The sequence below is a fragment of the Bacteroides sp. AM10-21B genome, assembly GCF_003472565.1.
In the GTDB taxonomy this organism is placed as follows: domain Bacteria; phylum Bacteroidota; class Bacteroidia; order Bacteroidales; family Bacteroidaceae; genus Bacteroides; species Bacteroides propionicigenes.
Window position 1 is genome coordinate 346,029 of sequence record NZ_QRME01000001.1, and the last position, 86,035, is coordinate 432,063.

General features: G+C 45.8%; 62 protein-coding genes, 1 tRNA gene and 1 pseudogene (1 of these 64 running past the window's edge). 36 read left to right on the top strand and 28 right to left on the bottom strand.

Annotated features, from left to right (window positions below; all coding sequences use genetic code 11):
• The 5 genes from DW121_RS01310 to DW121_RS01330 all read right to left on the bottom strand — a co-directional run.
• On the bottom strand, positions 1–1,750 hold the 5' portion of the coding sequence (locus DW121_RS01310) for an AAA domain-containing protein (RefSeq protein WP_118322871.1). The gene continues 1,694 nt to the left of window position 1, outside the view; the window shows 1,750 of its 3,444 coding nt (coding positions 1–1,750); it begins with the start codon at positions 1,748–1,750; its stop codon lies beyond the left edge, outside the window.
• Positions 1,747–2,571, bottom strand: a complete 825-nt coding sequence (tatC, locus tag DW121_RS01315; RefSeq protein ID WP_118322872.1) for a twin-arginine translocase subunit TatC — start codon at positions 2,569–2,571, stop codon at positions 1,747–1,749. Before tatC ends, DW121_RS01310 begins: the two co-directional genes overlap by 4 nt.
• 36 nt (positions 2,572–2,607) lie before the next feature.
• Positions 2,608–2,820: a twin-arginine translocase TatA/TatE family subunit gene (locus DW121_RS01320; RefSeq protein WP_021939892.1), complete on the bottom strand. Its 213-nt coding sequence runs from the start codon at positions 2,818–2,820 to the stop codon at positions 2,608–2,610.
• Positions 2,821–2,924: 104 nt separating this feature from the next.
• Complete coding sequence (locus DW121_RS01325) at positions 2,925–5,411, bottom strand: bifunctional UDP-N-acetylmuramoyl-tripeptide:D-alanyl-D-alanine ligase/alanine racemase (protein ID WP_118322873.1); 2,487 nt, start codon at positions 5,409–5,411, stop codon at positions 2,925–2,927.
• The gene (locus DW121_RS01330; protein WP_117711085.1) at positions 5,387–6,376 is read right to left on the bottom strand and encodes a GSCFA domain-containing protein; all 990 of its coding nucleotides are present in this window, start codon (positions 6,374–6,376) and stop codon (positions 5,387–5,389) included. Before DW121_RS01330 ends, DW121_RS01325 begins: the two co-directional genes overlap by 25 nt.
• 171 nt (positions 6,377–6,547) lie before the next feature.
• Between DW121_RS01330 and dxs the strand changes: the two genes are divergently transcribed.
• From dxs to DW121_RS01400, 14 genes are all read left to right on the top strand, one after another.
• A complete protein-coding gene (gene dxs / locus DW121_RS01335) occupies positions 6,548–8,455 on the top strand; it encodes a 1-deoxy-D-xylulose-5-phosphate synthase (RefSeq protein WP_117711083.1) in 1,908 nt (635 codons plus the stop codon).
• Positions 8,456–8,542: 87 nt separating this feature from the next.
• A complete protein-coding gene (gene trkA, locus DW121_RS01340) occupies positions 8,543–9,883 on the top strand; it encodes a Trk system potassium transporter TrkA (RefSeq protein ID WP_117711082.1) in 1,341 nt (446 codons plus the stop codon).
• 5 nt (positions 9,884–9,888) lie between these two features.
• Positions 9,889–11,340, top strand: coding sequence for a TrkH family potassium uptake protein (locus DW121_RS01345; protein WP_118322874.1), 1,452 nt, complete (start codon positions 9,889–9,891; stop codon positions 11,338–11,340).
• 101 nt (positions 11,341–11,441) lie between these two features.
• Positions 11,442–11,813, top strand: coding sequence for a hypothetical protein (locus DW121_RS01350; RefSeq protein WP_233514869.1), 372 nt, complete (start codon positions 11,442–11,444; stop codon positions 11,811–11,813).
• Positions 11,814–11,890: 77 nt separating this feature from the next.
• Positions 11,891–12,241, top strand: coding sequence for an NADH-quinone oxidoreductase subunit A (locus tag DW121_RS01355; protein ID WP_117711080.1), 351 nt, complete (start codon positions 11,891–11,893; stop codon positions 12,239–12,241).
• Positions 12,232–12,819: an NADH-quinone oxidoreductase subunit B gene (locus DW121_RS01360; protein ID WP_022218227.1), complete on the top strand. Its 588-nt coding sequence runs from the start codon at positions 12,232–12,234 to the stop codon at positions 12,817–12,819. The genes DW121_RS01355 and DW121_RS01360 overlap by 10 nt, the downstream gene beginning before the upstream one ends.
• 2 nt (positions 12,820–12,821) lie before the next feature.
• The gene (locus tag DW121_RS01365) at positions 12,822–14,417 is read left to right on the top strand and encodes an NADH-quinone oxidoreductase subunit D (RefSeq protein WP_118322927.1); all 1,596 of its coding nucleotides are present in this window, start codon (positions 12,822–12,824) and stop codon (positions 14,415–14,417) included.
• A 64-nt stretch (positions 14,418–14,481) separates the two neighbouring features.
• Positions 14,482–15,558, top strand: coding sequence for an NADH-quinone oxidoreductase subunit NuoH (gene nuoH, locus DW121_RS01370; RefSeq protein ID WP_009123015.1), 1,077 nt, complete (start codon positions 14,482–14,484; stop codon positions 15,556–15,558).
• Positions 15,558–16,061, top strand: coding sequence for a NuoI/complex I 23 kDa subunit family protein (locus DW121_RS01375; protein ID WP_117711079.1), 504 nt, complete (start codon positions 15,558–15,560; stop codon positions 16,059–16,061). Before nuoH ends, DW121_RS01375 begins: the two co-directional genes overlap by 1 nt.
• A 29-nt stretch (positions 16,062–16,090) precedes the next feature.
• Entirely contained in the window at positions 16,091–16,603 is a 513-nt protein-coding gene (locus DW121_RS01380; RefSeq protein WP_117711078.1) for an NADH-quinone oxidoreductase subunit J, read from the top strand.
• 5 nt (positions 16,604–16,608) lie between these two features.
• The gene (gene nuoK, locus DW121_RS01385; RefSeq protein WP_004289123.1) at positions 16,609–16,917 is read left to right on the top strand and encodes an NADH-quinone oxidoreductase subunit NuoK; all 309 of its coding nucleotides are present in this window, start codon (positions 16,609–16,611) and stop codon (positions 16,915–16,917) included.
• Between the two features lie 5 nt (positions 16,918–16,922).
• Complete coding sequence (gene nuoL / locus DW121_RS01390; protein WP_118322928.1) at positions 16,923–18,839, top strand: NADH-quinone oxidoreductase subunit L; 1,917 nt, start codon at positions 16,923–16,925, stop codon at positions 18,837–18,839.
• 69 nt (positions 18,840–18,908) lie between these two features.
• On the top strand, positions 18,909–20,396 hold the full coding sequence (locus tag DW121_RS01395; protein ID WP_117711077.1) for a NuoM family protein: 1,488 nt from the start codon (positions 18,909–18,911) through the stop codon (positions 20,394–20,396).
• Between the two features lie 54 nt (positions 20,397–20,450).
• Positions 20,451–21,890, top strand: a complete 1,440-nt coding sequence (locus DW121_RS01400) for an NADH-quinone oxidoreductase subunit N (protein WP_117711076.1) — start codon at positions 20,451–20,453, stop codon at positions 21,888–21,890.
• A gap of 380 nt (positions 21,891–22,270) precedes the next feature.
• Here the strand turns inward: DW121_RS01400 and DW121_RS01405 are convergent, their stop codons facing one another.
• The 6 genes from DW121_RS01405 to DW121_RS01425 form a co-directional block, all read right to left on the bottom strand.
• Positions 22,271–23,140, bottom strand: coding sequence for an AraC family transcriptional regulator (locus DW121_RS01405; protein WP_117711075.1), 870 nt, complete (start codon positions 23,138–23,140; stop codon positions 22,271–22,273).
• Between the two features lie 195 nt (positions 23,141–23,335).
• Positions 23,336–23,536, bottom strand: coding sequence for a hypothetical protein (locus DW121_RS01410; protein ID WP_117711074.1), 201 nt, complete (start codon positions 23,534–23,536; stop codon positions 23,336–23,338).
• 426 nt (positions 23,537–23,962) lie between these two features.
• Positions 23,963–26,065 (bottom strand): glycoside hydrolase 43 family protein, encoded by a 2,103-nt coding sequence (locus tag DW121_RS01415; RefSeq protein WP_117711073.1) that lies wholly within the window; start codon positions 26,063–26,065, stop codon positions 23,963–23,965.
• Positions 26,066–26,095: 30 nt separating this feature from the next.
• Complete coding sequence (locus DW121_RS15765; protein ID WP_233555753.1) at positions 26,096–26,491, bottom strand: fibronectin type III-like domain-contianing protein; 396 nt, start codon at positions 26,489–26,491, stop codon at positions 26,096–26,098.
• Positions 26,470–28,458, bottom strand: a complete 1,989-nt coding sequence (locus tag DW121_RS01420) for a glycoside hydrolase family 3 protein (RefSeq protein ID WP_233555754.1) — start codon at positions 28,456–28,458, stop codon at positions 26,470–26,472. Before DW121_RS01420 ends, DW121_RS15765 begins: the two co-directional genes overlap by 22 nt.
• 160 nt (positions 28,459–28,618) lie before the next feature.
• Complete coding sequence (locus DW121_RS01425; protein ID WP_233555755.1) at positions 28,619–32,482, bottom strand: hybrid sensor histidine kinase/response regulator transcription factor; 3,864 nt, start codon at positions 32,480–32,482, stop codon at positions 28,619–28,621.
• A gap of 370 nt (positions 32,483–32,852) precedes the next feature.
• On the opposite strand from DW121_RS01425, the gene DW121_RS15770 reads away from it, so the two are divergent.
• From DW121_RS15770 to DW121_RS01445, 4 genes are all read left to right on the top strand, one after another.
• The gene (locus DW121_RS15770) at positions 32,853–33,140 is read left to right on the top strand and encodes a hypothetical protein (protein WP_233555756.1); all 288 of its coding nucleotides are present in this window, start codon (positions 32,853–32,855) and stop codon (positions 33,138–33,140) included.
• Positions 33,141–33,584: a helix-turn-helix domain-containing protein gene (locus DW121_RS15775; RefSeq protein ID WP_233555757.1), complete on the top strand. Its 444-nt coding sequence runs from the start codon at positions 33,141–33,143 to the stop codon at positions 33,582–33,584.
• 537 nt (positions 33,585–34,121) lie between these two features.
• Complete coding sequence (gene uxuA, locus DW121_RS01440) at positions 34,122–35,312, top strand: mannonate dehydratase (protein ID WP_118322876.1); 1,191 nt, start codon at positions 34,122–34,124, stop codon at positions 35,310–35,312.
• 44 nt (positions 35,313–35,356) lie between these two features.
• On the top strand, positions 35,357–36,172 hold the full coding sequence (locus DW121_RS01445) for an SDR family oxidoreductase (RefSeq protein ID WP_117711069.1): 816 nt from the start codon (positions 35,357–35,359) through the stop codon (positions 36,170–36,172).
• A gap of 60 nt (positions 36,173–36,232) precedes the next feature.
• On the opposite strand, the gene DW121_RS01450 is transcribed toward DW121_RS01445, so the two are convergent.
• Positions 36,233–39,013, bottom strand: coding sequence for an ATP-binding protein (locus DW121_RS01450; RefSeq protein ID WP_118322877.1), 2,781 nt, complete (start codon positions 39,011–39,013; stop codon positions 36,233–36,235).
• 182 nt (positions 39,014–39,195) lie between these two features.
• Here DW121_RS01450 and DW121_RS01455 point away from each other — a divergent pair, with 182 nt between their 5' ends.
• The 9 genes from DW121_RS01455 (at position 39,196) to DW121_RS01495 (ending at position 51,007) form a co-directional block, all read left to right on the top strand.
• On the top strand, positions 39,196–41,904 hold the full coding sequence (locus tag DW121_RS01455; protein WP_118322878.1) for a TonB-dependent receptor: 2,709 nt from the start codon (positions 39,196–39,198) through the stop codon (positions 41,902–41,904).
• A 55-nt stretch (positions 41,905–41,959) separates the two neighbouring features.
• Positions 41,960–43,123, top strand: a complete 1,164-nt coding sequence (locus DW121_RS01460; protein ID WP_118322879.1) for a hypothetical protein — start codon at positions 41,960–41,962, stop codon at positions 43,121–43,123.
• Positions 43,124–43,497: 374 nt separating this feature from the next.
• Entirely contained in the window at positions 43,498–45,243 is a 1,746-nt protein-coding gene (locus tag DW121_RS01465) for a tetratricopeptide repeat protein (RefSeq protein WP_147399658.1), read from the top strand.
• Between the two features lie 180 nt (positions 45,244–45,423).
• Complete coding sequence (locus DW121_RS01470) at positions 45,424–45,945, top strand: hypothetical protein (protein ID WP_147331362.1); 522 nt, start codon at positions 45,424–45,426, stop codon at positions 45,943–45,945.
• Positions 45,946–46,039: 94 nt separating this feature from the next.
• A complete protein-coding gene (locus DW121_RS01475) occupies positions 46,040–47,113 on the top strand; it encodes a toxin-antitoxin system YwqK family antitoxin (protein ID WP_117711063.1) in 1,074 nt (357 codons plus the stop codon).
• A complete protein-coding gene (locus DW121_RS01480) occupies positions 47,088–47,780 on the top strand; it encodes a hypothetical protein (protein ID WP_117711062.1) in 693 nt (230 codons plus the stop codon). Before DW121_RS01475 ends, DW121_RS01480 begins: the two co-directional genes overlap by 26 nt.
• A gap of 342 nt (positions 47,781–48,122) precedes the next feature.
• Positions 48,123–48,470, top strand: coding sequence for a hypothetical protein (locus DW121_RS01485; protein ID WP_118322882.1), 348 nt, complete (start codon positions 48,123–48,125; stop codon positions 48,468–48,470).
• Positions 48,471–48,475: 5 nt separating this feature from the next.
• Positions 48,476–50,014 (top strand): hypothetical protein, encoded by a 1,539-nt coding sequence (locus DW121_RS01490; protein ID WP_118322883.1) that lies wholly within the window; start codon positions 48,476–48,478, stop codon positions 50,012–50,014.
• Positions 50,015–50,050: 36 nt separating this feature from the next.
• Positions 50,051–51,007 (top strand): hypothetical protein, encoded by a 957-nt coding sequence (locus DW121_RS01495; protein WP_117711058.1) that lies wholly within the window; start codon positions 50,051–50,053, stop codon positions 51,005–51,007.
• A 33-nt stretch (positions 51,008–51,040) separates the two neighbouring features.
• On the opposite strand, the gene DW121_RS01500 is transcribed toward DW121_RS01495, so the two are convergent.
• From DW121_RS01500 to DW121_RS01510, 3 genes are all read right to left on the bottom strand, one after another.
• Positions 51,041–52,294 (bottom strand): mechanosensitive ion channel family protein, encoded by a 1,254-nt coding sequence (locus DW121_RS01500; protein ID WP_117711057.1) that lies wholly within the window; start codon positions 52,292–52,294, stop codon positions 51,041–51,043.
• Positions 52,295–52,337: 43 nt separating this feature from the next.
• Complete coding sequence (locus DW121_RS01505; protein ID WP_118322884.1) at positions 52,338–53,342, bottom strand: DUF4435 domain-containing protein; 1,005 nt, start codon at positions 53,340–53,342, stop codon at positions 52,338–52,340.
• A 62-nt stretch (positions 53,343–53,404) separates the two neighbouring features.
• A complete protein-coding gene (locus tag DW121_RS01510) occupies positions 53,405–54,232 on the bottom strand; it encodes an AAA family ATPase (protein WP_118322885.1) in 828 nt (275 codons plus the stop codon).
• Positions 54,233–54,329: 97 nt separating this feature from the next.
• Here DW121_RS01510 and DW121_RS01515 point away from each other — a divergent pair, with 97 nt between their 5' ends.
• Positions 54,330–55,241, top strand: coding sequence for a DMT family transporter (locus DW121_RS01515; protein ID WP_117711054.1), 912 nt, complete (start codon positions 54,330–54,332; stop codon positions 55,239–55,241).
• Between the two features lie 141 nt (positions 55,242–55,382).
• On the opposite strand, the gene meaB is transcribed toward DW121_RS01515, so the two are convergent.
• The 5 genes from meaB to DW121_RS01540 all read right to left on the bottom strand — a co-directional run bounded on the left by meaB (position 55,383) and on the right by DW121_RS01540 (position 66,880).
• Positions 55,383–56,480, bottom strand: coding sequence for a methylmalonyl Co-A mutase-associated GTPase MeaB (gene meaB, locus DW121_RS01520; RefSeq protein WP_117711053.1), 1,098 nt, complete (start codon positions 56,478–56,480; stop codon positions 55,383–55,385).
• A gap of 14 nt (positions 56,481–56,494) precedes the next feature.
• A complete protein-coding gene (locus tag DW121_RS01525) occupies positions 56,495–57,565 on the bottom strand; it encodes a DUF1573 domain-containing protein (protein ID WP_118322886.1) in 1,071 nt (356 codons plus the stop codon).
• Between the two features lie 115 nt (positions 57,566–57,680).
• The gene (locus tag DW121_RS01530) at positions 57,681–63,488 is read right to left on the bottom strand and encodes an alpha-2-macroglobulin family protein (RefSeq protein ID WP_118322887.1); all 5,808 of its coding nucleotides are present in this window, start codon (positions 63,486–63,488) and stop codon (positions 57,681–57,683) included.
• Positions 63,489–64,360: 872 nt separating this feature from the next.
• Positions 64,361–65,818: an aminoacyl-histidine dipeptidase gene (locus DW121_RS01535; RefSeq protein ID WP_117711050.1), complete on the bottom strand. Its 1,458-nt coding sequence runs from the start codon at positions 65,816–65,818 to the stop codon at positions 64,361–64,363.
• A 78-nt stretch (positions 65,819–65,896) separates the two neighbouring features.
• Positions 65,897–66,880: a lysylphosphatidylglycerol synthase transmembrane domain-containing protein gene (locus DW121_RS01540; protein WP_118322888.1), complete on the bottom strand. Its 984-nt coding sequence runs from the start codon at positions 66,878–66,880 to the stop codon at positions 65,897–65,899.
• Positions 66,881–66,989: 109 nt separating this feature from the next.
• Between DW121_RS01540 and rsmA the strand changes: the two genes are divergently transcribed.
• From rsmA to DW121_RS01560, 4 genes are all read left to right on the top strand, one after another.
• Entirely contained in the window at positions 66,990–67,796 is an 807-nt protein-coding gene (gene rsmA, locus DW121_RS01545) for a 16S rRNA (adenine(1518)-N(6)/adenine(1519)-N(6))-dimethyltransferase RsmA (RefSeq protein WP_117711048.1), read from the top strand.
• 34 nt (positions 67,797–67,830) lie between these two features.
• The gene (mgtE, locus tag DW121_RS01550; protein WP_249671442.1) at positions 67,831–69,177 is read left to right on the top strand and encodes a magnesium transporter; all 1,347 of its coding nucleotides are present in this window, start codon (positions 67,831–67,833) and stop codon (positions 69,175–69,177) included.
• 115 nt (positions 69,178–69,292) lie between these two features.
• Positions 69,293–71,146 (top strand): DUF349 domain-containing protein, encoded by a 1,854-nt coding sequence (locus tag DW121_RS01555; protein WP_118322889.1) that lies wholly within the window; start codon positions 69,293–69,295, stop codon positions 71,144–71,146.
• Between the two features lie 93 nt (positions 71,147–71,239).
• Entirely contained in the window at positions 71,240–73,660 is a 2,421-nt protein-coding gene (locus tag DW121_RS01560) for a polysaccharide lyase family 8 super-sandwich domain-containing protein (RefSeq protein ID WP_118322890.1), read from the top strand.
• A 128-nt stretch (positions 73,661–73,788) separates the two neighbouring features.
• Here DW121_RS01560 and DW121_RS01565 read toward each other — a convergent pair.
• Together DW121_RS01565 and DW121_RS01570 are read right to left on the bottom strand one after the other, a co-directional pair.
• Positions 73,789–74,985: pseudogene (locus tag DW121_RS01565) on the bottom strand (phosphoribosylaminoimidazolecarboxamide formyltransferase); the annotation flags it as partial.
• 87 nt (positions 74,986–75,072) lie between these two features.
• Positions 75,073–75,146, bottom strand: a tRNA-Gln gene (locus DW121_RS01570).
• A gap of 219 nt (positions 75,147–75,365) precedes the next feature.
• Here DW121_RS01570 and rsfS point away from each other — a divergent pair.
• From rsfS to DW121_RS01585, 3 genes are read left to right on the top strand one after another with little or no spacing between them, the layout of a single operon-like run.
• Positions 75,366–75,725, top strand: coding sequence for a ribosome silencing factor (gene rsfS, locus DW121_RS01575; RefSeq protein ID WP_118322891.1), 360 nt, complete (start codon positions 75,366–75,368; stop codon positions 75,723–75,725).
• Between the two features lie 9 nt (positions 75,726–75,734).
• Positions 75,735–77,798 (top strand): ATP-dependent zinc metalloprotease FtsH, encoded by a 2,064-nt coding sequence (ftsH, locus tag DW121_RS01580; protein WP_117711044.1) that lies wholly within the window; start codon positions 75,735–75,737, stop codon positions 77,796–77,798.
• Between the two features lie 12 nt (positions 77,799–77,810).
• Entirely contained in the window at positions 77,811–78,650 is an 840-nt protein-coding gene (locus DW121_RS01585; protein WP_117711043.1) for a phosphatidate cytidylyltransferase, read from the top strand.
• A 93-nt stretch (positions 78,651–78,743) separates the two neighbouring features.
• Here the strand turns inward: DW121_RS01585 and DW121_RS01590 are convergent, their stop codons facing one another.
• The 3 genes from DW121_RS01590 to surE form a co-directional block, all read right to left on the bottom strand.
• Complete coding sequence (locus tag DW121_RS01590) at positions 78,744–79,487, bottom strand: NigD-like protein (protein WP_118322892.1); 744 nt, start codon at positions 79,485–79,487, stop codon at positions 78,744–78,746.
• Positions 79,488–79,584: 97 nt separating this feature from the next.
• A complete protein-coding gene (lpxB, locus tag DW121_RS01595; protein WP_117711041.1) occupies positions 79,585–80,733 on the bottom strand; it encodes a lipid-A-disaccharide synthase in 1,149 nt (382 codons plus the stop codon).
• A gap of 44 nt (positions 80,734–80,777) precedes the next feature.
• Positions 80,778–81,542: a 5'/3'-nucleotidase SurE gene (gene surE, locus DW121_RS01600; protein ID WP_117711040.1), complete on the bottom strand. Its 765-nt coding sequence runs from the start codon at positions 81,540–81,542 to the stop codon at positions 80,778–80,780.
• 107 nt (positions 81,543–81,649) lie between these two features.
• Between surE and DW121_RS01605 the strand changes: the two genes are divergently transcribed.
• Positions 81,650–82,123 carry a DUF456 domain-containing protein gene (locus DW121_RS01605; RefSeq protein WP_118322893.1) on the top strand — a complete coding sequence of 158 codons (474 nt, stop codon included), beginning with the start codon at positions 81,650–81,652 and terminating at the stop codon, positions 82,121–82,123.
• A gap of 22 nt (positions 82,124–82,145) precedes the next feature.
• On the opposite strand, the gene DW121_RS01610 is transcribed toward DW121_RS01605, so the two are convergent.
• The 3 genes from DW121_RS01610 to DW121_RS15780 all read right to left on the bottom strand — a co-directional run.
• Positions 82,146–84,011 (bottom strand): PL29 family lyase N-terminal domain-containing protein, encoded by a 1,866-nt coding sequence (locus tag DW121_RS01610; protein ID WP_118322894.1) that lies wholly within the window; start codon positions 84,009–84,011, stop codon positions 82,146–82,148.
• A 28-nt stretch (positions 84,012–84,039) separates the two neighbouring features.
• Positions 84,040–84,252 (bottom strand): hypothetical protein, encoded by a 213-nt coding sequence (locus tag DW121_RS01615; RefSeq protein ID WP_117711037.1) that lies wholly within the window; start codon positions 84,250–84,252, stop codon positions 84,040–84,042.
• A gap of 878 nt (positions 84,253–85,130) precedes the next feature.
• On the bottom strand, positions 85,131–86,035 hold a 905-nt coding region (locus DW121_RS15780), incomplete at its 5' end, for a PD-(D/E)XK nuclease domain-containing protein (RefSeq protein WP_233555758.1).

Sequence of the window (86,035 nt, forward strand, 5' to 3'; positions counted from 1 at the left end):
CTTGCCTAAAATTAGGCAAAGCATCCGCATCCGTATGCGTACGCTCCAGCACCAGATAAGGTTTATGGAGATTTGCCGCACAATTCTGCCGTATCACCAAATCATATAAAATCTCCCCGCTCTCACTTTTCTCCTCCAAAGTGGCAAGCCATAAAGCAGCCGCACCGGCACGCCCTTCATACTCCACATCACCGGATTTTGAAGTATAGAGTTCTTTGGTTATAAAGTTGTATAATGCGTAAAAATACGACTGTTCCAACGGTGACAGCGCATGAATCTTTTGCGTCACAGCATCGATGGAAGGATACAGATAACGTTTCCACAATATATTATCAAGTTGCCGTTCATTCAGAGTTTCGGGATTAAGGTCACGCAAGCGCTCTGCCGTATATTGCGGGCTATTACGCAACTGAATACCATATTCGTTTGCTACGATACGGTTTCGGATATTCATTACACGGCGCAGCATCGCCCACGAAGGACGTGCCGGATAAAGCAACGGATAGCGTGTATAGAGCAAATACGACTTCACCTGACGATGATCCTTTCCCATGGCATACTCCAATACCGCCTGATACAGCAGCATCTGTACCTTATTGTTCTCTTTGGGTTCTATTTTCCCCCGAATGGCGTACTCATCCGCTTTGCCCGATTTCATCTCAATGAAAGACGACATATCGCGCTGCATATAGTCCAAGCGTCCTTGCAGACCTAATGCCTCACAGATGTAAGACGGCTCCAATACGGCATCCGCCTTATCCAGTTCGTAACCTGAAGCCCGGAAAGTTTCCGTTACTGTCTGCCGGATATTATCAAAATGCCGCCTGCAATCGGCAAAGAATTCACGCTCTTTTTCGCGATCACGCAAATCAGCACAGGCAGCCAATTCAATGGGATACGAGCGGAATGCTTTTTTCATGCACGCCAGATAGTCGGGTTCATTTTCCGCGTGAATCCATTCATCCAGAAAGAGATTGGCTATATTACCCAACAGAAGCGGGCGGGTATTATCAGGTGTTTGCAGTCTTGCCAACATATAGTTTGCCGGGTGATGCCCGTACTCCCTGAAACATTCTGCCAACGAACTGATGTCGAGCAGGTAATCGGGTTCCAAAATAATGAAAGAAGGTGTAAGTACGCCCGAATCATCTATTGCCACATCCAGTAAATTAATCCGAGCGTGCCGCCACAGCAAATCGCAGGTTTCAGCAAATTCATCATTGACCTGAGGCACATTATAACGTACCCGTAGCGGTTCATCCGCTACTGCATCTACCGGACATACGTACAGATACTTCTCATCGGCATATTGGAAGCAGACACGCATACGTTGTACGTGCTCCCTTGCAAGAGGTTTTACGATATAGGTGGCATCAGCATACGGAAGCAGGCGATACAGTTCAGCCGGGATATCTTCACCGGTCAAGCGTTTTACAAAAAACGACAGAGTCTTGGCATCGCGCAACAAATGTCCTTTCGATGGATTTATTTTACGATTCAGAACCGCATTAGAAGTAAGCCGGAAAGTATGCAGACGATTTTGTTCCGCAACAGTCAACCCAAGTTTGGAAGATACAAAATTGATACGGGCAGAGAGGTCAGTCATTTGTAAACAACTATCCACCATTTGTGTACGGCACAAATGCTCAAGCAATTCCCGTAATTGACGGTAAGCACTTCCCAAAGCAGCATCTTCCGCACGACAAACTGCCTGCAGCAAATGAAAATATTCCTTTATGTCAGCACTCATTCCTCTTCCGTATCTATTACCTCATCAGTCTCATCGGTTTTCTTATCCTTAATCATCAGGATACTCATTTCATAAAGAAGATAAAGCGGAACGGCAACTACGGTCAACGTAAACGGATCGCCTGTGGGCGTTATGATGGCAGCGACGATAACGATAATCACCACAGCATGACGGCGATACTTGCGCAAGAATGTCTTATGTACCAACCCAAGCAACGAAAGCAGCCACGTCACCAGCGGGAGTTCAAAGGCAAGTCCCATACAGAGTACCAACATCATAAAATTATCGATATACGAATTAAGAGATATCTGATTCTCTATCGCCGCACTAAGCTGATAGGTGGAAAGGAAACGTAACGTCAGCGGATAGACCATGAAATAGCCCAGCAACACTCCGACAAAAAACATCACTGTTCCCAAACCGAGCGCTTTCTGCACTCCCCGGCGTTCACCGGGATAAAGCGCAGGGCTAATGAATCGCCATATCTCAAAGAACAAGTATGGTGCAGCTGTCACCACCGACATCCAAAAAGCCGTAGATATATGAATGAAAAATGGTGCAGCCAGATTAATATTTATCAGTTTTATCTGAAACTCCTGCGTAAAGAACTCATCGTGCAAATCGAGTTTCTCACCGATATAACGCAGCAAGTCATAAAAAATGAAATCATTATGGCAAGGAGCCAGCACTACATTGTCAAATAAATAAGGCATTGCAATGAAATAACCCATAGCCAATACAAACCATACGCCGAGAATGCGAAACAGCACCCGGCGCAATTCATCTAAATGATCCCAGAAGGTTAATTCTTTATCAGACATATTATAAACAGTGATAGAGTTATCTTTATCACCTTATTACTTATCTGCAGGTTTATCCACCTCTTCCTTTGCCTTATTGATTTCGTCTTTAGCTTCGTTCACACCTTCTTTAAAGCTCTTTACACCTTTACCCAAGCCACGCATCAGTTCAGGGATTTTCTTACCGCCAAACAACAGCAAGATTACCAGTGCGATGATAATCCACTCGGAACCACTGGGCAGAAAACCTAATAAGAGTAAGTTTGTCATAGTCATATCGGATTAAATTTGATTGCAAAGATAAGAAGATTTATGAAATATGAAGTATAAAGTATTAGTAAGTGTTGAAATCTAATTTATATCAAGAGCATCTGTCAGTCCTGATAATACACCCTCTTCACACGTGTCGAAACACTTGTCAGCACTTCGTACGGAATGGTGTCAAGCACATCGGAAAGAACGGTTATGGAAAGATTATCTCCGAAGATTTCAACACTGTCACCTTCTTTACAATCAATATCCGTTACGTCAATCATACAGACATCCATACAAATATTACCCACATAAGGAGCACGCTGTCCGTTTACCAGACAATAGGCGTGACCGTTACCCAAATGCCTGTTCAAACCGTCAGCATAACCGATAGGAATGGCAGCAATACGTGAAGGACGCACCAAATGTCCCTTACGGCTATATCCCACCGTATCTTCTTCGGGCACATCACGTATCTGCAGAATGGTAGTTTTCAGCGTACTGACATTATTTATTATGGAATTGTCTATCGGACTGATACCATACAGCCCGATTCCCAACCGAACCATATCAAACTGTGCTCCCGGAAAACGTTCTATACCGGCTGAATTGCAGATATGACGAAGTATTTTATGCGGAAACGCCTCCTGCAACTGCATGGATGCCTCCTCAAAAGTTTCTATCTGTCTGCGCGTAAAAGCATCGAATTGAGGAGCGTCGCTTCCCACAAAATGAGAAAACACTGAACGGGGAATGACTGCATTCTGCCCTTTCAGACGCTCTATAAGCCGAGGCATATCACCCGGAGCAAACCCCAACCGGTGCATACCGGTATCCAGCTTTACATGGATGGGGAAATTGGTGATGCCTTCCTTCTCGGCTTCCTTTATCAATGCCTCCAGCAGGTGGAAGCTGTAAACTTCAGGTTCCAGTTTGTAGTCGAACATAGTCTTGAATGCCGTCATTTCCGGATTCATGATGATGATACTTGCCGTAATGCCCGCCTTGCGCAAGTCCGAACCTTCATCGGCAACGGCAACAGCCAGATAATCCACATGATGTTCCTGCAAAGTTTTGGCAATCTCATACGACCCCGCACCATAAGCGGATGCCTTCACCATACATACCATTTTGGTCTCGGGCTTCAGTTTGCCGCGATAATAATTCAGATTGGCAATCATCGCACCGAGATTTACCTCCAGTATCGTTTCGTGTACCTTCTTCTCCAACACTTCCGTCAGTTCATCGAAACCGAACTTGCGTGCACCTTTAATCAGGATTATTTCATTCTCCAAGCGGAGTTCACCTTTCCCAATGGCCTCAATCAGCGCAACCGTATCCGGATAGAAAGCCTTCTCGATATTAAACCGTGCGGCACATGAAGATATTTCATTCCCCACACCGATAATACGTTCTATTCCCCGGCTGTTTACCAATTGTGCTACCTGCCGATAGAGAGTCGGCGTATTCTGTCCTGTCTCCAATATATCCGACAGAATCAGTGTCCGCTTCAGACCTTTGCTCTGCGAGCGGCGATACAGGAAATCGAGCGCTATATCCAGCGAGCCGAGGTCTGAATTATAGCTGTCGTTTATCAGCAAGCATCCGTTTTTACCTTCTTTCACCTCCAGACGCATTGCTATCGGCTCCAGTTTTGCCATACGCTCCGTAATCTGTTCGGCAGGAAGCATCAGATACAGGCAGGCTGCCAGGCAGTTCAACGAATTCTCGATAGAAGCATCATCTATGAACGGCAACGTAAATGTATTGTCCATATCCAGATAACGGTAAGAAACAACAGTGGAGTCCTCTTGCTTTTCCACTTTACTTATATATAGCGGACGCTCCATATCTTTCCTACTCCATGCTATCTCACGGGCGGAAAGCATGGATTTACCCACGCAGTTATTGATAAACTCGTCGTCACCGTTATAAATCACCACATCGCAATTCTTAAAGAGCGCCAGTTTCTCCATACACTTCTCCTGCAAAGAGAAGAAATTCTCCTGATGCGCACCTCCTATATTTGTCAGGATACCAATTGTAGGCTTGATAATATTCTGCAGGGCACGCATTTCTCCCGGTTCCGAGATGCCTGCCTCCAATATGGCAAGTTCCGTTTGCTCATTCATCTGCCATACAGATAAAGGCACGCCTATCTGCGAATTGTAGCTGCGGGGCGAACGGGTGATGACGCGTTCCGGACTCAACAGCTGATGCAGCCATTCCTTCACAATAGTTTTTCCGTTACTGCCCGTTATGCCGATAACAGGAATCTGAAAGCGGTCGCGGTGTTGTTCCGCCAACTTCTGCAAAGCTTTCAGCGGACTTGGGACGACTAATAAGTTGAAAGTTGAAAGTTGAAAGTTGAAAGTTTCAATTTCCTTCAGCCCTTCTTCGCTGACAACAAAATTACGAACACCACGCGTGTATAATTCCCGGATATAGCGGGTACCGTCATTCCGCTTGGTAGTCAAGGCAAAAAACAATGTTTCTTCCGGGAAACTCAGGGAACGGCTATCTGTAAGCAGCCAGTCAATGGTAGCCGGCATATCGCCTATCCGCCGCGCACCAATGATTCGGGCTATATCTTCAATCGTATATGACATAATTCTCTCTCCTTTTGGAAGTCTAAGTACGGGTATTTTCCGTTAAGTCGGTCTATTTTTAACACAATTTGTCCTAAAAAACGCTTATACTCTTCAGAATCCGGGTGAAAGGGCTTATGAGCTAATCCTCTACGGATATTTTCACTTTCCTCTATTATCTGTAACGTCTCTTCCGAAAAACAGGCAGACGAGAAACGTTCCCACACATATTGCACAGCCATATCGGAGGGATGTACCATATCTTCAGCATAAAAACGGTAATCGCGTAATTCGTCCAAAACCAATTCATAGGCGGGAAAATAGAACACGCTTTCCGGAAAGGCGGCTTGCAACCTGTCCACGGCCAACAATAAGGTAGATTTACTGAGCTGGTTAGCGTGTATGCCATCCCTTATATGGCGAATAGGGCTGACTGTAAACATCACTTTCAGCCCGGAATTTCGTGCCAGCAGTCCGGACAGCAATGAGGTATAGTCCGATACGATTTCATCGACCGTCAATCGTCTACGGGTAAATTCTTTCTCCGGCAACTTATGGCAGTTGCCTACAATACACCCCGTATTTTTTTGTTCGTACACCCAAGATGTACCGAAAGTAAGCAACAAACAATTTGTATGAAAAATCCGTCCGTGTGCATTAGCAATCCGCCCATTAATCTTCTTCAAGGTTTCATCGGCCGACGGTGATGAAAAATCCCCATGATGCATGGAGCTATGCCAACAGTCACGAAAGAAAAAGAGTTCTTCCTTTCCGTATACTTTTCCAAGTATGATTTCACGCAAAGCGACAGATATGGACAAAGGATTATAAAGCACACCGTAAGGGTTGACATCGCACGAGAATTTAGCACCTATAAGCCTTGTACCCATATTAGCTGCAAAGCAGGAACCGAGTAGCAACAAACGGTCTGTATGCCGCAAACGGGGCAGATTGGCAGGGAGTTCAACAGGAGTAATGAAGTTCATACACAAACTTTATTCAATTGGACTTGCAAAGATACAAAGAAATACAGCAAACGGAGAAACTGCAACTTTAAAATTCCTGTAAAAGGCTTCTCCAAAACAAAAAACAGACAAAATGATACAGCCATCCGTTTTCTTTTGCTATTTTTGCATTTTGTAATCTTCAGTACAGTGATGAAAACAGAACCAACAACATACAACTTGCTGGATTCCATTTCCTACCCGGAAGATCTGCGTAAATTAAGCGTAGAGCAGCTTCCGGAGGTTTGTGAAGAATTAAGGCAAGACATCATTCAAGAACTTTCGTGCAATCCGGGACACTTTGCAGCAAGTTTGGGTACAGTGGAACTTACCGTCGCACTGCATTACGTCTACAATACCCCATACGACCGTATCGTGTGGGACGTAGGGCATCAGGCCTACGGCCACAAGATGCTGACCGGACGTCGCGAATCTTTCTGCACCAACCGGAAGTTTAAGGGGATACGTCCCTTCCCCACTCCCGTGGAAAGCGATTACGACACCTTTACTTGCGGGCATGCCTCAAATTCCATTTCGGCAGCCTTGGGTATGGCTGTTGCAGCAGCAAAAAAAGGTGAGAAAGACCGCCATGTAGTAGCCATCATCGGTGACGGAAGCATGAGTGGCGGACTGGCTTTTGAGGGTTTGAACAATGCCTCGTCCACCGCCAACAACCTATTGATTATCCTCAACGACAATGATATGGCGATAGACCGCAGCGTAGGCGGTATGAAGCAATATTTGTTCAATCTGACAACCTCTAACCGCTATAACCAATTGCGTTTCAAAGCCTCCAAGATGCTGTTTAAAATGGGTGTGCTGAATGAAGACCGACGCAAAGCTTTAATCCGCTTTTCTAACAGTCTAAAATCAATGGCTGCCCAGCAACAGAACATCTTCGAAGGGATGAACATACGATACTTCGGTCCGATAAACGGGCACGACGTAAAGAACCTGGCCCGTGTTCTGCGGGATATAAAAGATATGCAAGGACCTAAAATCCTTCACCTGCACACTATAAAGGGTAAAGGCTTCGAGCCCGCCGAAAAGGAGCCGGGCATCTGGCACGCGCCTGGTAAGTTCGACCCCGAAACCGGAGAACGTATTACTGCCGACACCAGCAATCTTCCCCCTCTATACCAAACCGTATTCGGCGAAACACTAGTGGAATTAGCAGAGAAGAATCCGAAAATCGTCGGAGTCACACCCGCCATGCCCACAGGATGCTCCATGAACATATTGATGAAGGCAATGCCCGACCGCGCTTTCGATGTAGGCATTGCCGAAGGGCACGCCGCCACATTCTCCGGTGGCATGGCAAAGGAAGGACTGCAACCCTTCTGCAACATTTATTCGTCTTTCATGCAGCGGGCTTATGACAATGTGATACATGACATTGCCATCCTGCGGTTACCTGTTGTGCTCTGTCTGGACCGCGCCGGATTGGTAGGTGAAGACGGACCGACACATCATGGCGTATACGACCTTGCCTATTTCCGTCCTATCCCGAATCTGACCATTTCCTCGCCTATGGACGAGCACGAACTGCGTCGTCTGATGTACACTGCACAACTGCCGGGCAAAGGTCCGTTCGTAATCCGCTATCCACGCGGACGTGGCGTATTGGCAAACTGGCGATGCTCGTTGGAGGAAATCCCTGTAGGCAAAGGACGGAAACTGAAGGACGGGAAAGACCTTGCTGTCATCACCATCGGTCCGATAGGAAACATTGCCGCACACGCCATTAAACGGGCGGAAACCGAGAAAGGACTTTCCATAGCCCACTACGACCTACGTTTTCTTAAACCGCTGGACGAAGCATTATTACATGAAGCGGGACACAACTTCAAACGCATCATTACCATAGAAGACGGTACGCGAAAAGGCGGCATGGGAAGTGCCGTTTTGGAGTTTATGGCGGACAACAACTACACCCCGCACATAGAGCGCATCGGCGTACCCGACACATTTATAGAGCACGGTACGGTACAGGAGTTGTATCAATTGTGCGGAATGGATGAGGAAGGAATCTATAATATATTAATTAAGAATGAAAAATAAAGAATGAAAAATCGGGCTGCGCTATGCAAGCCGTCCGCAAGGAAATTCTTCATTCTTCACTCTTCATTCTTCATTTCTTAAAGTATTGTGAAAATAATCATTGCAGGTGCCGGCGCAGTAGGCACACATTTGGCCAAACTATTGTCTCGCGAAAAACAGGACATTATATTAATGGACGACAACGAAGAGAGGATGAGTACACTCAGCTCCAACTTCGACTTGATGACTGTCACCGCCTCTCCCACTTCCATTAAGGGATTGAAAGAAGTAGGGGTGGGAGAAGCCGACCTTTTCATTGCCGTTACTCCCGATGAAAGCCGCAACATCACTGCCTGTATGCTCGCTACCAATCTTGGTGCGGTAAAGACCGTAGGCCGCATTGACAACTACGAGTACCTGTTGCCCAAAAACAAGGAATTCTTCCAAAAATTGGGGGTAGACTCGCTTATCTATCCGGAAATGCTTGCAGCAAAAGAGATTGTATCTTCCATCCGTATGAGTTGGGTGCGCCAATGGTGGGAATTCTGTGGCGGCGCACTGATTCTGATAGGGGCTAAGATGCGTGAGAAGGCGGAGATTTTGGATATTCCCCTGCATCAACTGGGCGGACCGGAATTACCCTACCACGTGGTAGCCATCAAGCGCGGCAATGAAACACTGATTCCTCGCGGCGACGATGTCATAAAACTGCATGATATTGTTTATTTTACGACCACCCGCAAATTCGTTCCGTATATCCGTAAGATAGCCGGCAAGGAAGATTACGCCGATGTGCGCAATGTCATGATTATGGGAGGAAGCCGCATTGCAGTACGCACCGCACAATACGTTCCCGACTATATGCAGGTGAAGATTGTAGAAAACGACCTGAACCGATGCAACCGCCTTACCGAACTACTGGATGATAAGATTATGATTATCAACGGAGACGGACGGGACATGGATTTGCTTGTAGAAGAAGGATTAAAGAACACCGAAGCTTTTGTTGCACTAACCGAGAACTCGGAAACAAACATCCTCGCCTGCCTGGCTGCAAAGCGTATGGGAGTAAGCAAGACTGTGGCGGAAGTAGAAAATATAGATTATATAGGCATGGCGGAAAGTCTTGACATCGGCACTGTTATCAACAAAAAGATGATTGCAGCCAGCCACATCTACCAGATGATGTTGGATGCAGACGTCAGCAACGTAAAATGCCTGACTTTTGCCAATGCCGATGTGGCGGAATTTACCGTCAAACCCGGCTCTAAGATAACCAAGCACCAGGTAAAAGACCTCGGTCTACCCAAGGGAACAACTATTGGCGGGCTGATACGCAACGGCGAAGGTGTTGTGGTTATGGGTAACACACAAATACTGCCCGGCGACCATGTGGTAGTATTCTGCCTGAACATGATGATTAAGAAAATCGAAAAATATTTTAACTAGCGAACGTGATTAACTTTAAGACAATTATACGGATTATCGGTATTCTGCTGTTACTGGAAACAGTCATGCTACTGGCATGTTCGGCAATATCATATTACTATAATGACGAAGCCCTGCTTGATTTCTGGAAATCGGCAGGTATCACTGCCGGAGCCGGCCTACTCATGGCCATCGCCGGAAGAGGCGGCGAAAAACAACTGACCCGCCGTGACGGTTACGTATTGGTCAGCTTTGCATGGGTAGCCTTTTCTCTTTTCGGTATGCTGCCTTTCTACATCAGCGGATACGTTCCCGACATCACAAATGCTTTCTTTGAAACCATGTCCGGTTTTACAAGTACGGGAGCTACCGTATTGGACAACATAGAATCGCTTCCCCATGGGCTGCTATTTTGGCGTGGCATGACACAATGGATAGGCGGTTTGGGAATTATCATGTTTACGATTGCTGTATTGCCTATTTTCGGAGTCAGCGGTCTGCAGGTATTCGCTGCTGAAGCCAGCGGTCCCACGCACGACAAAGTGCATCCGCGTATCGGCATCACGGCCAAATGGATATGGAGTATCTATACCGGGCTTACCCTGATTCTTGTAGTCCTGCTCATGCTGGGAGGTATGGATTGGTTCGACAGCGTATGCCACGCCTTTGCCACCACAGGCACAGGAGGATTCTCCACCAAACAAGCAAGTATAGCCTATTACAACTCTCCTTATATAGAATATGTCATCTCCTTCTTTATGTTTATCTCCGGTATCAACTTTACGTTGTTGTTATTTTTTGCCAGCCGGAAATTCAAGAAGGTCATTGACAATGCCGAACTGAAATGGTATTTCTGGTCGGTAGTTGGTTTTACTACCGTCATTGCAGTTGTTCTCTACTATACCAGCTCGATGGGGGTGGAAGAGGCTTTCCGCAAATCATTGTTCCAAGTTATATCTTTGCATACCTCAACCGGCTTTGCCACAGACGACTATATATTATGGACACCCATACTTTGGGGATTGCTAACCATTGTTATGGTCATGGGAGCTTGTGCGGGCAGTACAACGGGCGGATTGAAATGTATCCGAATGGTAATCCTTGCCAAAGTGTCACGTAATGAATTTAAACACATCCTCCATCCTAATGCCGTACTGCCGGTACGTGTAAACAAACAGGTAATATCGCCTTCCATCGTTTCTACAGTTCTGGCATTCTTCTTTTTATACTTCATTATTATCATTATCGGCATACTGATAATGATGGGAATGGGGATAGGAGCCGAAGAATCCATTGGCTGCGTCATATCCAGTATTGGCAATATGGGGCCCGGATTAGGTGATACAGGTCCCGCCTATTCATGGAATGCCCTGCCTGATGCAGCCAAATGGCTGTTGTCATTCCTCATGTTATTAGGACGCCTGGAATTGTTTACTGTCTTACTTTTGTTCACCCCGGAATTTTGGAAGCGGAATTGACTTAGGATAAAAAGTGTAAAAATAGTCATTTTTTGTTATGCAGAGATAGCAAAATGAAAGATACTTATTATATCTTTGCGCCCTGAAAGAGATATGGAGGTATGAAACAGTGCATAAAATATTGTATGATAGCCATACTCGCAGTTTTATTACACAACGGTGCGATAGATACTGCGGATTTTTTGTGTACTCCGGTTAACAATAGCACTGACAGTTGCATATTAACTCAAGCGCCTACCGCCCGGCAAACAATTCAGCACTATTATAACCATTTATCGTCTACCTCCTCCTGCCTGGAGTATGTAGACCACACACAAGTGCCCGGTAACAAAGCTTCCCTGCTGCGTGCCGATATTATCCGTATGCAACAATCGCTGCGTGCGCAAAGCTACGACCGTATACCGGATTTGTACTATTCTCCCGTACCCGATTCGCATTACTACGTATTCGGGCTAAGAAAGATTATCAGATAAAAGGGTAGCACTCTGCCACCTTATCATCTTTTATTCAGTATATCTATATTTTATATATCTAAAATCTTATCAGATTTATGAACTTTACTTTGTTAGTAGTCGTCTTGCTGACGGCAATTGCTTTCGTGGGTATTGTCATCGCGCTGTCCAATGCGATAGCTCCCCGTTCGTACAATGTACAGAAAATGGAGCCGTACGAGTGCGGTATTCCCACCCGCGGTAAATCATGGATGCAGTTCCGGGTAGGTTACTATCTGTTTGCTATCTTGTTTCTGATGTTTGAAGTGGAGACGGTATTCCTGTTCCCGTGGGCAGTCATTGCACGCGAGCTTGGAGTAGCCGGGCTTTTCAGTATTTTGTTTTTCCTTATTATATTAGTTCTGGGCCTTGCTTATGCCTGGAGGAAAGGAGCTTTGGAATGGAAGTAACGAAGAAACCCAACATAAAATCCATCCCTTATGAGGAGTTTACAGACAACGAAACGTTGGAGAAACTGGTTCGGGAGCTCAACGCAGGAGGCGCCAATGTGGCTCTCGGCGTACTGGACGATTTCGTCAACTGGGGACGCAGCAATTCGCTGTGGCCGCTTACGTTTGCAACAAGCTGTTGCGGTATCGAATTCATGGCCCTCGGTGCAGCCCGCTATGATATGGCGCGCTTCGGGTTTGAAGTAGCCCGTGCCAGTCCGCGCCAAGCAGATATGATTATGGTGTGCGGAACAATCACGAACAAAATGGCGCCGGTACTGAAACGTTTGTACGATCAAATGGCCGACCCGAAGTATGTGATAGCCGTAGGCGGTTGTGCAGTCAGCGGCGGCCCGTTCAAGAAGTCCTATCACGTTGTCAACGGAGTGGATAAGATCCTGCCGGTAGACGTATATATCCCGGGATGTCCTCCCCGCCCCGAAGCATTCTACTACGGAATGATGCAGTTGCAACGTAAGGTAAAAATAGAGAAGTACTTTGGTGGTGTAAATCAAAAAGAAGAAAAACCGGAAGAATGAATATGAATGCAACAAGATATATAGAGCCCGCAGCCTTGCACGATGAGATGCTGCGCCTGCGGCAAGAAGAACAGATGAACTTTCTGGAATGCCTCACCGGTATGGACTGGGGCGAACCTGATACTGCCAAAGATGCTCCCGATACTCCGCGCGGACTTGGTGTAGTGTATCAGTTGGAGTCCACCGTTACCGGCAAACAGATTGCGGTTCGCACCGCCACCCTCGACCGGGAACATCCCGAACTTCCTTCCGTTTGCGACATTTGGAAAGCCGCAGACTTCTTGGAACGTGAAGTGTTCGACTTCTACGGCGTAGTGTTCATCGGGCATCCCGACATGAGACGCCTCTATCTGCGCAATGACTGGGTAGGCTATCCGATGCGTAAAGACGACGACCCGGAAGCACAGAATCCTCTGCGCATGGACAACGAAGAGACAATCGATACCACCACCGAACTGGAACTTAACCCGGACGGAACTGTAAAGAACAAAGAGTCGCAACTCTTCGGCGACGACGAATATGTAGTAAACATCGGTCCCCAGCACCCTGCCACCCACGGCGTAATGCGTTTCCGCGTATCACTGGAAGGTGAAATCATCGAAAAGATTGATGCCAACTGCGGATATATCCACCGGGGCATCGAGAAGATGTGCGAAAGCCTTACATATCCGCAAACACTGGCCCTGACTGACCGTCTGGACTACCTGGGCGCACACCAGAACCGTCATGCCCTGTGTATGTGTATCGAAAAAGCCATGGGCATAGAGGTAAGCGAGCGCGTGCAATACATACGCACCATCATGGATGAGTTGCAACGCATTGATTCGCACTTGCTTTTCTACTCCTGTCTGGCAATGGACCTCGGTGCGCTGACCGCCTTCTTCTACGGCTTCCGTGACCGTGAAAAAATCTTGGACATCTTTGAAGGCACTTGCGGCGGACGCCTCATCATGAACTACAACACGATTGGCGGCGTGCAAGCCGACATCGCTCCCGACTTCCAGAAGAAAGTGAAAGAATTTATCCCTTACCTGCGCGGTATCCTGCACGAATACCACGATGTGTTTACGGGAAATATCATTGCACAACAACGTCTGAAAGGCGTAGGCGTGCTGTCTCGCGAAGACGCCATAGCTTTCGGCGCTACCGGCGGCACAGGACGTGCCAGCGGTTGGGCGTGCGACGTGCGTAAACGTATGCCTTACAGTGTATATAACAAGGTGGACTTCAAAGAGATTGTCCGCACCGAAGGAGACTCTTGGGCGCGCTACCTCATCCGTATGGATGAAATCATGGAAAGCTTGAAAATCATCGAACAGTTGATAGACAATATCCCCGAAGGTGCATACCAGGAGAAGATGAAACCGATTATCCGCGTGCCGGAAGGTACTTACTATGCCGCCGTAGAAGGCAGCCGCGGTGAGTTCGGCGTGTTCCTCGAGAGCCATGGAGACAAGACTCCCTACCGTTTGCACTTCCGCAGTACAGGTCTTCCGCTGGTATCTACCGTGGATACAATCTGCCGCGGCGCAAAGATTGCCGACCTTATTGCCATCGGTGGAACACTGGACTATGTAGTACCGGACATCGACAGATAAAGGAGTAGATAGCAAACATACACCAAACTATCAAATAGTAAATCGTAAAATCGTAAATAAACAGATGTTTGACTTTAGTATAGTAACCAATTGGATTCACCAGATGCTGACCTCCTTCATGCCGGAAGGTCTGGCGGTGTTTCTCGAATGCGTAGTGATAGGCGTATGCATCATCCTGATGTATGCAGTGCTTGCCATTATCCTGATTTATATGGAGCGCAAGATATGCGCCTTTTTCCAATGCCGCCTCGGTCCGATGCGTGTAGGGAAATGGGGATTGCTCCAAGTGCCCTGCGACGTCATCAAGATGTTGACTAAAGAAATCATTGACCTGAAGTTCTCCGACAGGTTCCTCTACAACCTGGCGCCGTTCATGGTCATCATAGCCTCGTTCCTCACGTTCGCCTGCCTGCCCATCAGCAAAGGGCTGGAAGTGCTGGACTTCAACGTGGGCGTGTTCTTCCTGCTTGCCGCTTCGAGTATCGGTGTGGTAGGCATCCTGCTTGCCGGATGGAGTTCCAACAACAAGTTCTCGCTTATCGGAGCCATGCGAAGCGGTGCGCAAATCATCAGCTACGAACTCTCCTGCGGACTGAGCATCCTGACAATGGTAGTCCTGATGGGCACGATGCAGTTCTCCGAAATCGTAGCCGGACAAGCCGACGGCTGGTTCATCTTCAAAGGACACATCCCGGCAGTGATAGCGTTCGTTATCTATCTTATTGCAGGTAATGCGGAAACCAACCGCGGCCCGTTCGACCTGCCCGAAGCCGAAAGCGAGCTGACCGCCGGTTATCATACGGAATACTCCGGCATGGGTTTCGGCTTCTTCTATCTGGCAGAATATCTGAACCTGTTCATCGTAGCCGGTATAGCCGCCACGATTTTCCTCGGTGGCTGGATGCCGTTGCACATCGTCGGTCTGGACGGTTTCAATGCGGTCATGGATTACATTCCGGGCTTTGTATGGTTCTTCGGCAAGGCATTCTTCGTGGTGTTCCTGCTGATGTGGATTAAATGGACGTTCCCGCGCCTGCGCATCGACCAGATTCTGAACCTCGAATGGAAATATCTGGTTCCTATCAGCATGGTGAACCTGATTCTAATGGTATTAATCGTAGTATTTAAATTACATTTCTGATGAAAGATAATAACTCCTACATAGGCAGCCTCATCAATGGTATCACTTCCCTGCTCACGGGTATGAAAACCACGATGACCGTTTTCTGCCGCAAGAAGACTACCGAACAATATCCGGAAAACCGGAAGACGCTGAAACTCTCCGAACGCTTCCGGGGTACACTGACAATGCCCCACAATGAACAGAACGAGCACCATTGCATTGCCTGCGGCCTGTGCCAGATGGCTTGTCCCAACGACACCATCAAGGTGACGAGCGAAACCGTAGAAACGGAAGACGGCAAGAAAAAGAAGATACTGGCGAAATACGAATACGACCTCGGCTCCTGTATATTCTGCCAGCTTTGCGTCAACGCCTGTCCGCACGATGCCATCACATTCGACCAGAACTTTGAGCATGCCGTATTCGACCGCAGCAAACTGGTACTGACGCTGAATCATCCGGGCAGTCACGTAGAAGAGAAAAAGAAACCCGCCGCTCCCCAACCCGAAGTAGCGAAGTAATTAGTAATTCATAATTAGTAATCAATAACATGGAATTTAATCTTGAAACAATAGTATTTTACTTCCTTGCGGCTTTTATTACCGTATTCTCCATACTGACGGTAACCACCAAACGTATGGTACGTTCGGCCACATACCTGCTGTTTGTGCTGTTCGGCACAGCCGGCATCTACTTCCTGCTGGGATACACATTCCTCGGTTCGGTACAGATTATGGTATACGCGGGCGGTATCGTCGTGCTTTACGTCTTCTCCATCCTGCTCACCAGCGGTGAAGGCGACATGGCGGGAAAGCTGAAGCGCAGCAAGTTCTTCGCCGGACTGGGCACTACCGTAGCCGGAGCTGTCATTGTACTGTTCATAACCCTGAAACATAAATTCATCGCCACCACCGATGTAGCGCCTCTTGAAGTCAACATCAAGACTATCGGGCACCATATGCTGAGCGGTGACAAGTACGGTTACCTGTTGCCTTTCGAGGCCGTCAGCATTCTGCTGCTGGCATGTATCGTAGGCGGATTATTAATAGCACGTAAAAGATAAGAATTATGATACACATGGAATATTACCTGATAGTCTCGGCTATCATGTTTTTCGCCGGCATCTACGGGTTCTTCACCCGCCGCAATACCTTGGCGATATTGATTTCAATCGAGTTGATACTGAACGCTACGGACATCAACTTCGCGGTATTCAACCGTTTTCTGTTTCCCGGCGGACTGGAAGGCTATTTCTTCTCCCTGTTCTCCATTGCCATCTCGGCAGCCGAAACAGCTGTGGCTATTGCTATCATGATTAACATCTATCGTAACATACGTTCTATCCAGGTGAACAAGCTGGACGAACTCAAATGGTAATAAATATGGAATATACGATTCTAATCCTTCTTCTTCCCTTGCTCTCATTCCTTGTGTTGGGATTGGGCGGCAAATGGATGTCACACCGCACCGCCGGCATCATCGGCACGGCGGTACTGGGTGCAGTGGCGGTACTCTCCTACCTCACCGCAATACAATATTTCACCGCCCCCCGGCTGGCAGACGGCACATACGCCACGCTGATGCCTTACAACTGTACATGGCTGCCGTTCACACCGTCGCTCAGCATTGACCTGGGCATCTTGCTCGACCCCATATCGGTGATGATGCTGATTGTCATAAGCACCGTATCATTCATGGTACACCTCTACTCTTTCGGCTATATGAAAGGGGAACGCGGTTTCCAACGCTATTATGCTTTCCTCTCACTTTTCACCATGTCCATGCTGGGGCTGGTGGTAGCGACCAATATTTTTCAGATGTATCTGTTCTGGGAGTTGGTGGGTGTATCTTCCTACCTGCTGATCGGCTTCTACTATACGAAGCCCGCAGCAATCGCCGCCAGCAAGAAAGCGTTTATCGTGACCCGTTTTGCCGACCTGGGCTTCCTTATCGGTATTCTGGTTTACGGCTACTATGCCGGAACCTATACTTTCCAGCCCAATGAAATGGCACTGCTGAAAGGCGGCGCAACAATGATTCCGCTGGCGCTGGGACTGATGTTCATCGGTGGAGCCGGCAAGAGCGCCATGTTCCCGCTGCACATCTGGCTGCCCGATGCTATGGAAGGTCCTACTCCGGTCAGCGCATTGATTCATGCCGCTACCATGGTCGTCGCAGGTGTCTATCTGGTGGCACGTATGTTCCCGTTATTCATCGACTATGCGCCCCATGTGCTGCACCTCGTTGCCTATGTAGGCGCATTCACAGCGTTCTACGCTGCCGGCGTAGCCTGTGTGCAAAGCGACATCAAGCGTGTGCTCGCCTTCTCCACTATATCGCAGATAGGCTTTATGATGGTGGCGCTCGGCGTATGTACTTCCATGAACCCGCATGAAGGCGGGCTGGGCTATATGGCAGGTATGTTCCATCTGTTTACGCACGCCATGTTCAAGGCATTGCTGTTCCTCGGTGCAGGCAGCATCATCCATGCGGTGCACAGCAACGAGATGTCCGCTATGGGCGGGCTGCGCAAATATATGCCGATTACGCATATCACTTTCCTGATAGCCTGCCTTGCCATCGCCGGCATTCCCCCGTTCTCCGGATTCTTCTCCAAGGACGAGATATTGACGGCCTGCTTCCAATTCAGCCCCGCCATGGGTTGGATAATGACGGTGATTGCCGCAATGACCGCATTCTATATGTTCCGTCTCTACTACGGCATTTTCTGGAGCGACAAGCGGTCGGCGGTTAGCGGCGAGCACGCGCAAGACACCGACCACGCACACCACACTCCCCACGAAAGCCCGTTGGCGATGACCATCCCCTTGATGTTCCTCGCCGCCGTTACAGTGGTTGCCGGATTCATACCTTTCGGGCACTTCGTCAGCTCGAACGGCGAAGCCTATACCATTCATCTGGACTGGGGCGTGGCAGGTACAAGCATAGCCATCGCCGTTGTTTCCATAGCCTTGGCAACCTATATGTATAAAAGCGGAAAACAACCCGTTGCCAATGCGCTTGCCCGCCGCTTCAACGGCTTGTGGACGGCAGCCTACCACCGCTTCTATATCGATGAAGTTTACCAGTTCATCACCCACCGCATCATCTTCGGTTGCATCAGCCGTCCCATTGCATGGTGGGACCGCCATGTGATAGACGGCTTCTTCAATTTTCTCGCCTGGGGCGCCAATGCCACCAGTGACGAGATACGCGGCCTGCAAAGCGGACGCATCCAGCAGTACACGTTCGTATTCCTGCTGGGTACGCTCATACTGATATTGCTGCTGTTGCTGTAAACGAGAAACGGACACTGATATTGATATATCAATCCATAGAACAATAACAATTAATACAATACTATAAAGATGAATTTCTTATCCATATTCGTACTCATCCCTTTGCTGATGCTGCTGGGTCTTTGGCTCAGCCGTAACATAGCACAGATACGTGCGGTGATGATAACCGGCGCTTCGGCACTGCTCATCGCCGCCGTCGGACTGACTGTCGTCTATCTGCAAGCCCGTCATGGCGGCGCTACGGATGAAATGCTGTTCCGTGCCGACGTAGCTTGGTATCCCGCCCTCAACATTCACTATTCCGTGGGTGTAGACGGTATTTCGGTAGCCATGCTGCTACTCTCGGCCATCATTGTCTTTACGGGAACATTCGCTTCCTGGCGTCTGCAACCGCTGACTAAAGAATATTTCCTGTGGTTCACCCTGCTGTCCATGGGCGTGTTCGGCTTCTTTATCTCCACCGACCTGTTCACCATGTTCATGTTCTACGAGGTAGCGCTTATCCCGATGTACCTGCTGATTGGCGTATGGGGTTCGGGACGCAAGGAATATGCCGCCATGAAGCTGACGCTGATGCTTATGGGCGGTTCCGCTTTCCTGTTAATCGGTATCTTAGGTATCTACTTCGGCAGCGGCGCCACCACCATGAACCTGCTGGAAATAGCCCAACTGCACAATATTCCTATCGAGCAACAACGCATCTGGTTCCCGCTTACTTTCCTCGGTTTCGGCGTGCTGGGCGCACTGTTCCCGTTCCACACATGGAGCCCCGACGGCCACGCATCCGCACCGACCGCCGTTTCCATGCTGCATGCGGGCGTACTGATGAAACTGGGCGGCTACGGATGTTTCCGCATCGCCATGTACCTGATGCCCGAAGCCGCACAGGAACTCGGCTGGATATTCCTCGTACTGACAGGTATCTCCGTTGTGTACGGTGCATTCTCTGCCTGCGTGCAAACCGATTTGAAGTATATCAATGCCTACTCTTCCGTATCGCACTGCGGTCTGGTGCTTTTCGCCATTCTGATGATGAACCGGACGGCTTGTACGGGCGCCGTGCTGCAAATGCTTTCCCACGGATTGATGACCGCCCTGTTCTTCGCCCTCATCGGTATGATTTACGGACGTACGCACACACGCGACGTACGCGAGCTTAGCGGACTGATGAAGATAATGCCTTTCCTCGCAGTATCCTACGTCATCGCCGGTCTTGCCAACCTCGGTTTGCCGGGGCTCAGCGGTTTCATTGCCGAAATGACAATCTTCAACGGCGCTTTCCAGCATCCCGATACATTCCACCGCGTATGGACCGTCATTGCCTGCACAAGCATTGTAATTACCGCGGTCTACATTCTGCGCCTTGTCGGTAAAATCCTTTATGGAACCTGCACCAACAAGCACCACCTGACATTGACCGATGCCACCTGGGACGAACGTACCGCCGTAATCATCCTTATCGCTTGCGTAGCCGGCCTCGGTCTTGCCCCGCTGTGGATAAGCAACATGATTGGAGACAGCGTGCTGCCGGTAGTCAATCTATTAGCCGCCCGCTAATCACGCCAATCAGGAGTTAATTATTAATCACTAAACAGTTAATCACCAAATAATATGGATTACTCCCAATTTCTCCTAATGAAAGAAGAGCTGTCGCTGATAGCGGTTATCGTTATCCTCTTTATAGCCGACCTCTTCATGAGTCCGGATGCGCACAAACATGACGGCAAGCCGATGTTGAACACCATGCTGCCCGTTGTTCTGCTCATCATCCATACACTTATAACCATCGTGCCCGGTCCTGTAGCCGACGCTTTCGGCGGGATGTATCACAACCAGCCGATACAGAGCATCGTCAAATCCATCCTCAGCGTAGGTACGCTTATCGTCTTCCTTATGGCGCACGAGTGGATGCGCCGCCCCGATACGGCAATCAAGCAAGGCGAGTTTTACGTACTGACACTCTCCACGCTGCTGGGTATGTACTTTATGATTTCCGCCGGCCACTTCCTAATGTTCTTCATCGGGTTGGAAACCGCCAGCATCCCGATGGCTGCACTGGTTGCTTTCGACAAATACCGCCACCACTCCGCCGAGGCAGGCGCCAAGTACATTCTTACGGCACTCTTCTCCAGCGGATTGCTGCTTTACGGCATTTCGCTGATATACGGCTCGGTAGGTACGCTCTACTTTGCAGATATTCCGGCACATCTGGACGGAAACCCGTTACAGATTATGGCGTTCGTATTCTTCTTCTCCGGCATGGGATTCAAGATTTCATTGGTGCCTTTCCACCTGTGGACGGCAGACGTGTACGAAGGCGCTCCGAGTACGGTGACCGCTTACCTGAGCGTTATCTCCAAAGGTGCGGCGGCATTCGTGCTGATGACCATACTCTATAAGGTGTTTGCCCCGATGGTGGCGCAATGGCAGGAAGTGCTCTACTGGGTCATCATCGCCTCCATCACGCTTGCCAACCTCTTCGCGCTGCGTCAGGAAAACCTGAAACGACTGATGGCATTCTCCAGTATCTCCCAAGCCGGTTACATCATGCTGGGCGTCATCAGCGGAACGTCATTGGGTATGGCGTCACTGGTGTACTACGTATTGATTTACCTGTTTGCCAATCTCGCCGTCTTCACCGTTATCACGATTGTGGCATTGCGTGCCCATAAGTTTACGCTGGAAGATTACAACGGATTGTACGCCACCAATCCCAAACTGGCTTTCCTCATGACATTGGCGCTGTTCTCGCTGGCAGGTATTCCACCGTTTGCGGGCTTCTTCTCGAAGTTCTTCATCTTTGCGGCAGCCTTCCGGAGCGGTTTCCATTTGCTGGTGTTCATTGCGCTGGTCAATACCATTCTGTCACTCTACTACTATCTGAAGATAGTAAAAGCAATGTACATCAACAAGAGCGACGAACCTATTGCCGCTTTCCGCAGCGATAACTACACGCGCGCCAGCCTTGTCATCTGTACGCTGGGCATCGTGGTGCTGAGCATTGCAAGCGTGGTATATCAGTCCATCGATAAGTTCTCGTTCGGAATGTAGAAAAGCGGACAATCCTTTTTTATCTTCACGAGGTGTCAAAACAAAAAACATTTGCTATTTGTTCCTTTGTTTTGACACACTCTCGTGACGAAAAGCCTGATAGTTTCCCATTTTTTCAAGGTGCCAATAAAAAGCCAGCCCAAGTGCCAATTTTTCAGCTCATTATCAGACGGTTGACTTGCTTTACAGCCAATGCAACTGCCAGTTTAGTGACACAACATAATTAATAAAGAAAAGATATACTAAAGTATATCTCTGTTGGAGAAAACGGATGATGCGTTTGAGCAAAATCCATCATGTATCCGAGTGCAACAGATGATGTATACGGATGTAACAGATGATGTAATTTTAGGATTTGTAAGGGGATATTTATTCCCGCTTTATTTCATTATTTGGTTTCTGTACTGCGTAGGCGTCAGTTTGGTAAGTTGTTTAAAAGTGCGGTTAAAGTGCGAGATAGACTCGAACCCGCACTCCACAGCTATCTGTGAAATCTCCATATCACCGATAGTCAATAGCTTGCACGCATAACCGATACGCATATCCGCCACATACTGCAGGAAAGTTTTTTCCGTAACCTCTTTGAAGAAGCGGCAAAAGGCGCTGCTATTCATATTCGCCATTTCGGCAATCTCATCGAGCTTAAGGGAACGGGTATAATTACTATTAATAAAGGAGATAATCTTATCAATCCTTTTGTTTCCCACCGTGGGGAACTTCTCATAGTAACAAGGACTTGCCAATGGCTTCTTCCGAACAGATACGGATAACTCCTGCAACAAGTCCAACAATCCCGTTATCTGTCCGAAGCCTTTCAGTTCGGGGAAAGCGGATACCCTGCCACGGACAGTCCCGTTGTCGGCTGCATGAAAAACGACTCCCCGCTTGGCCTCTTTCAGCAACAATCGTATCTGATGAAACTGCGGATAATGGTCGAAAGAGTATTGCATGAAGTTCTCCTCAAACTGGACAATAGTGCCCTGAACCCTCAAAAGAGGATTGCCGCAATGATAAGCATCATCACTTCGCATATAATGAGGCAGATTGGGACCGAACAATATCATGTCTCCGTCTGAAAACTGCTCTATGCAGTCGCCTACAAAACAACGACCGTCTCCCTTCCTTACATAGATTATCTCATACTGGCTGTGGAAGTGCCAGGGATAAGTGAAGCGGTCGTAGTCATAGTAACGCGCCTTTATCGGATTGGATTCCGATATCTGGAGTTGTTCGTTTATAATCTGTCTCATAGCACAGCTAATGTTAGTTCCGACGTCTATTGCCTGTCCGTAGAACAAAGATACGAAGATCTCGCGTAAAAACGGCAGATTCGGACAAGATAAAGTAACTGACTGGTAATATAGGAGAGTTAAGCGTTGTTTCTCTCGATCCGTACAATTTGCTAAAAAGCAAGATATTGGAAAGAAAAGAGAAAAAATCCCTACTTATCCGTTGCCTTTTTCCCGTCGGATAATCCCGCGGGAAACACGCTTTGACCACCCTCCGTCACGCCGTTCATAACCGCAAAGAACGCTTCTGTCTTTGATAATGGCGGTAAAGATAGCCATTTTTCCCAAGAATCGGAAAAAGACGGGTTCTGTTCTCCGAAATTGGGTTTTGTTTCGCTGTTCCGCTATATTTGCCATAGCTATAAATAGCTCAATATCAAGTAAATTTGTAACATTGAAAAATTGAGTTATGGAACAGACGGATGTAAAGGTTTCGTTCTACCTTAAAAGGAGCGAGATGATCGCCGAAGAGATACGAAAACAGTTACTGGGCATGGCTTCCGGCCAGGTCGGGCAGCAAGTGAAAGTATGGAGATGTCCAGAAAATGTCTTTAGGTGGGGATGGTAAAAGATTCTATGGCTATCATCCGAAATGTGAATGGTATGCCAAGATTATGCGTAAATAATTTATAAGTATTTTCCCCTACCCGTTCAAAAACAGCAATCCCCCTGCTCTATTCCGGAGTAAGGGGATTAGGATATCTAAAGGAGACGGTATACTACCGTCTTGCCTATGTAATCCTAGTAATTCTCTTTATTTCTTGCTTTTGATTGTAAATAATGCTATTGAGGATTAACGACTTCCCAAGTAAGGACAGTCCCGTCTTTGCGATTAGGCATTGTTCCCGGCCAATCGGCTGAATAAGGTTCATCTGTACGGGCGTCTATTCCTATGAATCGATTGGTTTTTAATGATAGAAGCATACATTGTCCTCGTAACATATCTTGCCACATGAAAAGACTGCCTTCCGATTCTTGCTTCAATAAACGTACATCGGCAGCAATACCTGTACCTACAACGGTTACGAACCCGCTACCGTTCAAAGCTTCCAACACAACGCGTCCTTGACCTCGGTCGTGCACCCGAAACAAGCAGGCATCTGTATTGTAGGTTTTACTTCCGGGTTTGGAGCTGTCCAGCATACCCCGATAATTTGCCCATACCTGATTTCCGGAACCATAATTTGTCATCCGAATAACCTTTCCGAGTGGAAGGTTTTGTGAGCGGTCTGCTAAGGGTTCTTGTAAAACAAAATCATCGAATTGAGCATAGCCGCCCTCTTTTCCTCGTTCGTTGTAGGCAAAAAGTGCATAACGCGTGCCTTGAAAGGTTTTTAATTGGTAAGGCATTAATATACTGTCCCCCACATTTATGAAATCTTTTCCATTAAGACTGTAACTTAATTGGGCAATATCTTCATCAAAATTACCGAAAGCACGCAAGTAAATTTTCAAATTATTTAATGGTTTGTCAATTGTTTCATCCTTCAATTGATCATACCAACGTAGAGTATAGCCTTTTTCATCTCGTACAACACCAATCCAAGCGTACGGCTGATTCATCAATGCCAACCCGGCAATATCTCCCGGTTTGAGTTTTGCCGCATCTAGAGTAACTGTTGCGTACGAATCCGGTCCGATACCTCTTTGTGTCAAACTGTTTTTTGCCCATATAAAATGGTCAGCCGGCATTGTATACAAACGCAAGACACCTTTATTCTTGTCTAATAACCATTTTTTATTGTTGGGTTCATGACTCCACTGCCACACAGGATTCAATTTATAGCCATTGAAATTGTCATTTCTGACAAAAGGCGCATGTGGTTTCACATCGACATCCACGTTCGGTTTGTACCAGGTTCGTGGAGTACGCCCTAAGTTTCCTTCAAGTCCAAAATACGGCCATCCATCAACCCAGGTTATAGGTGAGATGCAGGTTGTACGTCCTACTGATCGAAAGTCTAACATGGAGAAACCCCACCATTCGCCGTTGGGTAAATCGATAATACCCCCTTGGTGCAAAGGAGCTGCAGCGTAGCTATATTCTAAAGGTTTCCAAACATCAAATTTATCACCGGGAGCATGCATCTTTTCCTGCCACATGATACCATCGTTAACTCGGTACCCGCGTTTTGTTCCGAATGTTTCTTTCGTGCTGATAACCCGTGTCTCGTACGGACCGTTGATATGGTCGGCACGCGCGCATTGCATCCGTCCAATGGGTGCATAGTTTGCACTAAATATGAAGTATTTACCATTTATCTTGTAGAAATGATGTCCTTCGCTCATCGCATTTCCTCCATGCACAATTACACGTTTACTACCTTCTACAATACCTGAAAAATCGGGTTTTAGTTCGATCAACTGAACCGTATCATAGCCATAGACAGCATAAATCCTTCCATCATCATCAAACAAAACAGACAGGTCGTAAGTGATTTGTCCACCAAACTTGATGTGCTCCCAAGATCCTGCTGGATCTTCAGCAATAAAAATTTGTAAGCCGTGATTGTTTACATTCGAGAAGATGTAGAATTTCCCATTATGATAGCGAAGACATGGAGCCCAGATTCCTTGTCCATATTCTTCCTTACCTTCTTCGAGACGAAATTCCGGACCGAGATTTAGTTTTTCAAAAACATAACTGAGAAACTCCCAATTGACTAAGTCTTTGGAACGATACATCGCTAAGCCTGGCATAGAGTGCATACTCGTGCCTGTCATGTAAAAATATTCACCTACGCGAATCATGTCGGGATCGGAAAACTCGTCGTAAAATAAGGGGTTGGTAAATGTACCATTGCCATTGTCTGCCGTCCACGACTGTGCCGACAGGGAAAAATTCCCTGCCAGCACGAATATCAGATATATTATTATTTGTCTCATAAGATATTTTCAGGCTATTTAGACTGGACTTTATTTTACAATAACTTGCTTATTTATTGACAAATAAGTATCTCTTAATTTCATTTTAACAGATTCTCCGGTGAGTGAAATTTGTTCATTCAATCGAAGATCTTCGGAAGAGGTTCCTATCTTGAATTCATAGTCACCCGGCTCAATCACATATCCACCACCTATGAAGTGTGCTAATTGTTGAGGAGAAACCGAGAATGTAACGTTTTTACTTTCGCCCGGATTAAGTTCTACACGAGTAAATCCTTTCAGTTGGATTGGTTTCAAAGGTTGTCCCGATTTAGGAGAAACATACAGTTGTACGATTTCTGTTCCGGCAACAGATCCGGCATTTTTAATTTTGCAAGTAATATCAAAGAAATTGCTATTGGTTTTTACCTTTTCAGGAATAGCCATGTCGCTGTATTCGAAAGAAGTGTATGAAAGTCCGTAACCAAAAGGATAAGCAATGTTGTCATTGGCACATCCGCTGTTATAGCAGATTTCTTCTTTCTTATCGATTTTAGGATAAGTAACACTAATTTTCCTGAAGGATTAACGTTGCCCAATAGTACGTCTGCCACGGCATTTCCTCCTTCCTCGCCGGGAAACCAAGCATGCAAAATAGCGGCACAATCGTCAGCAATATCGCCAAGAGGCATAGGGCGCCCCCCGAACATCACCAATACGACTGGCTTGCCTGTTGCTATAAGTTCTTGCAGGAAACGCTCTTGATCACCCGGTAGGCGAATACCATTTCGATTGCGAGCTTCACCTACCAGTAGCGTATTTTCTCCCAAAGCAGCAACTATAACATCACTTTTGGAAGCCAAATTAATAGCTTTATTCCAATCCGTTGGGTCGGAAGACTCGGCGAGCATCAAGTCTAACTTTTGAGTACGAGGGTCTCCTGAACGGACAATCGAAACCTCATTTTTTGCACTCCAATCGCATCCGCGTTCGTATCCCAGCATAAAATTAGTACCTGCTTTCTCTTTTAATGCATCATATAAACAGACTATCTTTGGGTCATTAGGATCAATTTCTCCTCCCCACCAGAATGCTTGCATAGACTGATAGGTATAATCGCCCAACATACACCAGAATGTGTTGGCATTAGGTCCAACCAACGCAATCATTTTATTTTCTTTTTTAAGCGGAAGCGTACCATCGTTTTTAAGCATAACGATAGATTGACAAGCCAATTCGTAGGCTGTCTTACGATCAGCCGGAGGATCCAAATTCAGGTTTCCTTCTTGGTATAGATTCGGATTTTTATCTAACAAGCCTAATCGTGCTTTAAGTGTCAATGCTAATTTTACAGCTTTTTCAAAACGAATTTCATCAATCAAGCCCTTTTCAAGTAATTCGGGGAGAAACTGATAATTGCTGTTCGATGGAAGTTCGATGTCATTTCCTGCATTCAGAGATTTAGCTGCTGTTACCTTCAACTTCTCGTGATCACTTTGGCTCAAATAACCTACCGCACCGTAATCACTTACGACTAGACCATCAAATTCCAAATATCCTCTTAGAATCTGATTCAACAGTGTGTCGCTAGCAACAGCGGGTTCACTTTTGAAATTACCATAAGAGGTCATTACTACTTTACTCCCATATTGGCGCATTGCCACTTCGTGAGGGAAAAGAATTTCTTCGTAAATCTCTTTCCAAGATAATTTTGAACCTCCTCCATAACCTAACAAGTGTTTGGTACATGCGGCAATTCCGTTTTTCCAATCTCCATTCTGAAGTCCATCTACAAATGCTCCCCCCATTACAGCAGTGAGATAAGGGTCTTCTCCATACGATTCTTCGAGACGTGCCCAATGTGCTGAGCGGATAATGTCTACCATGGGAGAAAGAGCAAATGTACCTCCAACAGCACGCATTGTTTTGGCAGTTTGTTGTGTTTTCAGACGAGCCAGTTCAGGATTCCATGTACAAGCTACGCCCAATTGTTGTGGATAGATAGTTGCACCTTTTGCAGCCATCCCACTGATGGCTTCTTCATGGAAAATGGCCGGAATGCCATGTGGAGTTTCGTTGATAAGATAATTTTGCAAATCACGAACAAAATCACGTAGTTCGTTAGCACTCATATCCAAGGCGCATGCATACTGACAGATATGACCGACTCCGTGTGGTATTTTTTCCCTGCATTTTTCCAATGATAATTTGCCATTGGTCATTAACGCTCCCGGTCGAAGACCAAAAATCTGAGCGGCACGTTCTTCGACCGTCATTTTGTTATACAACTCATCTACCTGTTTTTGTATTTCAGGTGTCTGATAGTCGAAATTTTTAGTAGCTTTGTTTGACAAAGCATTCGCACAACCCATTAATGCAAATGCTATTGAAGCCAAAAATAATACTTTTCTCATTTTCATTATATTTTTGATGTTAAAATCTTACTGCAAAGGACGGAGTATCACAGGAAAAACAGTACAGCTTTTCATTATTTTGCTAATGATATTTGTGATAATTGCGCAAATGGGAATGGCAAATCTATTTCAATAAGATAGATTTACCCCAAAAGAAGGGTTAGTTGAGTAAATCAACCGGAGGTTTACCAAAATGTTTTTTGAAGGCCGAACCAAAGTAGTTTGCACTGGAAAATCCGCATAATTCACTAACTTCGGTTACCGTGTATTTCTTCGATTGCAAAAGTTCCACGGCATGATTAAGCCGTACGGTTTTGATGAGTTCTATCGGTGATTGTCCTGTTAAGGATTTAAGTTTGTTGTACAAAAGGGAAGAACTCACATTCATCATGGAAGCAAATTCGTCACGACTAAATTCGCTATTTGAGAAGTTCTCTTCTACAACTTGCAATGCCTTTTTTACAAATGCATCATTCAATTCATTTACAAATATTGGAGACTTTTTATCAATGGGTTTAATCAACTTTAAGATTTTCTCCCGAACCATCTCTCTATTTATCAAAATGGTGTTTATTCGCTGTGTGAAAACAGCCATATCAAAAGGCTTTGTTACATAATCATCAGCACCCAAACCTAAACCCTCCAATTCTTTTGCCTTATCAGATAAGGCTGTCAGCAAAATAACCGGAATGTGAGAAGTTTCGAAAGTTGATTTTATGCGTTTACACAGATCGAAGCCATTCATCTCGGGCATCATAATGTCAGATATTATGAGATTTGGAGCTTTCTTATTAATCAGATTCCATGCTTCTGAACCATTACCCGCTGTTTGTATATTATATATATCTTGTAAAGAAACTTTTAAGAAGCTACGCAACTCATCGTTATCTTCAACAATCAAGACATTCATCTTAGACTCGGGAGTGGAAACCTCGTCAATTTCAAAGGATTTTTTTGAGTTTGTTTCAATACTGGAAATCATTAGGTCTGGGTTATAAGTCCTCTTGTATGGTATCTCGATACTGAAAGTGGAGCCTACATTTTCTTTACTTTTTAGCAAAACTTTACCCTGATGCATGGTAACATAATCCCGTATCAACAATAACCCAATTCCCGAACCTATTATCTTTAAGTTTATAGCATTCTCTCCTCTATAAAACTCTCGAAATAAACTATTAATCTCATTCTTCGAGATTCCTATACCATAATCTTGTACACTTAGTTTCCATCCCTTGGGTTCGCACAACAGGTTTATATCGACTTTACTCCCATTATGTGAATATTTTATTGCATTCGAGAGTAAATTCTCAATCACTTTTTCTATTTTTTGCTCATCTATAGCGGTAAAGTATGTCTCTTGATTTGATACAAAATTCAAGTTGATTTGCTTTTCTTCTGCGGATGCACCATATAGCTTGACTTGTTGCCGAACCAACCATACTACATCCGCCATCGTGAGCGATAAATGTTCATTTCCTGTTTCTATTTTCTGAAAATCTAATAATTGCGTAGCAACCAACGATAATTTTTTAGATTGTTCCTTGGCCATATGGAGGTAATAATGCGATTTCTCCGATAGACCCTTATCTTTATCTATTTCATCAATCGGATTCTTTATCAAGGTTAAAGATGTACGAATATCATGTGCTATATTTATGAAAAACCGGATTTTATCCCTTGCATATCTTTGTTTCAATCTATCTGTATAAGATTTTATTATATACAAAATAAAGAGAAATATAACAATTATCACAATAAGATAGAACCACCACGTGTTCCAAAATGGAGGTGTTATTCGTATTTCAATTGTCCGTGAATCGATTACTCGTGAAAGCGAAGTGTCCATCATGCGTACATCAAGACGAAAATGTCCCGCAGGCAAATTCATATAACTGATGCCTGGATAAATAGAAGGTCGGCTCCAATCGGTATCTAATCCTTCCATTTTCCAAGAAAAACGATTCTCCGAAGATACTGTACCGGTAGGGATTAAATCTATCGAAATTGCGTTCTGATTATGCCTGAGTAAAAGATTAGTCTTTAAATTAACCGGAATACCTTGCAGTATTTGAGGATTCTCACGTATGGAACTACCCGAAACAAAGATGTCTTGAATGTATATTTTACTCTTATCCACTGTCTGCCTCGACAGTTCAGGATTAATAATAACCAAGCCATTGTTTGTACCCAACGCTAAACATCCGTCATTCAAAACAACATCAGAACGAGCATTGAAAGAAAGTCCCGATAAAGAATAGGGTAAAGAAAAGGGATATACTCTCATATTTTTGGGAGAGAAAAAGGATAAACCACCTTCTGTAACTACTAATAAGGAATCACCTACGGGTACAAGGCTATTAATAATATTTGACTGTAATCCCGAATCGGTCGTAATCGCCTGTATTTGGTGACTTTCGGGTTCATAACATAGCAAGCCTCCACTTGTAGCCAGCCACAACCGATCATCCATTAATTTGATGTCACCAAAAACATATCCGCTAAGTAAAACTTCACTTTCTCCACTCTCTTTGTCCAATAATTTCAGCTCAGTGGAGCTTGCTAATAACATTTTTCCTTTTTGCCATTCAGCAAAATAACCGATATTAACAGGTTTGTATGCTCTAAAGCGCTTCTCTTTTGTTAGATAACAAACGATATGGCTTTGCGTATCACCAATCCATAGATCGCCACTACTATCTTTGATAATATCTGTAATAAATCGGAGTGTAAAGTCGCTTAGTTTATTTATAACAGAAAAATGTTTGAGTATGCGACCACTTGTTCCATCTAACACGTAAATGCCTGACGAGAACGTGCCCGCCCAGATATTTCCCTCATCGTCCTCGCATAAGCCAGAAAAGACAGTCGTTTCTCCCTGTAAGTCATTGAGGTAGGTTTGCCAACGGTTATGCTTTCTGTTCCAACGGCTGATGCCATTGTTGGTGGACATCCATAATTCGCCCCGGTGGCTTTTGATAATACGATTTACGTTATTATCGATCAGTGAGTTAGTATTGTTCACTTTATGAGTAACATGAAGAACTGAAGGCGATTGTTCAGAAAAAGAGACACCGCCACTATAGGTCGCTACCCACAAGCGTTTATTTTTATCTATTAAAAGGTCGTACACTCCATTTCCACGAAGCGACGAGGGATTATCTGCTTCTTCACAATAAATATTTAAGACCTTCGTGCCATCTTTCGTTAATTCCCATATGCCCTTACCATCCACTCCAACAAGTAGCGTACTGTCGGTATTTTCTTTTATCACTAATATCGGTTGGCTTGAAGGAAAATTATGAGCTGTTACTTTATGAAATACTTTCGATGAAAAATTAACATAGAACAATCCTTCCGAAAACGTTCCCACCCACAACCGGTCTTGTTGGGCATCGTAAAATAAGCGCACAACATTATTCAGTCGAGTATCTTCCATGATATCAACGGACTGTAATCCTGAATGATTAATATGTACTTTTTCCACTTTGCCTTTGTAGGAGACAAATAACACTCCATCATCTGCTGACAATACATCCTGTACATTTTCACTTTCTTTCCCAATTTTTTCAATGGAATCACCCGTGTAACGATATAACCCGAAAGAGGAAGCAATCCAAAGAACATGATCAGCATCAATCGTTATTCGGTTTATGTTGACATATTTATTGCCTAACATTGCGCGTAAATCCATCTGTAATTGGAAACGGTCATAGAGACTATCGTACACAAAAATTTGTGCATTACTCGTATAAGCATACAATTGAGAGGCATATCCTACAAGTTTTATCGTCCCCACATCTGTGGTTACATAAGGTAGCGAATAGAGTTTGTAACTTCTTCCTGCCAACCTCAATATTCCTGTTTTCGATGAGCTCCAAATAAAGCCATTCTTATCCTCATAAAGTGAAGCCGTTTCACGAAAAGCAACACCATAAGCTGTATTGACACTTACGAATTTTACCTCGGAAGCCATCGATACAGTTACCTGTAAAACAAGTGATATGAAAAGGAAAAAGACTCTCATGGCGTGTTGCAAAAATAGTGATTTTTATAATATAAAAAAAAGAGATTGAGAGAAATTAGTAGCAATCATCCAAGATTATTTTACATTTTCCAGTGCCACTCAAACACCATAAAATTAGTTCACTTGGTATTCGTGTGCCTTTCCCCGAATTATTTCAACTATCTAGTAAGGAACGGAACGGGGGAAACGGCCATCAATCATATACGCCGCACCGTTGTCGATCTCGTGAAGGGCAAGCTGGCAAAAGGGGACTCCATTAAAGAAAAAACATACTAACTGGGCTTCAAATACCCGCACACCTGACCCGTATGTTCAAGCGGTACACAGGGGAGACACCGCAGGAATTTTGTAACCGTATCAGGAAGAAAGTATGAACCGGATATTGAAAGTACAATCGGTTGGCGATTACAGCGCATTCGTCGGACATGTAGATACGCATCAGCTTGTCTCTGTGATTGACTATGCGGAAGTTTCACTCATCTTACATACCAAATCCGATTTTTTCGTCTATGCGCTCTTTTTGCCGGACGATACCTTGGAAGACCTTACCTATGGGCATAGCGGATATGGTTATGAAAAAGGCACGCTGGTGTGCGTGGCCCCGGGACGAACCGGAGGCGTGGATTATAACGGGAAACGGTTCAACCGTCGGGGATAGGTGCTGCTGTTCCATCCCGATTTGTTAAAAGACTCTCCGCTGGAACATTCCATGAAAGAATACTCTTTTTTCCAGTATCAGACGAACGAGGCGCTGCACATGACCGAAAACGAGCGGAAAATCTATCTTTCACTTCTGCTTCAGCTCCGAAGAACGCTCGGACAAAACAACAATAAATACCGCGATTCGATAATAGTCACGTATATAGAGCTGATCCTCAAATATTGCAAGCGGTTTTACGACCGTCAGTTTACCGCCCGAGAAGCGAGCAATCATGATTTGTTGAAGCGCTTCAACAATCTTCTTACAGCTTATTTGAATAGCGAGAGACTCGTTGCCGCTTATGATTTGGGGTTTGAGTATCCGCAACATCTCAGTCGGCTGTTCAAGAAATATACGAAGCAGGCTCCTTCGGAATATCAGAACAAGATGCAAAAACAGTAACTTTATATCTTTCAAATAAATTGTAAGAGTTAATGTAAAATAAACATTGAAGCCACAGGCTGATGTTTGCTCAGGACTTCCATTGACATATCTAGAGAAAGTTTCATTTGTGTATTCTTTGGCAAAAGTACCATAATTATTAATCTTTTGTCATTACTAAAAAAGCAAATTGAATTTGTATTTAAGTTGTTGAGAAATTCATTTCCAACAAAAACCACGAAAACAATTAATTCTACCGAAAAACACATTATCTTTGCAGAGTTATTTGAGTTGTTTGACAGCATGAGAATCATAGTGTATCAAAGCACTTTACCTGTTTCTTATCCATTGCCCATTCTCATACGAGATTCTTTTAATATATTAGTAGTCAACTAAAAACCTTTAGACTACATCAAATATACCAATAATAGTAATCGCTTTCTTTTGATACACGCAAATATTTGCAAATATCCTGCAAATATCCGTCTATCCTCGAACTGTTTTAGTGGCTATATTTGCAGCAAATAATCATTTTAAATCATTAATACAAAAAGAAGTATGGAAAAGACTTGGAGATGGTTCGGTAAGAAAGACAAGATAACACTCGATATGCTTCGTCAAATCGGCGTGGAAGGTATAGTTACCGCCCTGCACGATGTGCCCAATGGCGAAATATGGACAGAAGAAGCTATCAACGATTTAAAAAAATATATTGAATCCTACGGCTTACGTTGGTCTGTTGTGGAGAGCCTGCCCGTATGCGAGGCCATTAAGTATGCAGGACCGGAACGCGAACAGCTAATAGAAAACTATAAAGTCAGTCTCGCCAATTTGGGTAAATGCGGTGTAAAGACTGTATGCTATAACTTTATGCCCGTTATCGATTGGATACGCACCGATTTACAACACCCCTGGGCGGACGGCACTTCATCGCTCTATTTCGACCGGGTACGTTTTGCTTATTTCGACCTGCGCATTCTTCAACGCGAAGGGGCTGAGAAAGACTATTCGGCAGAAGAGCTGGCTAAGGTAGCCGAACTGGACAAAACCATTACCGAAGCCGAGAAAGAAAGCCTCATCGACACAATCATCGTAAAGACACAGGGATTCGTAAACGGCAATATCAAGGAAGGTGACAAGAATCCTGTGAACATCTTCAAGAACCTGCTGGCTCTATACAAAGGTATCGACCGCGACGCACTCCGCGAAAATATGCGGTATTTCCTTGCAGCTATCATGCCGGTATGCGAGGAGTACGGAGTAAATATGTGCGTACATCCCGACGATCCTCCTTTCCAAGTATTGGGTTTGCCGCGTATCGTGACCAACGAAGAGGACATTGCATGGTTCCTGAATGCCGTGGACAATCCTCACAACGGACTGACTTTCTGTGCCGGCTCGCTCAGCGCAGGAGAGCATAACGACACCCGCGAACTTGCCAAGAAATTTGCATCACGTACCCACTTTGTGCATCTGCGCAGCACTGCAGCCATGCCGGGCGGTAACTTTATAGAGAGCTCTCACCTGACAGGACGCGGACACCTTATCGACCTTATCCGTATCTTCGAGAAAGAGAACCCGAACCTGCCGATGCGTGTAGACCACGGACGAATGATGCTGGGCGATGAAAACAAAGGATACAATCCCGGATATTCATTCCATGGCCGTATGCTGGCATTGGCACAGGTAGAAGGCATGATGGCGGTAGTACAGGATGAGATGGGGAGTAAAATGAAGAATGAAGAATGAAGAACGAAAGATAAGAACGATAAATAAAAAAAGAAAGAAAAATTATGAACGAACAATTCAGTATTGCAGGTAAAGTGGCAGTCATCACCGGTGCAGGTGGTGTACTGGGTGGCAGCATTGCCAAGTGTTTTATGCAACAAGGTGCTAAGGTGGTGGCAGTAGACATCCGCCAAGAGCAACTGGACAAGCGTGTAGAAGAACTGAAAACATATGGTGAGGATGTAATCGGTATCGTGGGTAACGTACTGGACATAGCCAGTCTTGAAAAACTTGCCGATGATATTGTTGCCAAGTGGGGACGTATCGACATCCTGCTCAACATTGCCGGTGGAAATATGCCGGGCGCAACTTTGGCTCCCGACCAACACTTCTACGACATGGACATTGCCTGCTGGGAGAAAGTAACCAATCTGAATATGAACGGAACCGTTTATCCGTCTTTGGTATTCAGCAAAGTGATGGCAAAACAAGGCAAAGGATGTATCGTCAATGTGTCTTCAATGGCAGCTTACAGCGCTATTACCCGCGTACCGGGCTATTCGGCAGCCAAAACAGCCGTTGCCAACTTCACTCAATGGCTTGCCAGCGAACTGGCTCTGAAATACGGAGACGGTATCCGTGTCAACGCCATTGCTCCGGGCTTCTTCATCGGCGACCAGAACCGTGCCGTGCTCATCAATCCGGACGGCTCGCTGACCGACCGCAGCAAGAAAGTATTGGCAAAAACTCCGATGAAACGTTTCGGTGACATCAATGAGCTGAATGGTGCTGTACAGTTCCTATGCAGTGATGCCGCCAGCTTCGTCACAGGCGCATTGCTTCCTATTGACGGTGGTTTCAGCGCATTCAGCGGCGTATAAATCCATTCTTATAAAATGCACAAAAACAAAGGTATGTGTCGTGTGGCACATACCTTTTTTCTAAGCTATCGGTAACGTAAACCAAAAACACGCCCCTTTACCAGGTTCGCTATCCACACCGATTATGCCTCCCAACTGTTCAATAATACTCTTGCAGATAGGTAATCCTAATCCGGTACCATGCACAAAAGTATTCAGTTTGACAAAACGTTCAAAAATATCGGCCTGCTGTTCCCGACTGATACCTATCCCCGTATCAGCCACATAAAAGCGTAAATGGTTTGCATCCACCTGGTCATACCCTAAACGTATACTACCGGCTGATGTAAACTTTACCGCATTATTAATGAAGTTGAATAGAACCTGATTCAGACGGTTACGGTCGCTGACAATAATACACTCCGGCAAATGTCGTTCAAAAAGAATCTCCACTCCGGGCTGGGCTTTCATCTTCATGGTACGCACTATATCTTCACATAAGAAATTCACATCCAGTTCCTTGTGTACCAAGTCAAAAGTACCCGCTTCTATTTTTGAGAGGTCCAATATATCGGAAATAAGCTGCAACAATAGTTCATTATTCTCTTCCACAATCGCCATGTACTGTTCCCGCTCTTCGGGATTCTCATCTTGCAGCAACAAGCTGGAGAAGCCCACTATCGCATTCAGCGGGGTACGTATCTCATGGCTCATGTTGGCAAGGAAAGCACTCTTCAGCCTATCGGCGGTTTCCGCTTTCTCCTTGGCATCAATCAACATGGCTTCCGTTTCTTTCAGTTCCGTAATGTCGTAGTTCACGCCGATAAGTTCTATGATACCCTCTTCCGGTGCAAACTGATTCACCACTACATTGGTACGCACCCAGTTCCACTTGCCCTTCGTGCCCGGACGTAAGATGCGCATTTCACCTTTAAAGTTTTTGGCCTCACCGATACGCGCTTTATAGAAAAAGTCCAGCATCCGCTTTCTATCATCCGGATGCATCTTGCTATACACGCCGACAACCTCCGGCAATGAAGCGCTTTCGTCCTCACCCATATTTTTATACCATTGCTTAATGGCATAACCTTTCCTGTCCAGCAAATTCAGCTTGGCATAACCCACCTTTGCATAGTCGGAAATCAACAGGAAGAAGTTTTCAAAGTCACAGATACGGCTTAAAGCGTCTATGCGCTCGGTATTGTCTATATTAATCAGAGCATACCCGGTACAATTTCCGCTATTGTCATATAGCTTGCTGACTTTGGTATACAGATTTATTATATTACGCTTCGCAGAAGGATAATACCCCTCTATATTCTCAAATTCATAATCCAACCGGAAGTCCACTGCATCCAAAGCACGTATTTGTTCCGCCAGTTGGGGAGATATGTTCGGATTCTCAAACAGGTTAATGCCTATCACATCCGCTTTATCACGAATGCCGAATATCTCCATATTCTTATTATTGATATCCAGCAGGAATCCGTTCTTATCATAAATCTCCACTCCGGCAGGTATGTTGGCAAAGATATTCTTAAAAAGTTTCTCGCTGCGGTCCAAAGCCTGATGCGCTTGTACAGTATCGGTAGTGTCCAGATAGAGAGACATAACCTCATCATTTCCGGGAGAGTAGAGAACTGTATGACACACCCTCCCGGTATGTTCAAACGTCAAGTCTTGTTCTTTATGCAAACCGCCACCCAGCAGCTCTAACAGATAATTAAGCTTCTCAGTAGGGTCTCCATAGATTTCGGAAGCAGTCTTGCCGATAAAGTTTTCCACCGGCTTTCCCAAGAATTCTTCGAATCTCCGGTTCACGCTTGTCAGACGAAAGTCGCAAGGCATCCCCTCCTTATCACGTATAATGGACATACGCACATATCCCAAAGGCATATAATGAAATAGATTGCTAAGGAAATTACGTTCACGTACGGCATTATCTTTACTATTACGCAACTCTCTACAAATAGATACGATATTGGCAAGTGATACCAACCATTGATAATCCTCGTTTGTCCACAGTACCGAACGGTCCAGAATATCCACTCCTACAAAGCCCCATACATGGTCATTCACAATAAGAGGAACTATCATTAAGGCCTTAACGTTTTGCCGTACATATATACTGTACTCATAATCCGACATCCCGGGCATCCGTCTGATGCTCTCCAGCATTACAGGTTTGCCTTGCAGCAATTGCGTATTGCACCAAGGTAACATCTCTACAGAGAGATGTTGCATCCGTTCTTTCTCAGAATCCACCCCGGAGGCTGAAACCTCATAAGTACAGTTCAGAAAATCATGATCTGCAGTATATTCAAATATATACGCACGACCCGCATGGAAGAAATCAAGAATATCTTTCAATACATTATAAACAGCACCGTCCACTTCATCTTCTTTGAGGAAGCTAAAAAGTGATTGTGAAATGGAAGTCTGGCGGAAAAGCAAGTCATTGAGCCGACGCACAATATCTTTTTCCTGAAGATCCTGTGAAGTATTGAGTAACTGCACTATACCGAACACATGGACGGAACCGTCGGGAGCCACTTCCTTATAGCCCACACGTGAATTAACCCACCGCAGCTCGTCACGCACCATCACAGGATAGGTTTGCTCATACACATCGAGATAGAGCAAGGCTTTGTACTGGCGATCTATACGGTCGCGGTAGTCTTCGGGAATCATGCGGAAGAAATCATCAAAGGTTATCACCTCGCTCTCCAGTTCCAACAGTTCGCAGACATATTCCGAACACAGAAAGGTTTGTGTAGCAAAGTCTCCCTCCCACCAACCTATTCGTCCCAGCTTGCTCATTTTCAGAAAACGTTCACTATCATCCCTATCGGTAACTGCCATAATCTCTTTTTTTGAATTAAAGCAACAAATATAATTATTTATGATAAGAACAGCAACATTTCATTCTCAAAAGCCATGTAACAGAACCTTAATACTTTTGAAAGCATAATGTACACACTCCGTATCAAACACGTAACATCATCAGCGCATCTTTGCAGCGAATTAAGAAACGTATAAAAGAGATGAGCACGAAATTAGATTTAGGAAAGATTTTCTTCCTTATTTTATTCCTTACACTTTCTGCCATGACGGTCATGGCAGGTACCATCAAAGGTACTATCACCGACAGGCAGACCCGGGAGCCGCTGACCGGAGCTACCGTACAGATAGCGGGAACTACGCAAGGCGCCATCGCCGATATAGACGGCAACTACTCTCTGGATGTAAAAAACGGAACTTACACATTATCCATTAAATATGTAGGCTACAAAGACATCGTCATGAATAATGTAAAAACAGGCAATGCCGATGTCGTACTGAACTTTGAGCTGGAGAGCGACGCGCAGGCTCTGGGTGAAGTATCCGTAGTAGCCCGAAAGAACCTTGAAGGCGAACGTGCACTGCAAATGGAACGCCAAAACGCCACCCTCGCCATCGAGAACCTCGGTTCAAAGGAAATGGGCATCAAAGGCATCGGCAATGTGGAAGAAGGAGTAAAGAAGATTACAGGTATCTCCATTGCCGACGCAGGACAACTCATCGTGCGCGGACTGGGCGACCGGTACAGCACAACCACCCTGAACGGACTTCCCATAGCTTCTCCCAATCCCGACAACAAACTGATTCCGCTGGACCTCTTTCCATCGAGCACCGTACAGAACATCACCGTAAGCAAAGTATATAATGCGGAAGCCTTTGCCGACTATTCGGGCGCGCACATCGACATCAACACCAAAGAGAGTATCACCGAAGATTTCTTCAATATCAGTTTCAACACCGGCGGCAAGTTCAACACTTTGGGCAAAGACCGCTACCGGATGAACCGCAACGGCTCGCTGTTCAAGACTTCCGGTGTAGACCAAGCCGCACTCGATATGTCCCTGTCGGATTTTGACGACTATGTAAAGACCGGAAATATATTCGACACCTCGTTTGCCGTAAAGAAGAAATCATCCCTGCCGGACTTTGGCGGCAACCTCGGTTTCGGCAAGAACATCGGCATTGGCAACCAGACACTCAGCATACTGGCATCCGTAAGCGCCGGCAACGGCTATCAAAATATGGACAACGCCTTCTATAAAACTCTGGAAGCGACAGGCAATGTACAGGATAACTTCTCATACGACAGCTATGCACAAGAGTTGAAACTCGCGGCACTGGGACACGTAGGCTATACCCTGCGCCGACACGACCGCATCGGTTACACCTTTTTCTATGCACGCAATGCCGTAGACACTTACCAGCGCCGCGAAGGTATAGACGCAGAGGACCACGAACTGACCGGAAGCAACAGCATCACACATATCTACACCCTGCAGAACCACCAACTGAACGGGCTCCACAACTTCGGCGAGCGCGAACAGTGGGAACTGACTTGGGGCGGATCGTACAGCAAGACCGGAAGCGAAGAACCGGACAGACGCCAAGTGATGTACATCAAGAATGACGACGGCACACTCGGCCTCTTCAAGCTGAACCGCCAAGAAACCATGCGTTACTTCGGCAGCCTGGACGAGGAAGAATGGAACGGGAACCTCGCCATGCGCTGGAAATGGAGTGAAAACAACTTCCTGAAACTGGGTTTCAACTACAAAAACAAGAACCGCGACTACAAAGCAACCCGTTTCTACTACAACCTGAACAGGATTAATCCCGACATCACCGACATTTACGACACCGACGGTTTCCTGAACCAAGCAAACATTGCAGACGGGAACATAGTAGTACAGCGTGTGATGCAGCCCAAAGACAGTTACCGTGCAGGAAACGAAATCTACTCCGGCTACCTTCTGACCGACTTCTACCCTGTACCGGCATTACTGGTAAACCTCGGCGTGCGCTACGAGATAAGCAAACAATGGGTGAACTATGCCACCGACGGCGGCGACTGGTATGCCGAACGACGTAACTTGGACAAGAACGACTTCTTCCCCACCCTGAATCTGAAGTATGCAGTGAACGACGCCAACAGCATCCGTTTCTCCGCATCCCGCACCGTTACCCGTCCTTCATTCATCGAAATGGCCCCCTTTCTCTATCAGGAGTCTTACGGTTCGGCGCAAATCCGCGGTAACGATGAACTGCAAAACGGCTACAACTATAACTTTGACCTGCGCTACGAACGTTTCGGCAAGAACGGAGACATGATTTCACTGACCGGTTACTTCAAATACCTCGACAGCCCGATAGAACGCATCCAAGCATTGCAAGGCGGAGCCACACTCCACAGCTTCCGGAACGCGGACAACGGAATGGCTGCCGGTGTGGAAGTGGAGTTTCGCAAGCAACTGGTAAACGACCTGCGTCTGGGTGCTAACGTCAGCTATATGTACACCAACGTAAAATTGCCCGAAGGCGGCGCGTACACCAACAAAGAGCGTCCCTTGCAAGGCGCATCCCCCATTCTTGCCAATGCGGACCTCACCTACTCCCCCCGCTTCGGCGAAGAGCGGCAACTGAACCTCGCCTTGCTCTACAACCTGCAAGGCAGCCGCATCCATGCGGTAGGCGTGTCCAAGCTGGGGGACATCAAGCAACAAACCCTGCACACTCTGAACTTCAGCGCCGGCTACGACCTCAACAAGCACTTCAGCCTGAAGCTGCAAGTAAACGACCTGTTGAACCGCGACGTTATCTTCAAGCAGGAAGTACCCGTCACCGGCGAAGAGGTGGAAGTGGAACGCTATAAGAAAGGCGCCAACTTCGAGATAGGTTTCAGCTACAAACTATAAATCCTTTTAAATAGAGTATAAACAGACGAACAGTCAATTTAAAAACAACTGAATTATGAAAGCAATGAAATTGAAATTCTATTCTTTGGCTCTTGCAGCCGGAATGCTTACCCTCACCGCCTGCAGCGATGACAACAACGACAACAACGGTGACAAAGGTAATGAGATAGAAAACGGCAGTACCCTGAAAGGTACTATCACCGAAGACGTGACCCTGACGGCCGGCAGCACCTACAAGTTGAGCGGAGAATATATTGTAGAGGCGGGCGCCACACTGAACATTGAAGAAGGCGTAAAGATTATCTCCGTCTACGACAATATCGTAGACTATATTTTGGTGAAACAGGGCGCTAAAATCAATGCCGTAGGCACTCCCGACAAGCCCATCATCATGACCAGCGAAAAAGAAGAACCCGGTGCATGGGGCGGTATCCACATCTGCGGAAAGGCACACACCAACGCTGAAGGCGGTAAAGGAAGCTCTGAAATAGGCGGCGCCGTATATGGCGGCAATGATGATGCCGACAACTCCGGTACGTTGCAATACATCCGTTTGGAATATACCGGTTTTGCTTTCGACGAAGAGCATGAAGCCAACGGAATCTCCTTCTACGGTGTAGGCAGCGGTACAATCGTAGACCACTGCGAGGCTTACAAAGGTTCGGACGATGGTTTCGAGTTCTTCGGAGGTTCGGTAAATGTAAGCAATATGGTGGTGGTGAGTTGCAGCGACGACTCCTTCGACTGGACGGAAGGCTGGAACGGAAAAGGCACAGACCTCGTTGCCTATCAGGAAGCCAAAGCTACATTGGGCTACGACTGCGACTGCCTCATCGAAGCCGACAACAACGAAAACGACAATGCAGCCACTCCCGTATCGCATCCTGTACTCAAGAACCTCATTCTTGCAGGTAACGGCGAAAGCAAGCAGGGCATCCGCCTGCGCCGCGGTACTCAAGCCGACATAGACAATGCCAAAGTATGCGGTAAAGGCCAACCGCTGGTTGTAGAAAGCCCGTTAACGAATGCCGCACTGAAAAACGGTACTTCCAAACTGACCAATATGACCATCACCGCCGCATTGAAATCCGACGGAGACTACACCAATGATGACTTCACCGCCGTAACAAGCAACAAAGTAGACGAAGCTCTGTCATACGCTTCCTTCGATGCCATTAAAGCCGCATGCGACTGGATGAAGGGAAGCTGGGTAAAATAATAATTCTTCCGACTTAGCTCTTACGGCTTGACCTTTACGCTAAGGCACATTCTGTCATTCTGAACGAAGTGAAGAATCTCCTCTCTTAATCATGAGGAGAAGAGATTCTTCACTCCGTTCAGAATGACAGTTTCTTCAACTACCCCTTCTTCTGCTTCTTCAACTCCTTCTTCACATCCTGTACCTTAATACATCCGGATGTTTTTCATAAAAACATGGAGATGTTATAGAACAAAAGAACGAGATGTTGTGACCGCTCAATATAGGCCTCAAAGGTGCTAAGTCCTAATGAGAAAAGCAATAAAGGAACATCCATTAAAAACAATCTCAAGGAAAAAGAACATACTACCGAAAACTTCCTTAATTTTGCACCCATGAGAATAAACAAGCAATCGGTAATTACCCTTTTCTTTCTGCTTTGCCTTTGCGCATGCAGGCAAGTACCCTACCCTACTGCCCTAATTACAGCCGACAGCCTTGCCAACATTATGCCGGACAGTGCCATTCACCTTCTGGAAAGCATCAAGACGGAAATATCCACCGCTCCCGAGGCCACACAAATGTACTACCGCCTGCTCTGCATCAAGGCCAAAGACAAAGCATACATCCTCAACACCACGGACAGCCTTATACTCCCCATCCTGAACTACTACGTAGAAAAAGACGACAAGCGTCATCTGCCCGAAGCCTACTACTACGCCGGCAGAGTCTATCGCGACTTGGGAGACGCCCCGCAAGCATTACCCTATTTCTACAAGGCAATGGAAGCTCTGCCCGAAGACACTGAATCACCGCTGAAAGGCAAGATATACAGCCAGATAAGCACTTTGCTGCTTTCCCAAAAACTCTATGAAGAGGGACTGGAAGTATTGAAGGAAGGGTATCGGTACAGTTTATTGAGAAGAGACAGCATCGATATGTTGTTCTGCTTGAGGGATATAGGCAGTGCCTACCGTGAACTGGAGAGGCCGGACAGCACCCTGCACTATTTCAGGGAGGCAAGAAAGCTGGCCTATGCGATGGACAACAGACGCATGATAAACATGACCGAAAGCCAGGTCGCAGCCGTCTGCGTACAATTGGAAGACTGGGAGAATGCCAAGCAAGCACTGGACATCGCCATCAAAAGTACCTATCTTCCGGGATTGTCGTCCACTTATTCCATTGCCGCAGAATACTACTACCTCACCGGGCAACCGGACTCCACCATCTACTATTGTAAACGGATAGAAGATGTAGGAAATGTCTATGGCAAAAGGAACGCCTGCCTGCGCATGGGAAGCATATCTCTGGATCGCGGCAATCCGCAAGCGGCACTGAAGTACATCAATCAATATCTTCTATACAACGACTCGGTATCAAGACTGGAGAATATGGAAACTATCCGCAAGATGCACTCCATTTACAACTACCGGCTGCGGGAGAAAGAAAACGATGCACTGAAGACCGAAAACAGCCGGAAAACACTAATCATGGCGTATTCCATCGCGTCCGGCCTCATCCTGCTCTTGCTCTTCCTGCTATACTGGCAGCACAGCCGCCGGAAACAGTTACTGCTGAACGCCCAATTGGAAGACATCAGACGCCTTAAAGAAGAACAATACCAAAAGAGCACCCTCTTCATCAAAGAGAACAAGAAGAAGATAGCACTTCTGGAACAACAACTCCAAGCCCTCGGCGAAAAAGACAAAGCACTGAGAGCGCAACTACAGATGCAAAAGGAGATAACCCTCTATGCCAACAAAAGAGCCGAAATAGAGAAGGACGAACAACGTATGCTGTACTCCGTCATACAGGAATCGGATATCTACCGGTTGCTCAAAGAAGAAATCTTGCCCGACAACCGCCCCATAACCCGCGAAGAGTGGAAAGCCCTGAAAGAAACCGTGAACGATGTCTATGACGACTTCACCGGAAAACTGTACCGGTACCACAAACTCAGCGAACACGAGTTGCACATCTGCCTGCTACTCAAGATAAACATGTCACCCATAGAAATCGCTCGGTTGACCAGCCATACCAAAGAATCCATCTCTTCTGCCCGCCGAAGGCTCTACGAAAAGGTATTCAGAGAGAAAGGAGCCCCCGGAAAGTGGGACGAATTTATAGCATCCTTATAGCCGCTATGGAATAGTATGCACACAGAAATGCACACTATATGCACACTCTCCGATGAGTCATCATTCAATGAAATTGTCTTTATTTGTGATGCAAATTGAAATCTGTATCATACCCGGAAAGGTTCTTATTGTAGAAGCGCAAAAGGCATCCGGAAAGATGCACGCTAATACCATTGGGTTATGAACATTAGAACAATATTGATTATGGGATTGCTTAGTATGTTAATACCGGTTTGTAACGCACAAAGAATACTTACAGAGCAAGAACAGGCAGATATAGATACTTTTCTTTATTTACAAGCCAAGCACGAAACGGAGATAAAAGCTTTGATTACGACCGACACACTGTACTTGGTGGACAGGAAATATGTCTATGCTTACAAGGGTTACCATATTTCCTACGACAATACCAAAGTAATCCCTTTGACCTCCAAAGAGAAGCAGACAATCACCGATGCATATAAAGAAGGAACATTAGGTATTTCAGTTAATGACGTTGTTAATTATGCTGCCATTCCGACATTTTATACTTATTTATTTGTAACAGGAGACACATTTATATTATCTTATAACTATGGAATATTCAAATACGGGGACTTCGAAGAATATGATGTTACAATTTCTAATAAATGGCGACAAAAAGTCGAATCAATCATCAAGAAATACTGTCCTGACAGCTTTTCCCAAAGTGAACAGTATTGAAATGTACACTATATGCACACTTCCAAACCACTTCTGATTCAATAATATTACTTTTCTTTGCCGGAAAATAAACAATGCCCAAAACTATTATGGTATGAAGAAAATGTTTTTAATGTTCCTCCTATGCGGAGCGACCCTGCTGAACACATCAGCACAAGAGAAAATATATAAAATAGATGAAGTATCAGTTATCAACTACGGCGACGGACGATTACTGTACCGCCATTGGGATCAGGATAAAACTCCCCTGCAAGGCGAGCATCGCATCATCGATGGTTATCGTTCAGAATACTTTATTGCCAACTTCAAGGACGGAATGTATGACGGTCTTTACCGATACTACAAAAATAATGTATTGATGATAGAAAGCACTTACAAGAACGGTAACTTTGACGGCTATCGCAAAGCATTCTATCCGGACGGCAAAACCTTGGCAGAGGAATCGACCTTCATAAACGGGAAGATGAACGGCATCATCAAGTCCTATTATCAGAACGGACAGGTGAAAACCGAAGTCAGCTACAAAATGGGTGTACAGGACGGACCGGACCGCCGTTACAGCGAAGATGGAAAACTGCTTCTGGACACCTACTATAAAGACGGACTGCCGGACGGCAACTGGGTGGAGCACATCACAAGCAACAGAGGTGACTACACATGCCGCCGTAGCTTTAAGAACGGGAAAATGACGGGAGAATATTCCAGAATATGGGCAAGCGGAAAGCCACGCGAAAAAGGCACTTACAAAGACGGCAAGAAAGAAGGTGTCTGGACAGAATACCGCGACGACGGAACGCCATCCGTCTCGACCACCTATAAGGCCGATGAAAAAACCGGGGAAGAAAAGCATTACTTCACCAACGGGAAGGTAGAAACATCAAGAAACTTCCTGAACGGAAAACGTGACGGCATCAGCCGTGAATATTACAGCAGCAACGGCAAGTTGAAATCGGAACGCACTTACAAAACCAACAAAGAGGAAGGGCCCTACAAGCGTTTCTACGAGGACGGAACATTACGTGAAGAAGGACGCTGCGAAAACGACACAGAAGTCTATCGCAAGGAATATTACGATAACGGCAAGCTGAAAGCCGTAGCGGAACGTCCCAACGGTAGTGGTTCGTGGACTACACTGGAAAGGTATGACCGTAACGGGAACAAGCAATAAAACGCGTTTGCCGGGAATAATCAAGAGACTGCTCATCGGTTGTTTCCCGGCATTCGGCATCTGCATGTCTGCTTGTCCACAGGAAAGATGTGATGTAAAGCAAGACATTTACCGGTTGCAACAGGGCTATGAACTTTGCGTCTCTTTATCACCGGATAGCATACGCAGGTTCACCTTAAAGCATGGGGATGAGACGCGATTGATTGAGGAAGAACCGATAGAATGCACACAAGCCGATAAATATGCTTTGCGTTACAGCGGAATAGATTTCGAAAAGTATTTCGTATTAGACCGTTGGGAATCACAGTACAATGTCCGTCTGTACCTATACGAGAAGAGTACCGGAAAGAATCTTTTCAAGAACAAACTGTATTATGAAAGCGATTATGACACTACGTCAGACCTATTGCTCTACCGGGATGCCGACGACAAAACCAACCCCGATGGAAATTTGACCTTACTTGACTTGCAGACGCTATCCGAAACGAAGATAGACATAAGACGATTTATCCCTAAAGGAGAAAGCCCCGTCTATTACCAGGCAAATTTTGAGATAAGCAGGGTGAGCGGTGATTCTGTCTATATCACCTATCATACTGACGAACCGGTCAGTCATCCGTTTCTTCTATATAAAAGAGGGCGAACAGAAGTAACTGAAAACAAGTAAGACACATGATTCCAAACAAAAGCATAAAAGTCTTATCGATTACCATTGTAGTCATACTGACTGTTCTATTGGCATTTAAAGCCCTGCAAGATACGGATGATTGTGAGTCGGCAACAGCTTTGGCTGTTCTATGGGTAATCGCAGTTTTTGACCCTTTATGTCCCTACGGCATAGGTTGGCAAATAGCAGCATGGATGTCATTAGTAAATTTTACCATCATACTTCTTATGCCCGTTACTATATAGGCAGTGCATGGCACGGCGTATTGGCACTACTACTATACCTTAGTATAGGCACCATCGTAATTATAACACAGGAATATTAATAAATAAAACGATTAGAATGAAAGCAAAACTAATTTTCTATGGCACTATGATTGCCATATACACAGGAATAGTGATAATAAGCATGACAATAGCCGCTTTCTCAGAGCGTAATCCTACCTTATTCCCGATTTTAGAGTCCTTTTTTGAAGCTTTGCTGATTTGTATATTCGTATGTCCTTTCAGTTGCTTTTTTGCCCGACACTATACAGGCAGTGCATGGCATGGCTTACTGGCACTACTGTTATTCTTTATTATTCCAGGGTTTATCTTTATATGGTATGATGTACTGGGACTACTACTGTTATTCATTATTATCGTAGGAGGTATCATTACAGTACTATTACATCGAAAAGCAAATAAATAAAAGATATGAAAAAAGTAATCATCATCAGCCTCCTGGCAATATTCATCAGCAGTTGCGGAAACAAGCAAAGTAAAGCAACTCATGCACAAGTTGAGACACCCCAAAGCGACAGCCTCACATTAACACCCCAATGTGACGACACTATCCCGGTGACCCGATATAGCGGCATCTATACATTCGGGGATTCCGCTACCCGTCAGGGAGCACCCAAAGGAGAAGCTTATTTCTACCCATACGATGACACCACGCTGCTATTCTATATTTATGTCAACATCGGAGCACCTGCATACAACAGCGGTTCCATTGACGGACACATCGCCGTACACAACGGAAAAGCCACTTACCGTACATACCTCGGCATGACAGAAAACGATTGTGTGCTACACTTCGAGTTCAAAGGCGACACACTGACCGTTGTTCAAGAAGGATACGAAAACTGCGACTGCGGTTTCGGGAATCATGTCTTTCTGGACGATACTTTCGTCCGGACTACATCGGATATTCCCCAATACTTCGTCACCATCGCCAACGATACAGTCTATTTCAGCCAATTGAAGGAGCAGGAACAAGAAAAATATAAAACCTGCCCCAAAATAGACAGCCGCTTCATAAGCTACTTCCCCGATTTAGCTTTAGGCAAAGGGCATGATCGCGGAAAACAGATTCCGCAAGAAATCATCAATGAGTTCCTCCCCGATTTGTCCGATTCACTTTATATAAAGGAAGAATTCTATGCCGTAGGCAAAATCATCGGCTACAGAAATATGGATTTATTCGTACTGGACCGTGAGCAGGAACGGGAAGATGAAGACTCTTATGACAACCATGTAGACCACGAGCGCTTGCTATTGTTATTCGATAAGGCAGGTTTTCCGGTACAAAGTACTAATGAATACAATGAATTTAGTGAGTATTATTCAAACGAGAAAGAGACCCGCACCACTATCACAATGGCAAATCACTACTATGGAGAAGGCGGCGAGGCACATTTCAGTAGTTTTTTTGATAGAGATACCACTCTTATCAGCCATGAACATGTTTCGGCTTCCGAATCTGCCACAGGATACCAAACCTCGATTATCAGTGATAAGGAATGGCGATGGCAAATCAGCCGGGAAGGTAAGGAAGAGATAGTAGAAATCACAAAAATAAAATACTCATCTCCATTCTTTGAACGCAGTTTTTTAGTAAAACAAGATTGGGACACACTGCCGGACACATCATCCGACACCAAGCTCATCAGGCTCTTTCCCACAGAAACTCTCCCATACACATTATATAGTGATGACGATTTCAAGTTGAACGAAAAGATAGAACTGCGCTTTTATATCAGTAAAAAGGGAGATTACATTTTCACCACCTTTGAACTGGTCGATGATAATGGAGAGGTGATAGACCGCTACATTGTGGGCAGGAATCATGACGAGCCGCCAACCACCAGAGTTACCCCCGTGGAGAGTAAACGAAAATGCCCCATTATCATGGAAACTTCGGATGGAGAAATATATGTGAAACCGGGAGAGAAACATATTTCGTTCCTATAACACAATACCCAATCCCATAGAACCAATTATAAAGACATGAAATTCAATAGATACACTTGCCTGCTCTTGCCAAGTATAGCATTACTGCTCACCGCATGCGGTCACAATGCCCAACCGCAAGAACACTATAATTCAGTTTTAATCACAGAATACAACAACACCTACGATAATGCGGGCAGATTGGTGAATGTAAAAGCAGTAAATACACATAATCTGTACTACAGTCAAGACAAAGCTTATATACTGACATCTAATAGTTTGCAGCAATATATCTATAGCAATGACACGGACTATATAGCCACAGAGATTTCCGACTCTGACATAAAGACAACAAGCCGTCACAAGAACATAAAAGAGGAACTTTGGCTAAAAGATGGCAAGGATACCACATTCTACTCATTTACCAGATATTACGCCAAGGACAAACCGGAATACATAAAAGATATATCCGCATCCGCCGATACTCCTTCGGAGAAACAGGTCTCCGAAAGTTTTTATACTTATGACAGTCAAGGAGAACTCCTTAAAACAACAGACACAGACTTGATAACCGGGCAGAAAACAGAAAGATACTTCTTCAAAGGGATTACCTACGAGGAAGCTCTACAAAAGATACCTCACTCCGAATGTACACAGGAGATAGTTTGCGAAAACACTACGACAAACAATGACACCGTTATTGTCCTGACTACCATTGACGGAGCGCCCAGTAAAACCCGGAAAGAATACAGAGACGGAGAACTAAGGATTGAAGTTCTCAATAGGGAATTCGAAGATTTTCATTGGACAGACAGTACCTACTACAAGAATGGCATGAAGTTCAAAGAAACCCGTATTGATTCAAACCGGACAAATAAAACCATAACAATCTCAATTTATGATGAAAAGGGGCATTTATTGAAAGAAACCGATAAATACAAATACAATATAAGTACAGAACAAGAAGATTTACTGCCATCCTATCAGATACCCTATATATCAGATGAGCTTTGATGAAGCATCTATCAATAGCCAAATTCCCTAAAATCACGAGAAGGCTCTTTGAAAATCCCTGCCTGACGGAGACTGGAATACCTGTAAATCAAATTCCGGGATAATAGCAAGTACATGGTCGAAGACATCAGCCTGTACTCCCTCGTAAGGAACCCAATCCTTGATAGCACAGAAGAAATAAAGCTCCATAGGAATGCCATGATCTGTGGGTTGCAGCTGGCGCACCATGCAGACAAGTTCCTGGTTTACATCAGGAAGGCTTTTCAAGTAGGCAGTCAGATAAGCCCGGAACACGCCCAAATTGGTTTGGCGGCGACCGTTGACAAGAATGGAATTGTCGATATGATGTTCCTTGTTATACTCCTCTATCACTGTTTCCGTATGCTCCACATAGTCTTTCAGCAAACGAATCTTACGATACTTGTCCAGCATCTCCGGAGTACAGAACTTCACACTGTTCATATCGATATTAATGGAACGCTTGACGCGCCGCCCTCCGCTCTCGCGCATACCGCGCCAGTTCTGAAACGAATCGCTGACCAGCAGATAGGGCGGAATCGTAGTGATGGTATTATCCCAGTTACGCACCTTTACCGTATTCAGTGTGACTTCTATCACCGTACCGTCTGCACCGTATTTGGGCATTGCAATCCAGTCGCCCACCTTCAGCATATCATTGGCGGAAAGCTGCACACCCGAAACAAATCCCATAATAGAATCCTTGAACACCAGCATCAGGATAGCGGCAGAAGCACCCAACCCCGCCAACAACGACAATGGAGACCTATCAATCAGAATACTTACCACGATAATGGCGCCCACAAACCAGAGAATCACCTGTACCGTCTGCAACATTCCCTTCAACGGGCGGTCGCGGAGTTGTTCCTTCTCGCTGTACACAGCATAAACAGCCTTCAGGAACGAATTGATGAAACTCAGGAACGTAATAAGAATATAGATAAGGCAGACACGCTGGATGAATCCCAGAGTGGAAGAGCTCGTCTCGGCAAAAGCAACCGGAATAAAAATATAGATAATGACAGGCGCCACCATCCGGCTAAGGTGAATCAACACCTTACGGTCGAAAACAATATCATCCCATGTAGCTTTCGTTTTCCTTATCAGATGCGCCACCACTTTCAACAAAATGTTCCGGCAGATAGCATCCGCCAGAAAAGCGACAATCAGTACCAGCGCAAAAGCTATAAATTGATCGAGTATATCGGCCAGAGAAGGGGCTGTTCCCCAAGAAATCAATAATTCGTCGATATTCTTTAATATGTCCATGATGCTTAAATATAAAGTATGAGGTATAAAATACGACAGGGGGTCAGAGTTTCTCCCGTTCGAGGAATTCCCTTATATCTTCTTTCAACCACTGATAGAGATAAAGGTTCTTGTAACCGCTGTTTTTCTTCAACATAACAGCCACATTGACCTGACTGTTCTCATAACCCGTCAGTTCATTGCGGAACTGTTCGTTATGCTCCGCCAGACGTTTAATTTCCTGTTCACGCTCACGGCGGAGTACTGTGCAAACGGGTATCAACAGCTTCAGCACCACACAGTCCATAATGTGATGTCCCTGCATATAGAGATAGGTGTTATCGGGTATTAATCCTAATTTCCGCAACTCCTCACCCAACTTATCAACGTGCTCTATGTACTGCGGAAAGCGTACTTCCATTTCGGATAGTTTGGCAGATACCGTACGCTGCATAGCGTCCAAAGCGCTATAAGGATGCCGCAGGCTTATATCCTGCAAACGGACATAGGCATTGAAATCGTATATGGGGAAAGTATGCGTATCATGCCGGCGATAGAACCATACGTTCCACAGGAACAACGGATAAGCTATCTGTGAATAGCGTTTCAGGAAAGCGGGAAAATCGAGGAGATGACGGTCGTTCAATGTTGCCTGCACGCAAACCTCATGAAGGCTCTCGGCAAAACAATGAAAGTTCTCAATGGCATATCCGTAAGTCTGGAAGATATAAGGGTTGCGGTTTATCTTCCGTGACACATTGGTAGCCCCTTGCAGCAGAAAGTCGTAATCACTGTCCACACAAGCTATCAGGCTGCGCCCCAGTTCCGTTGTATTGAGCGTATTCATCAACACCATCTTCTTGCCCTTTGCCAATGAAGTGGCAGACGGAAGCATTACTTGGAAATAACGCTCCTCATTCTCGAACTCAGCCAAAAGAGTACGCCAAAAAGCTATATCATCATAGCTTTCCACATACGCCACAATGCGTCTGCGCCCTTTCTTCGACGAGAACTTATGCGCGGCGTCCAGATAAGCGGAAGTCAGATTATGTCGTAAAGATGTTGCCAAAGCAGTGATGAATTATAAATTATCCTTTTCAGGAGTTAAAGAAGTTTCAAGAATTAAAGGAGTCAGTTGCTGATTATCGTCGAAATATCCTCCACTTCCGTCACTGCATCCAGCCAGCCTTCCATAATAACGGCCGGAGAATGGGTAGTGAGGATAAGCTGTGCATTCGGATTCAAATCGCGTATCATGCCGATAAGCTTTTGCTGCCATTCAATGTGCAATGATGCTTCCGGCTCGTCCATAAAGAGTACACAATGGTCTTCGTTGCGCACAAGGACTGTCAGCAGGATTACCAGCATCTGTTTTTCACCGGATGAGAGTTTATAGGGAAGCAGTTGCTCACCGTCCTGAAAAAAGACAATGTCATTACTTTTGCGGTCAATCTTCTTTCGGGTATAGCTGAACAGTTCGTCAACCATATCCTGAAATTTCCGTTTAGGTACGGACAACGCCGGAGCCATACTCCGCTGTTCCTCGTCACCGCTCAGCAATTCAATCATTTTATTGCCGATATTCACTTGGTAGTCAAGATAACGGCGTTGGAGCAGATAGAGTTGCCAGTCCAGTTCGGACTTTACGTTCGGATCTGCCATACGGGCGGTAAAATCTCCCATGATAAGGGGGCGGTCGTAACTGCGGATTACATCATAGGGGATAAAAGTTGCTTCCGGATTATCGAAGAATACGTGCACTCCGCTCTTCTCATCGCTCTTCACTTCTCCGGTGGTTTGCTCCAGATATCCCACCGAGCGGTTTAGAATCGTAGTCTTTCCTACTCCGTTGATGCCGGAAAGTATGTTGACATCGGGACGCAACTCCCAAGCTATATTATACCGATGCCACAACCCGTGTATCTCGATACGTCTGATGTAATTGGCTTGTACTTCCATGATTCCTATATATTCGTATTACAAATATAAAGAAAGAGATTGAGAATTTAGTTACCTTTGCAGCGTTTTTCACCACAAACAATACATATTTCACAATATGAACAAGAACGTACAAGGTCACCTGTTTGCTCTGACCGCCAATATTCTATGGGGGTTAATGGCGCCCATCGGTAAATCCGCTTTAGTTGAGTTCTCCGCTTTGTCTGTCACTACCTTCCGCATGGTAGGCGCAGCGGCTTGCTTCTGGCTACTCTCACTGTTCTGCAAACGCGAGCAGGTAGACCACCGGGATATGTTGAAGATATTCTTCGCCTCGCTTTTTGCATTGGTGTTCAATCAGGGAGTCTACATCTTCGGACTGTCCATGACTTCTCCCATCGATGCCTCCATCGTAACTACTACCCTTCCTATCGTCACCATGATTGTAGCGGCTGTTTATCTGAAAGAGCCCGTTACCAATAAAAAAGTGCTGGGCATCTTTGTAGGAGCAATGGGAGCATTGATACTTATTATGAGCAGCCAAAATGCAAGTAGCGGCAACGGAAGCATCATAGGTGACTTACTGTGTCTCGTCGCCCAAATCAGTTTCTCTATCTATCTGACCGTATTTAAAGGGTTATCCCAAAAATATTCTCCCATCACCCTGAACAAATGGATGTTTGTGTATGCATCCATGTGCTACATCCCTTTCTCCTATCACGATGTGGCTGCCATACAGTGGGCGGAAATCTCTACTGCGGCACTGTTACAAGTGGGCTATGTAGTGGTAGGCGGCAGTTTCCTTGCCTATATATGTATCATGACAGCACAAAGACTGTTGCGCCCCACAGTAGTGAGTATGTACAACTATATGCAACCTATTGTAGCTTCAATAGTTACAGTCGTAATCGGTATGGCTGTATTCAATCTGGAAAAGGGAATAGCCATTGCACTGGTATTTCTCGGTGTATATATCGTTACGCAAAGCAAATCACGCAAGGACTTTGAGAAGGAAGGAAAAGAGGTGTAGGGAACAAGAAGTTATCAAAACGTAGTTGATGATTTTTTTAGACACGGATTTCACGGAAAAGAATAAAGTAAATCCGTAAAATCCGCGTAATCCGTGCCTAAAAAACAGACAGTAAGTATTCTTTGCTTTGATACACTCCCGCTATTTTTTCAATTCCGCAAAATAAGTATCCAGCAAATTCTTGGCAGCGACAAAGGAGGTCAGGTTACCTTTTAGCACTTGGCTTTCCTTATCGGCCAGCATTGCTTCGATTGTAGAATTATGATAGAAACTGTCGCGGAGTTGTTCATTAATGGTTTCGTACATCCAATATTTGCTTTGCTCGTTGCGGCGGTATTCAAAGTAGCCGTTCTCTTTCACAAAGTCGATATATTTATAAACCATATCCCATACTTCCTGTACCCCAAGGTTGTAAAAGCCGGAATAGGTCAGTACCTGCGGCGTCCAACCGCTCTCCGGAGCCGGGAAAAGATGCAGCGCATTACGGAACTGGGTGGCAGCCAGCTTGGCACGTTCCAGATTATCTCCATCCGCCTTATTGATGACGATGCCGTCCGCCATTTCCATAATGCCGCGCTTGATGCCTTGCAGTTCATCGCCCGTACCGGCAAGCTGGATAAGCAAGAAGAAGTCCACCATTGAATGTACCGCAGTTTCACTCTGTCCCACACCCACTGTTTCTACAAATATCTTATCGAATCCGGCAGCTTCACAAAGCACAATCGTTTCACGCGTCTTGCGTGCCACGCCACCCAGCGAACCTGCCGAAGGACTGGGACGGATAAAGGATTTAGGATGAACGGAGAGCTTCTCCATGCGGGTTTTATCACCCAAAATACTGCCCTTGCTGCGCTCGCTACTGGGGTCGATGGCCAATACCGCCAGTTTGCCGTCGTACTTCTCCAATACGTGCAGTCCGAATACGTCGATAGACGTACTCTTGCCGGCTCCCGGCACACCACTGATACCTATGCGGATAGAGTTACCGGAGTATGGCAGACACTTTTCTATCACCTCCTGAGCTATGGTCTGATGTTCGGGCTTTACACTTTCCACCAACGTCACAGCCCGGCTTAATGTCGTGATATCGCCTTTTACAATACCCTCTACATACTCTGCAACGGAAAGCTGGCGTTTTTTCGGTTTCCGCTTCAGATAAGGATTGACGGACGAAGGCTGTTCAATGCCTGCATTGACAACCAAACCTTTATATTCTCTGTTATTTTCAGGATGTTCCATAGTAAGATTTTATATTATTTCGCTTTAATATTAATCTCTACTTTCGGCTGCATCGGGTCATTCGTAATCATCAGCAAGCGCAGATGACGGCGTTTCTTCCCGATATTCCGTTTCGCCACCGTTACACGGAGGCGGGTGCTTTCGCCCGGTTGCAACACACTCTTCTTCAAGCTGGCGCCCACAGCCGGGTGGAATACCTGAAGTTTGCTGATTTGCAAAGGAGAACGGCCGGTATTCGTTATAATAATGTCCTGACGTGCCTTCGATTTCTTTGCCAGTACGGTACTCATATCAATATCCTTAATGGAAAGATTGATGACGGGGGCATTCGCCTTTTCCGTCTCGGTCATGCCCGAGAAGTCCGGCAGAAGAATGGCGGACACAGGAATCTCATTTTCATCCCCCACCTTGTCGCCCGCAAAACGTGCCAGATAGACAGAGGCTTGTGTCAGTCCGAAATCCGTCAACCGTTCGGAATCCAACGTAACGGTGATGACACCCTTCTCCCCCTTTTGCAAGACATTGGGCTTCACTTCCGTTTGCAGATAAGGCGGCAGGTGCATCAACACTGGTTCGTACGGACGGTCTGACAGGTTCACAACCCCTATGTGCATAACAGGCTTCTCACCGGCCTGCACATCGGGAAAGTCAAGATTGTTCTTATCTATGCGTATCTGCCCGATGAGGTATGGATGAGTTTTAGTGAAATCCTTGATTTCACGCACCACCTCACCGTTGAACTTTAAATAAACCAGATGGGGTTGCGCATTACTGTAAATGGCTACGGATTTGTTGAAGTGCCCCAAAGCCTCCGCATCAAAAGTCACATTGACTACTCCCTTTGCACCCGGAGCGATAGGAGTCTTTGTCCACCGGGCCACGGAACAGGCACAATCGGGCTCCACCTCGGTAAGTACCAAAGGTTGGTTGCCGGTGTTTGTAATGGAGTATTGCACCGTTACCGGATGTTTCCATTCAATCTGTCCGAAATCATACATTTCCGTATTAGAGGTAAAACGCGGTTGCGCTACGGCTGTTAATGCCGTAGCTGCAAGCGCATATAGAGTGATAAAACTGCGTCTCATTTATATTGCTTCTAAATTAGTTGCACAAATGTAAAGTTTTTAAGTGAGATACACAGATTTTCTTTCCGCTTTTTATAACCTATAAACATTCGATAGCAAGTAAAATCCACCTACCCTATTTGATTACAACAGTTCCTCCCGCAGAGTGGGAAGCATATTCCGGTGCATAAGCGCATTGCACGGTAGCCAGTCCGGTTTCGTACGTACCGCCACGAGCCACCCGGTAGCTATGCTCCAGTACATAGACGCCTTTGCCCAAGTGGTCGAAGAAGAAATTGGCCCCGGCATCTTCCACCTCTGCATAATATCCGAAACCGCTGCTCCAACGATACCCCGAAAGCGAGCTTACCGGTTCGAAGCAAGCGCCACGTTGGTCTTTCAACTGAATAAAGTCCATGGCACGGTCCAAACGGAGCGTGAGCCGGGACACAACCTTATCACCTACTGAAAGCTGTGCGGCATCCGACAATGGTTGCAGAGATTTCTGTCCGTCTGCCGAGATACGCTCTACAAAGAGTTTCTTTTCAATATTCAGTTCACCGCCTTGTTGTTTCACGTCGGATATGGGCGACAAATACTGCGCATAGACAGCTCCCCATGCAATGCCCGCATCCCTCTTCTCTATGGTAACGGACGTTGCCTTCAGTTCAGGACTGCCTTGCGTAAAGACTTCCTTGATGTATCCCAATCCCGGCACAGTGGTCTTTGCCGGAGAAAGAGTTTCCAGCACCTTATTGCCTAAAATAATGCGGACATCCCCTTTGCTTTCCAGCAAATTGTTGCCCCGGCAAAGCAAAGCATAAATCGCATCGGCGGTAGCCACCGGAGAATTCCATGCCGTCGCCTGTTTCTGTTTCAACAGCCAAAGCTTCATTTCTTCTACCAAAGCATCATTGCCGCCTGCCTTGTGCAAGGCTTCCATGACAGCCACATGAGCAGGAACCGGCATCATGCCCCAAGTATAAGGATTGGCATAGAAAGCAAAATGCGCTCCCATCTCATCCGTTTGTACAAGATGTTCTTTTATGGAAGCTATAAACTCATTCGCTTCCGTCCTGCGTCCCACCGTCTGCAGAATAATGGCGGTCTGCGCTTTACAAATCATTGTACCGTTCTCAAGGTTACGTCCCAACTTGGTAAGAAAGTAATCGAATGCTTTGGCATATTCACCGGACAGTTTTTCCGAACCGAGAGCCACCAGATACAAATATTCCATAACGGCATCCGACAAAACGGTAATTTTAGCCCCATTCTTCTCTGCCTTGCGGATAGCCCGGTATTCTTTCAGGGCTTCCTTATTCAGATAATCAAAAGCCTTATCCTTCATTCCCGCTACTTCTTCCGGCAGTGTCTTATCCGTAAACAAAGAAAGCCGGACGAGCAACCCGGTGATATAACTTGTGACATAACGGTTGCCGGACATACCGCCAAACCAACTCCATGCGCCTTCCTCACCCTGCAATTCTTTCAGTTTAAGCAAAGACGACATATTACGGTAATTTAATTGATTAACATCGAACAAGGTAGCAATGCGTTGTTGTTGCTCCGCCTCAGTAGTAGCCTCCAGCAACCAGGGAGACTCATCCAACAGGATGTTTTTCACATCTTGGTTCTTCTCCAATTGGCTGAGGAAAGTCTCTTTTGTTCCGCCCGACAGTCGCCAGTTATCAAACACCGCCTTAATGCGCGGCTGGTTATTAGCGATATACCCAGCCAAGCTGTTAGCATAGAAAGCGGTTGCCCAAGAAATGGCATTATCGGTTGCAGGCTGGCTCAAGACAGGCAAAGCTTGTACGGCATACCATGCCGGATTACCCGTAAATTCCACCGTCAGACGACGGTCGGTTGCCGTACGACTGTTACCGTTGAACAGACTGTCCAGCGAGAAAGTACGTGTTTCTTCACCACGAACAGGCATGGCAAGCGTCTCCGTAATATACTCCTTATTGCTTAAAACAGGCAACAGATGCTGTTCCCCGTCACTGAATGTACCGCCGTCTGCCACCATACGTACACCAAGCAGGTCGTAACGTTCCGTTACATCAAACCTGAAATCAACCGATACCGTCTTTCCGGCTTCTACCGAGAACTTCTGACGCCGGGTGGAGATAATCTTCTCCGTCACCGGATCGAAAAGGGTGAATACGACTGTGCCTTTTACCGCCTTCCCCGTCAGGTTGGCAACACCGACAGCTATCTGTGTCTTATCGCCTACCCGTACAAAGCGGGGCATATTCGGAGTAAGCATAAACTCTTTGGCAGTGGCAGCAGTAGCATCAAGCATACCTGTCATCATATCCCGGGTATGGGAATAGCCCCGGAAATTCCAGCGTGTCAGGCTCTGCGGCATAGTGAAGGAGAAAGCAATCTCTCCCTGTTCATTCGTACGCAGTTGAGGATAGAAGAAGGCCGTTTCGGCAAAATTAGTACGCAAGTCAGCTACCGGTTGTAATGTCTGCCCGTCAAGAGGAATAGTTTCCGATTCAAAAACAACATCCGCAACCCCTTCTTCCACCTGTGCCGGAACATACTTCGCTTCAACCGCCCGTCCGGCTATCATCTTGTTTCTGGTGGTTCCGTATCCGGATCCACTGACAATCGCACTATTTTCGACAATTTGCAAGACTTCCGCCACTCCGGTATAGGGCGAAATGAAATAGTCAAAGTGCCAAACGGGAACTGTCCACGACTTCGTGGGGAAATAAGGAGCATAACTCTTTCCGTTGTTATTATTGCTATCCCAATAGTAATAAGGAATATACCGGTTGTAATAAACGCTTAACGACTGACTGCGGCTATAAATCCGGTCTAATGAGGCATCATACATCATTGCCAGCATCTCGGCGGCAGCAGGAAAACCTTGCGGAGTCTTGATAACCAGCCTCCACTCTTCTTCCTGTCCCGGACGCAAACGGTCGCGGAAGACTTCCCACTTCATATCCAATGTCCGTTCAGGCAGGCGTTTCCGCAATTCCACCCTACGGGTATATAGCTGTCCGTTCTTTACGAAGGTAAACTGCACGGCAACCCCGTCTCCATACTCCTCCCGATAAGGATATTCCATACGGAGAATCGAATCGCTCAATGACAGAGTACGGCTCTCCAGCCTTCCCTTCCGCCCGAAAACGTCTACCAAAACATAGGCGTCCTTCATGGAAGTGCCGAAGTAGAAGAGTGCCGGATGGGTTGCATCGAACTCCGTATTCTTTTCATAGAGGAAGGTTTCCATAAACATAGCCGGACGGGTATCTGTCAATGAGAACAACACAATATTCACCGTATTGTCCGCATTGCTGACCTCCTTACCGTCGCGGTCGCGAACCGACAGGACAAAGCGGTACTCTCCCGACGGTAGTTGTTTCCAAGCAGCGAAGTCTTTCGTTTCACCCGATGTAAAGGTACTTTCATAAACCGGCTTATCTGATATTCTTCCCGTTTTAGAGTCGAGCACCGGATACAGACGACAAATTCCTTCCATGGACAACGTCTCGTTCACGGCATTCATCACTGCCAGTTTTCCCGATATGGAATCTTCTTTGCACAACTCCCTGTTAATATCGGGCATAAAGAAATAGGCTTGACGGGCAGCGCTTAGGTGACACTGCGAAGTCTGCGTTTCGCCCGCATCCCCTGTGACCGACACTTCTATTTGATAGGAAAAGCGTTCCCCGCCCATTCTGTCCGTATCTGCGCCCGGCTTCAGAACAACCGGAATGGAGAAGTTACCTTTCGCATCCAGCTGCACCGTGTCCGAGGCAAGCGGTGCAGCACCTTGTCCCCAGTATCTCCAATTGTTACGACGGGTAACAGTATATACCAACGGAACATCCTGAATGGCCATGCCATTATATGCCTTGACATTGCCGGTCACATCTACCGTCTCTCCCAAACAGAAGGCTTCTTTCACCGGATTAAAAGTAATCTCAAAGGTAGGCCGCTTGTAATCCTCCACCCGTACGGAAACGGACGTTCTGTTTTTGACTTCAACCGTAAAGTTACCATTCAAGCAAACTGTCGGCAACACCAATTCTGTCGTAAAGGAACCGAATTCGTTGGTATTGACGTTCTTCTGTACCAGTTCTTTTCTGTTTACGTCCAACAAACGTACCTGATAACTCTTTCCTGCCAGAACTTGGGCCTTATCCGTTTCCTGTTCATAAGCGATGCCTTTGACATAAACAGTCTGACCGGGACGATACAAAGAACGGTCCGTCAGCAGAGTGATATGTTCTTCCGGACGCGACTCACCGCGCTCGTAATATCTGTTCAAATAAATAATCTGAGGCATCATAGCGGTATCTGTCCCTTTACGCGCCACATAGCTGCGGATAGTTTTATTCCATTCTACAACAGCCTTGCCGCCGGCATCGGTAGTAACCGTCTGCACCAGTTTGCGGTCTTTTTCATTGTACGCGGAATAGAAACTGACCGTTGCATCGGAAATAGGTTGTCCGCTACGGCTATCTACCGTAACCACTTCCACTTTGTTATCCGGCAGAGACAGCGTCAATACCTTGAAACGGGTTGAAACAAGAAATGAATCTGCCGTACGGGCTGTTGCGACATCCGGCACAATCTGTAATATATAAACGCCCGGTTCGTCCGGCACATAAAACTTCAAGTCCGTACGTTGCAGGTTGTTTGATGACTCTCCTTGTTTTCCATCTTGCCCAGTGAAAGCATCCAGTTCAAAATGAGTTGCAGACAATTTACGGGCATGTTTCTGATAGAATGCCTTGTTTATTCCGGTATCCATCCAAGGTATTTCGGACAGATTCGTACGGTACAGGTTCAGCGTAAATCCTTTCAGATTACGATAGGTCACGTCCAACTTCAATGAGTCACCGGGATAAACACTCCCCTGGGTATTAATATCCAAATAGGGTTGCAGGATATTTTCCCGTATGTTCCGCAGTTCATTAACACGCTTATAAGCCGAGTAGCGTTTCACCCCTTCATCACAGGTCTGCAAAGCCCCATCAATATAAGTTCCTCCCAAACTGCGGAGCCGGTCGGCCTTACAAATGTAGACTTCCGCACAGACTTCACGCGTGCCATATTCCCGAATCAGATTGTCCAAAACTTCGAGATATTCTTTATTGAGTTCTTCTTTTCGCTCACGATAAGCGGCATAAGGTTCGCGGTTTATACCGCCACCGGCTACTTTCCACTTCCAGTAATCAAGCGTTGCCAGTATCACGGCGTCTTCCGCCCCGTTACGATGCCGGTAAGCCTTTATCATCTCTGTATAAATACCGCCAATCCGGGCGCGTTGCAATGAATCCACCCGAAAGCCGTCCAATAGCCGATAAGTGTCGACTGCACGGGTCGCCAGCAGATGGTACATATCGTGCCCGTAAAAACGGCTTCCGTCTTCCAGCACTACAAAAGGCACATATTCCTTGGAAGAGACTTCAAGCAAGCGGAGGGAATCCCGCAATGAGGCAAGGTTATGTTCGTCTACCTTAGCAACAAAAAGATTATCGCTCCACTCACGAATGTCTGCAGGGGCTTCGTCTACGTCCAAAGACGTACGTTCCGACAACAGCCGCCGGTTGCCTCGCATATAATCCGCATATTCGCGGGCAAGCAGTGAATGCAGAATAGCTTTGCTTACGGGGTTCGGTTCCGATTTCACCCAACTTTCCAGATTCCTTAAATTAGTATACAGGCTATCCGGAGTCAGTCTTTCCTGATAAGCTTCCCGATAGATATATGCCTTTAGCATTTGCGGAGCGTTCTTCTCCAGCTCGGCTTTCCGGTAAATTTTCCCCGTCAGCTTCACTGCAGTTTGCGGCAAACTCTTCTTTTGAGCTTGCTCTACCTGTTTCCACAGGTTGTCATAGGACTGAGCATGCAAGGAAAGGAAGCACACTCCAATCATCAGCAGAAACAATGTACAAAATCTTTGGAATTTCTTCATAGCTATTCTATTGTTATAGTGGTTAGAAACAAAAATAACAAATTAATAGTTATGTTGTGCCGACTTTTAGTAAAAAATAAAAAAAACAAAGCATATGCTGACACAATCCTCCTCGGTAACAAATATAAAAAAACGAGGGATACATTCTCAGAACATATCCCCCGGTCTCTTATCGATTACTACACTCATCTTGGGTAGTTATAATACTTCATTGCTTCAATCCAGTTCTCACCAACTTTAGTAAGAACCTCTTTGAAAGAATTTACAATCTTTTTTCCCATAATCTTATCAATTAAATTAAATACCCTGAAAACTTTTTTTTCTTTACTTCTTAATGGTGTAACCCATCATTAACATCTCATTACGACCTACCTCTGCGAGAATACGTCTGAATGAGCTCATAATCTTCTTTTTCATAACCTTAAAAAATTAAACTAACATCTTGAAAACTGAAAACTAATTTCTCTCTTAAAAAGGGGATGAATGCTTAAAGCATTACATAACCCCAAATGTTCTTATCGGCCTCGCCGAAATGTCTGAACAAACTCCTTAACTTTTTCATTTTGTTATCCTCCTAAAATCAATCTTGTTACTCTTAAAAATAACCTGTTATCCTATTATTTCTATGTTTTACAACACAAAAATAAGGCCTTTGTTCAAGATAGCAAGTGAAAACACATAGAAAAAGATGTTTTATAACATATTTCTTGACCTAAATCAATTTTCTGCAAAGTTGCAACAATAAGAAGAGTCAGAATGGCGGTAAAGCAAAGTTATTCTGACAGGCCAAAGTCAAAATGGCAGTAATAAAAAGCGGGGCACGTTTAAAGTGTCCCGCTTTCCGTCTTATTATGTATAAGGTATAAAGAAAATTACTTTTCAGGAGTCTGTTCCAAAGTCGCAACCAAGAAGTCATAGAACTTCGTCACAGACGGAATGTATGCACGTTCATCGGGTGAGTGCGGTGAGCGCAACGTAGGACCGAAAGAAATCATGTCAAGCCCCGGACAGTTGGCACCGATAATGCCGCATTCCAAGCCTGCATGAATCACCTTCACAGCCGGTTCTACACCAAATTGTTGCTTATAGGATAATGTCATGGCATGCAGAATCGGAGAATCCACATTAGGTTGCCAGCCTGAGTAGCCGCCGCTCAATTCCACTTTCATGCCTGCCATAGAGAAGCACGCAGTCAAGCTATCTGCCAAGAAGTCCTTCATTGTATCACAAGAACTGCGAGCCAATATACGAACATCCGCCTTGCCGCCTTCAATCGTCACAATGGCCAGATTGGAAGAAGTCTCCACCGTATCGGGAACTGTAGGAATCATACGCATTACTCCATTTTGACAAGCCATTAGCACACTAATCATATTGTCCTGAATTTCTTCGGGAACAATGGCGGCAGGCAAATCTACATTTTCCAATTTCAAGGTAATGCCTTCTTCAATCGGTGTATATTCTTCATTAATCTGCACCTCATATTCCTTGATATAGTCTTCCAATCCTTCGATGTCTTCAGGATTAAACACCAATACAGCGTGTGCCTCACGCGGAATGGCATTGCGCATATTACCACCTTCAAAACTTGACAACTGGCAATCGAACTCAATCAGTAAGTCATGTACGATACGGGCAAGCAGCTTATTGGCATTGCCACGTCCCTGATTGATTTCCAATCCGGAATGTCCGCCACGCAATCCCTTCAAAGTTATCCGACGGGCTACGAAATCAGCTGCAGGAGCTTCTTCCTTATATTCCAGCGTAGCCGTAATGTCGATGCCGCCCGCGCAACCGATATAAAGTTCTCCTTCGTCCTCCGAATCAAGATTCAGCAGAATCTCACCGTTCAGCGTGCCCGGCTTCAAACCGAATGCGCCGTACATACCCGTTTCCTCATCCTTGGTAATCAACGCTTCCAATGGACCATGTTTCAGGTCTTTCGCCTCAAGTACCGCCATGATAGCGGCTACACCCAAACCATCATCTGCGCCCAGAGTGGTGCCTTTGGCCTTCAGCCAATCACCGTCAATGTAGGTTTCAATGGGGTCTTTGGTAAAATCATGAACTGTATCGTTGTTCTTCTGCGGAACCATATCCATATGGGCCTGCAGAATGACACCTTTGCGGTTTTCCATACCCGGAGTAGCCGGTTTGCGGATAATGACATTGCCGACCTCGTCAACAAATGATTCCAAACCCAAGCCCTTACCGAAATTTATCAAGAACTCAGTTATTTTCTCCATATGTCCGGACGGACGGGGTATCTGAGTCAGCGAATAGAAATGCTTCCACACATTTTGTGGAGCCAACTGTAAGATTGTACTCATAATTATAAAAGTTGTTTTCGCAAATATAAGAGTTATTTTTCAATATCCCTCCAATCGGTAACGCAAAAGTCTTCTAATTCACTTTATACGGTTCGCTAACGAAACGTGTAAACCGCCATAGATACCAAGCACTATAACCAGTAAGGTTTGAATACCGTGTACTATCAACGCAAACACGCCCGCATCCGTGGCACTCACACCGTAAAGCATCATCATGGTGATAACGGCAAAGTGCCAAGGCCCCGCCCCATTGGGCGTAGGAACAATTACAGCAAATGTTCCGCCTACAAACATCACCATTGCAGCTTGAAAACTAAGATGTTCCGTAAAAGAAAAGCAATAGAAAGTCAGATAGAAATGATAGAAATAACATCCCCATATAAGTAAGGTATAGAGAATAAACAAGGGGATATTCTTCACATTACGAAGCGACATCACCCCTTCACACACATTCAGCACAACTCCCTTCACCTTCTCAAAAAAAGAAAGCATCCGCATCAGATAGTACATCAGCACCAGCACACCGATAACACAAAACAGGGAAACATAAAACCAGGGAGAGGTCAGCAGGTGCATCAGTGAAGGAATTTTTGTACCCGTCTCCTGAAAGAAGCGGAGAAACACCGGCATCTGCGCCAGAAAAGTAAATCCCGTAATCAGGAAGATACACCAAGTGTCCACCAAACGCTCGGTTACCACAGTTCCCAAAGATTTGGAGAATGAAACATCATCATACTTAGCCAAAACACCGCAACGCGACACCTCGCCCACACGGGGCAATATCAAATTGGTAGCATAGGAAATGAATATGGCATCCACGCAATCGCTCCTCTTAGGATAAGCCCCCAGCGGTTCCAGCGTCTGCCGCCAACGCCACCCGCGAAACACATGGCTCATCACGCCAAAGAACAGTGAAAGCAACATCCAGCCCCAATTCGTGCCATACAAAAGCACCTCTTTTGCGCGTTCAAAATCAAAATCACGATACACCCAATACAGGATAAAACCGCCCAAAAGAACGGGCAACACGATTTTCAATGTCTTTTTTATTATCTTATTCATCGTTTTACCTTAAAATTCATCCGGCACACGTCGTAATTTGTGATTTGTAACTCGTAATTCGCCGAAAAGGATTACCTTTGAACCGCAAAAGTAACGATTTAGTTGATACATGAGATTAGTTAAACCTAAAAAGTTTCTCGGCCAGCACTTTCTGAAAGACTTGAAAGTGGCTCAGGACATTGCCGACACCGTAGACGCCTGCCCCAAACTTCCGATACTGGAAGTGGGACCGGGTATGGGGGTGCTGACGCAATTCCTTCTACCCAAAGAGCGCACGGTAAAAGTTGTGGAAGTGGATTACGAATCGGTGGCCTATCTGCGGGAAGCCTACCCGCAATTGGAGGATAATATCATAGAAGACGACTTCTTGAAAATGAACCTGCAACGTCTGTTCGACGGGCAGCCTTTCGTACTGACGGGTAACTATCCCTATAACATATCCAGCCAGATTTTCTTCAAGATGCTGGACAACAAAGACTTGATACCATGCTGTACGGGCATGATACAGAAAGAAGTTGCCGAGCGCATCGCCGCCGGTCCGGGCAGCAAGACGTACGGCATTCTGAGTGTACTGATACAGGCTTGGTATCGCGTGGAGTACCTCTTCACCGTAAGCGAGCACGTATTCAACCCGCCTCCCAAAGTGAAAAGCGCCGTTATCCGCATGACGCGTAATGACACGCAACAATTGGGATGCGACGAAAAGTTGTTCAAGCAGGTGGTGAAAACCACATTCAACCAGCGCCGGAAAACCCTGCGCAACTCCATAAAACCGATACTCGGCAAAGAATGTCCGCTGACCGAAGACGTCCTCTTCAACAAACGTCCCGAACAGCTTTCCGTACAGGAATTCATAGAGTTGACCAACCGGGTGGAAACAGCGTTGAAGGAGATGAAAGAAGAAACGGACAAATGAGTATTTAACGGCTTTCAGCCTTAGGCAATACACAATGGAAATAGACGAAGAATACATAGATAAAGTCAAAAGCTTTATAGAGCAGAAAGACGCGGAAAACGTCAAGGCGCTTCTTATCGACCTGCATCCGGCAGACATTGCCGAATTGTGTAATGACCTCGCGCCCGAAGAGGCACGCTTCGTTTATCGTCTCCTCGACAACGAAACAGCCGCCGACGTACTGGTAGAAATGGATGAAGACGTCCGGAAGGAGTTCTTGGAACTTCTGCCTTCGGAAACCATTGCCAAACGGTTTGTGGATTATATGGATACGGACGATGCCGTAGACCTGATGCGTGACCTCGACGAGGAGAAAAAGGAAGAAGTCCTCTCGCATATTGAGGATATAGAGCAGGCCGGAGACATCGTAGACCTGTTGAAATACGATGAAGACACCGCCGGCGGTTTGATGGGTACGGAAATGGTAACCGTCAACGAGAACTGGAGTATGCCGGAATGTCTGAAAGAAATGCGCCTGCAAGCTGAACAGCTGGACGAAATCTACTACGTATACGTCATTGACGATGACGAACGCCTGCAGGGTGTATTCCCGTTGAAGAAGATGATTACCTCGCCGTCCGTCTCCAAAGTGAAACATGTAATGAGGAAAGACCCCATTTCCGTCCATGTAGACACTCCCACGGACGAAGTGGTACAGATTATCGAGAAATACGACTTGGTAGCGGTGCCCGTTGTCGACAGTATAGGCCGTCTGGTAGGGCAAATTACCGTAGACGACGTAATGGACGAGGTTCGCGAACAATCGGAACGCGATTACCAATTGGCATCCGGTTTGTCACAGGACGTAGAAACAGACGACAACGTCATGCGCCAGACTTCCGCACGCCTGCCGTGGTTGCTTATCGGTATGCTGGGCGGTATCGGCAACTCCATGATATTAGGTAATTTTGACGCGACTTTCGCCGCACATCCTGAAATGGCTCTGTACATCCCGCTAATCGGAGGTACGGGTGGAAACGTAGGAACCCAGTCCTCCGCAATCATTGTCCAAGGCCTTGCCAACAGTTCTCTGGATGCAAAAGATACATTCAAGCAAATTGCCAAAGAATCCGTAGTGGCGGTAATCAATGCGACTATCATATCCTTATTGGTATACATATATAACTTTGTACGATTCGGCGGTACGGCCACAGTTACCTACTCCGTATCTATCAGCCTGTTTGCCGTTGTCATGTTTGCTTCCATATTCGGAACATTAGTCCCCATGACACTCGAAAAGCTGAAAGTGGACCCGGCCATTGCCACAGGTCCGTTTATATCCATTACCAACGACATTATCGGCATGATGATGTATATGGGTATCACCGTACTATTGGCCTGAAACGGCTAATTTGAAAAAAATTAAAGGAAAAAGTATGAAGTAATCATTTTATTTCATTAATTTGTAACCTAATGTAACCCGAACGGGGCATCCCGTTTCTAAAAAGTAAATACAAATGACGGACACTCATGACACTAATCTCCCCGACAAACCGGTGGAATTAGAAGAAGACAAGAAAACAGCAGAGGTTTCTGAGCCGGCAACAACAGAAACTCCCGCTGAGGCAACCTTGACTGACAAGCCGGCCGAATCAGTTCAAAAGCTCACTAAAGAAGAAATCCTGAACAAGCTTAAAGAGATTGCAGCAGACGTGGAGAATGCAGCCAAATCGGAGATAGACGGTTTGAAACAGGCTTTCTACAAACTACATAACTCAGAGCAGGAAGCCGCAAAGAAGCAATTCGTTGAGAATGGAGGAGCTATTGAAGAGTTTGTTCCACAAGCCGACGCTTTGGAAGAGGAATTCAAAAACACCATGTCCGTCATCAAGGAAAAAAGAAGCGCACTCAATGCAGAACAGGAGAAACTGAAAGAACTCAACCTGCAAATCAAGCTTTCTATCATCGAGGAACTGAAAGAATTGGTGGAATCTCCGGAAGACGCCAACAAGAACTATACGGAATTCAAGAAGTTGCAGCAGCAATGGAACGAGGTTAAAATTGTGCCGCAAGCCAAGATTAACGAATTGTGGAAGAACTACCAGCTGTACGTCGAGAAGTTCTACGACCTTTTAAAACTGAACAACGAATTTCGTGAATACGACTTCAAAAAGAATCTTGAAATAAAGAATCATCTTTGCGAAGCCGCCGAGAAACTGGCAGACGAACCGGATGTAGTTTCCGCTTTCCACCAATTGCAGAAATTGCATCAGGAATTTCGCGATACAGGACCGGTAGCAAAAGAACTGCGCGACGAAATATGGGCACGCTTCAAAGCTGCCTCTACTACCGTAAACCGTCGTCACCAACAGCATTTTGAGGCTTTGAAGGAGACAGAACAACACAATCTCGACCAAAAGACCGTAATCTGCGAAATCATCGAGTCCATTGATTATAGTGAGCTTACCAACTTTGCTTCTTGGGAAAACAAGACTCAGGAAATCATCGCTTTGCAAAACAAATGGAAAACTATCGGCTTTGCCCCGCAAAAGATGAACGTAAAGATATTTGAACGGTTCCGCAAAGCCTGTGATGAGTTTTTCCAAAAGAAAGGCGAGTTCTTCAAGTCTCTGAAAGAAGGGATGAACGAGAACCTTGAAAAGAAACGTGCCTTATGCGAAAAAGCAGAGGCTCTGAAAGACAGTACTGACTGGAAAGCAACAGCGGACGAACTGACCAAACTCCAAAAAGAGTGGAAAACAGTAGGTCCTGTTGCCAAGAAATATTCGGATGCCATATGGAAACGGTTCATCTCCGCCTGCGACTACTTCTTTGAACAAAAGAATAAAGCAACTTCTTCACAACGTTCCGTTGAGCAGGAGAATCTGGAGAAGAAAAAAGCCATTATCGAGAAACTGACCGCCATTGACGAAACAATGGATGTGGAAGAAGCCACTCAACTGGTCCGTGAACTTATGAAAGAATGGAACGGCATAGGGCACGTGCCATTCAAAGAAAAAGACAAGATTTACAAACAATATCATAGCCAGATAGACAAGTTGTTTGAACGCTTCAACATCAGCGCTTCCAATAAGAAGTTAAGTAACTTCAAATCATCTATCAGCAATATACAGGAAGGCAGCCCGCAAGCCCTCTACCGTGAACGAGACAAACTGGTACGTGCCTGCGAAAACATGAAAAACGAATTGCAGACCTACGAAAACAACCTGGGCTTCCTTACAGCGTCTTCCAAGAAAGGCAACAGCCTTTTGACCGAACTTAACCGTAAAGTTGAGAAACTGAAAAGTGATATAGAACTGGTTAAACAGAAAATTAAAGTGATTGACAATTCAATCAACGAAGCGGAATAATTTTTTGAACCTAATTATACGAGGTTATGCCAAAAGGATTGAAGGCTTTTTGACATAACCTCTTTTTTATCTAATCTTATCTCACTCTAAATTATGAAAAGAATTCTAACCTTAGGTATCGTACTACTGGCCGCAAACAGCCTGTTACCGGCACAAGAAATTACATTCTCGGAAACCAAATTCAATTGGGGAATCGTTCAGGAAAAAGACGGAAATGTGAGCCATAATTTCCGGTTCGTGAATACCGGAGACAAGCCTTTGACCATCAAAAACATCATTACCGGTTGCGGATGCACCTCATCCGAGTGGGCCGATAAAGTCTACCGCCCCGGCGAAGAAGGAACAATACGGTTGGTCTATCACCCGGAAGGCAGAACGGAAAACAGCATCAACCTTGTAGCCGAGATTTACACTAACAGAGCGGCAAAAGAAGTAGTTACTTTGGAAATGTCAGGAGAGATAAAACGTCAAGCCCCCTCCTATCCCGCCTACTACAATCCTGCCAATGGAAAACGCAGCCAAAACCAAACCGGCATTCCGCAAGATGAATATGAACAAATACTTAAACGGGTGCGTGAGGAACTATATGCCAAAGCTACTTCACAGCAAACAGACCAAATCACAGAAAGATTATTACGTTCCATGCTTCCGGAAGGCAAATGGAGCGATTTGGATTATGCTTGCTTCTTCCGTACCAATTGGGAACCGGTGGAACACTTGAAGCGTTTGGTTACAATTGCCACTTCATATACTGATGAAAACTCCCGCTATTACGGCAACAAAGTATTATACAATGCCATCAGAACCGCCCTCCAATATTGGGTGAAACAAGACCCTACCTGTTTTAACTGGTGGTTCAACCAGATTTCCGTACCGCAGACACAAGCCTCACTCCTCGCCCTGATGGATGCAGGACAAAAGAAACTCCCATCCGAAATCAGCGCGCCTATCCTACAAACAATGAGCGAACGCAGCGATCCGCGCAAATGGACCGGCGCCAACAAAATGGACATTGCCATTCATCATTTAGTAAGAGGCTGCCTGTTGAAGAACGACAGTATCGTACGTGTCAATGCCGATGAAATATTCTACCCCGTACAAATCGTTGTGAACGAAGGCATACAGGAGGACTTGTCTTATCACCAGCACGGACCGCAACTCTACATCGGCGGATACGGAACAGTGTTTGTAGACAACATAGTGCGTATGGGCAATATCCTCAACGGTACGAAATATGCCATGAACCGGGAAAAACTCAGCCTGTTTTCCAATTTTATCCGCAGCACCTACTTCAATGTATTCCGCAGCAGATATCTGGACTTCAGCGTAACAGGCAGGGGTGTCAGCCGCAAGGGAACATTGGATTACGGAGATTGTGCGGCCCTGTTCGGAAACTTGCAGACTCTCGATGCCGCACACACTGACGAATATGCAGCCATTGCCCGCCGTTTCCTCACCCGGGAAGCATCTTACCAACGTTCGGACAGGAATACAATGTATTATTGTTCAGACTATATGCTACACAACAGACTGAATTACGACTTTTCCGTACGCGCTTCCTCAACACGCACCAACAAAACCGAAAGCGGCAACGGTGAAAATCTATACGGAACCTATATGAGTGACGGCGCTACCAATATTCGTGTCAATGGTAATGAGTATGTTGACATCTTCCCCGTTTGGGAGTGGGACAGAATACCGGGAACCACCCTGCCCGCAGGCGAGAAACGCAATCCCGTTGACTGGGGAACCAAAGGAACCGGTACATTCACAGGCGGAGTATCCGACGGGAAATACGGTGTAATGACCTTCAAGATGAATGATTATGGCGTAAAAGCCCGGAAATCATGGTTTATGTTCGACAACGAAGTAGTCTGCTTAGGCAGCGGCATCGATTCAAATATTCCGGCAGACATCGTTACCACCATCAATCAATGCCATTTAGACGGGAAAGCATGGATAAGTACAGGAAGAAAAACGCTTCAGCAAGCTGTCCAAGGGGAATTTTCTTTTGAACAAACTCCGTTATGGATTTGGCATGACAGCATCGCCTACTTCTTCCCTAAAGAGAATAATGTAAAACTAAGAATGAACAAACAAAAAGGCAGCTGGGCAAAAATCAACTTCAATTATCCCGCTACGGAAATCAACATACCTGTATTTAACCTGAGTATTAATCACGGAAAATCACCCCGGAACGCATCTTACGCATATATCGTTGTGCCGGGAATCAGCCATCCGGAAAAGATGAAAGCATACTCCCACCGACATCTGAAAATTGAACGGAATGACATGGAAATACAAGCCGTTAGCAATCAGGAATCGGGAATTCTGCAAATTGTTTTCTTTAATCCCGACACTTTTGACAATGGAAAAATAAAGGTGAAAGCCTTGAAACCCTGCGTTGTACAAATAAAGAGAAGCAAAGGAAAAGTGACAGATATACAAATTGCCGACCCGCAGAACCAAGAAAAACTAAAGCCGGGGATAGATGTAATAATTTCAAATGACTAATCATCCGCATTCTTCCCCTGACTCTCCCGACAAGCCATAAGCCATACTGAAATAAACCTCTACTCTACGTCTCTAAAGTTCAACTTGAGAGATGTAAAGTAGAGGTTTATCATAGCTAAGCCAGCATCTTAATGGTGGAATAAGCGGATACCCGTAAACGCCATTGCAATACCGTACTTATCGCAAGTCTCAATAACATGATCATCGCGCACCGAGCCTCCGGCCTGCGCTATAAACTCTACGCCACTCTTGTGCGCACGTTCAATATTATCACCAAAGGGGAAGAAAGCATCAGAGCCCAGTGCAACCCCTTTTAAAGTATCCAACCAAGCACGCTTCTCTTCACGGGTCAGTATTTCCGGCTTCTCCGTAAAGAATTGTTGCCAAACGCCGTCAGCCAATACGTCATCATAATCGTCACTGATGTAAACATCAATCGTATTGTCACGGTCGGCACGGCGTATCTTCTCAATCCAAGGCAGACTCAATACTTTCGGATGTTGGCGCAAGTACCATATATCAGCTTTATTTCCTGCCAGACGGGTACAATGGATTCGGCTTTGTTGACCGGCACCAATACCAATCGCCTGACCGTCTTTCACATAACACACGGAATTAGACTGAGTATATTTCAAAGTGATAAGCGCTATCATCAAATCACGCTTGGCAGCTTCGGAGAAATTCTTATTCCGGGTAGGAATAGTAGCAAACAGCTCCTCGCCATTCAATTTTATCTCATTTCGTCCTTGCTCAAAAGTAACTCCAAACACATCTTTATGTTCAATCGGAGCCGGTTTATAAGCCGGATTAATCTTGATTACATTATAAGTCCCCTTGCGTTTGTTTCTCAATATTTCGAGCGCCTCATCGGTATATCCCGGAGCAATTACCCCGTCTGAAACCTCACGATTGATGAAACGGGCTGTAGCCTCATCGCATACATCACTCAAAGCTATGAAATCGCCATAAGAAGACATACGGTCAGCGCCACGTGCACGCACATAGGCATTGGCGAGCGGTGAAAGAGGCAGATTATCAACAAAGTAAATCTTTTTCATGGTTTCGTCCAACTCCAATCCGATAGCGGCCCCTGCCGGACTCACATGTTTGAATGAAGTAGCGGCCGGCATCCCGGTAGCTTCTTTCAATTCTTTCACCAATTGCCACCCGTTCAAGGCATCCATAAAATTGATATACCCCGGACGTCCGTTCAAGACTTCGATAGGCAACTCTCCCTCCTGCATAAAAATGCGGGCCGGCTTTTGATTAGGGTTACAGCCGTATTTCAACGATAATTCTTTTGCCATAATTAGTAATGTTTGAGTTGCTGCAAATTTACTCTTTTTTACCCAATAAAAAAACCCACTAAATTATGATTTTAGCGGGTTCTTTAGCTTTAAATATATGTCTTATGGTTGGGCTACCTGGATTCGAACCAGGAATGACAGGACCAGAATCTGTAGTGTTACCATTACACCATAGCCCAATTGAGCATCACATTTCTGTTTTGCGGTGCAAAGATACAAAGTTTTCCATAATCCAAAACATTTTCTGTTATTTTTTTCATTAAAATCTGATAAGACACCATGACACAAAGAATTATATACCTAAAAAAAAACAAAAAATGAAAGACTTTTTCCCTTTTGCGTGTTTGATATAATAAATCAACGTATATTTGTCACCTGTTTAATATTAATAATGTGTAATGAACGAAGCTAAAAATTTAATTCAACAAATAACAGAAGGTATTCAAGATAAAAAAGGAAAAAAAATCGTCATAGCAGACCTTACCCAAATAGACGATACAATATGTAATTATTTCGTCATCTGTCAAGGAAACTCTCCAAGCCAAGTAAGCGCCATTGTAGATTCTGTAAAAGACTTCACCCGTAAAGGGGCGAACAGCAAACCTTTCGCGGTAGACGGTTTACGTAACGCCGAATGGGTAGCCATGGACTATTCCGATGTACTGGTTCACGTTTTTCTGCCGGAAGCGCGTGACTTCTACAATTTGGAGCACCTGTGGGCAGATGCCAAACTAACTCAAATCCCCGATCTCGACTAATTTAGACTTATGGACAATAACAGCAATAAAAAGCCCGCTAAAACCAATATGCCCAAGTTCAACTTGAACTGGTTGTATATGATTATAGCCATGATGTTACTGGGACTGTACCTCACCAACGAAAGCGGTACAGCCAGCAAAAACATCCCCTACGATGAATTTCAGGAATACGTACGTAACGGCTACATAAGCAAAGTGACCGGTTATGACGACAACTCCGTAGAGGCATACGTCAAGCCGCAATATGTACCCAATGTATTCAAAGCAGATTCCAGCCGTGTAGGCAAGAATCCTCTGATTACGACAGAAGCTCCCTCACGTGAAAGTCTGGGTGACTTCCTGCAGAAGGAAAAAGACGAAACGCGTTTCGACGGCTCCATCAGCTACGAAAAGAAACGCAACTACTTCGGTGCAATCCTTTGGCAGATATTGCCGTTTGCATTCCTTATCGGTTTCTGGATATTCCTGTCCCGCCGCTGGAGCGGCGGTGGCGGCATGGGCGGCGGTGGCGGCATCTTCAGTGTCGGCAAGTCCAAAGCACAGCTGTTTGAGAAGAACTCTCCGGTAAAGGTAACCTTCAAGGATGTAGCCGGACTTGCAGAAGCCAAACAGGAAGTAGAGGAAATCGTAGAATTCCTGAAAGAGCCGCAAAAATATACAGACTTGGGAGGTAAGATACCTAAGGGTGCATTGCTCGTAGGTCCTCCGGGAACAGGTAAGACGTTGTTGGCAAAGGCGGTAGCCGGAGAAGCCAACGTACCGTTCTTCTCATTGGCAGGTTCCGATTTCGTGGAAATGTTTGTCGGTGTAGGCGCTTCCCGCGTCCGCGACTTGTTCCGCCAAGCCAAAGAGAAAGCGCCTTGCATTGTATTCATCGACGAGATTGATGCAGTGGGACGTGCGCGTGCCAAGGCAGCCGCTATGGGAGGTAACGATGAACGCGAGAACACACTGAACCAATTGCTGACCGAAATGGACGGTTTCGGTTCCAACAGCGGTGTCATTATCCTTGCCGCAACCAACCGCGTGGACGTTTTGGACAAAGCATTGCTGCGTGCCGGACGTTTCGACCGCCAGATACACGTTGATTTACCGGACTTGAATGAACGTAAAGAAGTATTCGGCGTACATCTGCGCCCCATTAAGATAGACAATACGGTGGACGTAGAGTTACTGGCCCGCCAAACTCCGGGTTTTTCCGGCGCCGACATCGCTAATGTCTGCAACGAAGCCGCCCTGATTGCCGCCCGCCATGGAAAGAAGTTTGTAGAAAAGCAAGACTTCCTGGATGCGGTAGACCGTATCGTAGGCGGTTTGGAAAAGAAAACCAAAATTACGACTGAAGAAGAACGCCGTTCCATCGCCATACACGAAGCCGGACACGCCAGCATCTCATGGCTGTTGGAATACGCCAACCCTCTGATTAAAGTAACAATCGTTCCACGCGGACGTGCCCTCGGCGCTGCCTGGTATCTGCCCGAAGAACGCCAGATTACCACCAAAGAGCAGATGCTGGACGAAATGTGCGCCACTTTGGGAGGACGTGCCGCAGAGGACTTATTCATCGGAAGAATCTCAACCGGCGCAATGAACGACTTAGAACGTGTAACCAAGCAGGCTTACGGCATGATTGCCTATTTGGGCATGAGTGACAAATTGCCGAATCTCTGTTACTACAATAACGAAGAATATTCTTTCAACCGTCCGTACAGCGAAAAGACTGCCGAGTTGATTGATGAAGAAGTGAAGCGTATGGTAAACGAGCAGTACGAGCGTGCCAAAAAGATACTTTCCGACAACAGAGACGGCCACAACAAGTTGGCTCAACAGTTGATAGACAAAGAGGTCATCTTTGCGGAAGATGTGGAAGAAATCTTCGGCAAACGCCCGTGGGCTTCCCGTTCCGAAGAAATCATCAGCGCCGGCAAAACCTCCAAAGAGTTGAAAGAAGCCGAAGAGCAAGAAGCCGCCAAGGCCAAAGAAGCTGAAAAAGAGGTGAAAGAAGAAGAAAGCCACAACACAGAGGCTTCCAACAATACCGATAATACGGATAATACCGAACCAAATAATTAAAACGAAAACACCTTGAAAAACAATTTCATACAACGTGCAATTACAGGTGCATTATTTGTAATCATACTGGTGGGCTGTATCCTTTACAGCCCCCTCTCATTCGGAATTCTGTTCACCATCATCAGTGCATTGAGCGTGCATGAGTTCGCCCATTTGGTAAATAAAAGCGGTGAGGTCAGCATCAACAGAACGATTACCGCTTTAGGCGGAGCTTATCTGTTCCTTGCACTCATGGGATTTTGCACATCCGCCATTGATGCGCGTGTATTCCTACCTTATTTAGGCCTATTGCTCTATTTGATGATTACGGAGTTATATCTGAAAAAGAAGAATCCCATCGGCAACTGGGCATATTCCATGTTGAGCCAGTTATACGTAGCCTTGCCTTTCGCATTACTGAATGTGCTTGCTTTCCAGAATTCACCGGAAACAAGCAGCGTAACCTACAACCCCATCCTGCCGCTTTCCATCTTTGTATTCATCTGGCTGAGCGATACAGGGGCATATTGCGTTGGCTCCCTAATAGGCAAGCATCGTCTGTTCGAACGTATTTCTCCCAAGAAATCATGGGAAGGCAGCATAGGCGGAGCGATTTTCTCCATCGCCTCTTCCTTTGTATTTGCCCGCTTCTTCCCTTTCATGTCTATGTGGCAATGGGCAGGACTGGCAGTTATCGTAGTCATTTTCGGTACTTGGGGAGACCTGACCGAATCGCTGATGAAGCGCCAACTCGGCATCAAAGATTCCGGCAACATCCTTCCGGGACATGGCGGAATGCTCGACCGTTTTGACAGTGCACTAATGGCTATCCCCGCAGCGGTAGTCTACCTGTATATATTGACAATGATTTAACAAGAAACCATTATTTTAGGCACGAATTACACGGCTTTTCACGGTTCTCTTCAAACTTTTATCCGTGTTTTCCGCGTAATTCGTGCCTATTTCCTATCTCAGCTGCATTTTCGACAAATCAACATCACGCATATCCTTCGCGTTATCATCGGTGCTCTTAAAATCGAATGTCAGTTCCACTTCGTCATTTACCTCCGAATTAAGTTTCAGCTTAATGCCCTTTGTCTCTGAGGTCACATTGAGACTGTTCAGATTATACGATACCGCACCGTAGTCACGCAGCCCCGTCACATCATCATAGTCGTTATAGCGGAGTTCCAAATGTATGTAGCCGTCCTCTCCGTACAAATCCGCATCGTCTTGCGGACGTACCAGACTGATACGATGTTTATTCTTGGAAGGCAGGTTCTGCATGAACATGATATTCATATATCCCCCGCTAATGCCGATATCCCCCTTAAATATCAGAACCGGGTCATTACCGAACTCTTCCTCGGTTTCAGGAGTCAATGTCTCCACTTCCTTAGTCAGCACATCATGCAGGCGCAGAAGCTTCACGGCATGATCGTATCCGTCAAATCCATCAGACAAAGGATTAAACACAGTAATCACACGTTTTCCGTCAACCGGTTCATACCATCCTAAATCCGTATTCACGGGCCAAAGCGTTCCCCAAACATCACAGTCCAGATAAAAAGCATTTCCCGTGACACGCACCGTAGCCCATAAAGGCGGAGTGAAATCACCGATTGAATATCCGTCGTTGTCATCACAGGATTGCAGTGCAGGCATTACAGCCAGACAAACTGCCATAAATAACCAATGTAGCTTTCTCATAATTAAAGTCCTTTCGTTTATTTCTGTATAGAAAATACAAAAGCCGGGCATTTACTGCACCGGCTTCATTCCTTTTAACAAGAAATTAAATATCATCCTATTTTTTGAAACGTTTCTTAAGCAATGCTGTCATCTTCTTGGCGGCACGTTCGGGCGCTCCCGCTTCTCCCAAACGGGATGCCATGTATTCGTAACCGTCGAGCATCTGTTGGCGATACTTCTTATCATATAAAATACGTTGAAGTTCCGCCCTCACCTGCTCCACCGTCATGGTGTCGGCAACCAGTTCTTTCACGACCTCACAATCCGCAATAAGATTAACCAAAGAAATATACTTCACTTTTAAGATATGCCGTTTCAAGAAAGCGATAATCTTTCCTATCGGCGTATGGTAGCATACCGCCTGCGGAACCCGGAACAATGCCGTTTCCAATGTTGCGGTGCCCGAAGTTACCAGTGCGGCTTCCGCATTCCGAAGCAAGGGGAAAGTACGGTTAAAGATTATTTTTACATCCGAACTGCCGACATATTCCTTGTAATATTCCGGAGAAATGCCCGGAGCTCCCGCCAGCACCAACTGATAATCGGGGAACGAAGCGGCAGCCCGAATCATATCCGGCAAATTATCCTTAATCTCCTGTTTGCGGCTACCTGCCAACAACGCAATGACAGGCTTTGAAGAAAGACCGTTGGCACGCCGGAATTCATCCGAGGTTTCAGCATAAACGGCTTGAAATGCGGTAACCTCATCCATTGTCGGATTACCGACATAATGTATGGGATAGCGGTGCTTGCCTTCAAAGAACTCCACTTCAAACGGAAGGATAGAGAACAATTCATCCACATCCCGCTTGATGTTCTTGATGCGGTATTCTTTCCACGCCCATATCTTGGGAGAGATATAGTAATACACCGGTATTTGCGTGCGGGCATGAATAAACTTGGCAACATTCAGGTTAAAGCCGGGATAGTCCACCAGAATAAGTACATCCGGTTGCCAGGCTACAATATCTTCCTTGCAGCGCTTCATATTGGCAAAGATGGTGCGCAGATGCAGCAAAACAGGAATGAAGCCCATATATGCCAATTCCTTATAATGCTTCACCAACGTTCCGCCCACAGCGGCCATTAAGTCACCGCCGAAGAAGCGAAACTCGGCTTGCGTATCTTCCGCTTTCAAAGCACTCATCAGGTGCGACGCATGCAGATCGCCGGAAGCCTCGCCGACAATCAAATAATACTTCATAAATGCCTATATTTAAACAGCTTGCTACGTTCTGAAGGCATCCGTTAGAACCAAGCCTTCAATTCGTCTATCAAGCCGTATGCAGTTACGTCTACGGTAGTCGGAGTAATCGCCACATAGCCGTTCTCAAGCGCCCAATGGTCACTCTTTTCATTTCCCTTTTCAGACTCTTCAAACTCGCCGGTCAGCCAGTAATAGTGCGCATCACCTCTGTGGGCGAAGTTCTCCCATTCATTTATCCACTGGCCTTTGGCCTGTTCGCAGATTTTCACTCCTTTCAGTTCTTTTGTATCAGGGAAGTTGACATTAAGGCAAGTCAACGGCGGCAAGCCTTTTTCCAGCACCTTGCGGGCTATCTCGCGGATATATGTTCCTGCCGGTTCAAAATCGGCATCAGGTTCGTGGTTGCATAATGAAAAGCCGATAGAAGGAACACCTTTCAGGCAACCTTCGATAACAACGCCCATTGTACCGGAATAATGTACATTGACCGAAGAATTATCGCCATGATTAATACCGCCCACTACAAGGTCGGGTTTGCGGTCGAGCACCGTATGAAAAGCCAGTTTGATGCAATCGGCCGGTGTACCGGAGCATTTATAAACCGTCAGCCCCACATCCTTACGGAGCAGCTGATAGCGGATAGGCTCTGTCACAGTCAGCGCACAAGCACTGCCCGAACGTGGCGCATCCGGAGCCATCACCACAATCTCGCCCAGCGGACGAAGAAACTTTATCAACTCGCTAATTCCTTTCGCAATGATGCCATCATCATTGGAAATCAATATTAAAGGTCTCTGATTTTCCATATTCCAATTAATTTATTGCTTGCAAAATTAGCGAATTTTCTCATAACATTTTCACCTTCTCAATATAAAATCATACATTTGAGCCCTAATCACAACCCACTGAGACAATGGATATCCTGCTTATTATCATAGGTGCTTTATGCTTGCTTGCCGGACTGGCGGGCTGCATACTTCCCGCCATACCCGGTCCGCCCGTAGCCTATGCCGGTTTATTACTGTTGCACTTCACCGACAGAGTGCAGTACTCCACCACGCAATTGCTACTATGGTTGCTGATTGTAATCATCGTGCAGGTGCTCGACTACATCGTCCCCATACTGGGTAGCAAATACAGCGGAGGCACCCGGTGGGGAACACGCGGATGCCTCATAGGAACTATCATCGGGCTGTTCTTCATGCCTTGGGGCATTATCCTCGGCCCGTTCTTAGGCGCATTCATAGGAGAACTTTTCGGTGGTAGAGAAACCGGTCAGGCATTAAAGTCCGGAGTTGGTTCTCTACTCGGATTTCTGTTCGGCACGGTACTGAAATGCGTTTTATGCGGATACTTCGTATGGGAGTTTGTAGCGGCATTGGTATAATAACTGCGCACTCACGGTATATTTAAAAAGCGAGTACTGGACGCAACAACACAATATTTCCAACGCTCTTATCGCCGTGCGACCATACGTAGCCATTGCCCATATTCACCATCAAAGCATAGTAAACCGGATTGAGCCAGCTCTCCGAAGAGGACCAATAGGGATAATCATCTATCTGCACGGCAACAGTACTGCCCAATGCGTTTAAAGCATTGTTGACTATTTCAAAATTATCAGTATCGGATGATGAACCATTGGGGGCACCTTCATCGCTCAATTCATTCCAACCCGAACAAAGGGTGGACAACTCTTTGACAGAGGGAAGATACCAACCGCTACTACCCGTGGGGGCTTTTGGGAAAATCTTGTTGTTATCTACATCGGTACAGGTATTCTCGTCGATGACGCTGACAGCGGTAACAAGAGCATCCCCGCTTTTACCCTTGTTGTACTCACGAATCACTTCTGTATTATTATATCCAAGCATCTGATTGACAGTACCGCTTGTGCCCTTAGTGGCGGTTATGTCGGTATAGCCGCTCATAGTATTATTTCCTATCTGAACACCAGAAGCTCCCCATGCTACAATATAATCATTTGAGCTTGCATCTTTCAAGGCAACAACCAAACCGTGAATGTCGCTACTATTGTAATTATTAGCATCACCGCCACCCAACTTTGCTTTCAGTTGCCCGTCGTTTTTTGCTACATCACCCACGTAGAATACGACACCGATAGGAGTCTTACTACTGATGATTTGACTGGAAATGCCACCGTCACTGTAATAATAGTCACCGGCAATAGGGGTAATAGCTGTACCGGCTTTCAGTGCACGACTGGACACAATCTTGCTGCCGTCACTGCCAACAAGGGTCACTTCGAGCAATGCACCCTCGCTCGCTCCAATACCTGTAGGAGTATATACGGTTACTTTGGCGTCATTATTACAGACACCGTCTGTAAATGTCGGCTTCGTCACCTTGACTCCCCACGGGTCTGCGGCGGCACGCGTCTGAATATCTGTATTCGTGCCTTTGTTGCTGATGATTTGAGCCATGACAGCCGTATAGTCATTCTCTTTGAAGCCGCCGGGGAGCACAAGAGGGATTTCCGTTGTAGTTTTGGTGATAATCAGTGCAGAGTTGCTTTGGGATTCCGCATCGCTACCGATGTAGAAAGCCTTGTAGAGGGGAAGCTTTATCTCTGTGGCGATAGCAGTTCCCTTCGCATCCGTATTGGTGATGGTGACGATAATGGGGTTACTACTGTCATTTACCGTTATAGAACAGGAAGTGCCGTTATTTCCGTTAGTACCGTCCTTACCGGTAGCCTTTATGCCTGTTGGCGTCCAGTTACTGCCGCCATCTGTGGAAATCTCCCATTCATTATTGGTTGCATTGATTCTGACTTGCGGGGCAATACCGTTGTCACCCTTTTCCCCCGCATCGCCTTGCTCGCCTGTCACACGTAGCAAGTTGCCGTTATTGTCCTTTATATACTCGCCGTCCAAAGTCCAGTAATAGACGCCGCCGTCTTCTTTGACACCGATATTGGGAACATTGCCGGAGGTACCTGCATCGCCTTTATCTCCCTTGTCGCCCTTAGCACCGTTCTTGATGGTTACAGCCCCGCTTTTCAGGAAGTTTATCACGTAGCCCGAACCGTCGGACAGTTCGCTGACACCCGTCACGTAGTCCTTATCCTCAAGGGCGTAGACAAGGCTTTGAATACTTGAGATTTGTATGTTGACTGTCTTCTGCCACTCTTCAAGGGCGGAAAGGCGTGCGTCGATGCGTGCTTGTTCAGCGCGTATCTCGGCGAGGTCTTGCTCGCTACAGCCGCAAAGGGTCAGGGTGGCGGCAAGCAATAAGAATAGAAGCTGTTTCATAAGGATAAGTGTATTATTGGTTGATAAGTTATTTCAGTTTCCACAACACGCTGTTCTTCAGTTGCAGGCTCCAAGCGGGAGCGATGTGGTAGCGCAGGGACAATGCGCCGCCCAAACCGAGGGAAAGGGGTACGGGGCTTTGTTGTGCGGCGGCTTGCAATGTCATAAAAGGAGAGAACGACAGGAACACCGCCAATAGTCTCGTCAGAATACGAGTAGAAATACATTTTCTTTTCGTCATGTGCCATAGTGTTAAGTTAAACATACAAAAAAGGACGCGAGCAGCTGTATTTGTTTACCCTGTTGACAGGCCTTCGCATTGCCTCACCCATGGATAAACAACAGCCACTCACGTCGTTTTGTATATAGATACTCCCCTACCCGGTACCCCGGAAGAAAAGTAGGTATATAACACAGACGTGAGCGTTGTTGTTATCATCTTCATGGGTTTCAAAGTTGCGAAGTTTGTCAACAGAAGATAATTTCAATAACGCTTTCCAATAAAAAACAGTCCCATTGCACCCAATAGGACTATTGCAAAGATAAACAGTTTTTTGTTACGAAGGACGGAATTGTCCACTTTTTATTTGACTTTATTTAAGGATAAAGTTGACCTGTTTATTATTCACCGACACCCTTTCCACCCTCTGCACACACCTGTTCATGAGAGATAGCGGGTGGAGGGGGGGGGAGGTAATGACGCACGTTGTCTCTCCAAATGACGCATCTCAGTGCCCGAAACCACGCATCTCAGTAAGGCAAACCACAGGCATTTGGGGAGGTAACGTGCGTCAATTGAGGAGATGACGTGTGGCATTACCCCCTTCCACCCGCTATTCCCCATGGATAGGGATTTGTGGAGGGTGGAAGGGGGATAAGAGAAGAGATTCTTCGTCGCAAGCTCCCCTGAATGACAGGACGGATAATGTGGATTGATAAAACAGATAATGTATTTCAATGAAACAGGCCATGTATTTCAATGAAACAGACCATGCGTTCTAATGAAACAGATAATCTGTTTTTCTACGATGATGAATCCGTTTGATATACTTGAAAAAAATGTTTGATGCGCTTGATTATTCGATTTGATGTACATCAAACGCCGTCAGGGAGCATACCCTATTGGAGTTCCTCTACCACCCAACGTTCAATATTGCGCGTGGTGTTACTGAAGTTCACCCCTATCTTGAGCACTTTGCGGCTGTCCGCGGCAAAAGGCAACGCATACTGCTTATCATTGATTTGATGCAAAGCCTCTTCGGCAGTGCCATCCAGTTTGAACTCCATGACATAGATGTACTTGTCGGTTTGCAGCACCAAGTCTATTCTGCCCTGCGAAGTGTGGTATTCCGCTTTCACATAAAAGCCCACCAGCCTAAAGACGATGAAAAGTACATTCTGGTAGTGCAGTTCCAAGTCCTTCACCAGTTCGTAAGGCGTATCGGCAAAGAAACTTTGCAGACGACGGAAGAAAGCGTCCGGCTCACCACGCTCTATTTCTTGGACAAACTTCAGTACCTCAAACGGTGCTTCAATCTTATTGAAACGAGTATAATAAGGAACAAGGAACTTAACAAATCCCTCCTCCACCTCACGATTAGGAAAACCGAGACGGTAAAGGCCAAAACGTTCATCATACCCCTTTATCGTGAGATAGCCGCTCTGGAAGATTACAGGCAACGGTTCTTCATCACCATAGATGCTGTTCAGCACATCGGCATACGTTTCGGCGTGCGCCATATGCTCCAAGTCGTAATGATAGCGTTTCAACAGCTCTATCAGGTAAGTAGGCGTTCCCGTCTCGAACCAGTAGCTGCCAAACTCTTTGCGGTCGAAAGCATTCAGCAAACTGAACGGGTTATAGATGCCGATGGAGTTTTGCGTAAAGTGGTAACCGTCGTAATACTCACGCAGTTTGTCCCGGAACTGTTCGTACGTCATACCCTGCGCTTCGGCAAACTCGTGCATTTCTTCTTCAAGATTATCGTGCAGCTCCTTGTCGCTGATTCCGCAAATATCAATGT

Coding starts and splice junctions, on each gene's coding strand:
- DW121_RS01525 (WP_118322886.1), bottom strand. CDS start 57,565: ATGAGACGCAGTTTTATCACTCTATATGCGCTTGCAGCTACGGCATTA.
- DW121_RS01375 (WP_117711079.1), top strand. CDS start 15,558: ATGAAAGATAATAACTCCTACATAGGCAGCCTCATCAATGGTATCACT.
- DW121_RS01495 (WP_117711058.1), top strand. CDS start 50,051: ATGAAATTCAATAGATACACTTGCCTGCTCTTGCCAAGTATAGCATTA.
- DW121_RS01490 (WP_118322883.1), top strand. CDS start 48,476: ATGAAAAAAGTAATCATCATCAGCCTCCTGGCAATATTCATCAGCAGT.
- dxs (WP_117711083.1), top strand. CDS start 6,548: ATGAAAACAGAACCAACAACATACAACTTGCTGGATTCCATTTCCTAC.
- DW121_RS01460 (WP_118322879.1), top strand. CDS start 41,960: ATGAAAGCAATGAAATTGAAATTCTATTCTTTGGCTCTTGCAGCCGGA.
- uxuA (WP_118322876.1), top strand. CDS start 34,122: ATGGAAAAGACTTGGAGATGGTTCGGTAAGAAAGACAAGATAACACTC.
- DW121_RS15765 (WP_233555753.1), bottom strand. CDS start 26,491: ATGGCTATTCCTGAAAAGGTAAAAACCAATAGCAATTTCTTTGATATT.
- surE (WP_117711040.1), bottom strand. CDS start 81,542: ATGGAAAATCAGAGACCTTTAATATTGATTTCCAATGATGATGGCATC.
- DW121_RS01410 (WP_117711074.1), bottom strand. CDS start 23,536: ATGGCAAATATAGCGGAACAGCGAAACAAAACCCAATTTCGGAGAACA.
- DW121_RS15770 (WP_233555756.1), top strand. CDS start 32,853: ATGAACCGGATATTGAAAGTACAATCGGTTGGCGATTACAGCGCATTC.
- DW121_RS01515 (WP_117711054.1), top strand. CDS start 54,330: ATGAACAAGAACGTACAAGGTCACCTGTTTGCTCTGACCGCCAATATT.
- ftsH (WP_117711044.1), top strand. CDS start 75,735: ATGGACAATAACAGCAATAAAAAGCCCGCTAAAACCAATATGCCCAAG.
- mgtE (WP_249671442.1), top strand. CDS start 67,831: ATGGAAATAGACGAAGAATACATAGATAAAGTCAAAAGCTTTATAGAG.
- DW121_RS01470 (WP_147331362.1), top strand. CDS start 45,424: ATGAACATTAGAACAATATTGATTATGGGATTGCTTAGTATGTTAATA.
- lpxB (WP_117711041.1), bottom strand. CDS start 80,733: ATGAAGTATTATTTGATTGTCGGCGAGGCTTCCGGCGATCTGCATGCG.
- DW121_RS01365 (WP_118322927.1), top strand. CDS start 12,822: ATGAATGCAACAAGATATATAGAGCCCGCAGCCTTGCACGATGAGATG.
- meaB (WP_117711053.1), bottom strand. CDS start 56,480: ATGGAACATCCTGAAAATAACAGAGAATATAAAGGTTTGGTTGTCAAT.
- DW121_RS01555 (WP_118322889.1), top strand. CDS start 69,293: ATGACGGACACTCATGACACTAATCTCCCCGACAAACCGGTGGAATTA.
- DW121_RS01590 (WP_118322892.1), bottom strand. CDS start 79,487: ATGAGAAAGCTACATTGGTTATTTATGGCAGTTTGTCTGGCTGTAATG.
- DW121_RS01465 (WP_147399658.1), top strand. CDS start 43,498: ATGAGAATAAACAAGCAATCGGTAATTACCCTTTTCTTTCTGCTTTGC.
- DW121_RS01535 (WP_117711050.1), bottom strand. CDS start 65,818: ATGAGTACAATCTTACAGTTGGCTCCACAAAATGTGTGGAAGCATTTC.
- DW121_RS01350 (WP_233514869.1), top strand. CDS start 11,442: ATGAAACAGTGCATAAAATATTGTATGATAGCCATACTCGCAGTTTTA.
- nuoK (WP_004289123.1), top strand. CDS start 16,609: ATGATACACATGGAATATTACCTGATAGTCTCGGCTATCATGTTTTTC.
- DW121_RS01510 (WP_118322885.1), bottom strand. CDS start 54,232: ATGGAAGTACAAGCCAATTACATCAGACGTATCGAGATACACGGGTTG.
- DW121_RS01420 (WP_233555754.1), bottom strand. CDS start 28,458: ATGAGAAAAGTATTATTTTTGGCTTCAATAGCATTTGCATTAATGGGT.
- DW121_RS01560 (WP_118322890.1), top strand. CDS start 71,240: ATGAAAAGAATTCTAACCTTAGGTATCGTACTACTGGCCGCAAACAGC.
- DW121_RS01485 (WP_118322882.1), top strand. CDS start 48,123: ATGAAAGCAAAACTAATTTTCTATGGCACTATGATTGCCATATACACA.
- DW121_RS01405 (WP_117711075.1), bottom strand. CDS start 23,140: ATGAGACAGATTATAAACGAACAACTCCAGATATCGGAATCCAATCCG.
- DW121_RS01445 (WP_117711069.1), top strand. CDS start 35,357: ATGAACGAACAATTCAGTATTGCAGGTAAAGTGGCAGTCATCACCGGT.
- DW121_RS01615 (WP_117711037.1), bottom strand. CDS start 84,252: ATGACGAAAAGAAAATGTATTTCTACTCGTATTCTGACGAGACTATTG.
- DW121_RS01610 (WP_118322894.1), bottom strand. CDS start 84,011: ATGAAACAGCTTCTATTCTTATTGCTTGCCGCCACCCTGACCCTTTGC.
- DW121_RS01355 (WP_117711080.1), top strand. CDS start 11,891: ATGAACTTTACTTTGTTAGTAGTCGTCTTGCTGACGGCAATTGCTTTC.
- DW121_RS01325 (WP_118322873.1), bottom strand. CDS start 5,411: ATGTCATATACGATTGAAGATATAGCCCGAATCATTGGTGCGCGGCGG.
- DW121_RS01500 (WP_117711057.1), bottom strand. CDS start 52,294: ATGGACATATTAAAGAATATCGACGAATTATTGATTTCTTGGGGAACA.
- DW121_RS01395 (WP_117711077.1), top strand. CDS start 18,909: ATGAATTTCTTATCCATATTCGTACTCATCCCTTTGCTGATGCTGCTG.
- DW121_RS01455 (WP_118322878.1), top strand. CDS start 39,196: ATGAGCACGAAATTAGATTTAGGAAAGATTTTCTTCCTTATTTTATTC.
- DW121_RS01320 (WP_021939892.1), bottom strand. CDS start 2,820: ATGACAAACTTACTCTTATTAGGTTTTCTGCCCAGTGGTTCCGAGTGG.
- DW121_RS01380 (WP_117711078.1), top strand. CDS start 16,091: ATGGAATTTAATCTTGAAACAATAGTATTTTACTTCCTTGCGGCTTTT.
- DW121_RS01540 (WP_118322888.1), bottom strand. CDS start 66,880: ATGAATAAGATAATAAAAAAGACATTGAAAATCGTGTTGCCCGTTCTT.
- DW121_RS01400 (WP_117711076.1), top strand. CDS start 20,451: ATGGATTACTCCCAATTTCTCCTAATGAAAGAAGAGCTGTCGCTGATA.
- DW121_RS01475 (WP_117711063.1), top strand. CDS start 46,040: ATGAAGAAAATGTTTTTAATGTTCCTCCTATGCGGAGCGACCCTGCTG.
- rsmA (WP_117711048.1), top strand. CDS start 66,990: ATGAGATTAGTTAAACCTAAAAAGTTTCTCGGCCAGCACTTTCTGAAA.
- rsfS (WP_118322891.1), top strand. CDS start 75,366: ATGAACGAAGCTAAAAATTTAATTCAACAAATAACAGAAGGTATTCAA.
- DW121_RS01605 (WP_118322893.1), top strand. CDS start 81,650: ATGGATATCCTGCTTATTATCATAGGTGCTTTATGCTTGCTTGCCGGA.
- DW121_RS01450 (WP_118322877.1), bottom strand. CDS start 39,013: ATGGCAGTTACCGATAGGGATGATAGTGAACGTTTTCTGAAAATGAGC.
- nuoH (WP_009123015.1), top strand. CDS start 14,482: ATGTTTGACTTTAGTATAGTAACCAATTGGATTCACCAGATGCTGACC.
- DW121_RS01360 (WP_022218227.1), top strand. CDS start 12,232: ATGGAAGTAACGAAGAAACCCAACATAAAATCCATCCCTTATGAGGAG.
- DW121_RS01530 (WP_118322887.1), bottom strand. CDS start 63,488: ATGAAGAAATTCCAAAGATTTTGTACATTGTTTCTGCTGATGATTGGA.
- DW121_RS01415 (WP_117711073.1), bottom strand. CDS start 26,065: ATGAGACAAATAATAATATATCTGATATTCGTGCTGGCAGGGAATTTT.
- tatC (WP_118322872.1), bottom strand. CDS start 2,571: ATGTCTGATAAAGAATTAACCTTCTGGGATCATTTAGATGAATTGCGC.
- DW121_RS01480 (WP_117711062.1), top strand. CDS start 47,088: ATGACCGTAACGGGAACAAGCAATAAAACGCGTTTGCCGGGAATAATC.
- DW121_RS01425 (WP_233555755.1), bottom strand. CDS start 32,482: ATGAGAGTCTTTTTCCTTTTCATATCACTTGTTTTACAGGTAACTGTA.
- nuoL (WP_118322928.1), top strand. CDS start 16,923: ATGGAATATACGATTCTAATCCTTCTTCTTCCCTTGCTCTCATTCCTT.
- DW121_RS01330 (WP_117711085.1), bottom strand. CDS start 6,376: ATGAACTTCATTACTCCTGTTGAACTCCCTGCCAATCTGCCCCGTTTG.